This is a genomic window from Azospirillum brasilense, assembly GCF_005222205.1.
Classification (GTDB): domain Bacteria; phylum Pseudomonadota; class Alphaproteobacteria; order Azospirillales; family Azospirillaceae; genus Azospirillum; species Azospirillum brasilense_G.
Genome location: NZ_CP032345.1, coordinates 2,041,713 through 2,151,170 on the forward strand (window position 1 = coordinate 2,041,713; position 109,458 = coordinate 2,151,170).

Genomic DNA, 109,458 nt, shown 5'->3' on the forward strand with positions numbered 1-109,458 from the left:
GACGACGGGCAGCGCTACGCCGTCGTCGGCTGGAAGCAGTGGAGCCAGCTTCTGGGCATCGACGAGTTCGCCAGCACCGAATATGTCGGCGCCGACGAGTTGCCCTGGCGCGGCACCCAGGCCAAGCGCTGGCTGGGCACGCTGTGGATGCCCCATTCCGGCCTGAAGGCCGAGGGCGGGGTGCGGCTGTGCCACTGGTACCACAAGACGGCCATCGGCCATGCCTCGGGCGCCGACGTGAAGACGGACATCTCCTGGCACGGCGACCGCGCTGCGCATTTCGTCAACAACATGATGTCGCAGGGCGCCGGCCTGATCGATGCGGCGGGCGTCGTCACCATGCGCTGCCTGGAAGCCTGACCCTGGACGCCTGACGCCCCCTGCCGACGACCGACCTGGAGTTTTCCCCATGGCCTATCTTCCGAAGGACCTGAGCGTCCTTGCCTACGCCAACGGCTTCACCCTGTGGCACTACACGACGCCGGACGCCGCCACGCTGGTGGACAACAGCGGCTATTTCAACGGCGCGTCCGACCTGCTGCGCAGCGGCGACATGATCCTGGCCAACACCGGCACCGCCGGGACGCCCGCCGCCGGCGTCCTCGTGGTCGCCGCCAACGCGGCGGGGGTGGTGGACGTCACCAACCTGTCGCCCTTCGGCGCGTCCAACACGGACTGACGGGTTCCCTTCGATGTCCCCTCTCCCCCCTGGGGAGAGGGTCAGGGTGAGGGGGATGCGCGTTTGCCAGACGTTTCGCCATGCGCAACCCCCTCACCGGCCCTGCGGGCCACCCTCTCCCCAGGGGGGAGAGGGCTAAGGCGACGTGCCTCCCTCTGATCCGAAGGATCGATCCCATGGCATTGACGGCTATCGGGCTGTGCAGCCGCGCGCTCATCAAGATCGGGGCGACGGCGATCACCGCCTTCGACGAGGGCTCCGCCGAGGCGGAGGTCGCGGCGGCGCTCTTCGAGCCGGCGCGGGACGCGCTGTTGTCGGCCAACGCCTGGAGCTTCGCCACGCGGCAGGCCCGGCTGGCGCGGCTGGCCGACGATCCGGTCGCCGATTACGGCGCGGCCTTCCAGCTTCCCGCCAATTTCCTGCGCGCGCTCGGCGCCGGGGCGGGCGGGCGGGGCCGCGGGCTGGATTACCGCATCGCTGGGCGGACGCTGCAGGCGGCGTCCGACGCGGTGGTGCTGACCTATGTCGGGCGCCCGGCGGAGGAGGATTTCCCCGCCTTCTTCGACCAGGCGCTGATTGCCCGGCTGGCCGCGGAGTTCTGCATTCCGCTGACCGAGAGCACGAGCCGGGCGGAGCTGCTGCAGCGGCTGGCGGAAAGCGAGTTCCGCCGCGCCCGCCAGATCGACGCCCTGCAGGACAGCCAGCCGGGCTTCGAGGATTTCACCCTGATCGACGCGAGGGGCTGATGGCGCGGATTCGTCAGGTGAAGACCAACTTCACGGCGGGGGAGATTTCCCGCCGCCTGCTCGGGCGCGGCGACCTGCGCGCCTACGACAACGGGGCGCTGGCGCTGCGCAACCTGTTCATCCACCCGACCGGCGGGGTGACGCGCCGCTCCGGCCTCGCCTTCGTCGATCCGGCCCGCGGCGACGGGCGGCTGGTCGCCTTCGAGTTCAACACGGAGCAGACCTACCTGCTGGTCTTCTCCGAGGGGCGGATCGACGTCTACGGCGACGACACGCCCATCGCCAGCGTGGAGGCGCCCTGGACCGCCGCCCAGCTTCCCCAGATCACCTGGACGCAGAGCGCCGACACGCTGCTGGTCTGCCATCCCGACGTGCCGCCGCGCAAGCTGACGCGCAGCGGCGCCGACGCCTGGGCGCTGACCGGCTGGAGCTACGTCGCGGAGGGGGAACGGGTGGCGATGCCCTTCTACCGCTTCGCCGATCCCGCAGTGACGCTGACCCCGTCGGGTACGGACGGGCTGGTGACGGTGACGGCTTCCGCCTCCGTCTTCGACCCGAAGCAGGAGGGCACGCGCCTGCGCATCCAGGGCAAGCAGCTCCGTGTGGAAGGTGTGGTGTCGGCGACCCAGGTCACCGCGACGGTGCTGGAGACGCTGGCCGGCACCGCCGCGACGACGGCCTGGGACGAGCAGTCCTTCTCGCCGCTGCGCGGCTGGCCGGTGTCGGCGGCCTTCCACCAGGACCGGCTGGTCATCGGTGGATCGCGCGACCTGCCCAACCGGCTGTGGCTGTCGCGCTCGGCCGACCTGTGGAATTTCGACCTCGGCACCGGACAGGACGACGAGGCCATCGAGTTCGGCATCCTGTCCGATCAGGTGAACGCGGTGCGCGCCGTCTTCTCCGGGCGGCATCTCCAGGTCTTCACCTCCGGCGCGGAATACATGGTGTCGGGCGATCCGCTGACCCCGCAGAACATCCAGGTGCACCGGCAGACGCGCATCGGCTCGCCCGTCGACCGCTCCGTCCCGCCGCGCGACGTGGACGGCGCCACCCTGTTCGTCTCGCGCAATGGGCGGGAGATCCGCGAATTCCTCTACACCGACACCGAGGCCGCCTATCAGGCCAACGATCTGGCGCTGCTCGCCCGCCATCTGGTGGTGAAGCCGCGCGACCAGGATTACGACCAGGGCCGCCGCCTGATGTTCGTGGTGATGGAGGACGGCGCGCTGTGCGCCCTGACCGTCTATCGACTGGAGCAGGTGACCGCCTGGACCCGGCTGGAGACCGACGGGGCGGTGCGCAGCGTCGCGGTGGTCGGGGACGAGGTCTACGCGCTGGTCGACCGCGCCGGGCGGTGGAGCGTCGAGCGCTTCGACGACGGGCTGAACCTCGACGCCGCCCTGGTCGGCGACCACGATGCCCCGACCGCGGTGTGGAGCGGGCTGGACCATCTGGAGGGGCGCGCCGTCGCGGTGGTCGCCGACGGGACGGTCCGCGCCGACGCCACCGTCGCCGCCGGCAAGATCGTGCTCGACCCGCCGGCCCGCCACGTCGAGGCCGGGCTGCCCTACAGCCACCGCATCGAGCCGCTGCCGGTTAGCCTGCTGGGGCAGGCGGGCGGGACGGACGCGGTGCGGCTGGTGTCCGTCGGCTTCCGGCTGGAGGAGACGGCGGCGCTCCACGCCGACCTGGGGCGCGGGCTTCAGGAACTGCCGCTGCACCGGACGGGGCCGCAGCCCGCGGGCGGCGTTCCGGCGCTGGTCTCCGGTGACCGCAAGCTGCGGGCGCTGGGCTGGCGGCGCGACAGCGACCGGCCGCTGTGGAGCATCCGGCAGGACGCGCCGCTGCCCTTCACGCTTTTGTCCGTAACCATGGAATTGAGGGTGAACGACTGATGGGCGGAATCACGACCCTGGCCACCACGGCGCTGCCGCTGGCCAACGCCGTCGCCGACACGGTGGACCGCGTCTCCGGCACCTCGGACAGCGCGCGCCGGCAGCAGGCCGCCGACGAGCGCCGCTACGCCCAGCAGGCGGAGCAGCAGCGCCTGGAATGGCAGCGCGAGGACGAGCTGCGCCGCCAGGACCAGGAGCTTCAGCGCCAGAAGGAGGAGCAGGCCCGCGCCGAGGCGGAGCGGCAGCGCGTCCGCGAGATGGACTGGCTGGCGCAGAGCCAGAACCTGGCCGCCGAGCAGCTCCGCGCCGGGCAGGCCACCGCGCTGGCCGACAAGGAGGGCGACGCCCGCACGCGGCTGGCCCAGATCTCCGCCGCCGCGCAGTCCGACGAGCGGCGGCGCGTGGACGCCCTGCGCCGTACCGTGGCGCGCACCCGCGCGACGCTCGGCTCCAACGGGGTCAGCGCGGCGGACGGCTCCGGCGAGGCGATCCTGCTCGGCGTCGTCAAGGACAGCGCCGCGGAGCGCGGGGAGGCGGAAGGCGCCGACCGGCTGAAGCGCGAGGCCATCCAGCAGGAGGTGGACGGCGTGCGCCGCCGCAACCTGCTGGAACAGGCGCAGCTCGCCGAGCGGCAGCGGCTGGAGTTCATGAGCCGCTTCTACTGACGCTTCCGGTCAACCCACGCAGCAGGAGGGGCGCACCCCATGCCCAGCGCAATCGACGTTCCGCGCGGCAACCCGCGCGTCCAGTATCTTGCCGACGGCGTGCAGACCGACTTCACCTTTCCGTTCCCGGTCTTCGAGGAGGGCGACCTTCAGGTCTTCCTGGGCGCGGCGCGGCAGACCACCGGCTACGCGGTGACCGGCGCCGGGGAGACCGCGGGCGGCACGGTGGCCTTCGCGGAGCCGCCGGAGGCCGGGACGCCCGTGCTGCTGCGCCGCCGCCTGCCCATCGAGCGGATGAGCGATTTCCTGGAGAGCGGGCCGCTTCCGGCCGCCAGCCTGAACCGCGAGTTCGATCAGCTCACCGCCGCGCTCCAGCAGGTGGCCGGCGATCAGGAGCTGATGCTGCGCTACACCGACACCGACCTGCCGGCCTCCAACCGGCTGCCGGAACGGGCGGTGCGGGCGGGGCAGCTCCTCGCCTTCGACTCCACGGGCAACCCGATTGCCCGCAAGCCGGTGGACGAGGAGGCGCTGTCCACCTTCGTCGCCCCCGGCGCCGGCGCGGTGCGCCGCCCGGTGCGCGAGAAGCTGGCCGACGCCCTGTCGGTGAAGGATTTCGGCGCGGTCGGCGACGGCGTCGTCGACGACACGCGGGCGATCCAGGCCGCGCTGACCAGCGCGGACGCCGTCCATGTGCCGCCGGGCACCTACCGGATCACCAACACGCTGACGGTGGGCTACGGCCAGACGCTGCATGGGGCGGGGCAGAGGTCTGTCATTGCCGGCTCCTCCGCGGGGTTCGACCTGATCCATCTGCCGGACGGCTACGCCACGGTGAGCGGCCTGCGGCTGGAGCGGGGCGACGCCGCGGTGCGGCTGTTCGGGCGGGACGGCCCCTGCGTGCACAACACGCTGAGCGACCTGACCATCTGGGACCCGCGGGTCGGGCTGCTGTTCGACGGGTACGCCGACCCCAATTGGCCCTGCTACTGGAACATGGTGTCGCGCGTGCTGGTGGCCCGCCCGTCGCTGCACGGGGTGTGGCTGACCCGGACGGGGGAGGGCGACACGCCCAACGCCAACCGCTTTTCCATGGTGCGCGTCTACTCCCTGTCGGCGCCCATCGCCGGCTGCGGCTTCTTCGTGGAGCAGGGCAAGTACAACAACAGCTTCCAGGACTGCGAGGCCAACCTGTCGACCATGGCGCTGGCCTGCTTCCGGGTCGGTGCCAACACCGACAAGACGCTGATCCTGAACTTCTACGCGGAATCCTTGGGCGGCGTGCCCAACGTGCAGCTCGACGCCGGGTCGGTCGAGACGGCCATCGTCAACCTGCTGTCGATGTCCGCCGGCCCGGCCATTTACGACCTGTCGGGCGGCCGCTACACGGCGGTGAACGCCGGCTATCCGGAGAAGAACCGGCTGGCGCGCAGCCGCGTCTCCCAACTGGTCGTCGAGGCCCTGCGCTACGACACCGAGTATGTGGAGCCGCAGGCCGGCGGCGTGGTCGCGCTGGACCTGACCAGCTCCGTCTATCTGGCCAGCGCCTACAGCGGCGACGTGGAGCTGCGGCTGCCGGCGGCTGGGGCGGCCAACGGCCATGCGGTGACGGTGAAGCGGACCGACGCCTCCGCCCACCGCCTGACCATCACCGAGGAGGGCGGGCCGGGGCCGGACGGCCGCACGGCGGCTCTGGGAAACCGCTACGACTTCGTGACCGTGGTTTCGAACGGGGCCGGCTGGTGGGTGGTGGCCGGCAACAACCGGCCGGGCAACGCCCATTTCCACGACCGGCCGGGCCTGTTCGAGCCGGACCTGAACCAGACGCTGTATCTGGTCAGCGCCTTCAGTGGTGCTGTCACGGTGCGGCTGCCGCCGGCGGGGGCGCTGCACGCGGTCGGGCGCACGGTGACGGTCAAGAAGGCCGACGTGTCGGGCAACCCGGTCACCGTCACCGTGCAGGGCGGCAGTGGGCCGGACAACGCCCCGGTGTCGCTGAATTCCACCGGCAGCGCGGTCACGGCCATGTCCAACGGCGCCGGCTGGCACATTCTGGGACGGGTGGCCTGATGGAGGCGGCGGAAACGCGCAAGAGGGGCTTCTTCGCCTTCGTTCAGGACTGGAACCGGCAGTCGGAGCTGAGCACCCCCCGCCATCATCTGCAGATCGCCGCGTGGCTGGAGCGGCAAGCGGTCGGAGCCGGGTCCTCTGGCGCCGGGTCCTCTGGCATTGGGCCGCGCCTGCTGCTGATGGCCTTCCGCGGGGCGGGCAAGTCGTCCATCGTCGGGCTGTTCGCGGCCTGGATGCTCTACCAGGACCCCAACCGGCGTCTGCTCGTCCTGGCGGCGGACCTGAAGCTGGCCAAGAAGATGGTGCGCAACGTCAAGCGCATCATCGAGCGCCATCCCGACACCCGCGGCCTGAAGCCCCCGGCGAAGGAGCGCGACCAGTGGGCCGCCGACCAGTTCACCGTGGTGCGGGCGCAGGAGCTGCGCGACCCCTCCATGGTGGCGGCGGGCGTGGGCGGCAACATCACGGGCAGCCGCGCCGACGTGGTGATCTGCGACGACGTGGAGGTGCCGCGCACCTCCGGCAGTCCGGGCAAGCGCGCCGACCTGCGCGAGAGGCTGGCGGAGATCGACTATCTGCTGGTGCCGGGCGGGGTGCAGCTCTATGTCGGGACGCCGCACAGCTACTACTCCATCTACGCGGAGGAGCCGCGGACGGAGGCGGGGGAGACGCGGCCCTTCCTGGACGGCTTCGCGCGGCTGGTCCTGCCGGTCTACACCGACGGACCGGACGGCCGGCGCCGCTACGCCTGGCCCCAGCGCTTCGGCGAGGCCCACGTCAACCGCATCCGCAAGACGACCGGCCCCAACAAGTTCACCAGCCAGATGCTGCTGCAGCCGGTCAACGAGGCGGAGGGGTTCCTCGACCCCGACCGGCTGGGCCGCTACGACGGCGAGCTGGAGTATCGGGAGTCGGCGGGGCGGGCGGTGCTGACGCTGAACGGCCAGCGCATGGCCTCGGCCTCCTGCTGGTGGGACCCGGCCTTCGCACGCCCGGCGGCGGAGGGCGGCAAACCCGGCGACTCCAGCGTGGTCGCCGCGGTGTTCGGCGGGGCGGACGGGCGCTTCTACCTGCACCGCGTGCTCTACCTGTCGGTGGACCCCGGCGACCCGGACACCGAGGCGGAGCAGCAGTGCCTCCAGGTCGCCCGCTTCCTGGAGCGGCACCATCTGCCGGCGGTGCATGTGGAGATCAACGGCATCGGGCGCTTCCTGCCCGGCCTGCTGCGCAAGGCGCTGCGCACGGAGAAGGTCGGTGCCGCGGTGGTCGAGGAAGCCAGCCGCCGCGCCAAGGCGCTGCGCATCCGCGAGGCGTTCGACGCCCTGCTGGCCGACCGCCGGCTGCTCGCCCACGCGACCGTGTGGGAGACGCCCTTCATCCGCGAGATGCGCGAATGGTCGCCGGACGGGCGCTACACGGGCCGCGACGACGGGCTGGACGCGGTGGCCGGGGCGCTGTCCTGCGAACCGTTCCGCTTCGACCGCCAGCCGGCGCCGGGGCGGAAGGCGGATTGGCGCGCCGCGGCATTGCCGACCCCGGCGGAGGGCTGGGACGTGTGACCCACTGCTTTTGAGGACCCGTGTTGCGTCGGGCCGCCTTCCTTGAACGGGGGCGGCCTTTTCTTTTGCCTTTTTCCTTGGAGAACGGAGATGCAGGAGTCCATCGACCTGTCCTGGTGGATCACGGCGGTCGAGCTGCCGGTCATGGGCGGGCTGTTCTGGCTGATCGCGCGGCTGCGACGGGACGCCGAAACCGCGCTGGAGACGGTGCGGGCGCGCGCCGAGACCGCCCAGGCGCAGGTCCGCGAGAGTCTGGCCGCCTACAAGCTGGAGGTCGCCAAGACCTACGTCTCGGTGGCGACGCTGAAGGATGTGGAGCGGCGGCTGACCGATCACCTGCTGCGCATCGAGACCAAGCTGGAAAACGGCTGCGCGCCGTTCGCCCCGCCTTACGGAGACGGAGGCCGCCGATGAGGGCGCGTGTCCTGAAGCCGGAGCCCGGACCGGTGGCCGCGCCGCAGGGTCCGTCCGCCGACGCGCCCAGCCAAGCCATCGACACGCTCGCCCGCACCCTGTGGGGGGAGGCGCGCGGCGAATCCGTGCGGGCCATGGAGGCGGTGGCGGCGGTCGTGATGAACCGCGTCGGCCGGGCGCGCGACCAGGGAGGGTGGTGGTGGGGGAATGACGTGGTCGCCGTCTGCCGTCTGCCGGGACAATTCCCCTGCTGGGACCCGGACGCGCCGGGACGGCTGGGGCTGCTGTCGGTGACCGCCGCGGACCCGGTCTTCGCCGCCGCCCAGCGGATCGCCCGCCGCGCGGTGGCCGGTCTGCTCGACGACCCGACGGGCGGAGCGACTCACCTGCACCGGGCGGGGGCGAACCCGCAATGGGCGCAAGGGCGCAGCGTCTGTGCCGAGATCGGCGGGTTCCAGTTCTACGACGACGTCGAATGACCTCCCGTTCTACACCGACGTCTCCCGGCCGCGTTCCGGCGGGCCGGACATATGGGTCCGGGCCGCCGCCGCGGAAGGAGAGGGTGGAACGGACCGGTCAGGCGGCTTCCTTGATCATCGCCAGATAGATTTTCCAGGCCGTCTCGACCGAGACGCCGCCGGCGCGCGACCCGGCGGCCAGCATCGCCGCCGAAGGCTTCAGCGGAACGGGCGTGCTGCTGGGCTCCGCGGTGGCGGCCAGGGGGGCGCTGTCCACGCTGGACACGATCACCCCATGGATGCGCGAGTCGAGCGCGTGTTCCACCGGGTGGCGTTCCTTCACAACATTCATCGCAATCGCGTTCATGGGGCATCTCCTTGCTTGCCCCTCTCTCAGCAATCCCGATGCCAAGTCCGAAAAGTTGCCGCCGGCCGGGCGAATGCCTTTGGGAATCCTTGATTCTGCGGCTTTTCCGTGTGGCCGGCGGGGTGGGACGCGGCGGGTCGGCGAATTTTCCTTCTGCAAAATGCCGCGGGATTCCCAAGGCCGCGTTTGCAAATTGCGAAGCAAACAGCGCAACGTCCCATTCTGAAGTTATCAATGCCCGGCCGGCCGTTCCGCTTTTGCCAAATCTGGCTTTGGCGGGCGGCTTTGCGGTAAGGTCGCCCCGCCATGACTGAACGGATCATCTTCCATATGTGCCGCGCCGCGGAGTGGGAACAGGCGCTCGCCGCCGGGGCCTACCACGGCTCGTCGCAGGACGCGGCGGACGGCTTCATCCACTTCTCCACCGGCGCCCAGGTCGAGGAAAGCGCGGCAAAGCACCGGGCCGGGCAGGACGGGCTGGTCCTGCTGACCGTGGACGGCGCCGCGCTGGGCGACGCGCTCCGCTGGGAGCCGTCGCGCGGCGGCCAGCTTTTCCCCCATCTCTACGGCCCGCTGCCTCCCGCGGCGGTGCTGCGCGCCGATCCGCTGCCGCTGGGGCCGGACGGCCGCCACCTCTTTCCGGCGACCTTCAAGGACACCACACCGTGATCGACCTGTTTCCCATCGTCGGCCCCGTCCTGCGCAGCTTCGATCCGGAGACGGCGCACGGGCTGACCATCAAGGCCCTGTCGAGCGGGCTGATGCCGCCGGTGCGGGAAAAGGACGATCCGATCCTGCGGACCAGGGTGATGGGGTTGGATTTCGCCAACCCGGTCGGCCTCGCCGCCGGCTTCGACAAGAACGCCGAGGTGGTCGACGCCATGCTGCGGCTGGGCTTCGGCTTCGTCGAGGCGGGCAGCGTCACCCCCCGCCCGCAGCCCGGCAACCCCAAGCCGCGTCTGTTCCGCGCGCCGGAGCAGGGGGCCGTCATCAACCGCCTGGGCTTCAACAACGAGGGGCTGGAGCCTTTCGCGCAGCGGCTGGAGCGGCGGCTGGAACGGCAGTCGTCCGGCGGGCGCAAGGCGCCGGGGATCGTCGGGGCCAACCTGGGCAAGAACAAGGACACGGTGGAGGCCGCGGACGATTACGTCCTCGGCGTGACCCGGGTGGCGGCGCTGGTCGACTATCTGGTCGTCAACGTGTCCTCCCCCAACACGCCGGGCCTGCGCGCGCTCCAGGGACGCGACCCGCTGCGCACCCTTCTGGGCCGCGTTCTCGACGCCCGCTCCGCCTGCAAGCTGGCCAAGGCGCCGCCCGTGCTGCTGAAGATCGCCCCCGACCTGACGGACGAGGACAAGTCCGACATCGCCGCGGTCGCGCTGGAGTCGGGCATCGACGGGCTGATCGTGTCCAACACCACCATCGCCCGGCCGGCGGAGATCCCGGAGCCGCTGCGCGCGGAGGCCGGCGGCTTGTCCGGCAAGCCGCTGTTCGCACCCTCGACCGCCGTCCTGCGCGAGATGTACGGGCTGACCGGGGGCAAGGTGCCGCTGGTCGGGGTCGGCGGCATCGCGTCGGGCGCCGACGCCTACGCCAAGATCCGCGCCGGCGCCTCGCTGGTGCAGTTCTACTCCGCGCTGGTCTATGCCGGGCCGGCGCTGGTGCTGGCGATCCGCCGCGACCTTGCCGCCCTGCTGCGCCGCGACGGCTTTGCCTCGCTGAGCGACGCCGTGGGGGCGGATCACCGCTGAGCGGGGCGGGGGGAACCGGCGCATGGCGGCCCTGATCAAGTCGACCTTGATCAAGTCGGTCTTGATCCATGGGTTGGCCGTCGCGGCGGCGGTCTCCGTCGCCATCGGCCTGCCGGACCTGTCGCCGGGCACCGACCCGGCGCTGGGCTGGCTCGGCGGCGCGCTGATCCTTCTGGCGGGCGCCGTCGTCGATCTGCACCGCCGGCTGGCCAGCCGGGAGCGTGACACCCTGCACCGCCTGGACCGGCTTCAGAAGAGCGTCGACGCGCTGGCCGAACGGCTGGACCGGCCCACCGCGCCGGCCGAGGCCGGCGACTCCGCCGCCGCTCACGAGGCCGTTCTTCAGGAGGTCAAGCTCCTGCACACGCTGGTCGCCCGGCTCGGCGAATCCCGGCCGCCCGAATCCCCCGAACCGCCGCGGACGTCCCAGCCGTCCCGGACGGCGTTCCAGGCGCCCCGCCCGCCGGACCTGCGTTCCCCGGCCGTCGTCGCGCCGCCGCCCATGGACGAGGCCGCCGTTCTGGAAGCGGTGCGCGACGCGCTGGCCGCCGACCGGATCGACATCCACCTCCAGCCCATCGTCAGCCTGCCCCAGCGCAAGCACCGCTTCTTCGAGGTGTTCTCGCGCGTGCGGGCCGCCGACGGGTCGCTGATCCTGCCCGACCGCTATCTGGAGATCGCGGAGCGCGCGGGGCTGATGGCCACCATCGACAATCTCCTGCTGGTCCGCTGCATCCAGTTGATCCGCGAGACGGAGCGGCGCCAGCACGCCATCGGCTTCTTCTGCAACATGTCCGCCGCGACGCTCAGCGACGCGGCGTTCATGCGGCAGTTCCTCGATCTGATGGTGCGCAACCAGACGCTGGTGCCCAAGCTGGTCTTCGAGTTGAGCCAGCAGGAGCTGCGGGCGGGCGGGGCGGTGACGATGGGCATTCTGTCGCAGCTCGCCCGCATCGGCTTCCGCTTTTCCATGGACCGGGTGAGCGACCTGGACATCGACGTGGACGCGCTGCTGCGCCACGAGATCCGTTATCTGAAGCTGGATTGCGGCCTGCTGCTCGACCCCGCCCTGGCCTTGAGCGTCGAGGATGTGCGCCGCCGCCTGGACGGCACGGGGATCGACCTCATCGCCGAGAAGATCGAGACGGAGGCGCAACTCGACGCGATCCTGCGCAGCGGCATCGATTTCGGCCAGGGCTTCCGGCTCGGCGAGCCGCGCCCGGCGCGCAAGACGCCCTGAGACGATTTTTCGCCGTGAATTAATTATGCAAGAAAATTCGCCGTTCGGGCGGCGGATTCGGGCCGGAAATGCCCGCGGCGCCCTTGACAGAAAGCCCGCCCGCATTAGAGATTTCGCCTCCCGGCATCCGCCGGGTGCGATGCAAACAGTCAAATGGTGACTTCGGTGACGTCCAACATCGCCATCACGCTGCCCGACGGCAGCGTGCGGGAGTTCGACCGGCCGGTGACGGGGCTTGAGATTGCCCAGTCCATCGGGCCGCGCCTTGCCAAGGATGCGCTTGCCGTCAAGCTCGACGGCGAGGTGAAGGACCTCACCACCACCGTCACCACCAACGCCAAGATCGAGATCGTCACGCGCAGTCATCCCGACGCGCTCGAGGTCATCCGTCACGACGCTGCCCACGTCCTCGCCGACGCCGTGCAGAAGCTCTATCCGGGCACGCAGGTGACCATCGGTCCGGCGATCGCCAACGGCTTCTATTACGACTTCGCGCGCGAGGAGCCCTTCACGCCCGACGATCTGCAGAAGATCGAGGCGAAGATGCGCGAGATCGTCGCCAAGGACGTTCCCATCGTGCGCGAGGTGTGGACCCGCGACGATGCGGTCGCCTACTTCAAGAAGCTCGGCGAGCATTACAAGGCCGAGCTGATCGAGGCGATCCCGGCGGACCAGGACATCAGCATCTACCGCCAGGACGACTGGCTGGACCTCTGCCGCGGCCCGCACGCCCCGACCACGGGCAAGGTCGGCAACGGCTTCAAGCTGATGAAGGTGGCCGGCGCCTACTGGCGCGGCGACAGCCGCAACCCGATGCTCCAGCGCATCTACGGCACCGCCTGGCGCGACGAGAAGGAGCTGAAGGCCTACCTGCACCAGCTCGAGGAGGCGGAGAAGCGAGACCACCGCCGGCTGGGCAAGGAACTGGACCTGTTCCACGTGCAGGAGGAGGCCGTCGGCTCGGTCTTCTGGCACCCGAAGGGCTGGACGCTGTTCCGCACGCTGGAGACCTACATCCGCACCAAGCTGAGCCAGGCGGACTATGTCGAGGTCAAGACGCCGCAGCTGATCGACAGCTCGCTGTTCAAGGCGTCGGGTCACTGGGACATGTATGGCGACAACATGTTCAAGGTCTCGGCGGACGACGGCGAGAAGATGCTCGGCATCAAGCCGATGAACTGCCCGGGCCATGTGCAGATCTTCAAGCACGGGCTGCGTTCCTACCGCGACCTGCCGATCCGCATGGCGGAGTTCGGCTCCTGCCACCGCAACGAGCCGTCGGGCGCGCTGCACGGCATCCTGCGCGTGCGCGCCTTCACCCAGGACGACGCCCACATCTTCTGCACGGAAGACCAGGTGGCGAGCGAGGCGGCGGAGTATTTCAAGCTGCAGCTCGGCGTCTACCGGGATCTGGGCTTCGACAAGATCGCCGTGAAGCTGGCGCTGCGTCCTGACGTGCGCACCGGCTCCGACGACCTGTGGGACCGGGCGGAGGGCGCGCTGCGCCAGGCGCTCGACGCCGCCGGGCTGGAGTATGAGGACCTGCCGGGCGAGGGCGCCTTCTACGGCCCGAAGGTGGAGTTCCACCTGACCGACGCCATCGGGCGCACCTGGCAGTGCGGCACGCTCCAGTACGATCCGAACCTTCCCGAGCGGCTGGACGCCTCCTACATCGGCGAGGACGGCGCCCGCCACCGTCCGGTGATGCTGCACCGGGCCATCCTGGGCTCGCTGGAGCGCTTCATCGGCATGCTGATCGAGCATTACGCCGGCAAGTTCCCGATGTGGCTCGCCCCGGTCCAGGCGGTGGTCTGCACCATCACCAACGAGGCCGACGGCTACGGGCAGGAGGTCGTCAGCCTGCTGAAGCGCCGCGGCATCCGCGCCGAACTCGACACCCGGAACGAGAAGATCAACCTGAAGGTCCGCGAACACAGCCTTCAGAAGGTTCCCGTCCTGGTGGTTGTGGGCAAGCGCGAGGCGGAGGAACGGACGGTCGCCCTCCGTACCCTCGGTGGTAAGGATCAGGAAGTTCTTGCCCTCGACGCCGCGCTCAATAAACTGAATGAGGAGGCGAGGTCCCCCGCGGGCGCCGCCGCTTTCGATTCGCCGTTTTAACCGACCGCACCGATCGGGCGGGCTTCCCTCCGGGAGGTCGCGCCCCGGTGGGTTTCCAGTCATGGAGAAGCGTCCATAGCCAGGATACCGTCCGAAGCCGCTCCGACCCGCGATGGACCGCGGGTAAACCGGGAGATCACGGCTCGCTCGATCCGTCTCGTCGGTGCCGACGGCGAGATGGTGGGCGTCGTTTCGCTGCGCGATGCGCTGCTGGCCGCTGAGGATGCGGGCCTCGACCTCGTCGAGATCGCTCCGCAGGCGGAGCCGCCTGTCTGTAAGATCCTCGACTATGGCAAGTACAAGTACGAGGCGCAGAAGAAGGCGGCCGAGGCGCGCAAGAAGCAGAAGATCATCGAGGTGAAGGAGATCAAGCTCCGACCCAACATCGATGACAACGACTACGACGTGAAGATGCGCTCGGCCCGCCGCTTCCTTGAGGAAGGCGACAAGGTCAAGGTGACCATGCGCTTCCGCGGGCGCGAGATGGCGCACCAGGATCTTGGCATGAACGTGCTGGTCCGCGTGCGCGACGAGTTGGACGAACTGGCGAAGGTCGAGCAGATGCCCAAGCTCGAAGGCCGCCAGATGGTCATGGTCCTGGCGCCGAGATAGGGCGCCGAGGTGACCCTTCGGCGCGACGGCCCGACCGCCGTCCGCAGAGCACACGCGTCCCCAAAAAGGCCCGCCGGTTCCGGCGGGCTTTTTTGTTGGGCGCGGCGCCGTTGCCCCGCTTTGCCATTCCGCAATTACGGGGTACCGGCATTGCGGAAGCGGGGCGGCGCGCCGACGTGAGGCTCGTTCCGCCTCCACCATACGGCCGATGCCCCGACCCTTCCTGTTCCGCCGCGCCGCCCTGGCTCTGACGCTCGCGCTGCCGCTGCTGTCCGGCCTGTCCGCTCCGCCCCCAGCCCAGGCGATGGAGCTGTTCGGGGACGAGTTCCGCACCGTCGACGACGTGCTGGCCTACAACCGCGGCCACGGCGTGCGCTTCCTCGACCGTCAGGGGCGCTTCATCGGCTCCATCGGGGAGACGTACGGCGACACGCTGACGCTGGAGAAGATGCCGAAGCACCTGATCCAGGCGCTGATCGCCAAGGAGGACCGGCGCTATCTGGAGCATGACGGCATCGACTACCAGGGTCTGGCCCGCGCGCTGGCCGTGGCGGTGACCTCCGGCCGCTTCAGCCAGGGCGGCAGCACGCTGACCCAGCAGACGATGAAGCTGATCTTCCTCAACCGCTACAACCGCTGGTCCCGCAAGGCGTACGAGCTGTACAGCGCCAGCGATTTCGAGGAACAGCTCGGCAAGAAGAACGTCCTGTACCTGTACCTCAACCGCGCCTATTTCGGCTTCGGCGCGTACGGGGTGGACGCGGCGGCCCGTGTCTTCTTCGGCAAGCCGGCGGGCAAGCTGTCGCTGAAGGAATCGGCGATGCTCATCGGCGCGCTGCCCGCCCCCTCCCGCCTGAACCCCTTCGCCGACCTGGAGAAGGCGGAGGCCAAGGCCGCCCTGGTGCTCGACGCCATGGCCGACGCGGGCTTCATCACCGAGCGCACGGCGGAGCAGACCAAGCGCCAGCGCCCGATGCTGGCCGCCGCCAACAAGGCGGCGGTGCTGTCCACCGGCCATTTCCGCGAGACGGCCAAGGCCCGCTTCGACCGCTTCGCCGCCGACCGCTACGGCGGCGACCTTCCGGGACCGACCTTCACCGCGCGCACCACGCTCGACCGCGATCTCCAGGCGGCCGCCCTGCGCAGCGTGGAAACCACATTGAAGCGTCACGCCAAGGGCCTGGGCGACGCGGAGGTCGCCCTGGTCGCCCTGGACGGCGACGGGGCGATCCTGGCGATGATCGGCGGGCGCGACGCGGCGGCCCGGCGCGACCATTTCAACCGCGCGCTCCAGGCGCGCCGCCAGCCCGGCTCAGCCTTCAAGCTGTTCGTCTTCCTGGCGGCGCTGGAACGCGGGCTGACCCCGGACTCCCGCGTCGACGGCTCGCGCATGGAGTTCACCGACGGGCGGGCCATCCGCAATTTCGACAACCGCTACCCGTCCTCGCTGACGCTGGCCGACGCCTTCGCCCATTCGACCAACACGGCCTCGGCCCGCCTGACCCGTGGCCATGCGGAGGAGATCGCCGCCGCCGCCCGCCGTCTCGGCGTCGAGTCGCCGTTGGAACCGGACCTCGGCCTCGCGCTGGGCGTCAGCGAGGTGTCGCTGCTGGAGATCACCCAGGCCTACGCGGTGGTCGCCAACGGCGGCAGCAAGGTCAGCGGCCATCTGTTCCAGCGCATCGGCGATCCCGCCGGGCGGACGATCTACAGCTACACGCCGCCGAAGGCGGAGCGGGTGATCGACCCGCAAATCTCGGCCACCCTGAAAGCGATGCTGGGCGAGGTCATGCGGGACGGCACCGGCAAGACGGCCCGCCTGCCGGCGGCGCTCGCCAAGAGCGGGGCGGGCGGCAAGACCGGCACCACCAACGATTACCGGGACGCCTGGTTCATCGGCTTCGCCGACGGCGTGGCCGGGCGTGGGCTGACGGTCGGGGTGTGGGTCGGCAACGACGGCAACACACCGATGAAGGGGGTGACCGGCGGCTCCGTCCCGGCGGAAATCTGGCGCCGCTTCATGGTCGAGGCGGCGCGGGTGAAGGGTTAAAGCGGATTGCAATCCGCTTTGGACCGCGACGGCGGTCCCGGCCGCACATGCGGCCGAAGCCCGCCGGCAAGTGAGGCGATGTGAGTCTAAAGCGAACGGAAGTTCGCTTTAGCGGCCCTTCGCCCCGGCGAGCAGGGACGCGCCGACGAAGCCCAGCGTCCGCCCGTTCCGCCCGACCTCGTACCAGGATCCGAAGGCGGCCATCACGGTGACCGTTTCCCCCCGCTCCAGCACGTCCGCCACCTTGGCGTCGCAGAAGGGGGCGACGCGCAGGTTCGCGGCGGCGCGGACGCGCACCCGTGTCCCGACGGCGATGGCCGGGCGGCGCGTGTCGGCGCTGCGCTCCTCGGCGATGGAACCGGGCAGGGCGCAGCCGCGATCCTCCTTCGAGGCCTTGGCGTAGCCGCCCTTGAAGCGGTTCGCCGGCGGGCTTTCCGCAACCGCCGCCGGTGCGGGGCCGGCCGGTTTGCGGGCCGGCAGCGGGACGGCAAGGGTGTCGGTGGCGGTCGGCACCGGGGGCTCCGCCGCGGGAGCGGCGGTTGTGGCCGGTTCCGCCGCCGCCGTTGATGGCGCGGACGCGGGCGCGGTCAGCACCGGCGCAGGAAGCAACGGCGCCAGACCCTGCGGCGCCGCTTTCCCCGCCATTCCCAGCGGGGTCAGCCGGGGAAGCACGGCGGTCGGCGGCGGGCGCGGCGTGACGGTCGGTTCGGCCTCCTCCGCCCACACCGAAGGGCCGCCGAACAACGCCAGCAGACCGAGAAGGGGAAGGGCGAGCCGGCGCATCCGCCGCCTCAATCCACGGTGACGCGGGCGATGAGCGCGGGCAGGGTCTGGCAGCGGAACAGCCCGTCCATGGTCTGCTGGTCGGTCAGGCGCAACGACAGGGCGCAGCCGTAGGCGTTCACCGTCAGGGTGGTCTGCGCCAGCGCGCCGATGGCGGCGGAGGGCTTGGCGATGCTGTAGCCGGGAGCGCCGAGCCGTCCGGCGAGCGCGCCGTTGACCGGGTTGACGGAATCGATCTCCAGCGTCAGCGGACCCAGGTTGTTCAGCACCGTTTCCGAATGCGGGTCCTCCTTCGTCGCGTAGAGCTGCACCGGCACCGCCTTGCGGCGGGCGATCCAATCCTTCAGCGCCAGATTGCCCAGAACCGGATCGCGGCTCTGCAGCGCCGCCTCCAGGGCGATCTGGCGCAGCGCCGGGTCGTTGCCGCCCAGCGCCGCCTCATAGGCGGCGATCCGCGCCGGGCGGTCGGCGCCCACAATCCGCGCGCGCAGGTCGGCGATCCGCGCGGCGCGGGCCTCCTCCTGCCGCCGTTCGGCGGCGGCGCGCTCCTCCTCGGCCTTGCTGGCGGCGGCCTGCCGGGCGAGCAGGTCCTCCTCGCGGCGGCGGCGGGCGTCCTCCTCGGCGCCGCGGGCCTCGGCGTCGCGGGCGATCTGGTCGCGCAGGCGGTTGGCCTCGGCGGAACCGGCCAGAACCGGGCGGCCGGGAAGCTCGTCCAGCGGCTGGCCGATGCCCTCCAGCACCTCCGGGTTGCGCAGCTCGATGCGCGCGTTCCAGCCGTTGGGGCCGAGCGTGGCGAGCGCCGTGGCGGCCAGCGTCTTCTCCAGCCCGGCCTCGGCGGCGGGGCGGATGAAGGTCACGGCGCCGTCCCGGCTTTCCACCATGTAGGTCGGCTTGGCGAGCCGCAGCTTGGCCCCGATTCGGACGGCGGTGCGCGATTCGGTGGATTTGGCGGCGGCCTTGCCGTCGGGCGCCGGGGCGGGAATCGGGTCCGCGGTCATCTCTTCGACGGTCCAGGGCGGCGGGACGAGGCGCGACACCTCGGCGCGGATGCGGTCGATGGGCAGGTCGGACGCGCGCGCCAGCGGGACGGGCGCCAGCCCGGCCATCAGCGTCGCCGCGATCCCCCACGCCGCCGGTCGCACCATCGCTCGTTCTCCACCGGAAGTGACCACTACAGCTTGTGCCGGTTCGTCCCGGCACTGGTACAGCGAAGCCGCCCGCGAAGGGAAGCGGCTTTTGCCGGAGACGGGGTTCGGCGACGGCCGGATCGGTGAACCCCGGGCCGGGATCGCGACCCCCGGTCGAAATTGGCTTTGTGCCCACACGCCGCTTGCAATATCATCATACAAGTGAATGTATATTCGCCGGAAACGCGAGCGCCTTTCCGCAACGGCAGGGGACCAAGGGCAACGATATGGCGGGCAGACAGGGGAACAAGGAAGGGCCGGTCCTGGTCTGTCGCAATGTCAAGGTTTCCGGTCGACGCACCAGTCTTCGGATGGAGCCCTATATTTGGGACTCCTTGAAGGAAATCTGCGAGCGTGAAGGGCTGACGCTGAACGACATCTGCACCCAGATCGACCAAAGGCGCGGGGAGGCGAATTTGACCGCCTCGATCCGCGTCTTCATTGTCAGCTATTTCCGCAACGCCATCGGAAGCCGCGGCTTCTCCGAAGACGGACCGTCCAGCATTCTGCGCAAGGCGATGGACGACGCCATCCCGCCCTTCGACTGAAGCGAGGGGCGGGACGCCCGCCGCCTCACCAGCGCAGGCTGGGCAGGCCGTAGGTCGGCTGATGGCCGGAGGCGGCAGCGGCGGCGGCCAGCCTGGCCGGATCGACGGACTCGCCCCAGGCGCCGCCCAGCTCTTCGCGATGGATGCCGAAGGTGACCAGCGCCACGTCGATCCCGGCGGCGTTGGCCCCGGCGACGTCGGTGCGCAGGCTGTCGCCCACCGCCAGGATGCGCCGCTTGTCCTTGATCCCCATCAGCGACAGGCAGCGGTCATAGACCGGGGCGTGCGGCTTGCCGTGCCAGAAGACGTCACCGCCCAACTCCTCGTACCGCTGGGCCAGCGTGCCGGCGCAGATGACCATCTGCTCGCCGACCATCACGATCAGGTCGGGGTTGGCGCAGACCATCGGCAGGTTGCGGCGGCGGCAGGCCTCCAGCGCCGGCTCGTAGACCGACAGCGATTCCGCGAAGTCGACGATGCCGGTGTTCACCACGAAATCCGCCTCGTCCGGCGACGCCGCGAGCGTGTAGTCCAGCCCCTCATAGACGTCCATGTCGCGGTCCGGGCCGATGTGGTACAGCCGCCGGCCCAGAGCGGCATGCCACGGGTCGTCGCGGTCGCGCAGCGCGTCGTAGGCGGCCTCGCCCGAGGTCATGACATGGTGATAGCGCTCGCGCCCGATGCCCATGCCGTCCAGCTTGGCGATGACGCCGCCGGTGCGGCGCGGCGCGTTCGACAGCAGGCAGATCACCTTGCCCGCCGCGCGCAGCCGGTCCAGGCATTCCGGCACGCCGGGATAGGGCCGCTCGCCATCGTGCAGGACGCCCCACAGGTCGAGGATGACCCCGTCGTAACGGTCGATGACGGAGGCGATGCCGGAAAGCTGGACGATGTCGGTCATGGGGTCCGGTGGTGTGACGGGCGGGAAAGGGGGGCGGTTCAGCGGCCTTGCGCGGCCCGTTTAGGCTCGGCGAGAAGCTCCGCATAGACGGCCAGCGTGTCGGCGCACATGCGCTGCTTGGTGTAGCGCTCGGCGACGAAGGCGCGGGCGCGGGCGCCGATGGCGTCGCGCTGCTCCGTCGTCAGGGACAGCGCCTCGTCCAGCGCCTTGGCCAGCGCGTCGGGATCGGCGGGCGGCACCACCCAGGCGGTCTCGCCGGGAATCACCGTCTCCTGGTAGGCGCCGATGGCGGACACGATCACTGGGCGGCCCATCGCCTGCGCCTCGACGATCACCCGGCCGAAGGCTTCCGGCTCCTGCGAGGCGGAGACGACGACGGTGGACAGCCGGTAGGCGGCGGCCATGTCGTTGCAATGGTCGGTCATCGTGACGACGCCTTCCAGGCCGGCGCGGCGCACCTGCTCCTCCAGCTCCTGCCGGTAGCCGGTGCGGCCCTGGTCGGATCCGACGAGCAGCGCGCAGACGTCCTTGCGCCCCAGCTTCGCCAGCGCGTCGATCAGCACCGTCTGGCCCTTCCAGCGGGTCAGGCGGCCGGGCAGCAGGATCACCGGCTTGTCATCGGGCAGCCGCCATTTCTGGGCAAGCTGGATCATGCGGGCGGAGCTGACCCGCTCCGGCGCGAAGGACAGCGGGTCGATGCCGCGGTGGATGGTGCGGATGACCGCCGGATCGACGTCGTAATTTTCCAGGATGTGGCGGCGGATGAAGCCGGAGATGGCGATGATCCGCTCGCCCCGCGCCATCACCGAATTGTACCAGCGCTTCAGCCCGTTCTTGTAGTTGTACGGGGCGTGGAAGGTGGTCATGTAGCGGGCGCCGGTCGCCTGGCAGGCCAGCCAGGCGCTCCAGGCCGGGGCGCGGGAGCGGGCGTGCACGATGTCCACGCCGTTCTCCCGGATGATCGCCTCCAGCTTGCGCGCGTTGCGGCGGATGACCAGCGGGTTCTTGGAGGCCAGCGGCAGGGTGATGTGGCGGATGCCGGCGCGGTCCAGCTCCGCCGCCATCGGCCCGCCTTCCGACGCCACCAGCGGCAGCGCTCCGGCCTGGGCCAGCGCCAGCGCCACGTCGATGCAGCCGCGCTCCGCCCCGCCGGTGACCAGCGCCGGCAGCACCTGGAGCACGACGGGCCGGCGGCCGGCGGCCGCGAAGGCGCCCTTCGCGAAGGCGCCGGCCGGGTTGCGCGGGTCCTCGCCGGTGCTAAGCTGGGATTCGACGTCCATAGTCACAGATTCCTAAAGTCCTGGCCCACAGAGGTGTCCGATATGACCGAACCCGCAGCCGGCCCCGTCCCGTCGCAGGGCGGCGCGCACCATAGCCTGAAGCGCGGCGCCGCGACCATAGCCTATCGTCACACCCCCGGCCGCGACCCGGAGGGGCTGGCCCCCGGCGTGATGTTCCTCGGCGGCTTCATGTCCGACATGACCGGCACCAAGGCGTTGGCCCTGGAGGAATGGGCGGCGGGCGAGGGGCTGTCCTTCACCCGCTTCGACTATCAGGGGCACGGCGCTTCCAGCGGGCGGTTCGACGAGGGCACCATCGGGCTGTGGGCCGACGACGCGCTGGCCGTCCTGGACCGCGTCACGGTGGGGCCACAGATCCTCGTCGGCTCCTCCATGGGCGGCTGGATGATGCTGCTGACCGCGCTGCGCCGTCCGGAGCGGGTGGCCGGGCTGGTCGGCATCGCCGCCGCCCCGGACTTCACCGAGGACCTGATGTGGGATCTCTTCGACGAGTCCGTCCGCCGCGAAATCCTGGAGACGGGCCGCTGGCTGCGCCCCTCCGACTACGGGCCGGAGCCGCAGCCGATCACCCGCGCCCTGATCGAGGACGGGCGCAACCACCTGCTGCTGCGCCAGCCGATCGCCTTCGACAAGCCGGTGCGCCTGCTGCACGGCATGGCCGACCCGGATGTGCCCTGGCAGGTCAGCCTGACCCTGGCCGACCGGTTGAGCAGCGCGGACGTGCGGGTGACGCTGGTGAAGGACGGCGACCACCGCCTGTCGCGCGACCAGGACATCGACCTGCTGTGCCGCACGGTGGGCGATCTGGTCCGCGGCTTGGCCTGAAGAAAGAGGGCTTCGATCCGCCCCACGGATCATCCAGAAGGCGGCGCAAGATTTTTCCCAAAAAGTGATTTCAGGGGCTTGCGCACCGCCTTCGGGCTGGATATAAACGCGGCCTCTGCGGAGGGGTGGCCGAGTGGTCGAAGGCGCACGCCTGGAAAGTGTGTATACCCCAAAAGGGTATCGAGGGTTCGAATCCCTCTCCCTCCGCCACGAAATCAGGCTAGAGCGTTGATTTTCTTAGAAAATCCGCTCTAGCCTTTTTCGTTTCCCCACAGTTTACCCCACACTTTGCGGCGGATTGACGCCGCTGTTGGCGGACGCCCGCGGATAAGGTGGGGGGAATTGCTATCCACTTGGGCCTGTGCCAATGGAGGTACGCGAGGAGTGTTCTGAGTTGGGGCGTCTAAATGCGTATTCTCCCGCAGGAGACTGCGCATCAATGTTCCTTAAAGCTGGAGGTGAATATGCCCAAGCACATGTTTTGTTTTCGGTTTGATGGGGCGAGTATGCGCCGTGCCGGCAATGCCACTCCCCATTCCTCGATGGAATTGCATAGAGAGGTCGGGGAGGTGTTGAACGCTGCTGAATTCTCTGGCGCAAGAGTTCATGCTAATTACGATAGTTCACAATATCGCTTTGTTGATATCGTTGCCGATGATGGCGAAATTGCAATGAAGTTTAAGCTGGTGTTGCCTTCGTTTGACGGGCTTTTGCGAGAATTTTCGTTTTGAATTAAGTGGCTGCGGGGAGATAGCAGGTATTATTTGCTGCGTGTCATGCCGGCAACCATCCCGCAGCCTCCTTTCAGATTTCAAACGAGCAAGAAATCTTCCCACTCCTCCGGGTCATCTTCACCGCCGTCCCCAACGACAAGGAAGCCATTCGGTCGGTCAGCGGTCTCGTAGACGCTGGGGCCTTCATCGCCGGCCAGAATGCGGCCCACGGCCATCGCGGCGGCAACCGCTCCGTCGATCCGCCCACGGGCCTTCTCCTTGGTGAACTTTTCGTTCTCGGCCGCGTCCTTCTCGGCCACCACGTTAGCGAAGCACATCCGCAGCACCGGGTTCCCGCCGTGCCGGAACTCTCCGCCCAGGATGGCGCGCTTCAGCTCGCGCACGGGCGCGGCCATGCTGGCGAAGCCCTGCCCGAAGGTGGCGACGGTGATGTCTTCTCGCTGCAACGCCGTGGTGACAGCGGTGGAGTTCCATCGGTCGATGGCGACTTCCTGAAGGTCGAACCGCTCGGCCAGCCCGACCACATGGGCGATCACCGCGTCATAGTCGATGCGGTTTCCCTCCGTGATCGTCAGGAAGCCGGCGTCGCGCCAGCGCAGGTAATCAGCCCGGTCCTTCTCGGCCTTCTTCCCCAACGCGGTTTCGGGCAGGAAGAAGGACGGCAGCACGTCATAGCTGCGGCCGTCGCCCTCGCCATCGGGGAACACGGCGACCACGGCGGTCAGGTCTTCCACGCTGGACAGGTCCACACCCACCCAGCACGCCCGGCCAATCAGGTCTTCCGAGTCGGTGATCGGCTCGGCCTTGTCGTAGGTGGCAAGGTCCATCCACGGGTTGGACGCGCCTTCCTGCCACTGGTTCAGGTGGAAGCGGCGGAAGTCGGCGATCTCGGCCGGGAAGTGCTCGATCCGCCGGGCCTTGATGCGCAGTTCCTCCAGCGAACAGAAGCCGGCGTCGATAGCCGGGTTGGCCGCGTGCCAAGCGCTTTCATCCCGCCAATCGGCTTCCGGGTCCGCCGCGAAGATGATCGGGGCGAAGGTCGGGTCGTCCACCTCGCCGCGCGCCACGGCAAGGCTGTAGTTCCACAGGTCGTGGGCAAGCCCGCCCTGTCCTTCGCCGGCCGTGGAGATGACGACGGTGAGCGGTTCCTCGCGCTTCACCATGGAATCTGTCACCACCTTGAACAGCTTGCGCCCCTCGGCCAGCGGCCAACTGTGGATCTCGTCCGCCAGGAAGAACGAAGCGTTCATGCCGTGCTTGGAATAGGCTTCTGACGAAATGGCCTTCAAGGTAGAGCTGGTCTTGACGTGGTTCAGCACCTTGCGCGACTCGATGGGACGGACCCGGCGGGCCAAGGCGTCGTCTTGCTTCACCATCTCCGACGAGTGCTTGAAGGCGATGCCGGCGTTCTCTCGGTCCGCCGCCGCCTGGATCACCTGTCCGCCGGCTTCGGCCTCCGGTTCCAGGCAGTGCGCCAGCGCCAGGGCAGACGCCAGGGTCGTCTTGGCGTTGCCGCGGGGAATCCAGATGCAGGCGAAGCGCACCAGCCGCCGGCCATCGTCGGTGGACGGGCCATAGATGCGGCGCACCACCGCCTCTTGGAACGGGTGCAGGTGGAACGGCTCGCCCGCGAAGCGGCCTTCCCACAGGCGCAGCATGCGGACGAACCGGGACACCTTGTCGGCGCGGCCGGTCGGATCGGGGTATAGCCCCGGATCAGGCGAGAAAATCGGAATCCCAGCCATTGCCCTTGTCCTCTTCGGTCTTGCCCTTGGTGCCTTGCCGGTGCGGCGTGAGCGCCAGCTCGGCCGCCAGCAACCGGGCTTCGCGCATGGCGGCTTGCTGCATCTTGAAGGCCGGGTGCGGCTTGGGGCCGTTCTCGGTGGAGACCATGCGGCCTTCCGCGCCCATCATCTCCTCGAACTCCCGCACCTGCCCGGCGGCGACGCAGTAGCTTTCCAGCGTCGCCATGGTGTCGGCTGTCAGCAGCTTCCGGCGGTGCAGCTCCGGGGCGGAACGCTTCCATTCCCGCTTGGCGTGGGTGGTCAGCCAGGACGGCGGAGACGGGCACCGGCCGGGTGCGGCGCCGCCCTCGATCACCTGTAGGTTCGGCTTCCGGCCCTTCATGATGAAAATCCCCAATTTCGGCGTGAGTGCGCGCAAGACCCCCCAACGGTCCCGGCCCCTTCGGTGTGAAATTCCGACATGCCTATCCCCTCCAACGCTTCGGCCCGCCTTGGTCGCGGCGCGTCTGCTTCGAGTGGTGGGAGTGGCAGAAGGGGCGAAGGTTCGTCGGGTCCAGCCGGCGGTGCGGCGCCTCCTTGACGCTGACGATGTGGTCCACGTCCTCCGTGGGGCAGCCACAGCCAGGGACGCAGCACACCGGGTGCGTCTTGACGAACTCGGCACGGACGCGCTCCCACGCCGCGTCATAGCCACGCTGGCGAGCGGTCCCTCGGGCGGCGTCATAGGCTTTGGTGCAGCGCGGGCACTTCTGGCCGGCGGGGACCAGGGCGCCACACTTGCAGGCGCGAGGTGGGGCGTAAGGCATGGCGTCACCCCAGCACGCGCATTTCGATGCGCACCAGTTCGCCGCGCACGTAGATCGGGCCGGCGGCCTCCACGTTGCGCAGGGCGCCGCGCACAACCAGCTTGTCGCCCTTCTTCGGGACACGCGGATCGGTCGTAGACGACAGACCAGAGCCACCCGGCCACTTGGCCCGTTCGATCTCCGTGGGCGACAGGATGACGAAGATGTCCGTTTGCGAGATGCCACCGATTAACTCTTCCGGCCGGTATCCGCGCACAAAGCCCCGGCACTCCACGTCCACGAACACGCTGGGGCTCACGCCGTACTGGCGACGCAGCACAACGGTCTCGCCAGCGATGGCAAGCGCGCGGTCAAGGGCAGCCACTTCAGAGTTGCATGTCATTTGGGTGGACTCTCCGTTCTCGATGGTGGAAGCTCCGCACCCTTTCCACTCTGGAGAATAGGGCCGTGGCGACAACGCTCCGCATTACTCAGATGCCAAAACTTGAAGTCCTCAACTCCGATATTGTGCTGGAGGTGGTAACGGACGGGGAAAAGACCGGAGAGCTTCATATTAGCAAGGGCTCGCTTGACTATTACCCGGCCAACTCCAAGAAAAAGCACTATAGGGTGTCGTGGACAAAGCTTGCCGAAATACTCGAAGAGCACGGGAATGAGCGTACCTAACGAATAGTAGCTCTGACAGACAGAATGCTATTGCTGTAGGTCCCCATAGTTACGATGCGCGCTCTCAGCCGATCTCCAAGTACGCCATCAACCGTGGTGTCATCGGCGAGAGCGCCATCTGTTGGCACAACCGGGATGCCCTTCGGCGTCAGGCCCGAGACGTTGACCACCTTCACTCCACCGGCCGGGCCGAAGGCGAGGCACGCCACGTCCACCCAGGTCAAGCCGTTGTCCAAGCTGGTGGCGACGTAGACCTTGGCCGTGGTGCCGCCGGAACCGTAGGCAAGCCGGGCTTGGATGGTGACGGCCGTCATGCCCTCCAGGTCCACGATGGGCGATTGCGCCTCGTTGATGGCGGTGGTGATGGCGCGGTCGGCCAGAGCGTAGGTGCCGGGGTTCAGCATGGCGGTTCACCCGATGGAAGGTTGGCGGTGCGGGGACAGCAGGCCCTCAACGTCGGGCGGGAGCGATGCCCCCTCGCCGAAGCCACCCATCCAGAAGGTGGTGGACAGGACACCCGACACGTCCTCGGAGCGCACCAGAGGATCACGGGATCGGCCGAACCACCCCGCCTTGACGAGCATGATGGTTGCCCGCTCCACGTCCTCCGGGAGCGTGCGGCCGGGCTTGCCGGGCAGGATGTAGCCGGCTTGGTACTCGATCACGATCTTGCCCGCCGGCCAGTCGCGGCGGCTGTCCGATCCGGTGAGCCGGTAGACGAAGGCCGTGTCGTCCTCCGTCTCGAAGTCACCAGCGGCCAGCGGGTTGCCGGCCTCGATGACTGAGGCGACGGACACCACCGGCCAGCGCGACAGAGACAGGGTTTCGATGGGAGCTGCCAGGCGGAAGGTCTCGCGCACCGTTTCCAGTGCGAAGATGCGACCACACCAGCGCCGAATGGTGGCGCTGGTGTGGTCGATCAGGTCCAACAGGAACTCGTCATCGGCTCCACACGATAGGCGCATCTCTCCCTTGACGGCGGCTAAGGTGGTGAGGCGGTGGCTATCGGCGGGAGCCGTGACGGTCAGCATGGCGCGTCTCACACGGGCGGGTTGGCGGTGGGCGCGTTGTGCGGGTGCCCCAAGATGGCGACAGCTCCCAGGTTCGCCGCGCTAGCGTTGCCGGCCGGCGTGATGGTGACGCGCTGATAGCGCTTGCCGCCGGCATACCCGACCTTGCGGGCCTTGTTGTCGTCGGCGTAGGTGAAGCCGGCCAGCGCCTCGGTGCCGATCAGCAGATCATCGGGCACGGCCTCGGCGTCCGACAGGTTGGCCGCGTCCCCGTGCTCCACCAGCACGGAAAACGTGGCGTCGGCGTCCGCCAGGGAGCCGGTCAGCAGGACGAAGGTCACGGACCCATAGCCCAGGCTGTCCACGATGGACGAGACCACGGCCGTGTTGTCGTTCGTGGTCGTGCCCGGCGGGATGATGGTGACGGGCGTGATGTTGTTCATCAGGTCGCGCATGGTCGGTCCTCCTCAGATCGCGGCCACGATCAGCTTGCGCAGGGCTTCCGACTTGCGGACGCCACCGGCCACCCGCTTGCGGGCGTGGAAGCGGCACTTGCCCTTGGTGCGCTGGGTCAGGTCGTCGCGCAGCAGCGAGAAGCCCACGCGGTCGAACACCCGATAGGCTTGGGCGAGGTCGCCGAAGACGACAGGGATGTTGCCGCCTCCCACGTTGGGCATGTCCGGCAACTCCACCACCGGGCGGCCCATGATGGTGGTCACGGGGGCGCCGTTGATGCCCTGCACCAGGGCGAGGTACTGGCCGTTGCCGTCCTTCAGCTTGCGGATGGCGCCCAGCGTCGTGCCGTTCAGGCCCCACACGGCGTTGGTGCGGTACGGGCTCGGCAGCGCGTGATACAGGTCGATGATGCTGTCCGGCGTAATCTTCGAGGCGTCGCCCGTCGCCACGGTCGGAATGCTGGTGTCCGACATGAAGCCCATGGGGCGCTTCACGCCGTTGCCGGTGACGAAGGCCGTGCCCTCGGCCGCGCCGAACTCTTCGGCGAGGTCCATCGCCAGTTCGGCGAAGATATCGACGGCGGCGTCCTCCAGCGTGTTGAAGCCCACGTCCACGTAGGCCGTCAGCTCCTTCACCTCATAGTTGGACTTGCCGTAGCGGGTGCCGGTCTCCGTGTCGTCGCGGTCCTCCAGCTCCTCCACCCAGGTGGCGGTGGGACGGCCGATGCGCTTGGGCAGCTCCACCGAACCGCGCGCCGTGTTGCGCACGGTGGCGTACTGGCGCACCGGGCTCCACATGACGATGTTCTTGTCCACTTCGGCGATGAACTCGGCCGGGGCGAGATAGCCGGCGGACGGGTCTTCGGCGGTGCGCAGGGTCTTCACCTCGCCGAACTCCAGCCCGGCCACGCCGTGGCGGAGATAGGTCTCAAACGCCTTGCGCTCGGGAGCCTCGGCGCCCTTGGTCTCCGTGGTGGGCGCGGCGCCCGGCCGGCGGAGCGCGGTCTCCACCTTGCCCAGACGGTCGGTGATCGGCGCCAGCGCGGCGGTGATCGCGGCCGTCATCTTCGTCTCGATGCCGGCCACCAGCTCGGCGGCCTTGGTCTCCACCGTGCCGTTGTCGGGCGCGGCCGTGGTCTCGTCTTCCATGGTGCTCTCCTCAAGAATGGCCGCGCCAGCGGCCGGGAAACTCTTCACACTGGTGATGCGGGCGGACGGCGCGGCGGGCACGGCGACGAGCGACACCTCCAAGAGGTCCACCTCGTCCAGCCGGCGGACACCGCCGGGAAGCCGCGTCGCCTTCACCGTGCGAAAGCCGATGCTCAAGCCGGTGACGGCCTTGGTCTTGGCGAAGGCATAGGCTTCGTCGCCCGTGGTCGTGCCCAGCGCCAGCCGGCCCGAGACCTTCAGCCCTTCCGGGGCTTCCTCCATCGTCTCCCAGGTGCCGGCCACGGCCGCCGGGTCGTGGCTCAGCAGCATGGCGGGCATGGTGCCGCGCGCCTTGTGCTCGGCCAGCGAGCGGGAGAAAGCACCAGGCGCCACGATGTCGCGCACCCGGTCGGGCGCACCGCCGAACGGGGACGCAAGGCCGTCGATCACCCCGGCGTCGGACGGAGCGAACTTGAATTCGAGGTCAAGCCGCTCCATTGCCGGCCTCCGTGCTGGTGGTGCCGTTGGTCGGGGCGGGCGCGGTGTTGATCGGGCGCATGAAGGTCTCGCCCCCGGCGTAGGGGGCGCGGTTCTCCATGGAGCGGGCCTCGTTCGGATTGAGCACGCCCGCGTTGATGGCCTTGCTGTATGCCTCGAAGCGCGCGGCGATGTCGGCGCGGGCGAGGTCGTCCACCAGGAACTCGAAGTAGTATTCGCCCCGTTCCTCCGGGGTCAGCAGCGTGATCGCCAGCGCGTCGCACCACAGGCGCAGGATCGGCAGCATGCAGAAGGTAAGGAACTGTTGCCCCATGCTTTCCGCGTTGGCGTGGGTGGCGCGGTCCATCTCGCCCACCATGTGCAGCGGCACGCGCCAGAAGCGGCTGACTTCCTCCACCTGAAAGCGACGCATTTCCAACGTCTGCGCATCCACGCTCGACAGTTGGAGTTGCTGGAAATCCATGTCCTCTTCGAGGATCAGCGTCTTGCCGGCGTTGGCGGCCCCACCGAACCATTGGGTGAAGGAGACGCGGAGCTTCTTCATCAGCTCGGGCGTCACCTTACGCTTGTGCTTCAGGATGCCGGACGGCTTGGCGCCACGGCCGAACAGCCCGCCGCAGTGGGTTTCCAGGGTCAGGGAAAGGCCGATGGCTTCGCGGGCCAGCGTGACGGGCGAAGCGCCCTTGTGAACGTCCAGCCCAACGCCCCGGATGTGCAGGATCTCCGAACGGTCGCAGTCGCGCGCCAGCCCGGCCCCCGTGGCGACGGTGTAGACCGGAACCATGGTGCGCGGGTCTTGGCGGACGGAGACGGTGCGCGGGTCCAGCGGGATCAGCTCGGCCACCTGCCCGGCTCCGTCGCGGTTCACGAAGGCATAGGCGTTGCCGTAGGTGGCGAAGTGCGTGCCCAGCACGAGACGGAACTCGCTGGCCGGGGTCCACGGGTTGGCGGCTTGCGTGACCAGGGGATAGACGGGGTGGTCGGTGGCGCGCTCCCGGTCGTCCGGCCCCTTCTTGCGGTACAGGTGCGGGGTCAGTTGTTCGACGGTCTCGGCGATCACCTTGACGCAGGCGAAGGCGACGGAACAGCGCATGGCGGTTTCCGGGGAGACGGAAACGCCCGCTGCGGTCGGCAGAGCACCGCCGGTCAGGACTTCATAGCCGCCAGTGTCTTTGCGCTCGTAAGGCAATCTCTGCTTCAGCCAACCAAACATGAAAAGCCTGCCACGTCAGAAACGGCAAGCTTATTCTACATTAAATAGGAAAATTAGCAACACACAGAGACAGTATTCCGCTAATGTCCGCTTTGGTCCGCCTGTGTTTTTCTTTGTTTGTTAGGGGGGGTGTGCCGACGCACTTCTATGTTCGCACCCCAAACACTTCAGCCCACGCCCGACGCTCAGCGTCGGAACGGGACAGATGCGCGTCGAACTCCAGAATGGCCGCGCGCTCCTCGAAGTCGTCCAGGCGGTCGAGAAAGTCGGGGTAGCTGGTCAGCAGGTGGACCAAGCCGGTCTTCTCCGCACGGACGGCGGCGACGATGGCGGTGGGCAACGGCACCGATGCCCGGAGCCGCAGGTTGCCGCCATCGACATGGACGGTCGCGCCTTGATCGCGGATCGCGCGCAGCACGGACACGGCTGTCATATCGTCGTCTCCCAAAGGCTGGAGCCAGAGAGTGGGGGCAAATCAGCGTCCCCAGCGTCCACACCGTCCCCGGTGCCGCCAAGCTCTTTAGATTGCTTTGTTTTTTCGGGGGCGGTGCTGGACGGCGCAGCGTCCCCACCTCCACCCGGCGGATTCGGATCGCCCGCTTCTTATCGGCACCACGGCCGATATGCTGGTCGAGTTCGATCTCGACACCCAGCGCACGCAGGGCGGGCGCGACGCGGCGAAGACGGTTCGACAGGCGCGTGCCATCCTTCGGCCACCCCTTATCCCGTGACACATCCAACGAGACCTTGGCGTTGATCTCGGCCAGAAGCGCGGTCGCCGTGGCAATGTAGGTGGACCGCTCCGACGCTATGTCCAGCGCGGCGGCGGCCAGCGGATCGGCCTCGACAGCCTCTTCGACACCGCGCGCGCGGTTGGTCTCGTAGGCGGCAACGAACTGGTCGGGCTTCCACCCGAAGGCCGGGAAGCCGGCGGCGGACCATAGGGCGAAATCGGCCATGCGGGGCAGGCGCGGGAGCGTCACCGTGGCGCGGTTGCGCAGGGCCACCGACACGCCGTCGAACAGCGCGCCCAGGATGCGCGGTGCGGCGGCGTCGAACTCCGACCAGAACGCGGCTTCCGGCCGGCGGGCCTCCGCCGTCATCGCCGGCAGGGTCAGGGCAACGGCTCGGTCGGCCAGATCGGGGCAGGATGCCAGCGCGGGAATGCCGTTCAGCAGAACCGGGCGGCACACGTCGATCAACACTTCCTCGTTGTTCGTGTAGAGCGCCCGCGTGGCGAACCCGCCCCCGGTCGCGATGCGGCAGAACCAATCCGACTGGTCGCCGTCGATGAAGGACAGGTTGTCGTAACCCAGCACCCAGCCGTTGCGCGCGGCAATCAGCGCGTCGCGCTCGTCCTTCGGCGGCGAGCGCAGATCGGCCGCGTTCGGATCAACCAGCCGGCGCAGCACGCGGCAGAACGTGGACTTGGCCGCGCCCTGTTCGCCGTTCACCACCATGACGGGGAACGGCCCCTTGCGCTTCAGGCAAGCCACGATCCAGGCCACGGCAAGACGGAAGTCCTCGTCGCTTCCGATGTTGAGGAAGGGGCGCAACTCGTCAATGCGGCCACCCTTCTGCGGCACCGGCAGGGGGCGCAGCCCGGCCGGGCGGATGAAGGGGCACGGCGGGCGGGAGACGACGCTCCAGCCGTCCGGCCCGATGACGACGGCGGACCAATCGGGCGTGCCCAGGTCGATGACGACACGGCCTTCGTGCTCTCCGACGCGGACGGCGGGCACCTTCTCCGCCCCGTTGCAGGCGATGGCTTCGACGCTGTTCAGCGCGTCGGCAAGGGCCTGAGACGACGGTGAGCCGGGGATGGTGATCTTCGTGTCGCCCTCGGCGATCACCTGCTTGTAGCGGGCGCCGTAGGTCTTCAGCAGGTGGCGACGGTAGGCGCTGGACCGGACGGCAAAGCTTTCGAGGTGCCCGTCCACCTCCACGGTGGCGTAGGCGACATGATCGGCGTCGCGCCACAGTTCGCCGCCTGTCGCGCACAGGATCAGCTTGTCGCGCTGGGACAGCCCGTCGTCGTCCTCACCACCGGGCGGCGGCGTGAACTCCGGTGCGGTCTCGATGATCTTGCGAACGTCGTCAGGCATGGGCGGTCTCCGCAGCCGTGGCCGCGCGTAGGATGTCGTTGAAGTCCGTGTCGGGGACGGGAGGCAGGGCGAGGCGGACGCGGCGGCCTTCGGCATGGAACCGGCGGGCGGCGGCCTCGGCCTTGCGCTGTCCCACGCCGTTGGTGTCGTGATCGACCAGGATCACCACTTCGGCCACGGCGGGCGGCAAGATCAGGTCAACCAGATTGCCGGCGGAGAAGGTGGCCCAGCCGGGAAGCCCGGTTTCCTGCATCCCCGACAGGACGGTCTCCAGGCCCTCCCCGACCAGCAGAGTGGAGCCCGCCGGGGCAAGCCGGATCGCGGCGCCCTTCAGCGGCCCCAAGGTCATCTTCGGGCTTGGCGCGGCGGCCTTGTCCGTGCCACCAGGGGCGAGAAAGGTCCGGTGGATCGCGCACACCCGATTGCCGGGATGCAGGGCGAAAGCGGCCACCATGCAGGGGAACCGCTGGCCGGTCGGCGCGTGCTTGGCGTTGGGCAGAAAGCGAATGGTCGGCGGCACCGGGAGCCGGATCGCCCGGTTGCGGAGATAGGTCTCGGCGTCTGTCCCCATGGCGGGGAGGGTCTGGCTCCAGAGGTCCAAGGCGGCCTTCCGTTTCGCGTCGGGATCGGCCGGGGCAGTCGGTTCACGGCGGGCCGGCGGGGTCCACGCCCGGTCAGGCTCGCCCGCCCATAGCCCTTGCGCCCGAAGGGCTTGGATCACGTCGGCTTGGGAGCACCCGCACGCATGGCTCTTGACCAGCACGCGGCCTTTGTCTTCCTCGACAGTGAAGCCGGACGGATAGCCGCAGCTCGGGCAACGGCCGCTGTAGGTCCGGCCAGCGCGGGCAAAGCCCAGCGCCTTGGCGATGCCGGCGGCGTCCATCTCAGGCCCTTCCCGCTTCGGCACGCCAGACGAGCGTGATCTCAGCGGCAAGCTGGTTAAGTGTGCGGGCGGCCGGTGCCGGCGCGGGGAGCCGCATGGCGCGGGTCGGTTCAGCCCACAGGCGGCGGAACTGCCGGTTCTCGGCCGGGTCACTCTGGCGAAAGAAGTCAGACGCGGCGCGCATCGGCTCAGCCCTCCACGTTGCCGGCCAGACGTGCCAGGAAGTCGGCGGGCGAGTCGGTGATGATCCGGCGGCGTCCCACCGTGACGAAGCGGATCAGGCCGTCGCCCATCAGCTCGTATGCCTTGGAGCGGCCGATACCGGCCCCATAGCAGAACTCCGGGACGGAATAGCCGGCCTTGGCGACGCGGCTCGGGTCGATGGCCTTGCCCTTCTGGCGCGGACGGCTATCGGTGGAGTCCAGGCAAGCCGGGGACGTTTGCGGCCGAGGGGTGTTCCCCGGCCGCCCGTTCAGGGTCGTCATGTCAATTCACCTATCTTGAAGGGGGCGGGGGCGCGATGGCCCCCGGCGGGATCAGTCGCGCTCGCCGATGATGGAGCGCTCTTCCTCGGTGTAGTGGGCGATCAACGCGCGCAGCTTGCCGATGTTGAACGTCGTGACCTTGCGGATGTCGGTGCCGCTGAAAAGCACTTGGTCCCATTCGGAGGCGGCAGGAACCTGTTCCGCTGGAAATGCCCTGCCGCCGCGCGGCTCAAAGTAGTCCTCGACGAAGCTGATGGTGCGTGCTTCGGGGTGTCGCCGCGCGGCGTCGGCCACCTCACACGCGATATAGCCGGCCTTGGTCGCCTCGTAGCCGTCGTCCATCAGGTCGCGGAACAGCCACAGCGCGATCATGTCATCGGGATCGAACAGGCGGGCGCGTCCGGGGACCGTGCACGGAGCGCAGCGGAAACGGCCCGCCGCGACATGCTCGTTGAAGCGGTCCCGGTCAATACGCGCAACCCGGCACGCGGCGACCGTGGTAAGCTTGGGGATGGTGGTCATGGTGTATGTCCTCTTGGCTCTTGCGATTTCCAAGAGGTAGGGCGTCCTCTGGCGGAAAGCAAGAGGTTATTTAAAGGGGGCCGGCGGAACCGGCCCCCTCAGGTTCACGCTGCGGCTACCAGGGCCGTACCGGGGCCGTCGTCGTCCACCTCTCGGAAGTCATCCTCCAGGATCTTCAGGGAACCCGCCGCATGTCGTTCTTCGCGGCCAGGGCCTTGAGTGCCCGATGGACGCGCAAGCCCAACAGCATCAGGTCCATGGAGTCTACAAGGGCGCGCTTCTCCTCTTCCGTCGCCTCCGGGAAGTAGCGCAGGAACGTGCTCTCGCTCTCCGAAAATCCATCGGCCCCGCGCGGCTCCGCTAGGCTCCGTTGCCGGTTCTTCTCTTCCTCGTCGTAGGCGTTTGTCTCTTTGAAGATGCGGTCGTAGGTCTTCCATTGCTTCGCCAGCTTCTCGTTTTCGTAGCGGGCGGAACAGTCCTTCGACCACCGTTCCATGATGCCGGCGGTTTCCTCGACGGTCAGGCTAACCGCCGTCGCCAGTTCCGGGGGCAGGTTCGGAATGGACGCCTTCAGCGACTCCATGGTGCGGACGGCCGGGTGCTCCGGGTCGTCGTAGCCGTAGTGGTCGCTCGCCTCGTACGCCAGGAACGCAAGCTTCATCACGGTGCCAGCCGCGCCATGGACGGGCGCGTCGGCCAGGAAGTCGCAAGCCTCCCGCTCAGCCTTGTCGGCCGCCTCGTTGTAGTCGTCGCTCTCCAGGCAGATGGTGCAGGCTCCCCGCCACTGGCGGAACGCGGTCAGCATCGCCGCATCCCGATCTTGCGGGATAGCGGTCAGGGCGGCACCGGCAGCAGCCCCAACAGTAGCAACGGCAGCAGCCCTGCCCAGCAGATGGCGGCGGGAAACTGGCAAAGTCGTGGTATTCTCGGAACCAGCCATGGTCCGCAGCTCCTATACAGCTCGGGTTGTGGTCAGGCCGGGCGCGGGAGCTTCCACCTTCCCGTCCGGCCACTTGCCGGGTTACAGCAAGTTCGGTACACTGTGCGCAAGTTGGTGGGTGACGGTCAAGAGGAACTTGCGCACATGGTGCTGAACTTTGTGGGTGCCGAATGACGCCCGCTCAATGTCGGATGGCTCGCGCGGCTCTGGAGCTTGGCGTGCGTGATGTCGCCAAGCTGGCGGAGGTCGCTCCGAGCACCATTACGCGCCTTGAACGTGGCGAAAGCCTCTATCCTCGAACAGTCGAAGCTATCCGGGCTGCCCTCGAAGCGGCCGGTATCGAGTTCATCCCGGAAAACGGGGGCGGGGCTGGAGTGAGATTGAAGGTGAATAAAGCATAAGTGATGAGGGGCGGTTATGAGCGTAAATCCGTCTACAGCTAAAAAGCTCTATGGGCTATCAGCGGGAAGATGCAATATATGCAAGAAAAGGTTACATAATAGAAACTATCATGCAGGAGAAATGGCGCATATTGTGGCTGAGAAACCCACCGGCCCTAGAGGATGCGCTAACTTTGTTGGTGACATAAATGGTTATGATAACCTCATATTGCTTTGCGTTGATCATCATACTTTGATTGATCAAGATACTAATACATACACAGTCGCTTTTCTGAAAAACTTGAAGCTTCAGCATGAGTACCAAGTTGATCAGCTATTTACAAACGGCAATGACAGAGCTTCTGATGTTTCCGCCCTTAGTGTATTGATGGAGTATATGCCTTTTATATACGTGCCCGGTGATGTGGAGAATTTGCCATATAGTTTCAACATAAGACTTCTGGAGGTTGAGCAAGCGGTGGAAGGATTTATACTTGGAAATCCTCATATGTATCCATTTTACGACACCGTTCTTATGAAGAGGTTTGAAAGGTTCTATACTAATTACCAGGAAGTCATTGGTGCATTGAGGTGGGTGTGGAAGGACGCATTGATATTTGACGTTGCAATCGGCGGTTTTTCTAAAATTAAAAGCGATCTGTTCGGCCGAGATGAGTTTAGTATGGTTTGTTCCGAAATAACAGGAAGGGTTTCCCTGATGATGCAATGCTTCCATGATCTGGTATCTTATTTGAGGCAATTCTATAAAGACGTGGCGATAAATTCATATCCCCCTCGCATTGCTTGGTGATGGAGAATAAAGCTTCTGATCTTCCTTAATCTCTACCGCGATGCTGCTGGTGCCTTCATATAAATAATCCCGCCGCTTCACTCCGCAGCGGGCTTCATACATTTCGGGCGTTGACGGCCCCATTCTCACCGCATACGGGAGTAGGAGTCGAGTCCTAAATCGGACGTTAGCGGACAGGATCGCAGCGCCTCCCGGATCGTGACTAGTCACAGATAGCGGGTGACTTGAACCGTGACTAGTCACACCCTAAGTATGGGAAAACCTGTGACTAGTCACGAGCCATGACCGATCAAACCGCAGCCGCCAGACAGGCCAAGCGCCGCGCCCGCCTCGCCGAAGGCAACGTCGCGCAAATCAACGTCCTCGCCCCTCAGTCCGCCCACTCAGCACTTCGAGAAATCGCCGCGCGCACCAGGGCCGGGGAACCGCTCCATAAGGTTCTCAGGTCGCTTGCCATGCGAGCCACCAACGAAGATGCCCGTTGGGCGCCGCTGGCCGTCCCCGACGATCTCCAGCCCGGCCCCGGTGAGGTCGCCGTTGCCGTCCGCACCGGAAGCCGGTCAAACGGCTACACGCGCAAGCTCATTGACCGGGCAGGGCTCCAGCGCCGTGACGATATCGGCGCGTGGTGCGGGATCGTTGCCAAGGAGATGGCGGACAAGCTGGCCGCGCGGGCGGAAACCACCAGCGCAACCGTGGCCCAGCGGGCGGGCGAGGCGTAAACCCCCGGCCGGGGACGCTGAATGGGGACGCTGGGGACGCTGCGGGGACGCTGATCTTCGCGCCAGCGTCCCCACGGAAAAGCTAACTCGCTCAATGCTTTGAGTGCTGTACGGACATGGTGGGGACGCTGGGGACGCTCCTTTCTCTTTCTTTTCTAAATAGAGAAGGTAGAGGGGGAGAGGGAGGCTATCGCTCTACGCTCGCACCGCCTTGGGCAGGGGGACCACCTTCGCGGCCTCGCCCTCACAGAACCGCGCCCACCGCTTCATGAGGTCGCGGCGCTTCTCCAGCAGGTCGCCCCGTCGATAGGCGGCCTCCACCTTGTCCTTGATGGTGTGGGCGAGCGCCATCTCGGCCACCTCGCGCGGGGCGTTGGTCCGCTCGGCCGCCCAATCCCGGAAGGCGGAGCGGAAGCCGTGTGCGGTCGCCTCCAGCTTCATGCGGCGTAGAAGCATGGTGAGGGTCATGTCCGACATGGGTTTGCCGGGCTTGCTGCCCTCGAACACCAGGGCGTTGGGGTCGTCAGGCTTCCGCGCCAGCTCGCGCGCCTTCTCCAGCACCGTGACGGCACGCGGCGCCAGCGGCACCACATGGACCTTGCCGGCCTTCATCCTCTCGGCTGGGATCGTCCAGAGCTTCGCGTCGAGGTCGATCTCGGTCCAGCGGGCGCCGCGCATCTCCCCGGATCGCACCGCCGTCAGTATCAGGAACTCCAGCGCCAGCTTGACCAGGGGGCCGGTCTGGTCGGTCTCCCGGAGCCTGGATAGGAATGCGGGTACATCGGCAAAGGGAAGGGCGGCGAAGTGCTCCACGGCGTCCTTCTGCTTGGGCAAGCCCTTGGTGACGGATCGCACCGGGTTCTCGCCCTCCCGGAAGCCTTTGGCCGCAGCCCAATCCAGCACCGTACCGATTCGCTGACGCACTCGGCGGGCCGTCTCGGGCTTCTCCAGCCAGATCGGCAGCAGCACGTCCCGTACCTCGGGTGTCCCGATCTCGTCCACCTTCACCGGCCCCAGCGTCGGGAAGACGTGGGCTTCCAGCGTCGCGAGCCATTGCGCCGCGTGCTTCTCGTTCTTCCAGCTCTCCTTGTGCTCGCCGTGGCAGGTGCGCGCGGCGTCCTTGAAGGTCGGCACCACCTGCCGGACCTTGCGCCGCTCGGCCAGCGGGTCGCCTCCGTTGCGCGCCAGCTTCCGCATGTCGAGCGCCATCTCGCGCGCCTCGGCCAGCGTGACCAGGGACGCGGAACCGAGACCAATGTCGCGGCGCTTCCCCTGGATCATCAGGCGCAACAGCCAGCGCCGGGCGCCGGACGGGTCCACCTCCAGATAGAGCCCGTTGCCGTCAGCATGCCGGCCGGGCTTGGCGGAGCGCACCGTTACCGCCGTCAACGCCTTTTCAGGATGACGCCCGTTCCGCTTCGGCAATTCGATTCCCCGTCGCTTCTGCCCCACATTTTCCCCACATTCTGTATCGGGTGGGGGCGAATGGCAATGGACAGTCGTGGACGGGTGCGGACAGAGCCTTTCAACGGTTCAATGGGTTAGCGGATGCTCGTGGACGGTGGCGAACACCCAAAAATGTCAATTATAAAGCCTCTCCCTCCGCCAGTTTTTCCTGCTGACTTCGCCGTGGTGTCAGCAGTGGCGAGATACCACCGTACTTCCGGGCGGTTAGCCTTATACTTTCCCAGGCATAGGCCCTGTTGAGGGGCACAAGCCGCGCTGTTTGCCCGGTCTGTGCCCGATTTTCTCCGCCGGTCCGTGATCGACTTCCCTTTAGGGCGCGAAAGGTTACTCCCCCGCCGTGGCGCTGTCTCCCGGTTCGGGGACGTTCACGCCTGAACCCTCGACTCCGAAATTGGCCGAGGTCCAGTTCAGGGCGAAGTCCAGTTCAGGGCATAGCGCGCGTCGGCACCACGCAGGGCTTGCTTGCCGATGGCCGCGAGGTGACCGTCATCCTTGCCCGGTCAAAGATTTATCGGACGCACCACTCGGCGTTGTTCAGCTGACGCCTTCTGCGCTGTCCTCACCTCGGCTCGGGCCCGCTCGTCACAGCAGGGTCGCAAGCGCTTCCTTGGTGAAATCGCGCAACGCCTCCATGCGCCCTTCGCGAACCTTCCGGACCCATTGTGGGTCGGAGAGCAGGGCCCGGCCGACGGCGACGAGGTCGAAGTCGCCGCGCTCGAAGCGGCGCAGCAACTCGTCCAGAGGGCTGGGCTGCGAACTCTCGCCCTGGAAGGCAGCGATGAATTCGCCCGACAGACCGACGGAACCAACGGTGATCGTGGCCTTGCCGGTCAGCTTCTTGGCCCAGCCGGCAAAGTTCAGGTCCGAGCCCTCGAATTCCGGCTGCCAGAAACGCCGCTGCGAACAATGGAAGATGTCGACGCCCGCGTCGGCCAGCGGAGCCAGCCACGCTTCCATCTCCTCCGGCGTCTTGGCGAGGCGCACCGCGAAGTCCTGCTGCTTCCACTGCGAGAGGCGGAGGAGCACGGCGAAGTTCTCGCCGACCGCCGCACGCACCGCCTTGACCACCTCGACCGCGAAGCGGCTGCGTTCCGGCAGGGTGGGGCCGCCGAAGGCGTCGGTCCGCTTGTTCACTCCGGCCCAGAAGAACTGGTCGATCAGGTAACCGTGGGCGCCGTGGATCTCGACCGCATCGAAGCCCAGCCGCTTCGCATCCGCCGCGGCGCGGCCGAAGGCGGCGATGGTGTCCGCGATGTCCTGCTCGCTCATGCCGTTGCCGCCGGGCTTGCCCGGCACGACGAGGCCCGAGGGGCCTTCGAATGGCTGCGGCGGCATCCAGCCGGACAGGTGCGGGGCCATCACCCCCATGTGCCAGATCTGCGGCGCCATCGCGCCCCCCGCCGCGTGCACGCCGTCGATGACCCTCTTCCAACCGGCCAGCGCATCCTCGCCATGGAAGCGCGGAACGTTGGGATCGTTCGAGGAGCTGGGCCGGTCGATGACGGTGCCCTCGGAAAGGATCAGGCCGACCTCGTTCTCCGCCCGGCGGCGATAGTAGGCGGCCACATCGTCCGTCGGCACGCCGCCCGGCGAAAAGGACCGGGTCATCGGGGCCATGACGATCCGGTTCTTCAGAGTCAGCGACTTCAGGGCGAACGGGCGGAAGAGGATGTCGACGCTCATGGTGACGATCGCCTCTGCAATGGATGGTGAAAGAGGACGTGAGAGCCAGGGCACGGTCTTTCTTTGCGCGCCGATTGTCTTCGCCAACAGAGCGCCGCGACGCTTGTTGCCCAGGCGATGTCATGCAGGATCGGCAATCGGCCATGTCGCGGCGTTGCGCAGCCACGATGCCGCTTGCCATGGACAGCCCTTCCTTGGCTACTGACGGCTCCGTCGGACCGGCCCGTGCGACGTGAACACCCGTCCGCCCGCGGACAGGGCGCCCGGCAGCGGCAAGCGGCGCACGCAACAGCCGCAGCCGGCGGGATGCGCGGCCGAAGCCCGGTGCGGGTCGGTCGCGCTCGGCCCGGTGGCGGCGTGGGCAACGCGGCCACCCGGGTTGCCGCTGGCAATGGCGGGGGCACTGAGACATGTTCGCGGTGCCGCGGCCCCGCATTCCGGGCAGGCGCAAGGGTCCCGGAACTGGGCCATGGGCCGCATCGCCGTGAACGGCCCGCAGGCTTCGCACTCGTAGTCGTAGATCGGCATGACGTCCTCACGCTCGAGCCCGTCCGGCGAGATGGCGGAGAGGCCGAGGGAGCACAAGGCTCCGCCCGGCCCGGCTGGTCACGCGGCGGGCTTGAGCACCACCTTGGTCCAGCCATCGTCGCGCGCGTCGAAGTGCTGGTAGGCGTTCGGCGCCTCGCGCAGCGGCAGCTCATGCGAGATGATGAAGGACGGCTTCGCGCGGCCGGTCGAAATGAGGTCGCGCAGCTGCCGATTGTAAGCCTTCACGTTGCACTGGCCCGTGCCGATCGTCTGACCCTTGAACCACAAGAGGCCATAGTCGAAAACGATCTCGCCCTGCTTGTAGAGCGGGTCCTGGGGGGCCGGGTCCTGGGGCGTGTAGACGCCGACCACGCCGATGCCGCCGGTGAATTTCACCGACTTGACCAGATTGTTCATGGTCATGTTGGGGTGCTCGTGGCCCGCCGGATCGTGCGCCTGGTAGCCGACGCACTCGCAGCCGCGGTCGGCGCCGATGCCGTTCGTCAACTCAAGGACCTGGTCCACCGGGGAGCCCTTGGAATCGTCGATGGGCAGGGCCCCGATCGAGCCGGCAAGGCGCAGGCGGTCGGGATGACGGTCGACGACCATGACCATGCAGGCGCCCTTGATCATCGCCGCGTGGGCGGCCATGAGGCCGACCGGCCCGGCCCCATAGATGACGACCGACTCGCCGGGACGCAGTCCGGCGAGTTCGGTGACATGCCAGCCGGTCGGGAAGATGTCGGCCAGCATCACATAGTCGTTCTGCCGCTCCTCCGCGTCCGGCGGCAGCTTCAGGCAATTGTAGTCGCCGTAGGGAACGCGCAGGAGGTCGGCCTGGCCGCCCCGATACGGTCCCATGTCGGCGAAGCCGTACGCGGCGCCGGCCATGTTCGGCACGACGCTTCGATCCGCCGTGGTCAGGCAGAACGCGCTCAAGCCGCGTTCGCAGTTCTTGCAGAATCCGCAGCCGATGTTGAAGGGGATGGCGACCCAGTCCCCGACCTTCACCCGATCGACGGCGTCGCCCACTTCGGCCACCTGCCCGAGGTTCTCGTGCCCGAAAACGCCGCCCCGCGGGAAGTCGGTCCGGCCCTCATACATGTGCAGGTCGGAGCCGCAGATGTTGGTGCTCGTGATCCGCACCAACACGTCGGTCGGTCTCTCGATCCGGGCGTCGGGGACGTCCTGCACCGCAACATCGCGCGGTCCGTTATAGACAACCGCTCTCATCTCGTTCTCCCGACCTGAAGCCGCATGGTGGACAAGGAGAGTGTTGTGCAGCCTGCCGTCGGACCACCCGGTCGTTACCTGAGGGGATTTCCGTAGCGCGCAGTGATCGTGCGCAAGGCCGTCCGCGGCTACAGGCTCCTCGGCGAGCGCAACGGGGCCCCGTTCGTTCGGGGCGATGGTGGAAGAACGCGGCGGCTTCCGGTGCGATGGAACCCAATCGTCCCGGCGGTCTTGCCGGATCTTCAGGAAGATCCGCCGATCCGGCACGCGGTTTACGACGACGGAATCGTCGATCCCAACGCATTGCCGAAATGAACTATTAATTATTGTATTTTAATCTGAATAAACACCATTGATATTAATTGTCTTCTTCGGGATGGTATAATTCAGCCGTGAATGGTGGGATTCATGCCGCACACATCCGTACGATACGCCTCCATCCATGAAGCGCAGCCAAGAGATGCCGGCCTGATGCCGATCCTGCGCCTCGTTCTCGACAACATGGCGGAAGGGGTGTGCGTCGCCGGTCCGGATGGCCGGATCATCACCGCCAACCCGGCGGCGGAGGCGGTGTTCGGGCCGCTCACCGGTGTGGCCTTCGACACGCTGTTCGGACCGCGCCTGCGGCTGGCCGACGGGACCACCCCGTGCCCGCCGGCCTCCTGGCCGATGGGCCGCGCCATCCGGGGCGGCGCGATGGAGCGGGAAAGCCTCTATCTCGCCCCGCCGCCCGGCGGTTCCGGAGTCTGGCTGCGGGTGAACGCCCGGCCTCTGATGGAGAATGGAGTCTCCGTCGGCGGCGTGCTGGTCTTCCGCGACATCACCCAGGTCAAGGCGGCGGAGGACCGCATGGCCTGGCTGGCCCATTTCGACCCGCTGACCGGCTTTCCCAATCGCGTGCAGTTCCATCAGGCGCTGGAACGCGCCATGGCGGCCGTACGGCGGTCGGGCGGCGGCCTGTCGCTGCTGCTGCTCGACTTCGACGGCTTCAAGGAGGTGAACGACCAGTTCGGCCACGCCGCGGGGGACGAGTTGCTGGCCGGGATCGCCCGCCGCCTGCGCGAGGCGCTGTCCGACGGTGTCCTTGGCCCGATTGTCACCGCCGCCCGCCTGGGAGGCGACGAGTTCGCGATCCTGGTGGAGGAGCGCGACGGCGGCGAGGTGACGGACCTGCTCGACCGGATGACCCGCGTCACCGCCGATCCCTTTCCGCTGGGCGGCGTGCGCCACCGCGTGAGCGTCAGCATCGGCATCGCCCGCCATCCCGACCACGGCAACGGGGTGGAGGAACTGATGCGCATGGCCGATCTGGCGATGTACCGCGCCAAGGAGCAGGGTGGCGGCACGGTCTGCCGCTACGACCCGGCGATGATGGCGGCCACGGTGGAGCGGGCGCGGTTGCGCAGCCTGCTCGCCGGGGCGCTGGAGCGCGGGGAGTTCCATCTGGTCTACCAGCCGCTGACCGAGGCCGCGGGGGGCCGCCCGGTGGGGGTGGAGGCGCTGCTGCGCTGGAATCCCGGCGGCGGCGCGCCGGTCCCCCCGTCCACCTTCATCCCCCTGTGCGAGGACAGCGGGCTGATCCTTCCCATCGGGCGCTGGGTGCTGGAGACCGCCTGCCGCCAGCTGCGCCGATGGCAGGAGGACGGCCACGGCGAACTGGAGTTCGCCGTCAACCTGTCGCCCCGCCAGCTTCGCGATCCGGCGCTGGTCGACAACGTGCGCGGCGCGCTGGCCGCCACCGGGATCGAACCGTCGCGGCTGGTCCTGGAGGTCACCGAAGGGCTGCTGATCGAGGACATGGCCTTCAGCCGCCAGGTCCTGACCCGGCTGAAGGAGCTGGGGGTGCGGCTGGCGCTCGACGATTTCGGCACCGGCTACTCCAGCCTCAGCTATCTGAACAACCTGCCCTTCGACATTCTGAAGATGGACGGTTCCTTCACCCGCAACCTGGGCGACGCGGGGCGGGAGAACGCCAGCGGGCAGGCGGTGGCCCGCGCCATCATCGGTCTTGCCCGCAGCCTGTCGATGACCCTGGTCGCCGAGGGGGTGGAGACGCCGGAGCAACTCGCCTGGCTGGCCGCCAACGGCTGCACCCTGATCCAGGGCTATCTGCTGGGCCGCCCGGAGGCGCCGCAGGCCGCCGCGGACACCCTCGACCGGCTGGCCGCCGAACACGCGCGGCGCCAGAAGGAGCGCGGCGATTTCGTGATCTGAGGAATCGACGCGGGGGGCGCGCCCGGCCGTGCCCCCCGACTTCTCCGGTTCGTCTTTACCGGATCATCTTTACCGGATCATCTTTATCGGATTACGGGGCGGAGCGGGCCAGGGCGGCGCGCCCGGCGCCGGTCAGGATCATGTCGCTCTGGGGGCATGGACACGGGCGCACAGCACGTCGCGGTGATGGCGCTCCAGGGGGTTGTCGCGGGACAGGCCGGGATTGCCGGTGATCTCCAGCGCCTTGGCGACCGCGTCGATCGCGTTGTTGGTCACCGTGTGTTTGACCAGGAGGCTGTCGCTGGCCGGCGGGACGGTCCCGACGTCCGCCGATGCCGACAGGGAGCGCAGAAGCACCGTGTTGGTCAGCAGAAGCGCCTCGATGGCACCCAGCGCCTCCTGAAGGCGGGGAACGGTCGCCAGCGGGGCGCCGCCCAGCGCCGTCGGCTTGCGGGCGTGCAGGAAGCCGGTCAACCAGTCCCGCGCCGAGCGGGCGATGCCGTCGTAGACGCCGCTGAACAGGGTGGACAGCCAGGCGGAGCCGACCGGATCGGGCACCGTCCAGCCGGCGGCGGGGCGCAGCTCGCCCACATGGTCGTCGGGAACGAAGGTGTCGTGGAAGATCACCTCGTGGCTGCCGCTGGCCCGCATGCCGATGTGGTTCCAGCTTTCCCGCACGTCGATGCCCTGTTCGGCGAGGCCGTCGCCGCGCGGCACCACCCAGGTGCCGACCAGCGGCTCGCCGTCGTCCGTGCGCGCCCAGACTCCGAGCCAGGAGAGCACCGGCAGACCGGTGCAGTAGAGCTTGGTCCCGGAGATCCGCCAGCCCCCCGGCACCCGGCGCGCCACGGTGGCCGGCAGGCCGCCACGGTGGGGGGTGCCCAGTTCCGGCTCGACCCGCAGCAGGTTGATGACGGCGCCCTCGGTCACGGCGCTGCGAAGGATGCGGTCGCGCAGAGGCTCCGGCCAGCCGACGCTGCGCCGGATCTGGTTGAGGATGGCGTATTGCAGCACCAGCACCAGGGCGGTGGACGGTTCCCCCCGCGCGAGCCCGCCGACCACGGCCAACGCGTCCCTCAGCCCGCCGCCCCTGCCGCCCAGCGGCGTCGGAACGACCAGCGCCGGCAGTCCCGCCTCCCGCAGCCATTCGAAATTCTCGAAGGGAAAGCTGGCGGCGTCGTCGTGCTCCGCGGCGCGAAGCGCGAAGCGGGCGGCCAGCGCCGCGATCTCGGCCTCGTCCACCACCGGGGCGGGGGCTGCCCCGCCGAGGGGCGCGGGCTCGAAGGGAAAGTCGGCATGGAGCGTGTCGGGGGGCATGTCGGGTCGGTCCGCTGCGAGAAGGGGAAACTGGACGGCGACGGCGGTCAGACGAGATCCACCGTGATGCGTCCGGCGAAGCGCTGGCTGTCGGTCCCGCGCTTGATGACCGAGACGCTCTTCAGCTCGTCGGTGTAGAGGGCGAGCTGCTGGCGCAGCGCGTCGCCAATGGGGGTGACGTTGTGGGCGTGGCTGCGCAGCATCGCCTCCAGATCCTCCACCGGGAATTTCGGGGCGAAGGGGGCATAGGCCGCGGCTGCGGCGCGCGGGTCGGCGTAGGCGGCGTGCTGCGCCTCGATCAGCGCCGCGGTCAGCGCCTTGGCCGCCGGGCGGTTGTCGCGCAGCAGGCTGCCACGCACCCCGACGAGGCAGCAGGTGCGGGTGGAGTACTCGCCGCAGACGTTGTTGGTGATCTCCACCAGCTCAGGGTTCTGGGTGTGGCGCCAGACCAGCGGGTCGCCATCGGCCAGCGCCTGGATCTCGCCCTTCTCCACCGCCAGCCCCAGCAGGTCGGCGGGATACTGGCGCCATTCGACGTCCTTGGCCGGATCGATGCCGAATTTGGACAGGACGATCGAGAAGAAGTTCTTCGACGGGCTGGCCATGTCGCTGACGCCGATGGTCTTGCCCGGCAGGTCCAGCACGGTGTTCACACCCGCCGCCCTGGACCCGATCAGCCGCATGCAGCCGCCATGCAGGCCCGCCGAGATCTTCACGTCGAAGCCCTGTTCCAGCGGTTTCAGCCAGCGCAGCGCCATGCCGACCCCGGCGTCCGCCTTGGCGGTGGCGATGGCCTCCAGAAGCTGGTCGGTGGAGCCGGTGAAGTTGATCAGGTCGACCTCCAGCCCGTGCTTCCTGAACAGGTCTAGCTTGAAGGCCAGCGGCACGGCGGAGAAGCAGACGGCCCCCGCGTTCCAGGACAGGCGGAGCGGCTCCGCCGCCAGCGCGCGGCGGCGCAGGACGAAGGGCGCGGACAGCGCCACGGCGCCAACGGCGCCGGCGGCGATCACGCCGCGGCGGCTGAGAAGGGGAAAGGCGGGCTTTGCGGTCATGGTGCGGGAGCCTTTGCGGAGGAACGGGGGCGGGCGGTTGGCATCCCCTCTCCCGCCCCGGGAGAGGGAGGGGCCCACGCGTCAGCGTGGGAGGGTGAGGGTGCCGCCGAGGATCAGTGCTCGACCTTTGTGCGACCCTCACCCGCCCGCTTCGCGGGCACCCTCTCCCGGGGCGGGAGAGGGACTTGAGGTCAGTCCAGCAGGTCGGGCTCCGCCGCGACGATCCATTCCCACAGCGGGTGGAAGTTGTAGGCGCCGCCCTGCTGGGTGCCGACCTGCGCGCGGGTCAGCAGGGCGGTCTCGTGGTCGATGGGCTGCGGCGTGCCGGCGGCTTCCGCCAGAAGCTGGGTGTGGGCGGCGTCCTCGGCGCTGATGAACCACCAGGCGGCGGCCTCCACGCTCGGGCCGAGGGTGAGCAGGCCGTGGTTCTTCAGGATCGCCAGCTTGCGGTCGCCCAGCGCCTCGACCAGCCGCCGGCCCTCGCCCTCGGTCAGCACGACGCCGGTGTAGGGGTCGAAGATCACCTGATCCTCGTAGAAGGCCGCCGCGTCCTGGCTCAGCGGGGCCAGCGGCCGCCCGAGCGACGACCACGCCTTGCCGTAGGTCGAATGGGTGTGAGCGGCGGCCACCACGTCGGGGCGGGAGCGGTGGATGGCCGAATGGATGGTGAAGCCGGCCTGGTTGATGGCGCGGTCGCCGTGCAGGACGTTGCCGTCGATGTCCACCAGATGCAGGTCGGACACCCGGATGGTGCTGAAGTGCTGGCCCAGCGGGTTGATCCAGAAGCGGTCGTGATGCTCCGGATCGCGGGCGGTGACGTGGCCGGCCAGCCCCTTGTCGTAGCCGTAGCGCCCGAACAGGCGGAAGGTGGCCGCCAGCCGCTGCTTGCGGTGCTGCCGCTCCTCCTCGACGCTCGTGTAAGTGACCGGATCGACGGGTGGCCAGAACTTGCGGGGGCGGGGCTGGATGTGGGTCATCGGAAGGACGCTCCTCAAGGGATGGGGTCAGTAGCCGGCCTGGACGTTCACCACGTCGCGCAGCGGCTCGCCGCGCGCGTAGGCGTCCAGGTTGGCCAGGATTCGCTCGGCCAGCCGCGGCTCCACGTCCGGGGCGGACCAGGACAGATGCGGCGTCAGGCGGATCGCCGGATGGCGGTAGAAAGGGTGGCCGGCGGGCAGTGGTTCGGGCTCGGTCACGTCCAGGGTGGCCCCGGCGATCCGCCCCGCCTCGATGGCGGCGAGCAGCGCCTCCTGATCGACCAGCGCGCCGCGCGCGACGTTGACCAGATGCAGCCCCGGCTTGGCCCGCGCCAGCAGGTCCGCACCGACCACGCCGCGGGTGGCGGCGGTCAGCGGCAGGGCCAGCACCAGATGGTCGCTGACCGCGATGAGGTCTTCGAGCCGGTCGAAGGGCTCCACCTCCGGCCCCGTCTCCGACCCGGCCCAGCCGGACCGGCGCACGGCGCCGACGGACATACCGAAGGCTCGCGCCCGCTCCGCCACCGCCCGCCCGATGGCGCCGAAACCGGCCAGCCCCAGCCGCCGGCCCGACAGGCCGCCCAGCGTCTCCCGCCGCCAGTCCTCCGGTCCGCGCAGGCGCACGGCGTCGAGCCGCTTCTCGAAGGCCAGCACGGCGGCCAGCGCATATTCGGCGATGGGCACTGCGGAGACGCCGCGGGCGCAGGTGACCAGCGGCGCCCCGTCCAGCAGCCAGGGCGGGTAGACGTCCATGCCGGTGGAGGCCGACTGTATCCAGCGCAGCCCCCGCGCCCAGCCGGCGGGGCGTGCGGCGGGCGCCGCGTCCCAGCCGATCAGCGGGCGCGTCAGCAGCACCTCCACCCCGTCCGGGATGTCCCAGGGCGGCCGGCCGTCCTCGTGCCGCAGCACCGTCGGACGCGACGGGTGAGCGGCGATCCGCTCTCCCACCAGGGCGCCGATCTGATTGAGGACGACCGGCGATCGGCCCGCCACCACGCCCTCACTCCGCCGCGGCGGCTTGGGCCTGCCTGCGCTCGGCCACCAGCTGGCGGACGCGGGGCAGCAGCTCCCGGCCATAGGAGATGGCGTCGGGCAGCGGGTCGAAGCCGCGGATCAGGAAGGTGGTGATGCCGAGGTCGTAATAGTCCAGCAGCGCGTCGGCCACCTGATCCGGCGTGCCGACCAGCGAGGTGGAGTTGCCCTTGGCCCCGGTCAGGCCGGCGATGGCGGTCCACAGCCGCTTGTCGTGGCGGTGGCCCTTGTCGGCGGCGGCATCGGCGATGGCGATCAGGCGGCGGGCGCCCTCGTTGTTGGGCAGATCGCCGCGGCGGAAACCGGTCTTGTCCAGCAGCGCCTTGGCCTTCTGGTGGATGGCGTCGGCCTTGGCCCAGGCGGCCTCCTCGGTGTCGGCCAGGATCGGGCGCAGCGACAGGCTGAAGGCCGGCTGCGGACGGCCCGCCTTGGCGACGGCGGCGCGCACGCGGCCCAGCAGTTCGCGCACCTGCTCGTGGGTCTCGCCCCACAGGGCGAAGGTGTCGGCGTGGCGCCCCGCGACGTCGATGGCGGCCTGCGAAGCGCCGGCGATCCACACCGGGATGCCCGAGGCGTTGTAGGGCTTCACCTGCGAGAAGGCCTGCTCGACGCGGTAGTACTTGCCCGCGTAGTCGAAGGGCGTCCCGCTGGTCCATTCGGCGCGCACGATGTCGAGGAACTCCGACGTGCGGGCGTAGCGGTCGTCCTTGTCGTCCACGCTGTTGCCGTCGCGCGCCAGCTCGCTGCGCTCGGCCCCGGTGATGACGTTGATGGCGACCCGGCCCCGGCTCAGCTGGTCGAGCGTGGCGAACTGGCGGGCCAGGATGGTCGGCGCCTGGAAGCCGGGGCGGTGGGCGATCAGCACGCCCAGCCGGTCGGTCACGCTGGTGATGTGCTGGCTGACCTGGAGGCTGTCCGGCGCGTCGGAATGGAAGGCCTGGAGCACCGCGTCGAAGCCGCCCAGCTCATGGGCCTTGGCGACCGTCTCGATGTAGTCGCGGTCGACCACCGGCCCCTGGCGCGGAATGATCTCCGACGCATTGTGGTTGCCGACGAAGCCGACGAAGCGCAGCGGGTGGGCGGAAGCGGTAACGGATGCGGTGGGTGAAACGGTCATGGGGGCGATCCCTTCAAGTGCGTGGCGATGGGGCGGGATTGGGGCGGCGTCCGGTCAGCTGAGCGGACGCGACAGGATGTCGTTGAAGCGGCGGTCGAAGGCCGGGGCGATGTCGATCCGCCTGGGCAGCACACCCAGCTGGTGGAAGGTGTCGGCGACGTTCTGGGCCGAGGCGACGTCGGCATCGGTGATCGGCGCGAGGTCGCGCTGGCGCGAATTCTTCCGGAGGATTTCCAGGTCGATCTCGGCGGAGACGCCGATGGCCGCGGAATGGACCTGCGCCCAGCGCTCCAGATTGGCGGCGCGCCAGGCGAAGGCGCGGCGCAGCCGCAGGAAATATTCGCCGATGGCCGCCGCCTTGCCCGGCTCGGCCAGCGCGTCGGGCGAGGCGAGATACAGGTAATTGCCCGACAGATAGCCGTTGGAGGTGACGAGGACCCGCGCCCCCTTCTTGATGGCGAAGGGCACGGAATAGCCGTAGATCGCCCAGGCATCGAGCGCGCCCTGCTCGAAGGCCGCCTGTCCTTCCGCCGGGGTCAGGGCGACCGGCTGGATGTCCGTGAAGCGCAGCCCGACCTCGCCCAGCATCTTGGCGAGGTAATATTGCGTGGTGGTGGCGCGGACATAGCCGACGCGCTTGCCCTTAAGATCGGCGACCGAGCGGATCGGGCTGTCCGGCGGAACCAGCACCACCTGCCAGTTCACGTCGTCCTTGACGACGGCGACGATGGACAGGCGCGCCCCGGCGGCGATGCCGAAGGCGGGCGGGATCTCGCTGCTCGACCCCACGTCGATGGAGCCGGCGTTGATCGCCTCCACGATCAGGTTGCCGGAGCCGAACTCGGCGAACTGCGACCGGAAGGGTGTCGGCAACTGGCCGGACGCTTCCAGCGCCAGCCCGTCCAGCGCCTTGTAGTCGGCGATGCGGAGCACGGTTTCCGGCGTCGGGCCGGAGGCGGCGCGCGAGGGGGCGGGCAGGCCGCCCAGCGCCAGGGCGCCGCAGGCTCCGGCGGCACCGCGCAGCAGGCTGCGCCGCCCGATGCCGGACGGGGAACGGGAAACGGAAGCGGTGGTCGGGTCGAACGGCATGGGCTGGGCGTCCCGCGGTTTGGAAGTCAGTGGGAAGGGGCGGCGACGGCTCCCGCGGGCAGGGCGTAGCCGCCCACGGCCACGCCGGGCGGCGCCGGTCTGGAATCGGTCGCGCTGCGCTGCGGCTCCTGCCCGGCGAGACGCTCCTCGTCGATGCCGAGTTCGGCGAGCAGGCGGCTGCGCAGCGCGATGAATCCGGGGTCGCCGTGGCGGCGCGGGCGGGCGAGCGGGACCGGGATGTCGGCGGCGATCCGGCCGTCGGCCATCACCAGGGCGCGGTCGGCCAGCAGCAGCGCCTCGTCCACGTCGTGGGTCACCAGCAGGATCGCCGGGGCGTGGGCGCGCCACAGCGTTTCGACCAGCCCCTGCATGCGCAGGCGGGTCAGCGCGTCGAGCGCCGCGAAGGGCTCGTCGAGCAGCAGCAGGCGCGGCTCCCGCACCAGCGCGCGGGCCAGCGCCGCCCGCTGCGCCTCTCCGCCCGACAGCGTCAGCGGCCAGGCGCGGGTGCGGTGGGACAGCCCGACCTCCGCCAGGGCGGCGCGGCCGCGGGCTTCCGCGTCGGTATGGCGCAGCCCCAGCGTGACGTTGCGCAGAACCGGCATCCAGGGGACCAGCCGCGGCTCCTGGAACACCACGGCGCGCTCGTCGGGCAGCGTGACCGTGCCGGGCGGCGCCGGGTCCAGCTTCGCCAGCGTGCGCAGCAGCGTGGACTTGCCGCAGCCGGACCGGCCCAGCAGGGCGGTGAAGGACCCCGGCTGAAGATCCAGCGACAGGCCGTCCAGCACGTTGCCGTTGCCGAAGCCGCGGACCAGGCCGCGCACCGTCACGACGGCTTCGGTCCCGGGAGCGGCGGTTTGCGGAAGGCTGTGGCTCATGGAGGGTCACTCCTTGATGAAGGCGGGGCGCCAAGCCAGGGCCGACCGCTCGATCGCCCGGACGATCAGGTCGGCGAGCAGCCCCAGGATGGCGTAGACGATCAGGGCGACGATGATCACGTCGGTGCGCAGGAAGTCGCGGGCGGTCATCGCCAGATAGCCGATGCCGCTGGAGGCGTTGATCTGCTCCCCCACCACCAGGCTGAGCCACGCGACGCCGAGGGCGTAGCGCAGGCCGGTCAGGAAGGAGGGCAGCGCCCCCGGCAGGATGACGAGGGCGATCAGCTCCCGCCGGGTGAGGCCGAGGGTGGACACCGCCTCCACCACCTTGGCGTCGACCGTGCGGATGCCGGCGAAGAGGTTCAGATAGATCGGAAAGGCGGAGCCGAGCGCGACCAGGGCGATCTTCGGAGCCTCGCCGATGCCGAACCACAGGATGAACAGCGGCACCAGCGCCAGATGGGGCAAGGTGCGCAGCATCTGGAGCAGCGCGTCCAGCGCGTCCTCTCCCCGCTTCGACAGACCGGCGACCAGGGCGCAAACCGTGCCGACCGACACGCCGATGGCCAGCCCGCCGCTGACCCGGCCCAGCGACACCAGCAGATGAACCGCCAGCTCGCCGCTGGCCGTCAGTTCCCAGAAAGCCAGCAGGATCTGGGTTGGCGACGGGATGGACCGGGTGGAGATCCAGCCGAGCCCGACGCTGGTCTGCCACAGCGCCAGCAGGGCGAGAGGCACCGCGCAGCGGCGCAGGCCCGCCGCGAACGCGGCGGCGCGGGACGAACGTCCCGGCTTTTTCACGGTGGCTGCCGTCATGATGCCTCCCGAAGCCGGCCAGGGTTGGCGCTCCGGGGAAAAGCCTATTCCTATTGCGGAAATAGGAAAAACAAAAAACACAAACAGGATTGTTCAGAAATACTCAAGTAACGCATATTTTGTGTTGTTTGTGCGATCGGTCGTCGGCCAGCATCGCGCCCAGGGATTCGGTCAAAATCCCGCACAGCCGGTCCACCGCGGGGCTGGCCGCGGACGGCGCGCGGTGCAGTTCCAGCGGCACCGTGCCGAGCGCCGGCAGAGCCCCGTCCGGCTCAAGGATCGACAGCGTCTCCGGCAGGCCCAGCGGCGTGCGCACGGTCACCCCCAGCCCGGCTTCCACCGCCGCCCACAAACCGGACAGGCTGGGGCTGGTGAAGGTGATGCGCCAGGGCCGCCCGCCGCCGTCCAGCCGTTCGATCCCGTGCTGGCGGAACATGCAGGGCGCGTCGAGCAGGGCGAGCGGCAGGGAGGCTGCCGGATCGCCCCGGAATCCCTCCGGCGCCACCCAGACCACCGGCAGATGGGCGAGCGCCGCCGAACCGGGAATGCCGGGCGTGCCGCCGATCTCACCGAAGGCCAAAGCCAGATCGAGCGCTCCTTGCGCGACCCTCTCGCGCAGTTCGCGCCCGCGGCCGACCTGCGCCTCCACATGGATGCGCGGATGGGCGCGGTGGAAGGAGCCGAGCACGGCGGGAAGCCAGCGTTCCGCCAGATCCTGCGGGAAGCCGACCCGCACCGTGCCGTCCATCGCCCGCCCGCGCACGGTGGACAGCGCCTCGTCGTTCAGGGCGACGATGCGGCGGGCGTAGCCCAGCAGCAGATCCCCGGCGTCGGTCAGCGCCACCGTGCGGCCCGCCTTGCGGAACAGCGGCTGGCCGACCTGCTCCTCCAGCTTCTTCATCTGGAGGCTGATCGCCGACTGGGTGCGGCCCAGCCGCTCGGCGGCGCGGGCGAAGCCGCCATGCTCCATCGCGATGACCAGCGCCCGCAGCACGTCCATGTCGAGGTTGGTGGGAAGCATCACTACCCCCGCCGCGCGTCAGCGAACCGTGCGGCGGGCGGCCAGCAGCGCGTCGGCCAGTTCCACGAAGCCGTCGCCGCCGGGGCCGCGGGTGATCCATGCGGGCGGCGCGGGAAGCTCGGGCAGGATGTCGGCCACCGTGCTGACGCCGACCGACAGCGGGAAATGGGCGAACATCGGCGCGTCGTTGAGCGAATCGCCGGCGTAGGCGACCGCATCGGCGTCGTCGTCGATGTCCAGGCCGTGGGTCTCGCGCAGCACGCGGCGGGCCATGGTCAGCTTGTCGTAGCCGCCGATCCAGCCCAGCACCCACAGCGAATTGACCGTCACGTCCGCCCCGGCCTCCCGGAAGAGCGCGGCCAGGGCCGCCCGCAAACCGGTATCCTCCGGCGCGCGGAAGGCGAGGCTGGTCAGGCGGAAGGGCTGGTCGCTCGCCGGCTCCACCCCCGGCAACGCCTCGCGAATGGCGTGCGACAGCCGGTCGAGCCGTTCCGCGACCGCCGCCCGCTCCGCCTCCCCGTGCCAGAAGCGGCGCTCGGCGTCGCCGTCCGGGGTGCGGCGCAGGAACAGGCCGCCGTTCTCGGCGATCACCCCGTCCACCGGCCACATGCGGGCCATCTGGTCGGCCCAGCCGGCGGGGGCCGCGGTCACCGGCAGCACCGGAAGCCCGGCGTCCCGCAACCGCTCGATGGCGTCGTAGGTGCGGGCGGACAGGCGGCCCCGGTGGGTCAGCGTGTCGTCCATGTCGGTCAGCACGAAGCGCACGCGGGCGAGGTCCGCCGCGGGCGCCTGCGCCAGCGGACGCAACACGGTGAGGGTGCTCACGCATTCTCCGGGCGCCGCACCCCGGTGGGGTCGGTCATGGCGCGCGCCCTCGTCCCGCGGTTGGCTCACAGGACGGTCACGGCCTGGGACAGGTCCAGGCGCGGTGCGCGGGGACGGGCCGGCGGCCCCTCGGCATGGCCGAGCGCCACGAGGATGTTGGCGTGCAGGCGCCCGTCGGGGAAGAACTCCCGGTCCACCGCGTCGGCGTCGAACCCCGACATCGGCCCGGCGTCCAGCCCCAGCAGCCGGGCGGCCAGGATCAGGTAGCCGGCCTGGAGCGTGCCGCTGCGGAAGGCGGTTGCCTCCGTCAGGGCGGGATCGTTGGCGAACAGCGGCGTCGGGTCGAAATGCGGGCTCAGCACCGGCAGATGTTCGGTGAAGCGGCGGTCGTAGGCGGTGATGGCAATGGCTCCGGCGGCCAGCTTGGACAGGTTCCCGCGGCTCAGCGCCGGGCGCAGCCGTTCCTTGGCCTCCGGCGTCGTCAGGAAGACGAAGCGCGCCGGACTGCCGTTGAAGGCGGTCGGCGCCAGCCGGACCAGCTCGTAAAGCCGGTGCAGCGTCTCCACCGGGACCGGGCGGTCCGACCAGGACTGCGGCGTGCGGGCGTTCAGGAACAGGCGCTCGGCAGCCGGCACGAGGTCGTCCGGAAGGCCGGCAATGGGAGAGTCGGCGGAAACGAGGGTGTCCGGCATGAAGGGAGGCTCCGTCTGGGAGAAAGGGTGCGGTCGGGTCAGGCCAGGGCGTAGCGGCGGATCAGGCCAGCGCGGCCAGCGGCACCGGGAGGACTGCCACGGCGATACCGACCCCCAGGGCCAGCCGATGGCTGGCCGGCGGATCGTCCATGCGCCGTCCGTCCGATGCGCCCGCCGGGGTTTCCGACGGCAGCGGCAAGGGCAAGACGCAAGACGGGCTGAGCGACGCGATCAGCATCCGTTGGAAATCGTCCGAGGCCTGCATGTCGGGTCTCCTGTTTGGAAGGGAGGGAGACGGAACATCCTCCGGACGGCTGCGGCGGCCATAACAACAATCCGCAGCCGTATTAATTATATATATTTCATATAGGAAAATAGGAAATACGCTCGGCGTCAAGCACGCGCTTCGCCCCGGGCGAGGTTTTTCGATGATCCTGCGACGCGGACGGGGCGCAGCCATCGGCAATACGCCCGGTCCTTCTCCGCCTCTTTGTGTCCAACGACGTCCCGAACGGCACCCATGACGACATGAGGAGTTGCGTTCAGCGCTTGCGCTTGCGCCAGGACCAGACCGCGGTGAGCACGGGGACCGACAGTGCTGCCCAGGACACGGCGTCCACGACGCCATCATCCAGCAGGGCGGCGATCAGCCCGACGGTGGTGACGAGCGCGATCGCCATGGGAATGCCGAAGACCGCCAACGGTCGGAAGGGAGCGCGCGACGTCATTCCGCAGCCTGCCCGGCGTTGGCGCGCAGGCCGGGGCCTGCGGCGGCATGATCCTGGGTACGGCGAGCCTGGATAAGGCGGCGGCGGGCGATCCACAAATAAAGGCCGCTGCCGAGGATGACGATGGTCAGCAGGTCCAGCACCGCCCACAGGATCTTCATCGGCAGCCCGCCATAGTCGCCGAAATGCAGCGGCTGCGACAGCCGCAGCGCCAGCATGTACCAGGGCATGGAGCGCATGTCGGTGAAGGCCCCCGTCTCGGCGTCGATCAGGGCGGGGGTCAGGATCCGGTTGGTGGCCGGCGTGGCTCCCTTCAGCCACACCGCGTAATGGTGGTTGCTGGAAAAGCGCACGCCGGGGAAGGCGACGAATTGCGGACGCATGCCGGGGGCGGCCTCCATGGCGGTGCGGACGGCCGCATCGACCGAGGTGAAGCGCTCCGGAACCGGCTTGCCCTCGTAGGGGGCGATCATCGCCGCAAGCTCGTTGGCGCGCCAATAGGCGACCAGCGGCACGGACAGGGTGTTGATGACGCCGGTCAATCCGACCACCACCACCCACATCAGCGTGACGATGCCCAGCATGTTGTGCAGGTCGAGCCATTTCAGCCGTTGGCCGCGCCCGGCCCGCACCGTGCCGAAGGACAGTTTCCGCATGAAGGGGGCGTAGATCACGACCCCCGACAGGGTGGCCAGGAACAGCAGGAAGCCCATGAAGCCCAGGAACAGCTCGCCGGGCAGCCCGGCGAACAGGTCCACATGCAGGCGCAGCATCACATGCATGAACCCGTCGTCGTCGTTCAGGTCGGCCAGGATCCGCGTCGTGCGCAGGTCGATGGCCGAGATGTGCATTTGCGACACCGGAGGGCGGGCCCCCGGGCCGGTGGTGACGTTCACCACCGGCCGGTCCACGTCGAAGCTGAGGAACAGCGGGCGCTCGCCGGGGTAGGTCGCCAGCGCCGAAGCCACCGCCTCGTCCAGCGATTTCAAGGGCGTGTCCTCCGGCATGGGCGGAAGGGTGTCCTCGGCCGTCAGCGCCTCGATCTCGTCATGGAAGATCAGCGGCAGGCCGGTCAGGCACAGCAGCAGCATGAAGATCGTGCAGATCAGGCTGGTCCATTTGTGGATCAGCGTCCAGATCCGGATGGTTCGGTTGGTCATCGGGGCCCCCTCATGCCGCCGTCATGGCTTCGCCGGTCGGACATCCAGCCTCGGAAATCCGCTCTCAGAAATCGACCGACACCGACAGCTTGGCCGTCAGCGGGCTGCCCTGGCTCAGGTAGCCGCCGGAGGCCGACGCCCAATAGGCCTTGTCGGTCACGTTCTCGACCGCCGCCCGGATGGTGACCGGACGGTTCTGGACGTCGGCGATCATCCGCGCGCCGACGTCGAAGCGGGTCCAGGCGGGAATCTTCAGCGTGTTGGCGGTGTTGAGATACTGCGATCCGGTGTGGATCACGCGCCCGGTCAGCGTCACGGTGGGGAAGGACGCGGGGAGGAAGGGCAGGTCCCATTCGACGTTGGCGTTGAACTGGTGGCGCGGCACGCCGACGGCGTCCTTGCCCTCGGTCGCGGCGCTGCCGGTGTCGCTCAGCTCCGGATCGATGAAGGTGGCGCCGCCCAGCAGCCGGACGCCCTGCACCGGTTCGCCGTACAGCATCAGTTCGATGCCGCGGTTGCGCTGTTCCCCCGACACGCTGTAGACGCGGGTGAACGGGTCGGTGACGCCGCTGGGCTGCGTCGTCTGGAACAGCGACAGCGATCCGCCGAAGCTGCCGAAGTCCAGCTTGCCGCCGACCTCGTACTGGACCGACCGGTAGGGCTCGAAGATCTCTCCGGAATTGACCGCGGTGGATGGTGCGGTCGGCCCCTGCGCCAGCCCCTCGATCCGGTTGGCGTAGAGCGACAGTTGCTCGACCGGCTTCACCACCAGCCCGACCACCGGCGTCAGCGCCGACTGGTCGTAATCGGAGGTGCGGGCGCCGTTGGCCCGGTTGTAGCCGCGGACCTGGATGTTCTGCTGGCGCAGGCCGGCGGTGACCATCACCCGGTCGTTCAGGATCGACACGGTGTCCGACGCGTAGACGCTGCGCAGCACCGACTCGCTGACCTTCGGCAGGTCGCCGACCATGCCGCTGGACGATGTCGTCGCCGGGCGCGGGAAGCCGACCATGTTGTAAAGGTTGATGGTGGAGGTCGTGCCGAATTCGAAGCCGTTGTTGTTGGTCGTCCGCAGCGCGGAGGCGCCGGCGTTCAGCTGGTGCCGGAGCGGGCCGGTCTGCAGGTCGGCCCGGACGCCGCCCTGGCCGGTGACGGTGTCGTCCTCGCGCGGGACGGTCAGGCGCCGGACCGTGCCGGTGCCGTCGGGCCGCGTGATGGTGGGGGAGGCGTAGTCGCCGTCCTCGCGCATGCTGCGCAGGCCGAAGGCGCCGTAGGCGGTCAGGTTGGGCAGAAGGTCGTATTCGGCGCGGATCTGGCCGAAGGTGTCGCGCATCCGCGAATAGCTCCAGGGCTGCGCGTAATTCTGCGAGGCCGACGGCACCGCCGGGACGAAGCTGCCGACATAGACCACGGGGCGGCCCTGCTCCACCCGTTGGGTCTGGGTGCCGACGTCGAGCGTCACGCGGGCGCGCTCGCCGCGGTAATCCAACGCCAGGGAGCCGAGCTTCATCGTCCGCTCCTCGTCGTCGATGGCGGTGTCGCCGCCGCGGACCGCGGCGTTGGCGCGCACGCCGAACTGCTTGGCGTCGCCGAACCGGCGCCCGACATCCGCGGACAGGCCGAGCCGGCTGTCCATGGCGTAGCTGGCGGTCAGCCGGGTCAGCGGATCATCCTCCGCCCGCTTGGGCACGAGGTTCACGCCGCCGCCGATGCCGGACCCGCTGGGGGCCGCGCCATTGAGGAAGGCGTTGGCGCCCTTCAGCACCTCCACCCGTTCGAACATGTTGGTGGCGACGATCTGGCGCGGAGCGGTGCCGTAGAGGCCGTCGACCGACAGATCCTCCCCGGCCAGCTGGAAGCCGCGGATGACGAAGCTCTCGGCGAAATTGCCGTAGCCGAGGCTGCTGCGCACCGCCGGGTCGTTGGCCAGCACGTCGGCGATGGTGTCCGCCTGCTGGTTGCGGATGGTTTCGGCGGTGTAGCTGGTGACGGAGAAGGGAACGTCCATCGCGTCCTGGTTGCCCAGCGCGCCGATGCGCCCGCCGCGCGCCACCTGACCGCCGGCGTAGGCCGGGGGCAGGGCGCCGGGGCCGGTGGCGCCCCGGCTGCCTTCGACCTGCACCGGATCGAGCAGGACGGCGTCGCCGGCGGCGGCCACGCGCTCGACCGTCACGGTCTCGGCGTTGAGGAAGCGGGCGGCCAGCCCGGTGCCGGAGAGCAGGCGGTTCAGCCCCTCGCGCGCGGTCATCGATCCGCTGACGCCGGGGGAATTGACGCCCTGGGTCACGGCACCGGGGCTCAGCACCTGGATGCGCGTGGCGCTGGAGAAGGCGGCAAGCGCCCCGTCCACCGACTGTGGCGCGATGGCGAAGGTCACCGGGCCGGCCGGGATCGTCTCCTGGGTCGGCTGCGCCACCGCCGCGGGGACGCCGGACAGCGGAAGGCCCGGCACCATCAGCATCGTCGTCGCCAGGAGCCGCCCCAGGAGCGTCCTCGGGAGCACGCGCCCCAACCGGCGGCCCTCTACGCCGTCCCGGCGCCCGTTCGTCACACCCGTCGCTTCACACTTCACCGCTTCACACTTCACCGATGCCATCGCTCGCCTCTGTCGTCCGGTGAGAGAGCGCGCCGCTTTCTGCGATTGCGTCTCATTCTCTCCTTTCCCGGACATGACGACGGGCGCGCGGAGAACCCTGGGAAGTTTTTTAGGTCCCGCCGATTTTTTTCAGCGGAGCAGGGTCAGGTAAGGGGTGATGCGGGTGGCGCGCACGCCGAGGCCGCGCTCCAGCGCGTCGATCACGGCATCCGGCCGGTCGAGCGCGAAGACGCCGGACACGACGCGCTCCGCCGCCTCGTCGTTCAGCAGGATCACCCGGCCCGGCCATTGCCGGTTCAGAGCCGCGATGACGGAGGCGAGCGGCTGCTGGCGGAAGACGATCTGGCCCTGGCGCCACGCGAAGGCGACGGCGGGGTCCACCGTCCGTGGCCCGGTCAGGCCGTCGGCGTCGGCCTCCGCGCTCTCGCCCGGGTGCAGGCGGACGCTGTCGGGCCAGGGGGCGTTGCCGTCGGCGTTCCGATGGGCGACGACCTCCACCAGCCCTTCGCCCACGGTCACCGTCGTGCGGTCGGTCTCACGCCGGACGCTGAATTGGGTTCCCAGCACACGGGCGGCCCCCGCCCCGCCATCGACGACGAAGGGATGGTCGGGATCGCGCGTGACGTGGAACCACGCCTCGCCGCGCAGGATGCGGACACGCCGCTCGCCGTGTCGATAATCGAACGCCAGCGCGGTGTCGCCGTTCATGTCGACCGTGGAGCCATCCGGCAGGGTCAGGGTCCGGCGCTGCCCGGTCGAGGTCACCTGGTCCGCAACGGCGTTCTGGTAGAGCGTCGGTCCGCGCCAGACGCCGAGACCGCCGACCACCAGCAGGATCGTCAACGCCACGGCAAGGCGCCGCACACCGGCAATCACGGGGGCCGCCGCGGGGGCAATCGCGGTGGCCTTCGCGGGGCGGCGGGGCGGCGCGATGCGGGATTCGGCGTAAGCGGCGCGGGCGGGTTCCTTCAGGTCGTGAAGCAGGGTCTGGAGGCCGGCCCAGGCGTGGGAGTGAGCCGGACTGCGGGCCAGCCATTCGGCAAAGGCGGCACGCTCCGCCGGCCTGACGTCGTCGGATTGCAGGCGGAAGTGCCACGCGTTGGCTTCCGAGAACAGCCGGTCTTCGTCCGGTCCGCCGTCCGCCGGCTCGCTGCGCTGTCCATCCTGGTGATCCATCGCGTCTCGCTGCGCGCTCCTTTTGTGTCTGGTGTTTGGATAGACGGTCGAGGACGGCCGATCCCTCAAAGAAAATGACCTGCCGGGGCATTGGCCCGGCCCATCATCGCAGCGGACGCCGCTTCATGTGCGTGCGGCACTGCTCCAGCGCCGTGCGCAGATGGTACTCCACCGTGCGGGGGGAGATGCCGAGCCGTTCACCAATGGCGCGATAGGACAGGCCTTCGACATGGTAGAGAAGGAACACCTCACGGGTCTTGGGCGACAGGGAGTCGATGGCGCCGCGCAGCCGGGCCATGGTCTGGTTCCGCTCCACCACCATGTCGGCACCGGGGCCGGAGGAGGGCAACTCCTCGTCGGGCGGGCCGGCCTCACGCAGGCGCTGGCGCTTGGCCGCCCGGCAATGGTCCAGCGCCACGCGGTCGGCCACAACATACAGCAGCCCGGCCGGATTCTGGATCGCCTCGCCATCGGGCAGACGGGCCAGCCGCAGGAAGGCATCCTGTGCGAGATCGCCCGCCGTTTGCGGATCCCCGGTCCGCCGCGTGATGGCACGTTCCACGCGCAGGCGATGCGCATCGAACAACTCCGCGATCCTGCGCGCCCACGTGCCTACGGGGCCCGTCATCGGGCGCTCCAGGAACGGGTCCAGGAATGGGGGGCGTCGGGCGGCGGAGGGCGGAGGGTGTCGGTCACAGATGCGCGGGATGACGGATGCAATGAAACCGGCGCCCGTGGGGCCATCGCCTGGGATGCCGATCGCACCGGTATAGCCGTATTGACCCCCTAATGCGAACTATTCTTATTATCAGAAACTGCGCCTCGGTCACTTCGCGGCAAGGTCTCCCGGATGCCCGCCTTCGCAGGGTTGATGGCTGCAAAGGTGTGAAGGGGGAGGGAAGCGTTTTTCCTAAACGGGGGGCGGTTCCGACGGCGCGAGAGCGCGCCTCCCGTCAATGCGCGTCGGGTGACGTCCAACCGCCGATATGCGCGTAAACGGAATCCCGCAGTTGCGCGATCTCGCGGTTGAGCTTCGCCAAGGCGGCGGGCGACTGTCCGGAGGCGTGGAGCAGCGTATCGCCCAGGCAGCCGGCCCTGGAGCGCAGATCCATTCCCTTAGCCGTCAGCGACACGATCACCTGCCTCTCGTTGGTCGGGTTGCGCGTGCGCTGGATCAGCTCCGCAGCCTCGAGGCGTTTGAGCAGGGGCGTCAGCGTGCTGGATTCAAGGGCGAGCTGCTGGGCGATGCTCCCCACCGTCTGTCCGTCCTCCCGCCACAGGATGTTGAGGACGAGATACTGCGGATAGGTGAGGCCAAGGGCGTCCAGCAGCGGCTTGTAGGCCCGCTGGATGGCGATGCCGGCCGAGTAGATCGCGAAGCAGAGCTGATCCTCCAGCGGCACCGGCGGGTTGTTCTCGTTCGACACAGGCTGGCTCCCTTCGCAGCGCATCTTCCACCGACATATATCGCGATAAAATTTCCTGGACAAGGAGAGGCGCCGGCGGCACACATAGTTATCGCGATAACAATTATCGCAGTCAAGCGGAGGCAAGCATGAAGAACACGCTTCGGACCCTGATCCTGGCCGCGTCGGCCGTCACGCTTCCGGTGTCGATCGCGCAGGCTCAGCCGACCAGCCATTCCGTCGATCGGGCGGTTGTCAGGAACATCGTCCTTGTCCATGGCGCCTTCGCCGACGGATCGGGATGGCGGAAGGTCTATGAGGACCTGACCAACCGGGGATACCGGGTCACGATCGTCCAGAACCCGCTCACCTCCTTCGAAGACGATGTGGCGGCCACGCGGCGGGCACTCGACAGGCAGGACGGTCCCGCCGTTCTGGTCGGCCACAGCTGGGGCGGCACGGTCATCACCGAAGCCGGTGTCCATCCCAAGGTGCGTGGTCTGGTCTATGTGTCCGCCCTGTCGCCCGACGCCGGCGAAACCACGGCGCAGCAATATGACGGCTATACGACACCGCCCGAGTTCGTCATCGAGACGAGCGGGGACGGCTTCGGCTTCATCAAGCCGGAGAATTTCGCCGCCGGCTTCGCGGCGGATGCGACGAAGGCCGACGTCGATTTCCTGGCGGCGTCGCAGGTTCCGATCAATATGGCGAGCTTCGGCGTGACGCTCCGGCATGCCGCCTGGCGGACCAAGCCCAGCTGGGCGGTGATCGCGACGGAGGACAAGGCTTTCGATCAGCGGATGCTCCAGGACATGGCCAAACGCATCGGTGCGAAGGTCACGAACGTCCCGGCCAGCCATGCCGTCTACGTCACGCGGGCGGAGGTGGTCGCGACGGTGATCGACGATGCGGCCCAGCAGTCGGGCGCGGTTTCGCCCTAGGCCCCGGTCCCGTCGGACCATTCTCTCCGCTCATCACAAGGTCCATGCCATGAACCATTCCATTTCCGGCGGTTCCGAGGAGTTCAACCGGCGCGTCCGTGACAACCAGACGCAACGACTCGCCAACCTCAAGCCGGCCTATGACTTCATCGTCTGCGGTGCCGGCGCATCGGGATCCGTGATCGCACGCCGCCTGGCTGAGAATGCCGACTGCTCCGTGCTCCTCATCGAAGCGGGGGGCGGCGACGAGGATGAGGCGGTGCTGAATCCGTCGTTGTGGCCCACCAACCTCGGCGGTCGGCGCGACTGGGGGTTCCAGGCGGAGCCGAACCCGCATCTGGGTGGCCGCACGCTTCCCATGTCCATGGGCAAGGGGCTCGGCGGCGGGTCGAGCATCAATGTCATGGTGTGGGCAAGGGGCCATCGCGCCGACTGGGATCACTTCGCGGACCAGTCCGGCGATGCCGGCTGGAGCTATGAGGCGGTTCTCGGCATCTACCGACGCATCGAGAACTGGCGGGGTGCGCCGGACCCGCATTACCGCGGCAACTCCGGACCGGTGTGGGTGCAGCCTGCCCAGAACCCGAGTCCGATCGCCGACGCTCTGCTCAGCGCGGCCGGGTCCCTCGGCATCCCGCGCCACGACAGCCCCAATGGCCGGATGATGGAAACCGCGGGAGGCGTGGCCTACACCGACATGCTCGTGCGGGATGGACGGCGCAACTCGCTCTACCGCGCCTATGTCCATCCTGTGGCCGATCGACCGAACCTCACGATCCTGACGGACACGCTCGTGCGCCGCGTGCTCCTCGACGGGACGACGGCGACCGGCGTCGAGGTCGAACGGGACGGCCGGATTCGGTCGATCACGGCAGGCTCGGAGGTCATCCTGTCCACCGGCGCCATCAACACGCCCAAGCTGCTCATGCTGTCCGGGATCGGCGACCGGAGCCAGCTTGACCGGCACGGCATTCCGGTCGTGCGTCATCTGCCCGGCGTCGGCCGCGGCCTGCAGGATCATGTGTCGTTCGGCTGCACCTGGGAGTACCGGGAGCCGATCGCTCCGCGCGCCAGCGGGAGCGAGGCGACGCTCTACTGGACAAGCCGCCCCGGCTTGGAGGCGCCGGACCTTCTGTTCTGCCAGGTCGAATTCCCCGTTCCCAGCGAGCGCACGGCGGCGCGCGGCGTCCCCGACCACGGGTGGACGATGTTCGCAGGCTTGGCGCAGCCCCACAGCCGTGGCGAGGTGCGGCTGCGGTCGGCGGACCCGGCCGTGGCGCCTGTGGTCGATCCCAACATGCTGTCCGATCCGCGGGACCTGGAAACGGCACGCGCCTGCGTGCGGCTGTGCCGCGAGATCGGGAACGATGCGGCGTTCGCGCCCCATGTCCGGCGCGAGGCCATCCCCGGGATGGGGGCGGCGATCGACGATCAATTCCTCCGCGATGCGGCGGTGACCTATTGGCACCAATGCGGGACGGCTCGGATGGGCATGGATGACCGGTCGGTCGTCGACGCGTCGCTGGCGGTCCACGGCATCGACCGGCTGCGCGTCGCGGACGGCTCGATCCTCCCGAGGGTGACGACGGGCAACACGCAAGCACCGTGCGCGATCGTGGGCGAGCGTGCCGCTGACATCCTGCAGCGGCGGCACGGGGTGTAGACGCTTTTCACCAAAACCCGGGCCGCACGCTGCATGTTGAGCGTCCGGCGACGGGGAGGGCCCCGGTCCGAGGGGCCACGCCTGGGCTCGGCACCGGCGAGTCGCCGTCCGCGTTCGTGATGGGCGGCGCGGTCAGGGGAGGGGACGCGGCGAACGGGAATCGTCGCGTGGGCTATTCCCGTTTCTTCTATTCCCGCTTCTTCGTGCGTTGCCGGGCGGCAAGGATCGTCTCGACGGTGACCGGGCGGAAATCCCACACGTCCACACCGACGTCGACCTGCCGGGGCATGCCCTTCAACTGGCCGTGGCTGTGACCGTGCAGGTTCAAAGCGCCCTTGTACATGCCGTTCCAGGTGCGGAAGGCGTAATGGCACAGCACCAGCCGCCGCTCGTCCAGCAGAAGCTCCGCATAGGGCTGCACGCTCGCCCAGCCGGGCAGGACCAGGGTGGCGGGGCCGTCGTTGTTGCCGGTGATCAGGTGCTTGGTGCCGTGCAGACGCTCCAGGAGCGCTGCCATCGCGTCCGGCTTGCGGTGCAGGGCGAAGTCGCCGAGGTGCCACACCACGTCGTCCGGAGAGACCGTGGCGTTCCAGTTGGCCACCATGGCCTCGTCCATGTCCGCGACCGACGCGAAGGGGCGGCGGAAGCGGCTGAGCGCGCCGGCGTGGCCGAAATGCGTGTCGCTGGTGAAGAAGACCGCCATCGGGGGTCCTCAACGCAGCGGCGGCGCGGAGGGTTCCCCGCGCCGCCGGTTGCGGCCGTCCGTCAATCGTGCTTGTGCCCGTCCGCCGACGGATCGAGCAGCCGGTGCAGGTGCACGATGAAGTAGCGGGTGTGGGCGTCGTCGATGGTCATCCCGGTGGCGCCGCGCCACGCCTTGTACGCCTCGTCGTAGTTGGGGAAGATGCCCACGATGTGGACCTTCGTCGGGTCGACGAACTGGTCGGAATCGGGACGGACGAGTTCGCCGCCGAAGACGAGGTGGAGAAGCTGCTTGTCGGGCATGACGCGGGCATCCTTTTTGGGATGGGGTGGGGACGGGAGGTGGGCCGGATTTTTGAGTACGTCATATCCGTCGTCCGCCCGCTTCTTCAAGTGCAATGACAGTGCTTCGCCGCCTCCTTCCCGCAGGATTGTCGCTTTTTTTCCGAAAGCTGGGCAAAAGGCACCGCCCTGGGGCATAGTCTAAGGAAGAACAGAAGAAGCGAGGGGTGATTCATGGTTGTTGGTAATACCACAAATCGGACGAAGGCCCGGCGCGAGGTCGCGGTCTGGGACTTGCCGACGCGCCTGTTTCATTGGAGCCTGGTCCTTCTGGTGACGGTCGCGGTGGTCTCCGCCAAGACCGACCGCATGACCATCCACATGCTGGCGGGGGAGGCGATCCTGGCGCTCCTGCTGTTCCGGCTCGTCTGGGGGCTGATCGGCAGCCAGACCGCCCGCTTCAGCCATTTCGTGAAGGGACCGCGCGCCGTCCTCGCCTACGCCTGCGGGATGCTCCGCGCCGGGCGCGGCGGCACGGAGCCGGAGCCGGTCGTCGGGCACAACCCGATGGGCGGGCTGATGGTGCTGGCGCTGCTGGGGGCGCTGACGCTCCAGGCGGTGGCCGGCCTCTTCACCTCCGACGACATCCTGGTGGACGGGCCGCTGGTGGCGCTGGCATCGGGGAGTGTCGTGGCGGGGTTCAGCACGCTGCACCGCATCCTGGCCGACGGGATCCTGATCCTGATCGGCGTGCATGTGCTGGCCGTGCTGGCCTATCTTCTGGTCAAGCGGGACAATCTGATCCGCCCGATGATCACGGGGCGGAAGGCGATCCCGGCGGATGCGCCGGTCGAGTCGCCGAAGCGCCGCCCGGCGGCGCTGGCCCTGGCCGTTCTGGCCACGGTCGCGGGATTGGTGGCGGCGGTGGTCCAGGCCGGCTGAGAGGCCCCGCACGGTCCTTCCCCGCAACCGGCGGGGAAGGACGTGTTTGCGGACCGGCCGGATCAGTCGGCGCGGTAGCGCTCGTGGCAGGCCTTGCAGGCGCCGCCCACGGCGGCGAACTGCTTGGCGGTGGCGGCCTTGTCGCCGGACGCGGCGGCGGCTTCCAGCCCCTTGGCGGCCGCCTCGTAGGCCTGGGCCTTGGCGGTGAAGTCGGCGTTGTTCGCCCAGATGTCGGCCTTGGCCTTGGTGTCGCCCTTGTCGCTGCCCGCCGGGAACAAGGTGGGGATCTGGGCGGCGAAGGCGCTCATGCGCTGGGCGGCCGGGCCGACCTGGGCGACCTTGTCGCTCCCCAGCAGGTCCTTGATCTCGGCCATCGCGTTCTTGCTGGTCTGGAAACCGTCCTTGCGCGCCTTGATCGAATCCTGGGCCATCGCCGTGCCGCCGACGAGGAGCAGGGCGGCCGTGGCGGCCAGCGTGACGCGGGTGAGCATGCAGATCCTCCGGATGATGGGTTTGCTTAGAAAGAGGTACGATACCCCGTCCGCGGCGCGGGCTGTCAAGCCGGGCCTGTGCGGTGCAGCATCCGCCCTTCTGGCCGGACGGCGCGTCCGTCTGCCGGGAAACCGCCCCGCTCGGGGAGTGATCGGCTTGCAAGAGCAATAAGGCGGAAGTAAGGTCCCGCGTCGCGTTCGCGCGGTCATACCAAGTTCTCACCCGAACCTTCCGCCACCTTCGTCATAGGGGCCAGTACGCCATGTCGATCATCGCGTCCCGTCTGTCGCGCATCAAGCCCTCGCCGACCATCGCCGTCACCCAGAAAGCCCGCGAGCTTGCGGCGGCCGGTCGCGACGTCATCGGCCTCGGCGCCGGCGAGCCGGACTTCGACACCCCCGACAACATCAAGGACGCCGCCATCAAGGCCATCCAGGCCGGCGACACCAAGTACACCGCCGTGGACGGCACGCCCGCGCTGAAGAAGGCCATCTGCGCCAAGTTCGAGCGCGAGAACGGCCTGAACTACGCGCCCGACCAGATCACGGTCGGCGTCGGCGGCAAGCAGGTGCTGTACAACGCCCTGATGGCGACGCTGAACCCCGGCGACGAGGTCATCATCCCGGCCCCCTACTGGGTGTCCTACCCGGACATGGTGGAGTTGGCCGAAGGCACGCCGGTCTTCGTCTCCTGCCCGGCCGAGCAGGGCTTCAAGCTGCAGCCCGCCGACCTGGAGAAGGCGATCACGCCGAAGACCAAGTGGCTGATCCTGAACTCCCCGTCCAACCCGTCGGGTGCGGCCTACACGCGTGATGAGATGAAGGCCCTGACCGACGTGCTGGTGAAGCACCCGCAGGTCTGGGTGATGACCGACGACATGTATGAGCACCTGCTCTACGACGGCATCGAGTTCGTGACCCCGGCCCAGGTCGAGCCGGCGCTGTATGACCGCACGCTGACCGTCAACGGCGTGTCGAAGTCCTACGCCATGACCGGCTGGCGCATCGGCTACGCCGGCGGCCCGAAGGCGCTGATCAAGGCGATGGGCGTGATCCAGAGCCAGTCGACCTCCAACCCGACCTCGATCGCCCAGGCCGCCGCCGTCGAGGCGCTGAACGGTCCGCAGGACTTCATCGCGGAGCGCGCCGCGGTGTTCGCCCAGCGCCGCGATCTGGTGGTGTCGATGCTGAACCAGGCCAAGGGCATCTCCTGCCCGAAGCCGGAAGGCGCCTTCTACGTCTACCCGTCCTGCGCCGGCACCATCGGCAAGACGACGCCGGATGGCAAGGTGATCGAGACCGACGAGGATTTCGTCACCTACCTGCTGGAGTCGGAAGGCGTGGCGGTGGTCCAGGGTTCGGCCTTCGGCCTCGCCCCGCACTTCCGCATCTCCTACGCGACCAGCACCGAGGCCCTGGAAGAGGCCTGCAAGCGCATCCAGCGCGCCTGCGGCAATCTGAGGGACTGATCTCCGGCGCTTGCGACCGGTGAAAAAAGAAGAGGGGGCCGGAAGGCCCCCTCTTTTCGTTTGTGCGCTTTTGTTTTATGCGCGGCGGTCGGCCCCCGCAGCGTGCAGGGCCGGCGCGGCGTCCTTGGCCGACACCAGCCGCAGGACCAGGGCGCCCGCCGTCGCCGACAGGATCGACCCGGCGAAGACGCCCACCTTCACCGCGTCGCCCAGCTCCGGCGAGGTCGGGAAGGCCAGCGCGCCGATGAACAGGCTCATGGTGAAGCCGATGCCGCACAGCAGGGCGACGCCGTAGAGCTGCGCTGTGCTGGCGCCGGCCGGCATGCCGGCGAAGCCCAGCCGGATGGTCAGCCAGGCGGTCCCGAACACCCCGACCATCTTGCCGAGGAACAGGCCGAGCGCGATGCCCAGCGGCAGCGGGCCGGTGAGGATCGAGGCGTCCATCCCGGCGAAGGACACGCCCGCGTTGGCGAAGCCGAATACCGGGACGATCAGGAAGGCGACCCAGGGGTGGATGCCGTGCTCCAGCCGCAGCAGCGGCGCATGCGGGTCCGCCGCCTCGCCGGAAGCGGGACGCAGCGGGATGGTCAGAGCCAGGGTCACGCCGGCCAGCGTCGCGTGCACGCCCGACAGCAGGACCGCGCCCCACAGGCCTGCGCCGAGGACCAGATAGGGCAGGAGGCTGCGCACGCCGAACCGGTTCAGCCCGATCAGCGCCGCCAGGAGCAGCGCCGCCACGCCGAGCGCGGGCAGGGACAGGTCGGCGGTGTAGAACAGGGCGATGATGATGACGGCGCCCAGGTCGTCGATGATCGCCAGGGCGGTCAGGAAGATCTTCAGCGAGACCGGGACGCGCGGCCCGAGCAGCGACAGCACGCCGAGCGCGAAGGCAATGTCGGTCGCCGCCGGGATCGCCCAGCCGTTGACCGTGGCCGGGTTGTCGGCGTTAAAGGCCAGATAGACCAGCGCCGGCACCAGCATGCCGCCCGCCGCCGCGACGCCCGGCAGGATGCGGCACGACCAGGTGGAGAGCTGGCCGTCCAGCATCTCCCGCTTGATCTCCAGCCCGACCAGCAGGAAGAAGATCGCCATCAGCCCGTCGTTGATCCAATGGCCGACGCTGAGCCCGAGGATGTAGGTGTGGAGCGTGTCGAAATAGGCGGTGGACAGGGGAGAGTTCGCCACCACCAGAGCCAACGCTGCGGCCACCATCAGCAGGATGCCGCCCGAGGCCTCGTTGCTCATGAAGTCCCGGATGAAAGCAGCCGGGCGCCGGCCGGCGGGTTGCCTGTGAGCATCCATGGCGCTTGTTTCCTTTTCTGGTTTGGTCGGAGGGGCGGGATTGCCGGGAAGTTCGTGAAACAGCAATTTGTGAAAAGAATGTGGCGTCATGGCGGCTTCGCCATGACGCCCACGCAAGTTTCTTATTCGCCGCACATCATTTTCAGCCGCGCGTCGTCACATGAGGAACTTCGTGATGAGGACGTAGAGCGTCAAGCCGACCAAGCTGATCGTTCCGCCCCAGGCCCAGGCGAACTGGAACTTGCTCGGCAGCAGATCGCGCTCGAAGTCGCTGGTAAAGTTGTCCTTGACCGCCTTGATGGTCAGCCAGAACAGGACCGGCGAGAAGACCAGCGCCATAACCGAGGCGAGCTGGACCACGAAAATCGGCTCGGGCAGGCCGTAGACCACCGCGATGCCGGCGACCAGCCACACCACCTGCATGCCGCGGTAGAGCAGCTTGCGGATCGCCGCGGTGTCCCAGTCACGCTTAAGGCGGACCACGCATTCCTCGAACAGGCGGGCCTGACCGTCGAAGTAGGTGAAGACGGTGGAGAACAGCGCGGCCACGCCGCCGGCGATGATGACCGGGAAGATCCAGGCGCCGAAGGTATCGGTGTAGATGCTGGCAATGGTCGTGCCCATCTCCGAACCCTTGGGCACCAGCCCCTGCGGGTGCAGCACCACGGCGCCGACGATCAGGAAGATCATGCCCGACAGCATCGAGATGATGTAGCTGATGTTCATGTCGCGCTTGAACAGGATCAGGCTGTTCTTCATGTAGTTGGGGTCCATGTGCACGGTGTGCCCCTGGGCCCGCATCTCGTTGACCTTCACCATGCCGGCCTTCTTGTCGACGGCCCAGTTCGACTGCATGGGCGCGACTTCCAGCGTGGTCGGGAAATAGCCGAACATGGCGCCGAACAGCATCATCGAACCGATCGGCGGCAGGGTCGGCAGCAGGCGCGACAGATACTCGCCCGGCGGCGGGGCCTGGAGCGCGAAGGCCACGAAGCAGGACACGGCGAAGACGATGATGAGGATCTTGCAGATGCCCTCGACCGCCTTGTAGCTGCCCATCCACAGGATGCCGACGGTCAGCAGCAGGATGGCCACCGCCCAGAGCTGGAGCGACATGAAGGGGAAGGCCGCCCACATCAGCGCCGCGCAGCCGAGCGCGCGGCCGGCGATGCCCACGGTGTTGGCGAAGCCCTGGAAGATCATGAACCACAGCGGCCAAGTGCCGACGCGGTGGTAGGCGTTGATGATGGATTCGCCCTTCACCATCGTGTAGCGGTGGGCGAACTCGAAGGCGCAGTATTTGATGATGTAGGCGGCCAGGATCACCCACAGCAGATCGTAGCCGTACAGCGCGCCGGCGGTCGGCGCGTGCATGATGTGGCTGGCGCCGATACCGGTCATCGCCGCGGCGATGCCGGGGCCCATGGCCTTCCAGGTGTCCATGAAGCCGGTGCCGGGGGCTTCCAAGCGGATGACCTTCTTGGCGCTTCCATCCGCTGCGGTGCCGCCGTAGAGGCCATCGGCGTCGATGGCCGCACTGTTCGTCGAGCTGACGCTCATTCCCGTTCCTCCCTAGGATTGGCCTGTCGATTGGCGTCGGGCCGTTCGAGAAATTTTCGGCCCGGTTCCGTCCGGCTCCTTTTCCGATCCGTGCTTTGCTGCAGGGGCTGGTTTCCCGCACGCCATAGTTTGGTATGCCAAATATCAGCGAGGCGTAGGAAAAAAAATCTGGGAGAGTGGGGCGTTTTTCAGACTCAGAAAAAAAATCAAATCTCGGGACTAAAACCACCTCTACCCACTTCGGCTATGAATAACCCATGAATCATGAAAAGGAATTCATGATCAAATCGCTTGGTTGCGCAGGTTAATGGATGCATTCATATGCCAGTGGACTCAGCGAGCTTGGGCCGCCCGCTGCGTCACCTCCCCAAAGGCTGTCCCTGTTGAGTCAGGGACAGCCTTTTCTCGTATCAGTATTATGAAGACAAAATTTTTTTGACATCTTCTGGGATGAAATCTGATGGTCGCGCCCGCCAGATCCTGCGGCGGCAATGACGTGGGAGACGCATCGGCTAGGTTTTTAATCCAATAGCTGAGTGAATTTTAAAGCCGGACGGCTCGGCGCGAAGGAACCGCGCCGGTTCCTGTGGTTTGCCGCCCTGTGAAAAAAGCGCGGGTCCCGCGGAACTGAAAACATCTATGCTGAAGGGTAAGGCGAGTGGGAAGCCGTGCAACGCGCGCCGGCCAATCTGTTGTCGGGGTGTTGCCTCAGAGGATTGCGCTGCCTGAAGCCGGCGCGCCGACCAGTTTCTGCGGGAGCGTCCATGGTTCTGGATCCGATCACACTCGCCGTGGCGCTGTGCCTTGCCACCTTCGCCGCGACCGGCATCGCGACCCTGCTGACCGCGGTGTGGGGAAGCCACCGGGACCCGGGCGCCCTTATCGCTCCCGTGCGGCCCTGGGGGCGTCCGGCCAACATGAACCGGCCGCCGCGTGGGACCCGCCCTCATCTGTGGATCGCGACGGAGACGTCGGATTGACGCCGTATCGGTGTGACGGCGTCGAACAACAAAAAAACGCGCGGGTTTTAATGGCGCTGGAATCAGAAAGGGCCGCGACTGGATCGCGGCCCTTTCGTCGTCCGGTATCGTCCGGCTGCCGGCGAGGCATGCTCACAGGACGCCGTACAGACGGGACTTTTCGCACCAGGCGTTCATGAAGGACTTGAAGGCCTGCAGGAACGTCGAACCTTTCGTGCCGTTCTGGTTGGCATGCAGGTGGGTCACAGTCGCGAAGGTCATGATCATCTCCGTCGTTCGATGACGACACTGTATCTTGGTATACCAAATACCAGAAGCGCAATCGATGCATCGCACTCTTGCCCTCATCACATGGCGGGCTATGAAAGACTTACTTATTGTTTGGCGCACTGATTTATTGTTGAGCTGATTTTCTTTCTCCGGTCTTGCGCCCGCAAGACCGCTGCGCGCCGTCTGGCCATGGAAAGGGGGCCGGAGGACGCGCCCCCGGCCCCGCGCACCCCCACGCCGCCGGTTACTGCGCGGCCAGCGTTTCCTTGCGGATCTCCACCGCCTTGTCGGCGGCCTTGCCGGTCAGCTCCTGCAGCCGTTCGAAGCTCCAGGTGAAGGTGCCGACGCCGAGCGAGAGGGAGCGCAGCTCGACGATCAGGTCGTGCATCTCGGCCTGCGGCAGATAGGCCTTCACCTCGTCCCAGCCCTGCCAGCCGGGGCGCGCGTCGTAGCCGAGGATCTGACCGCGCCGCCCGCTGACCAGCCGCTGCACCTTCGAGGTGAAGTCGCTGGGCACGGCGATGGAGACGGTCAGGATCGGCTCCAGCAGCACCGGCTCGCAGGCCGGAAGCGCCTCGGTCATCGCCTGCCGCGCCACCGTCTTGAAGGCCATTTCGGAGCTGTCCACGGCGTGGAACTGCCCGCCGGTCAGCTTCACCGCGAAATCCACCACGGGGAAGCCCAGCGGCCCGCGCACCGCGTAGTCGCGCACGCCGGTCTCCACCGCCGGGATGAACTGGCGCGGCACGACGCCGCCGACGACGCCGTCCTCGAACTGGAAGCCGGTGCCGCGGGGCAGCGGCTTGACCTCCACATGGATGTCGGCGAACTGGCCGTGGCCGCCGGTCTGCCGCTTGTAGCGGGCGTGGTGGGCCGTGCCCTTGCGGATTGACTCGCGGTAGGGCACCTGCGGCGGCACACCCTTGACGGTGACGTTGAATTTGTTGCGCAGCCGGTCCATGGCGATCTGGAGATGGATGTCGCCCTGGCCCCACAGCACCAGCTCGCCGGTGTCGGTGGATTGCTCCAGCTTCAGCGACGGGTCCTCCTCGACCAGCTTCTGGATGGCCGCGGTCAGCTTCACCTCGTCGTTGCGGTTCTGGGCGTGCAGGGCGAGGCCGAAGACGGGCGGCGGCAGCTCCGGCCACGGCGCCGACCGTCCGGCGTTGCCCTTGTCGGTCAGCAGGTCGCCGGTCGCCGCCTTGTCGAGCCGGCCGAGCGCCACCACCTCGCCGGTCGCCGCCTGGGAGAGCTTCTCCTGATTGTGGCCCATCATGCGGAAGACGCCGGACACCCGCTCCCCGCCCAGCGTCATGCCGTCGTTGACGGTGCCGCGCCAGACCCGCGCCAAGCTGATCTTGCCGGCGTGCGAGCCGTTCAGCGTCTTGAAGACCTGGGCGGCCACCGTGGCGTCCGCCGGGATGCCGGCGCGCTCCGCCGTGGTGGCGACGTCCGGCCCCTCGTGGCGCAGCGCCTTCAGCAGGCGGCGGATGCCGTTGTCGTTCTCCGCCGAACCGAAGAAGACCGGGACGATCAGGTCGTCGGCCAGCTCGCTGGCCAGCCGGTCATAGACCTCCTGGGTGTCGGGAGCGACGTCCTCCAGCAGCTTTTCCAGAAGCGCGTCGTCATAGTCGGCCACCGCCTCCAGCATCTCCTGCCGGGCCTCGTGCTCGCGGTCCTTCAGGCTGTCGGGGATCTGGACGAGGTTGGACGGCTTGTGCGGGTTGAAGTGCCAGGCGCGCTCGCTGACCAGATCGACGAAGCCGGTGATCTTGCCACCCTCGCGGATCGGCACCTCGCGCAGCACCAGCTTGCGCGCCGACACCGCCTGATAGGCCTGCACCACGTCGCGCACCCTGAGGTCGCCCAGGCTGTCCACCTTGTTGATGAACAGCAGGTGCGGGATGCGGTTGTCGTCGAGGAACTTGAACAGGGGGGCGAGCAGCACGGCCTTTTCCGGCGCGGCCTCGGCCACGATCACGGCGACGTCCGCCACCATCAGGGCGTTCTGCGTCTCGCAGGCCAGTTCCACCGAGCCGGGGCAGTCGAGCACGCTCCAGCGCTCGCCCAGGAACTCGAAGGAGGCGACGTTGACCTCGACGCTCATCTGCCGGGCCTTGGCCTCGGGGGAGCTGTCGCCGACCGCGTTGCCGTCGCGGACGCTGCCCTTGCGCGTGGTCGCCCCGGCGGCGGAGAGCAGGCTTTCCAGAAGCGATGTCTTGCCGCTGAGATAGGGGCCGACCAGCGCAGCGCAGCGGGCCGTCTGGATCTGTGAATGGGGCATGCACACCTCCCGTATGGCGTCTTCCCGTGTGGGCATCGGCCGGAACGCCGGGTGGCCTGGGTGGGCCGGGTGGGTCGCTGCGGCCGGAAGCACCGGCGGCGCGCGTGGCCCTGACAGGGTGCCGGACTGGTCCGGTGCTTTGAAAACAGTGCCTTTTCAAGGTTATGGTCCACCCGTGGCGGGGGACCTGTCGATGGAAAAAAGGGGCGGCATGACGTCACGCCGCCCCCGCTGGGGTGTCATTCCTTAGGGCGGTCCGTCGGCGTAGGGCGCCAGGGCCGCCGCGATCACCCGGTGGACGGGCGTCGGCACCCCCAGCTCCGACCCGAGCTGCACCACCGCCCCGGACAGCCAGGGCAACTCCAGCCGTCCGCCCCGCGTCAGGTCGTTGAGCATGGACGAGGTCATGGCCGGCGGCAGGCCGTCGAGCAGCGCCTCGACGCGGGCGACGATGCCGGTGCCCAAATCGACGTCGCGGGCGCGGGCCAGCCGGGCGACCTCGGCCACCGCGTCGAGGAACAGGGCGCGGCTTTCCGGGACGCGGCGGATCACCCCGGCGGGCTGGCGGGTCAGGGCGGTGACCCCGCTGAAGGGCGCCAGGAAGGCGAACTTCTCCCACTGCGCGCGCAGGATCGCCGCGGACAGCACCGCCTCGAACCCGGCCGCCTCGGCCAGCGCGTGGAAGGCGGTCAGCCGGGGCGAGGGGCGCCCGTCCAGTTCCCCGTAGGTCAGGCGGGCCAGCGTCCCGGTGTGGCGGATCACGCCGGGGGCGGCGATGGTGGCGCCGATGTGGGCGACGCCGCCCGCCACATGCTCCCGCCCGAGGAGCTGGCACAGCGTGTCCATCCCGGTGACGCCGTTCTGCACGGTGACCACCACCGTGCCCGGCTTCACCAGGGGCCGGCAGGCCTCCGCGGCACGGTCGGTGTCCCACAGCTTGACGGCGAACAGCACGAGGTCCACCGGCCCGACCTCCGCCGGGTCGTCGGTCGCGCGGACGTCGGTCAGGTGCAGGGGGGCGGCCTCGCTTTCGATGCGCAGGCCGTCGCGGCGGATGGCCTCCAGATGCCGGCCGCGCGCGATGAAATGCACCTCGGTTCCGTGGGTCGCCGCGAGGCGCGCCCCGAAATAGCCGCCGACCGCGCCCGCCCCCATGATTGCGATGCGCATGCGATGCTCCTCCCAAATGCGGTCCGGGCCGGCGCGCTCCGTTGGATGGGGCCGATCGATCGGCGGAGGCCGGGCGGGCCTTTGGTGCCGGACGCTGGGGACAGTGTGGCGCGCGCGGAACTTTGCGGCAATAGGCCGCAGGATTGCGGATTGCCGGAGGCCGACTTTCTTTCGACAGTGGGCGGACCGATCGGCGCCCCTTTCCGCGTCTCGCTTCCGCATTGGCCGGTCCGGGGGATTTGCCATGAGCGTCTTCGTCCGAACGCCGCCGCTCCGCGTCTTATGGATCGTGCTGGCGGCCCTTCTGGCCGCGACGGTCCATCCCGCGGGCATCCGCGCCCAGCCCGGCGATCCGGAGCGCGAGCAGGTCCGCGCCATCGCGCTGAAGGCGGCGGAGCTGATCGCCACGCGGGGTCTGGACGAAGCGGCGGCGTCGTTCAACCGTGACGGCGAGTTCCGGCACGGGGCGCTCTACGTCACGGTCATCGACTTCGCCGGGGTGTGGAAGGTCTATCCGCCCCGGCCCGCCGGGGTCGGGATGAGCGTGATCAACGTCAAGGACCCGGATGGGCGCGACATCGTCCGCGATATCCTGTCGGTGGCGCGCGACGCCGGCGAGGGTTGGGTGGACTACCGCTGGCTGAATCCGGCGAGCAACCGGATCGAGCCGAAGACCACCTTCGTGAAGCGCGTGCCGGGCCAGGATCTGGTCGCCTATGTCGGGCTGTACCATTGACGGCGCGCGGCCGCGTGTCCGGGGCGCTTGATACGGACGCTGTTGCGGCGCACATCTTGACCCGCACCGGGCGCGCCCAAGCTTGTCGGGGTGGCCTTCACGGCACGCCGGGGCATGCGGGTTGCGCAGGGCTGCTTTTTAGAAAGTTTCTAAAGTAGGGTCTTTACCCGGGGCGCAGCGGGGCGTAGCCTCGATTGCAGCCAAGAATGGAAGACAACCCCTCGGAGGATTGGGAAATCATGCAGATCGACATCGGGATCGCGGAAGCCGACCGCAAGGCCATCGCCGACGGCCTGAACAACGTGCTCGCCGACACCTTCGCCCTGTACCTGAAGACGCATTCCTTCCACTGGAACGTCACGGGGCCGATGTTCAACACGCTCCACACCATGTTCATGACCCAGTACACGGAGCTGTGGACCGCCCTGGACGAGGTGGCGGAGCGCATCCGCGCCCTCGGCTATCCGGCGCCGGGCAGCTTCTCGCAGTTCACCAAGCTCGCCTCGATCAAGGAGGAGCAGGGCGTCCCGAACGCGCAGGAGATGCTGCGCCAGCTCGTCGAGGGGCATGAGGCCGTCGCCCGCACCGCCCGGAAGGTCTTCCCGACCGCCGAGGAGGCCAACGACCAGCCGACCGCCGATCTGCTGACCCAGCGCCTGCAGATCCACGAGAAGACCGCCTGGATGCTGCGCTCCATGCTGGAGTAGTCGCCGCCGAACGGCGGTTTGTGATTCGACTTTGTGATTCGGCGGGGCGCCGTCCTTCGGGGCGGCGCCCCGTCCTTTTGGGGCCAAACAAAACAACCGGCAGGAAACAACCGGCAGGAAACAACCGGGTGGGGCCGCGCGTTCTCCTTGGATGTCCGATGGACGCGGGAGAGGGCGCCATGGCCTCCTACAATTACGACCGGGTGCGGGGAGCGGACCGGGCGGCGACGGGCGGGCAGGATGTCCTGCTGCTGGCCGCGAGGCTGCTGATCGGGGCGATCTTCGTGCAGAGCGGCTTCGGCAAGCTGATGGACCTCGGCGCGTTCGCCGGGAGCCTGGAAGGGCAGGGACTGCCCATGCCGATGCTGCTGGCCGCGCTGGGCGGTGCGGTGGAGTGCTTCGGCGGGCTGGCCGTGGTGCTGGGGGCCTGGACGCGGCTGGCCGCGGCGGCGGTGGTCCTCTTCACCATCATGGCGACGCTGATCGCCCACCGCTACTGGACCTACCCGCCGGAGGCCCAGGGGATGCAGCGCATCCAGTTCATGAAGAACCTCGCCATCATCGGCGGCTTCCTCGCGCTGATCGCCGCCGGGGCCGGGCGGTTCAGCGTGGACGGCTTGATGAACCGGCGGTAGGAGGGGGCCGGTCGCCCGGCCCCCTCCATAAAAGGCTTACCAGTTGCCCGCCGGGCTCGGCTCGCCCTCGTGGTGGGCCAGCCAGCGCTCGGCCTCCAGGGCGGCCATGCAGCCCATGCCGGCGGCGGTGACGGCCTGCCGGTAGATCTTGTCCTTCACGTCGCCCGCGGCGAAGACGCCCGGCACGTTGGTGGCCGTCGAGTCGGGGGCGGTGACGATGTAGCCCTCGGAGTCGGTCTCCACCTTGCCCTGGAAGACGGCGGTGGCCGGCACATGGCCGATGGCGACGAAGACGCCGGCCACCGGGATCACCCGCTCCTCGCCCGACTTCACGTTCTTGACGCGCACGCCGGTGACGCCGCGCGGGTTGCCCAGCGAGCCGTCGCCCTCGCCGACGATCTCCTCGACGACGCTGTCCCACACCACCTCGATCTTGGGGTTGCGGAACAGCCGGTCCTGCATGATCCGCTCGGCGCGGAAGCTGTCGCGGCGGTGGATGACCGTCACCTTGGAGGCGTGGTTGGTGAGGTACAGCGCCTCTTCCACCGCGGAGTTGCCGCCGCCGATCACCGCGATCTCCTTGCCGCGGAAGAAGAAGCCGTCGCAGGTGGCGCAGGCCGACACGCCGAAGCCGCGGTAGATCTCCTCGCTGGAGATGCCCAGCCAGCGCGCCTGGGCGCCGGTCGCGATGATGACGCTGTCGGCGGTGTAGGTGTCGCCCGAGTCGCCCTTACAGACGAAGGGGCGCTGGCTGAAGTCGACGTCGGTGATCAGGTCGAAGACCATCTTGGTCCCGACATGCTCGGCCTGCTTCTGCATCTGCTCCATCAGCCACGGCCCCTGGATGGGGTCGGCGAAGCCGGGATAATTCTCGACGTCGGTGGTGATCATGAGCTGGCCGCCCGGCTGCATGCCCTGCACCATCAGCGGCTGCAGGTTGGCGCGCGCCGCGTAGATGGCCGCGGTGTAGCCGGCGGGACCGGCGCCGATGATGAGAACCTTGGTGTGGTGGGTGCTGGGCATCGCTCTGTCCGTCACGATCTGGGCTGGCGCGGACCATAGGGCCGCGCCGAACATATGGTCCAGATCCGGCCCGCTGTCATCGGAAAGCCTGCCATGCCGGCCCATCATGGAGACGATGTTTCACCCCGGCCGTCCGGGGAACGCCCCTCAGCGGCGCGCCGGCGCGGCCGCCGTCCGGTTCTTCAGCCAGGCGCCGACGCGGTGACGCCACTGCTCGTGCCAGATGTAGACGCTGTTGCGGACCCAGTTCATCTGCACCGCGCGGCGCCGGCCCTCGAAGGAATGGTGCCCGTGCCAGGAGGTGTCGGAGCGGCGGAAGCACAGCAGCGTGCCCTCGTCCGGCGGCACCTCGGCGGCGTAATCCTCCAGGTTCGGGCTGCGCAGCACGCGCAGGCGCCCGCCCGACGCCTCCCAGGGCGGGTTCATGTAGATCAGGACGGTGACGATCTTGCTGGCCGAATCGGGGTGGATCCTGCCGTCGGTCGCCCGGCACATGCCGCGGGCGGTGAACATGGTCGGGTAGCGCGACAGGTCCAGACCGAACTTCTCCGAGAAGGCCTGGCAGACCGCCGCGCCGCGCAGCTCCTCGATCAGCGCGTCGAAGGCCGGCCCCTGCGGAAAGACGCCGAGCGGGATCGAGCCGGGCTTGTCCACCTTGGGGTAGTCGCGGTGCAGGGCCTCCAGATGCTCCCGCTTCACGAAGCCGGGGACGCAGAGGAAGTCGAACGGCTCGTGCTGCAGCGGGGTGGCGCGGAAGCGGTCCAGATCCAGCATGGAGGCGGGCGTGGACATGGGGCGGTCTCCAGACGGCAGCTCAGGCCACGGGCGTGTCGGGGAAGGCGAGCTCGTGGCGGGCGCGCCATTCCGGGCCGACATAGTTCACGATGATCGACTTGCGCACGCCGCGGATCGGGCGCGGGGCGAAGCCATGCCACGTGTTCGTTCCGGGAACGAAGACCAATCCCCCGTTGAAGGCGTAGGGCGCGCGGGTGACGACGGTGCGGGTGGCGTCCAGCACGTCGGTGCCCCAGCCGGCGCAGTCCGGCCCCTTGGAGAGATAGATCAGCATCGTGAACTTCTTGACGCCGATGTCGGTGTGCGGCTCCAGCCAGAAGCCGTCGGTGTCCTGGCAGTATTCGATGCGCAGCGAGGTGCCGGCCAGATCGACGCCGCAGGTCCGCTCGATCGCCTCCGTCACCGCCCGCCGCTGGAAGGCCGTGGCGACCGCGTCGCAGACGGGGTGCTCGGCCCGGCTGCGGGCGCAGAAATAGCTGCGGGTGGCGTTGTTGGTGTCGCGCTTGCCCATGGTGTCGCCGACCGGTGGCGGCGCCCAGGGCAGGCCGGCGATGCCGTCCGCGGCCTCATCGGGAAGAGCGCGCGACAGCAGCCAGTGGCGATAGGGCTCATCCCGGGTCGGGGCGTTGTCCAGGCAGCGGATGAAGGCATCCTGGACCGCGTCAGGCGAAACCATGCGAAAAGATCCAATGCGTCCCAGCGGCAGAAGCGAATTACCATGGGGCGGCACACGCGCTAAATGAATTAGAGTTCATGAACCGTTTGACAGGATTCCCCCTGAACAGCGCAAGCATACGGCGATGCGTTGCGGCATCGCGAAGCGCCCTGTATCCTGGATTTCAGGCGCTGTGCTTGGCGCGGTGGGCCATGAGGCGATGGCGCAACTCCTCGGCGACTTGCCGGGTGTCATCCAACGTTGGGTAGGTCCAGTGTTCCAGGGCGCCGGTGAAGGGCCGGGTGATGCCCTCCTTGTAGAGTTCCTCGTGGAAGCTGCGGAACTTGGGCGAGCCGCCCTCAAGCTCGATCACATAGACCGGCTTTCCGGTGGAGCAGGCCTCCGAAGTCATCGACACGCTGTCGCAGGTCACCACCACCGCGTCGGCCAGCCCGAGATAGGCGAAATAGGGGTTCTCGCCGGTGCCGTCCCACACCTCCGCCGGCAGGCCGTTCAGGCGCGCGCGCAGGATCGCCTCGTTGTCGGCGCCGGTGCGGCGCGACGGCGTGACCATCAGCCCGGCCCCCTTGCTGCGGGCCAGCTCCGACAGCTTCTCCGCGACGTCGCCCATGATGGTCGGGGTCAGGGCGTAGACGCCGTTGGTGCCGCCGATCAGCACGGCGACCCGCGGGTGCGGCAGGTCGGCGAGCCGGGGGGCGTGGCGCTGCGCGGCCTCGGCCAGCAGTTTGGGGGTCACGCGGTGCAGGGCGCCGCGGGTGGCCATGACGTTGGGGCCGCGCAGCCGGTCGTGGCGGGGCACCACGACGAGGCCGAAATGGCGCGGGTTGATCTGCGGGTCCTGGATGTAGACGGTGAAGGTCCGCCCGCGCGACTGCTTGCTGGCGGCCAGCAGCGGCGCGATGGCCTGGCGACCCGAGCCGATCATCAGGTCGGGCCAGGGCGCGCGGATGGGATCGCCCTCCGGCCCGGCGGCGAAGCGGTTGCCCAGCCGCAGGAAGGGGCTGAGCTGACGCCACGGGCTGCGCAGCCGCACGCGCTTCACGACGGGGGTGAGGCCCAGCGCCTCGGCAAGGCCGATGCACTGGTTTTCCATGCCGGGCTTGCCGTCCGACACGACCCAGCAGGTAAGGGAACCGGAAATGGTGGAATGCATCGTCACACGAATGGTTTGGGGGTGCGGCTGGTTGTCGCGCCTGGATGGGCATCGGGGCTGGATACATCGATAGAAAGTTTTTCCACCGGCGCCGATATGGGTTTCTTGCTTGGCGTGGATGGCTGCGCCGTGTAATATCCTTTCTTCAAATCACCCCCGGAGCGACCGAGCAAACCATGCGGCGGGTCAAACTCGACCGAATTGACCGGCGGATTTTGCGCGACCTGCAAAATGACGGCCGGATGACCAATGTAGAACTCGCGAGGCGTGCCGGCATCTCTGCCCCTCCGTGTTTGCGGCGTGTCCGCGCCTTGGAAGAGGCGGGCTTCATCCGCGGCTATCACGCCGACATCAACCCCGACGCGCTCGGGTTCGGTGTCACCGTGTTCGCCCAGGTCGGCCTGTCCAGCCAAGCTGAAGTGGACCTAAAGAAATTCGAGGAACTCGTCAACTCCTGGCCCATGGTGCGTGAGTGCAACATGCTGGCCGGTGAATACGATTTCCTGCTGAAGATCGTGGCGGAGGACTGGGACGACTACCAGCGCTTCCTGACCACGAAGCTGACGGCGGCGCCCAACGTGTCGCATGTGAAGTCAGCCCTGTCGATCCGCACGTCGAAGCACACGCCCGGTGTGCCGATCGACGTCGACTCGCCGGACATCCCCGATTCGCTGGAGGATGACGACGAGGAGGACGAGGACGAGTCCTCGACCCGTGTGGCGCGCCGCTGACGCGGCTCCGCACCGACGCATAGCCATTCACGGACAGCCGGCATCGCACCCACCCTGTGGAGCGCGTTGCCGGCTGTTCGCGTTTCGGGAACAGGCATCCTCGCGCAATTTTATGACGGCGAGCGTTTCCGAAAATGGATTCCAGCCCGTCTTCGCACGTGCGGTGCTTTGACACGGCGAAGGTGCTAAACTTGTGTGACACCGACTTTGCCGCTTTATGCCCGTGACCGGGAGACGATGATGGCCTCACCCCGCCGCCGTGCCCTTCCGCCGCGCCTTTTCCTGCCGACGCTGGCGCTCGCCGCCGCCCTGACTCTTCCGCCCCTGCTCGGCTCTTCGCCGGCCGTGGCGGCCACGCCGGGCGTCCATGCGGAGGAGATCGTCCGCTTCCCCTCGCTCGACGCCGACCTGACCAGCGGCGCCCCGACGCCCCTGACCGGGCGCTTCCTGCGCCCCAAGGCCGACGGCCCCTATCCCACCGTCGTCCTTCTGCACGGCTGCAGCGGCCTCTACGCCAAGACCGGGCGGGTGGCGTCCCGGCACATCGACTGGGCGCTGACGCTGCGCGAGCAGGGCTACGCGGTGCTGATGGTCGACAGCTTCGGCCCGCGCGGCGTGGCGGAGGTCTGCACGGTCAAGGACCGTCCCGTCCGGGCGACGGAGGAGCGCAAGCGCGACGCCTGGGCGGCGCTGGCCTATCTGCGCGCGCGCAGCGACGTGGACAGCGACCGGATCGCCCTGATGGGCTGGTCGCAGGGGGCGGGCACGGTGCTGGCCGCCTACGGGCCGGGCGGGCAGGGGAACGGCTTCCGCGCCGCCATCGCCTTCTATCCCGGCTGCCGGACGCCGCTGAGCGACGCCGACTGGCAACCGGAGGGCCCGCTGCTGATGCTGCTGGGCGGCAAGGACGAATGGACGCCGGCCGAGCGCTGCCTGGAACTGGCGAACCGCGAGCCGGTGAAGGAGCGCACCGAGGTGGTGGTCTATCCCGACGCCCATCACGGCTTCGACTCCCCCCATTCGCCGCTGCGCAAGCGGCGCAATCTGGCGACCGCCCCGGCGGGCGAGGCGACGGTCGGCACCGACGAGTCCGCCCGCAAGGACGCCATCGAACGGGTCAGCGCCTTCCTGGCGGAGCGGCTGCGGGGCTAGCAGGCTGTTCCAGGGATGAAAACGAAACGCCCCGCACCGGCTGTCGGTGCGGGGCGTTTCGTTTCGGCTCGCGGTCGGTGGCGGGGCGGTGTCTTGCGAACCGGCCCCTGAAGCTTGAACCCGCGCTTATTTGAAGGCGACGGTGACGATCTCGTAGACCTTGGAGCCGCCCGGCGTGGAGACTTCCACGCTGTCGCCGACCGACTTGTTGATCAGCGCGCGGGCCAGCGGCGCCTGGATGGACAGCATGCCGTTCTTGATGTCGCTCTCGTCCTGGCCGACGATCTGGTAGGTGATCTCCTCGTCGGTGTCCTCGTCCGCGAGCGTGACGGTGGCGCCGAACTTCACCGCACTGCCGGACAGCTTCGTCGGGTCGATGACCTCGGCGCGGCTGATCTTGTCCTCCAGCTCCGCGACGCGGCCCTCGATGAAGCTCTGGCGTTCACGCGCGGCGGTGTATTCGGCGTTCTCCGACAGGTCCCCGTGCTCACGCGCCTCGGCGATCGCCTTGATGACGTTGGGCCGTTCGACAGTCTTGAGGTGCTTCAACTCCTCTTGCAGGCGGTTGTATCCCGCCGCAGTCATTGGAACTTTTTCCATCGTTCAATCCATCACCATGCCGACGCAGCGCCCTGGGAAAGCTACGGCGCGGCGGAGGAGGTCCGCCGCGCCGTAAACCGTCCTAATAGGAACCGCTAAGGTACGACTGCAACGGCGCGACTTCAAGGCTGCCGTTCCGGAGTGCGGCAATCGCTTCCACCGCTGCGCGTGCACCGGCCATGGTGGTGTAGTAAGGCAGGTTGTAGGTCAGCGCCGTGCGCCGCAGGCTGAAGCTGTCGGACAGGGCCTGCGCGCCGTCCGTGGTGTTGATGACCAGATGCACCTCGCCGTTGATCATCGCGTCGACGATGTGCGGCTGGCCTTCCACCACCTTGTTGATCGACTCCGCCGGGACGCCGGCCTGGCGCAGCGCCGCCGCGGTGCCGGTGGTCGCCAGGACGCGGAAGCCCATGCCGTGCAGCTTCTGCCCGATCTGCACGGCCGACGGCTTGTCGCGCTCCTTCACCGAGATGAAGACGGTGCCCTGGACCGGCAGGGTGACGCCGGCGCCGAGCTGCGACTTGGCGAAGGCCAGCGCGAAGTTGTGGTCGAGGCCCATAACCTCGCCCGTCGACTTCATCTCCGGGCCGAGCACGATGTCCACGCCGGGGAAGCGGGCGAAGGGGAACACGGCCTCCTTCACGGCGGTGTGGGGCGGGGTCGGGCCGTTCAGCGTGAAGTCGGCCAGCTTCTCGCCGGCCATGACGCGGGCGGCGATCTTGGCGATGGCGGTGCCGGTGGCCTTGGCGACGAAGGGCACCGTGCGGCTGGCGCGCGGGTTGACCTCCAGGATGTAGACCGTGCCGTCCTTGACCGCGAACTGGACGTTCATCAGGCCGACGACGTGCAGGGCGCGGGCCAGCGCCTCGCCCTGGCGGCCGATCTCGGCGATGGTCTCGGCGGGCAGCGAGTAGGGCGGCAGGGCGCAGGCCGAGTCGCCCGAATGGATGCCGGCCTCCTCGATGTGCTCCATGATGCCGGCGATGTAGACCTGGCCGGTGGCGTCGGCCACCACATCCACGTCCACCTCGATGGCGTCCTGCAGATAGCTGTCGATCAGCACCGGGTTCTTGCCCGAGACCTTCACGGCGGTGCCCATGTAGCGCTTGAGCCCGGCCATGTCATGGACGATCTCCATGGCGCGGCCGCCCAGCACGTAGGACGGGCGGATGACCACGGGGAAGCCGATCCGTGCCGCGACCGTCTCCGCCTCCTCCAGCGACCGGGCGAGGCCGTTGGCCGGCTGGAGCAGGTTGAGCTGGTGCAGCAGCTTCTGGAAGCGCTCACGGTCCTCGGCGAGGTCGATGGCGTCCGGCGAGGTGCCGAGGATCGGGATGCCGGCCTTCTCCAGCGCGTCGGCCAGCTTCAGCGGGGTCTGGCCGCCGAACTGCACGATGCAGCCGAGCACCGTGCCCTTGCGCTGCTCGACGCGGACCAGCTCGATCACGTCCTCGGCGGTCAGCGGCTCGAAATACAGGCGGTCGGCGGTGTCGTAGTCGGTGGAGACCGTCTCCGGGTTGCAGTTGACCATGATGGTCTCGATGCCGGCCTCGCGCAAAGCGTAGACGGCGTGGACGCAGCAATAGTCGAACTCGATGCCCTGGCCGATGCGGTTCGGCCCGCCGCCCAGGATGACCACCTTCTTCTTCTCGGTCGGGTCCGATTCGCACTCGGCGGCACCCGTGCCGTCGGTCTCGTAGGTGGAGTACATGTAGGGCGTGCGCGAGGCGAACTCGGCGGCACAGGTGTCGATGCGCTTGAAGACCGGCGTGACCCCGGCGGCGCGGCGGGCCTCGGCGACCTCACCCTCGGACTTGCCGGCCAGCTCGGCCAGACGGGCGTCGGAGAAGCCCATCTGCTTCAGCGCCTGCCAGCCGGCCTTGTCGGTGGGCAGGCCGCCGCTGCGGATGGCCTGCTCGCGGTCGACGATGGCCTTGATCTGCTCCAGGAACCACGGGTCGTACTTGGAGACCTGCTGGACCTCGGCGACGGTGAAGCCGTGGCGGAAGGCCTGGGCGATGACCAGCAGGCGGTCCGGCGTCGGGCGGGCCAGCGCGCCGCGGATGGCGGCGGCGTCCGGCGTGTCGCTGTCGCCGATGCGCACCTCGTTGAAGCCGGTCAGGCCGGTCTCCATGGAGCGCAGCGCCTTCTGCACCGACTCCTGGAAGGTGCGGCCGATGGACATGGCCTCGCCCACCGACTTCATCGAGGTGGTCAGCAGCGGCTCGGTGCCGGCGAACTTCTCGAAGGTGAAGCGCGGCATCTTGGTGACGACGTAGTCGATCGTCGGCTCGAAGCTGGCCGGGGTGGTGCCGGTGATGTCGTTGGTCAGCTCGTCCAGCGTGTAGCCGATGGCCAGCTTCGCGGCGATCTTGGCGATCGGGAAGCCGGTGGCCTTGGAGGCCAGCGCGGAGGAGCGCGACACGCGCGGGTTCATCTCGATGACGATCAGGCGGCCGTTCGCCGGGTTCACCGCGAACTGCACGTTGGAACCGCCGGTCTCCACCCCGATCTCGCGCAGCACCGCGATCGAGGCGTTGCGCATGATCTGGTATTCCTTGTCCGTCAGCGTCAGCGACGGGGCGACGGTGATCGAATCGCCGGTGTGGACGCCCATCGGGTCGATGTTCTCGATGGCGCAGACGATGATGCAGTTGTCCGCCTTGTCGCGGACGACCTCCATCTCGTACTCCTTCCAGCCCAGCACCGATTCCTCGATCAGCACCTCGCCGACCGGGCTGGCGCGCAGGCCGCCGCGCACGATGTCCTCGAACTCGGCGCGGTTGTAGGCGATGCCGCCGCCGGTGCCGGCCAGCGTGAAGCTGGGGCGGATGATCGCCGGCAGCCCGACGAATTCCAGCGCCTCGGTCGCCTCCTGCATGTTGCGCACGAGGCGCGAGCGCGGCGATTCCAGGCCCAGCTTGTCCATGGCGTCGCGGAACAGGATGCGGTCCTCGGCCTTGGCGATGACGTCGCGCTTGGCGCCGATCATCTCCACGCCCAGCCGCTCCAGCGTGCCGTCGTCGGACAGGGCCATGGCGGTGTTCAGCGCGGTCTGGCCGCCCATGGTCGGCAGCAGGGCGTCGGGGCGCTCCTTCTCCAGGATCTTCGCCACCACGGCCGGGGTGATCGGCTCGATGTAGGTGGCGTCGGCCAGACCCGGATCGGTCATGATGGTGGCCGGGTTGGAGTTCACCAGGATGACGCGGAAGCCTTCCTCGCGCAGCGCCTTGCACGCCTGGACGCCGGAGTAATCGAACTCGCAAGCCTGGCCGATGACGATCGGCCCCGCGCCGATGATGCAGATGGATTTGATATCAGTGCGCTTGGGCATGGGTCCGCTTCTCGACGTTCGTGCAGCAAAAGCCCCCTCGCGCCATTGGCCCCTTGGCAGGGGCGCGGGTGTGAGGGGGCACGGATCAATATGTCGTTGCGAGGCCCCTTTATAGGGAACAAGGCGGCGCGGGGGAAGGGGTGGGATGATGCGCGGGCCACATGTCTGAAACATCGCCAGCGGGCGGCGAGGCAAGGCTTGAACCCGCGCCGAAAGGGCGTCATCAATCGGGGTGCGCCGGAAACCCGGCGTTTCCCGATCTTCACCAGCGGGAGAAGCCCGCACACCCGTCCTGACCGCCTCCGGAGTTCGCGCCCGACGATGACCCACGCTTTCGCCAAGGACAGCCGCGCCTGCGCCGCCTGCGTTTCGTGGGGGGGCGACCGCGCCCTGTCGGACGACAACACGCTCGTCCACGTCGACCGCTACAGCGCGGAGGGGGAGTGCCGGACGGCGACCAGCCAGGATTACCGGAAGGTCACGCGCTCCTACCACACCTGCGCGACCTGGGCGCCGCTGCCGATGCTGAAGAAGCATGGCGGGCGGCCGGAGCGCCAGCCGGTCTTCGCCAGCCGCCCCGCCCCCGCTCCCGCGCCGAAGCCGGTCCCGGAGGCCGTGGCGGCCGCGCCGGTGCGCGTGGTCACGGCCGCCGCCCCCGCCGTTCCGCCGCCGCCCCCCGCGCCGCCGGTCTGCCGGTCGGAGCCGCTGGACCTCGAGCAGATCCCGCAGATCGCCAGCCTGCTCTACGTCCACTGGCGGCGCGTCCTCCGCGGGCGCGCGATGCCGGAGGCGCGCGACATCGACACCGCGCAGATCCGCGAATGCGTGCCGCGCCTGTGCCTGATGGAGCCGTTGCGCGGCGGCGAGGATTTCCTCTACCGCGCCTGCGGGCGGGCGGTGCAGCGGCGGATCGGGCAGCGCGCGGTGCCGCGCCCGGTCAGCGACTGCCACCCCGCCGAAGCGGCGGCACGCTTCAACGCCGACCTGCGCGCCTGCCTGGAGACAGGCGAGCCGCGCGGCCTTCTGGTGCGCGACGACCCGATGCTGCCGGGCGCGCGCTTCGTCGAACTGCTGCTGCCGCTGGCCGACGAGCACGGCCGCCCGGCTTGCGTGCTGGCTTTCCGGCACGTGCCGGGGGGCTGACGGAGGCGGCGGTGCCCTGGAACGTACAGCCCCCGCCGGAGCCGCCACCGGAGCCTCCGATCCCCGCCCCCGGCGGTGCCAGGCCCGGCGCCGATATGGTGGGGGTCTGGCCGTCCACCGTCTGGATCGTCGTCGGCACGCTCTTCTATCTGGAACACCCACAGAGCTTCGCCGGCTGGAAGGGCGCGCTCTATTATGTGGTCGGCACCGCCGTCGTGGCTCTGGTGATCGGCCTCGTCAGCCTGAACCTGCGCCGCGCCGTCGCCGGGATGCTGGCCGAGGTGTTTCCCCGCCGCGACCGTTTCACCGACCTCGTCAGCCTGATGCTGCGGCTGATGCTGGCCACCGCGGAGGGCATGCTGGTGGCCCTGTTCGCCCGCTGGACGCTGGGCGCTCTGGGGTAGGGGATCCTTCGCCGACCAATCGGCGCTACACTGGGCGTCCGGGGACCGGTCGTCCCGGGGGATATCATGTGACATCCCCTCTCCCGTCCCGGGAGAGGGAAGGGGCCCACGCAAAGCGTGGGAAGGGTGAGGGTGATGCCAAGAAGCAGCGCCTTGATCCTCGTGCGACCCTCACCCGCCCGCTTTCGCGGGCACCCTCTCCCGGGACGGGAGAGGGGATTGAACGCCAAATGCGATAGCCGTGGGAGGGGCCATGCTGAACCTGTCCGCCTACTGGTCGCCGGCCGAACTGGCCGTCAACGGCGTCATCCTGCTGCATCTGGTCGGGGCGCTGGGGCTCGGCATCCTCATGGGGTACGAGCGCTCCTTCCACGGGCGGGCGGCGGGGATGCGGACCTACGCGCTGGTCTGCCTCGCCTCAACGGCGCTGACCGTCGTCAACGCCTATCCCGGCCTGTGGTACGGCGGCATCGGGAGCGGAACCGGCGGGGGCGGCGACCCGACGCGGGTCATCCAGGGCATCGTGACCGGCATCGGCTTCCTCGGCGCCGGGGTCATCATGCGGGAGGGCTTCTCCATCCGCGGCCTGTCCACCGCGGCGTCGATCTGGACGGCGGCGGCGATCGGGGTGACCGTCGGGCTGGGCTTCTACGCCGCGGCCATCGGCTTGGCCTTTCTGGTCATTCTGGTGATGAGCGCCTTCCGCCGGCTGGAGGCGGTGCTGCCCCACCACACGGTGGTCCAGGTGATGCTGGTGTTCGAGCGCGACCAGGCGCCCCCGGCGGAGGTGCTTCGCGTCAAGGCGCTGGAGCACGGCTACGAAATCGTGTCCTGGGCCTTCCACCTGCGCAACGGCAGCGGCCACCTGGAGTACCAGCTCACACTCCAGGCCAACGGCACGCCGGACCCGATGGAACTGATCGACAAGCTGGCCCGCACCAGTCGGGTGGTGGAGTTCCGCCTGTCGCCGTCGCGCATGTGAGGGGCGGATGTGAAGGTCCGGAGCGCCTACTTGTCCAACAGGAAATAGGCGAAGTCGATGCTGGGCGCGGCCAGCCCGAACTGCGTCAGCAGCGTGTGCGCTTGCCCGCGGTGGTGGGTCTGGTGGTTGAACACATGGGCCAGCACCGCGGAGAAGGGCATGGTGAAGGCCTGCCCGCCCAGCGAGTGGTAGTGGAGGTCCGCGGCGAAGCGCGCCTCCTCCTGCTCCGCCACGACGCGGATGAGGCGCTCATCCTCCGCCTCGCGGGCGGCGCGCAGCTCGTCGAAGCCGTCATACAGGATCTCGTCCAGGGCGAAGGGCGTCGGCCCGTCCCCCTCGATGCGGCGCAGCCACACCCGGTCGGCCACCAGGATGTGGTTCAGCGTTCCCCGCACCGAGCGGAAGAAGGCGCCGCGGTCCTCGCGGTACTGGGCGTCCGACAGCTCGGCCGCCACCGCGTAGAGGCGGCGGTTGGCCCAGCGGTTGTAGCGCGCGAACCGTTCGAAATGCGCCTTCATCGCCTCTCCTGTTTTCAGACCCCGGCGCGCTTGGCCGACAGGCCGGCGGGGGACAGCAGCACCTCGCGCTTGCCCTGGTGGTTGGCCTGGCCGACCACGCGCTCCGTCTCCATCCGCTCGACCAGACGGGCGGCGCGGTTGTAGCCGATCTGGAGCTGGCGCTGGATGAAGCTGACCGACACCTTGCCCTCGCGCACCACGAGGTTGACGGCCTGCATGTAGAGGTCGTCGCCGGAATTGCCGCCGCCGCTCTCGTCGTCCTCGTCGGCGACCGCCTCATCCTCTTCCTCGGTGATGGCGGTGACGTAGTTGGGGGCGCCCTGCGACTTGATGAACTGGACGATCTCCTCGACCTCCGAATCGGAGACGAAGGGGCCGTGGACGCGGGTGATGCGGCCGCCGCCGGCCATGTAGAGCATGTCGCCCTGGCCGAGGAGCTGCTCCGCCCCGGCCTCGCCGAGGATGGTGCGGCTGTCGATCTTGCTGGTGACCTGGAAGCTGATGCGCGTCGGGAAGTTGGCCTTGATGGTGCCGGTGATGACGTCCACCGAGGGGCGCTGCGTCGCCATGATCAGGTGGATGCCGGCGGCGCGGGCCATCTGGGCGAGGCGCTGGATCGCCGCCTCGATCTCCTTGCCGGCCACCAGCATCAGGTCGGCCATCTCGTCCACGATGACCACGATGTAGGGCAGCGGCGTCGGCTCCTGCGGGGTCAGGTCGAAGACGGTCTCGGCCTCGCCGGGGACATGGCGGCGGGGCATCGGCTCGCCGTTGGCGATCATTTCGGCGATGCGGGCGTTGTAGCCCTCGATGTTGCGCACGCCGAGCTTGGACATCGCCTCGTAGCGGCTCTCCATCTCGCGCACGGCCCAGCGCAGAGCGATCACCGCCTTCTTCGGGTCGGTCACCACCGGGGTCAGCAGATGCGGGATGCCGTCATAGACGGACAGCTCCAGCATCTTCGGGTCCACCATGATGAAGCGGCAGCGCTCCGGCGGCAGCCGGTAGAGCAGCGACAGGATCATCGTGTTGATGGCGACCGACTTGCCCGACCCGGTGGTGCCGGCGACCAGCAGGTGCGGCATGCGGGCGAGATCGGCGACCACCGGCTCCCCGCTGATGTCCTTGCCGAGCGCGATGGCGAGATGGGCCTGCGATTCGGCGAAGGCCGCGTGGTCGAACATCTCGCGCAGATAGACCATCTCGCGCACCGGGTTCGGCAGTTCCACGCCGATCACGCTGCGGCCCGGCACGATGGCGATGCGGGCGGTGACCACGCTCATCGAGCGGGCGATGTCGTCGGTCAGGTTGATGACCGTCGCCGACTTGGTGCCCGGCGCCGGCTCGAACTCGTAGAGCGTGACGACGGGGCCGGGGCGCACGTCCATGATCTCGCCGCGGACGCGGAAGTTCCGCAGCACCGTCTCCAGCATCCGCGCGTTGCGGGCCAGGACCGTCTCGTCATGCTGCTGCGGCGGGCGCGGCGGCGGGTTCTGGAGGAGCGTGGTGCCGGGCAGGGCGTAGGGATCGTCCTCTCCGGCCGGTTCGCCGTAGGATGCGCCATCCTCGTCCGCGTCCTCATCGGCGTCGTCCAGCGCGACGGCGTCGTCGGCGTACTCGTCCTCCTCGTCCTCATAGGCGAGAACGTCCTCCGCCGCCTCGTCAGGCTCCGCCTCCTCGGGCAGGTCCTCCGCGTCGGGAATGAGGACGTCCTCGACCTCATCGGGCGCGTCCACGGCCGCGTCCGACGCCGGGGGCGGGACGATGGTTTCCGTCGGGCGTGCCTCATAGGCCCACTCGACGCCGGACAGGAAGGCGAAGCCGGCGACCACCGCCAGCGCCTCGTCGCCGAGGTTGGTCGAATAGACCGTGCCGGCGCGCGGGGTTCCGGGCAGCACCTCCACGTCCCACAGCAGCCGCCCGTCCGGGCGCGCGTTGGGGATGAGGTTGAAGGGGCGGCCGTTCAGCGCGCACCACAGATTGAATTCGTCGGCGGTGACGACTCCCGACTGGGTCGCGGGCGCGGTCAGGTGGGGCGTGCGCGGCGTCATGCCGGGGCTCCCGGTTTCTGTTCGGTGGAGAAGGACTCGCCGTCTTCGGCGTCGTCGGGGGTGTCGGAGGTATCGTCGGGAGTGTCGTCGGTTTCGGGCTCGGTCTCGGTGTCCACGGTCCCGTCCGTGTCGTCGTCGATGTCGGCGCCCTCGTCCGCAAGGGACTCGGATTCGCTGTCCACCGTGTCGTCCGCCTCCGGCCCGTCATCATCCGGATTCTCGATCTCAGCCTCCGCCTCATCCTCCGCCGCGTCAGGGGTGAGCGCGGCGCAGGGCGGCTCGTCCGGCGGCAGTTCGTAGGCGGCGACCAGGATCTTGTCGATGGTTTCGCCGTCGCTGGACATCGGCAGCGCCAGCCGCTCCCAGGTCCGCATGACGCCGCTGAAATCGGCGGTGTAGACACGGGCGACCGGCAGCCGTTCGCGCAGCAGCGCGGCGTATTCGGGGCGCAGGATCGCCCGCTGCTCCTCCGGCAGATCGTCCAGCGTGGCGCCCAGGCGCGAATGCCCGAAGGCCGCGGCGAGGGACTGGCCGTAATAGGAATAAACGAAGTCGTCGTCGCCGATGACCTCGAAAATCACAATATTATCCTTCCACGGCCGCAGGTCGGCCGGGGCGATGCTGCTGGACACCGGCGGCTTCCCGCCGATGCATTTGGTGAGCCAGAAGTCAAGCAGGCCGCTCAGGTGCGGCGTCGCCAGCTCGGTTCTTTCCTTGATCATGGATTGGGCGCGGAATGTCTCGGGCGGCGCCCCGCGGGGCTACCCCCTGGAGCTTTCATGGACCGCCGGAACCATACCCGCAAGCGACGGGCAGGCGCAACCGCAAGGGACCGCCCCGTTCAAGCCGGCTTAACCCTGTCGCCCGGATGCCGCAGTGGCGGTGCGGGAACCTGTCTGAGGTTCAGCCCCCGCACCGCAGGAGCGCGTCACGCCGCGCAGGTCACCCCGGTGCCGCCCAGCCCGCAATAGCCCGCGGGATTCTTGGACAGATACTGCTGGTGATAGTCTTCGGCGTAGTAGAAGGGCGGGGCCTCGCGCAGCTCCGTCGTCACCGGGCCGAAGCCGGCCTGCTCCAGGCGGGCCTGATAGGATTCGCGGCTGGCCTCGGCGGCGGCGCGCTGGGCGTCGGTGTGCGTGTAGATGGCGGAGCGGTACTGGGTGCCGACGTCGTTGCCCTGGCGCATGCCCTGGGTCGGGTCGTGCGCCTCCCAGAAGACGCGCAGCAGCTCCTCGAATCCGACCTTGGCCGGGTCGTAGACGACGCGCACCACCTCGGCGTGGCCGGTGCGGCCGGAGCAGACCTCCTCATAGGTCGGGTTGGGGGTGTGGCCGCCCTGATAGCCGACCATGGTCGTCCAGACGCCCGGCACCTTCCAGAACTTGCGCTCCGCCCCCCAGAAGCAGCCGAGCCCGAAGTCGGCGACCTCCAGCCCCTCCGGATAGGGCGGGGTCAGCGGGTTGCCGTTGACGTGGTGGCGCGGCGGCACGGGAACCGGCGTGTCGCGTCCGGGCAGGGCCTCCTCCGCGCTGGGCAGCGCCAGGGGCTTGCGCATGAACATTCCGAGCATCTCGGCCTCTCCGATGGCGTAGGAGTTGGGGATGGGGATTTGGGGATTATGTCGGGTCGCCCCGCTCCGGAGGCAAGTCGCCGCCTTTGCACGGGAGCCTTCCGCGGTCCGGCGTGTTTACCCTTCGGAATGTTCAGTCCAAGGTGGAACCGCGGGGAGAGAACGATGACGATCGACGACGCCACCCTCCAGCGCCTGATCGACAAGGGTCGCCAGCACGGCAACCGGCTCAGCGTCGAGCAGCTCGGCCAGGACGTGCCGGTGGAGACCATGACCCCGGAGGAGGTCGCCGTGGTGGTGGAGCGGCTGGAAGCCGCGGGCATCGACGTGGAGCTGACCGACGAACGGCTGAAGCGCCCGCGCGGCGGTGGCGGCGGCGACTACCAGCGCGGGGCTGGGGTGGTCGACATCGCCAGCCCGGCGGCCCCCGCCGTCTCAGCCCCCGGCGCCCGCCCGTCCGAACATGGCTGGGCCGACGAGGGCCTGGGCCACGCCCATGGCGCGCATCACGGCTCCCGCCGGGCGCCGACCTGGGACCGCGGCGGGGTGGACATGCTGCCCGTGGTCTCGGTCATCGTGGTGGCCCTGGTGCTGATCATCGCCCTGGGCGGCTGAGCGGTCAGGCCGTCAGCCCGGCTTCGCCAGCGCGTGGATGAGGATGGCCGCGGTCGCCGCGACGTTCAGCGACTGGATGCGGCCGGTGCCGGGCAGGGTCAGGATGTCCTCGCAGGCGGCGAGGGTGGCGGGGGGAAGCCCGTCCTCCTCGTTGCCCAGCACGACGGCGGCAGGCCGCCCGCCCGCGGCGAGGACCGCCGGGTCGGTGACCACCGCCCGGCCGCGGCCCAGCGCCGTTCCGGCCACCCTGTAGGACTCGCGCAGCCGCTTCAGGACCGTCGGCAGGTTGGCCGCCCGGTACAGCTCCACCCATTCGAACCCGCCCTCGGCCACCCGGTAGGCGGACTCCGACGGCAGGGCTTGTCCGGGATGGTCCGACACCACGACGCGCCGCAGGCCGAAGAAGGCGGCGGTGCGCAAGATGGCGCCCAGATTGTGCGGGTTGCCGACCCCGTCCAGGATCAGCAGCGGCTGCCCGTCCACCGCCCAGCGCTTTGCCGCCTCGGTGTCGAAGGCGGGCACCGGGCGCGGCGCGATCAGTGCGACCACCCCGCCGTGCAGCACCGTTCCGGCGACCTTCGCCAGCTCGTCGGCCTCCACCATGCGGTAGGGCTTGCGCGCCGCGGCCATCGCCTTGCAGAAGTCGCCGGTCTTCGCCTTCAGCCGCTCCTCGAAGAACAGCCGCTCGACCCGCGCCGCGTCATGGGCGAACAGGGCGGAGACGGCGGACAGGCCGGCGACGCGGAACAGCTTGCCCGGTTCCTCCCGCACCTCCTCCCGGCGCATTTCATTGCCGGCGCGGGCCGGACCCGGACGGGCTGGGCGGGCCGGGGACGGGCGGGCAGGGGAAGGGACGGGCGGACGGCCGCGCGGGGTCGTCGGCTTCGGCATGATGGTCTCGGGGGCTTGCGGGAACGGGCCGGCATTCTGGACCAACCCGTTCCCGAACTCAAAGCCCTCAGTGGTTTCCGTTCTTACTCCGCGCGTAGCCGGCGTAGGCCGCGGCCGCAGCCGCCGCGACTCCGGCGACGAGCAGTGGCGACACCCAGGCGGGCGGCGGTGTGCGGAAGCCGCCGGTGACGCCGCGGCCGCGCTCCACCGGGCGGAACAGGTTGCCGTCGCTCGCCGCGGCGGGCGGGGTCCGGCTGAAATGGCGGTGGGCGCCGTGGCCGGCGATCTTCTCCATCAGGCGCGGCGCCACCGCGTGCCCCAGCCGGGTCAGCGGGGTCATCGCCCCGACCATCGCCTGGGCGCGCGGGCGCAGCGCCACGGCGAGCACGGTGTCCGCCACGTCCTGCGGATCGTCGTAGAAGGGGCTCTCGGCGTCGAGCTGGTGCCCGGTGTAATTGGCGCCGTGCGACATGCCCGGCGTGTCGGTGAAGAAGGGGTAGACGCCGCAGACATGGACGCCCGGCGCGTCGACCAGCTCCGCCCGCAGGCTTTCCAGAAGCCCCTCCAGCCCGAACTTGCTGGCCGCGTAGGCGGCGGCGTAGGGGGCGGGCGCCCAGGCCCCGACCGACACGGTGTTGATGAGCACCCCGTGGCCCTGCCGGCGGAACAGCGGCAACACGGCGTGGGCGGCGTAGAGCGGGCCGAACAGGTTGGTCTCGACGACGCGGCGGTGCGCCTCCAGCGGGGTGTCCTCGAACCGCCCGACGGCGCCGACCCCGGCGTTGCTCACCCAGACGTCGATGCCGCCGAACAATTGCACCGCCCGGTTGGCCAGCCGGAGGACCGCCTGGGCGTCGGTGACATCGGTGGGCACCACCTCGGCCTCGCCGCCCAGTTCCCGGCATTCCTCGGCGACCTCGCCGAGCAGGGCCTCCCGCCGGGCGGCGAGCACCAGCCGGGCGCCCTCCCGCGCGAAGGTCAGGGCGGTGGCCCGCCCGATCCCGCTCGACGCGCCGGTGATGACCACCACGGCCCCGCGCACGCTGTCCATCCATCCTCTCCCGTCAATGCCTCGATGCGGCATCAACAGGACAGGGCGGTCCGGCGTCGCGGTGCTGTGGTCGGGTTGCCGTGGATCAGATCAGCTTGATCGCCAGGAAGCCGCCGATCAGCGCGACGGCGAAGGCGGTGGTGACCAGGGTCAGCCGCTTCTCAATGAAGGCGCGCACCGGCTCCCCGAACCAGTAGAGCAGGGCGGCGACCAGATAGAAGCGGATGGCCCGCGACAGGATCGAGGCGCCGATGAACACCCAGATGTTCAGCTTCGCCACACCCGCGGTGATGGTCAGCAGCTTGTAGGGGATGGGCGTCATGCCCTTGATGATGAGGATCTCCGCGCCGTATTCGACGAAGGTATGGCGCAGCGTCTCGAACTGGGCTTCCAGGTGGTAGAAGTCGATGACCGCCTTGCCGATGGCCTCGTACAGGAAGTAGCCGATCATGTAGCCGGCGACGCCGCCCACCACCGAGGCCAGCGTGCAGATCGTCGCGATCCGCCACGCGGCCTGCCGGTTGGCGAGCACCATCGGCACCATCAGGATGTCCGGCGGAATCGGGAAGAAGGAGCTTTCCGCGAAGGAAACCCCCGCCAGCCAGGTGGTGGCGTTCTTCGAGGCCGCCTTGGCCATCGTCCAGTCGTAAAGGCGCTTCAGCATGCCGGTCGCAGCCCGTGTTGTGCCGGTGAGGGAGCCCCTGTTTTAGCGGGGGACCGGGCCAGCGGCTACGACCAATTCGGGGCGGCCCCGGAAAGGCTACGCCATCGGCCTAGCGCGACGCGGGCTTGCCCCCGGATTCGGCGGTCTCCGGTTCCGCCTTCTCAGGATCGGCGCGCGCCACCGGATCGCAGTCGCCGTCGCGGGAACCGCCGGGATGACCGCCCGGCATGCCGCGGTAGCGCGTGTCCGGGTTGGACCCGCCGCCGCCGCTCTGCTCGTCGCAGAGAGGCTCGATGTCGGTCTTGTGAATGTCCTTGGGCTCGGCGCCTTTTTGTCCTGCGGTGTCGTCGGCCATGGCCGTTCTCCGGCTGCGGGGTGGGAAACCGGGCAACAGGCTGATCGCCATCCCGGTTCCCGTCCCGCTGACGCTCACTTGGTCGCGGTTTCCAGATAGGCGATCAGGTCGGCCCGGTCCTCCGGCTTCGCCACCCCGGCGAAGGCCATGCGGCTGTCGGGGATCACCGCCTTCGGGTTGGCGAGGTACGGATCGAGCGTCGTGGCGTCCCACGCGATGCCGGACGCCTTCAGCCCCTCGGAGTAGTTGGCGAAGCTGTCGACCGTGCCGGCCTTGCGCCCGAACAGCCCGTGCAGCGTCGGGCCGACGCGGTTCTTCCCCGCCTCCACCGTGTGGCAGGCCTTGCACTGGCGGAACAGCTTCTCGCCGTTCGCCGGATCGCCGTCGGCCAGGGCCGGGAGCGGCGCCGCGGCGAGAAGGACCAAGGCAGCAAATGCGTTGCAGGCGGCGGTGCGCATGGGTCGGGGGCCTCCTTCGTTTCGCCGCGGCGGAACGTCGCGGCGTCGATGGAGACTTTACGGATCGCCGGAGTCCGGGCCATTGGACTTTGGATCAGCGGAGTCCGCACCCTTTTCGAGCGCCGCCTCCGGCTTCAGCGCCTCGTCCAGCCAGGCGAGATGGGGGGCGGCGGCGCGGCGGGCCTCCTCCTCCATGCGGCGGTAGCGGGCGATCACCTCCTGCCCGAAGGCGGTCAGGCCGGTCCCGCCGCCCTCCCGCCCGCCGACGTTGGTGCGCACCACCGGCTCGCGGAAGGCGGAATTCATGGTTTCCACCAGGAACCACGCGCGGCGGAAGGACATGCCGAGCGCCCGCGCCGCCGCGGAGATCGAGCCGGTGCGGTCGATCTCCTCCAGCAGGGACACCTTGCCGGGTCCGATGGCGCCGGAGGGGTGGAGGAAGCGCAGCCGGATGTCGGTCGTCATGTCCTGAAGTCTCGCCGGGAAACGGAGGGGTCTCCGCCCAAGGTAGCATCTGGCGGGCGGCGGTCGGTCCCGAATCTGGGGCGTGCCGCGTCTGCAACCAAAGTCGAATTTACCGGCCTTCCCCGAAACCGCGATAACGGCGGGGCGCTGTGACGGATACCGATCATCGGTCGAACGGACACAGGGCGCACAACCCCGCCAAACGTCATTCCACGACTTTCAGTTCGGGCAATCCGCTTCGGGAGGAAACCGCCGTGATCCATCAGGCCCTGGAAACGCTCAGCAAGCAGGTCGCCATCCGGCCGCGCTACGACAACTTCATCGGCGGCCAGTGGGTGGCGCCGACGAAGGGCCAGTATTTCACCAACCTGACCCCGATCACCGGCAAGCCGCTGTGCGAGGTCGCCCGCTCCACCGCGGAAGACATCGAGAAGGCGCTGGACGCCGCCCACAAGGCCAAGGACGCCTGGGGCCGCACCTCCCCGGCGGAGCGCGCGCGCATCCTGAACAAGATCGCCGACCGCATGGAAGAGCGTCTGGACGTCCTGGCGCTGGCCGAGACGCTGGACAATGGCAAGCCGATCCGCGAGACGACCCACGCCGACCTGCCGCTCGCCATCGACCATTTCCGCTACTTCGCCGGCTGCGTCCGTGCCCAGGAAGGCACCATCGCGGAAATCGACCACACCACCTACGCCTATCACTTCCATGAGCCGCTGGGCGTCGTCGGCCAGATCATCCCGTGGAACTTCCCGCTGCTGATGGCCGTGTGGAAGCTGGCCCCGGCGCTGGCCGCCGGCAACTGCGTCGTGCTGAAGCCCGCCGAGCAGACCCCGATGGCCATCATGGTGCTGATGGAGATCATCGGCGACCTGCTGCCCGACGGCGTCCTCAACGTCGTCAACGGCTTCGGCATCGAGGCCGGCAAGCCGCTGGCCCAGAGCCCCCGCATCGCCAAGATCGCCTTCACCGGCGAGACGACGACCGGCCGCCTGATCATGCAGTACGCGGCGGAGAACATCATCCCGGTCACGCTGGAGCTGGGCGGCAAGTCGCCGAACATCTTCTTCAACGACGTGATGGCCGAGGACGACGAGTTCCTGGACAAGGCGCTGGAAGGCTTCGCCATGTTCGCGCTGAACCAGGGCGAGGTCTGCACCTGCCCGTCGCGCGTCCTGGTGCAGGAGAAGATCTACGACAAGTTCATGGAGCGCGCGGTCGCCCGCGTCGGCGCCGTCAAGCAGGGCAGCCCGCTCGACCCCGCGACGATGATCGGCGCCCAGGCGTCCATCGACCAGCTCGAGAAGATCCTCTCCTACATCGACATCGGCAAGGCCGAGGGCGCCAAGGTGCTGATCGGCGGCGAGCGCGCCCATCTGGGCGGCGAGCTGGAGAGCGGCTACTACGTCCAGCCGACGGTCTTCGAAGGCCACAACAAGATGCGCATCTTCCAGGAGGAGATCTTCGGGCCGGTCGTGTCCGTGACCACCTTCAAGACCGAGGAAGAGGCGCTCGCCATCGCCAACGACACGCTCTACGGCCTCGGCGCCGGCGTGTGGAGCCGCGACGGCAACCGCGCCTTCCGCATGGGCCGGGCCATCCAGGCCGGCCGCGTGTGGACCAACTGCTACCACCTCTACCCGGCCCACGCGGCCTTCGGCGGCTACAAGCAGTCGGGCATCGGTCGCGAGACCCACAAGATGATGCTCGACCACTACCAGCAGACCAAGAACCTGCTGGTCAGCTACAGCCCGAAGGCTCTGGGCTTCTTCTAAGCCTTTTGTCTCCTCCCTGACGACCTTTGGGCCGGCGGCCATTCGGCCTCCGGCCCTTTTTCTCATCCGACGGGCCATTCATTTGGGAGCGTCCGCCCATGGTCGAACGAGTCGTCGCCACACCGGCGGCCCTGGCGCTGATCGAAAAGCTGCGCGGGCTTTACGGGCCGCTGTTCTTCCACCAGTCCGGCGGCTGCTGCGACGGCAGCGCGCCGATGTGCTTCATGGACGGGGAGTTCCGCCCCGGCGGGCAGGACGTCCGGCTGGGAGAGATCGGGGGCTGTCCCTTCTACATGGGGGCGGCGCAGTTCGAGTACTGGTCGCACACCCAGCTCATCATCGACGTGGTGCCGGGCCGCGGCGCCAGCTTCTCGCTGGAGGCGCCGGAGGGCGTGCGCTTCCTGACCCGATCCCGCCTGTTCTCCGATGGCGAGGTGGAGGCGCTGCGCTCCGATCCCGGCGATATGACGAAAAAAGCATAGCGCTGTTTCGTGGAATGCGGTATTCAGGATTCGACTTTGGGATTTTCCCAGTCGGCACGGCCTCCGGGCGGTCTGATCCGTGTTCAGACCGGCTCCCCCGCGTGGTGGTGCATATGGAACCGAACTCAAGCGCCTTCCGCGACGGCGGAGGGCGTCTTTTTCGTTGCGTGGGAGAGGCGGTCCCTTGGACCTTTGGATGAGCGGAGGCCGCGGCTCCGTGCGCGGCCTCCCATTCATTCGATGAACCGTTCATCCAAAGAACGCCGGCGTGGCGTTCAGGCGCGCTTCCAGGTCGTGCCCTGCGGGCCGTCCTCCAGGACGATGCCGAGGTCGGCCAATTCCTTGCGGATGCGGTCGGCCTCCGCGTAGTTCTTGGCCTTGCGGGCGGCCAGACGGTCCTCGATGCGCTGCTGGATATCGGCGTCGGACAGGGCGGCGGCCCCCTTCGGCGCCCAGCGGAACCACGCCTCCGGGTCCTGCTGGAGCAGGCCCAGCGCCTCGCCGGCGGCGCGCAGCGCGCCCTTGGCGGCGGCCTTTCCGGCGTCCCCCGTCGCCTTGTTCACCGCCGAGGCCAACTCGTGCAGGTGGGAGATGGCGAGCGGGCTGTTGAGGTCGTCCTCCAGAGCGGCCAAGACATCGAACGGCAGCTCGGCATCCGCCGGGGCGGGCTCGCCGCGCAGCGCCTGGTACCAGCGGTCGAGCGTCGCCTTGGACTGCTTCAGCCCCTCGCGGGTGAAGTCCAGCGGCTGGCGGTAGTGGGCGCTCATCAGCGTCAGCCGGATGGCCTCGCCGGGGAACTCGTCCAGCAGCTCGTGCACGGTGAAGAAGTTGCCCAGCGACTTGGACATCTTCTCGCCCTCGACGGTCACGAAGCCGTTGTGGACCCAGTAGCGGGCCAGCGGTTCGCCGTCGTGGGCGCAGCGGCTCTGGGCGATCTCGTTCTCATGGTGCGGGAAGATCAGGTCCAGCCCGCCGCCGTGGATGTCGAAGGTGACGCCCAGATGCTCCTTGGCCATGGCCGAGCATTCGATGTGCCAGCCCGGCCGGCCGCGGCCCCACGGGCTGTCCCAGCCGGGCTGGTCATCGGCGCTCGGCTTCCACAGCACGAAGTCGGAGGAGTCGCGCTTGTAGGGGGCGACCTCGACGCGGGCGCCGGCGATCAGTTCATCCAGCGAGCGGCGGGAGAGCTGCCCGTACTCCGCCATCGACGGCACGGAGAACAGCACGTGCCCTTCCGCGGCGTAGGCGTGGCCGCGCTCGATCAGCAGCCCGATCAGCGCGACCATGTGCGAGATGTGGTGCGTGGCGCGCGGCTCGATGGTCGGGCGCAGCGCGTTCAGCGCGTCCATGTCGGCGTGGTAGAGGTCCGCGGTGCGCTTGGTCAGCGCCTCGATCGGCTCCCCGCTGTCGCGCGAGCGGTCGATGATCTTGTCGTCCACGTCGGTGATGTTGCGGACGTAGGTCACTGCCGGGTACAGCCGCTGCAGCAGCCGGAACAGCAGGTCGAACACCACCACCGGGCGGGCGTTGCCGATGTGCGCGGTGTCGTAGACCGTGGGTCCACACACATACATGCCCACCCGGTCCGGACTCATCGGCTCGAAGCGTTCCTTGCGGCGGGTCAGCGTGTTGTAGAGGTCCAGCGGCACGGCGCCATGTCTCCTGTGAGAGGGTCTTCCAAATCCCCCTCTCCCCTCCGGGGAGAGGGTCGGGGTGAGGGGGAAACGCCGGCCCCTTGCAGGGCTTGTCCGGCGCGGAGTTTCTCCGGCCTTCCGGCCGCCCCCTCATCCTAACCTTCTCCCCAGGGGGAGAAGGGACTCTTACGCGGTCTCTCCCGCGAGGCGCTTCTGCGCGCGGGTTCGGCCGATCAGGGGTAGCAGGTTCTTCAATTCCGGTCCATGGTCCCGCCCGGTGAGGGCGCGGCGCAGGGGGAGGAACAAATCCTTGCCCTTCCGACCCGTCCTCGCCTTCACCGCACCCGTCCAGGTGCCCCAGGTGGAGAGGTCCCACGGCTCCTCCGGCAGCAGGGCCGCCGCCTCGGCCAGGAAGGCGGGATCGTCTGCCGCCGGGGCGACCGGGGCGTGGGTCACCGCCCACCAATCGCGGGCCTCGGCGACGCGCGACAGATTGGGGCGCACCGCCTCCCAGAAGGCGGCGTCGGCATCATCCAGACCGAGCGCGGCCAGTTCCCCGGCGACCCGCTCGAAGGGCAGCAGATGGAGGATGCGGGCGTTCAGCCGCAGCAGCTCCTCCGGGTCGAACTTCGGGGTGGCGCGGGACACCTTGGCGATGTCGAACTCGGCCACCAACTCGTCCAGCGTCAGCCGCGGCTCGATGGCGTCGGAGGTGCCGAGCTTGGCGAGCAGGCTGGCCAGCGCCATCGGCTCGATCCCCTCCTCCTCGCGCAAGCTGGCCACGGACAGGCTGCCCAGCCGCTTGGACAGGCCCTGTCCCGTCGCGTCGGTCAGCAGCGGCAGATGGGCGAAGACCGGCACCACTCCACCAACCGCCTCGAAGATCTGGATCTGCACCGCCGTGTTGGCGACATGGTCCTCGCCGCGGATGACGTGGGTGATGGCAAGGTCGGCGTCGTCCACCACGCTGGTCAGCGTGTAGAGCGGGCGCCCGTCCTCGCGGATCAGCACGGGGTCGCTGAGCGCCGCCCCCTCGAAATGCACCGGCCCGCGCACGAGGTCGGTCCATTCCACCGGTTTGTGCTCCAGCTTGAAGCGCCAGTGCGGCGTGCGCCCCTCCGACTCCAGGCGGGCGCGGTCGGCGTCGGTCAGGCGCAGCGCCGCCCGGTCGTAGATCGGCGGGCGGCCCTGCGAGACGAGGCTGGCGCGCTTGAGGTTCAGCTCCTCCGGCGTCTCGTAGCAGGGATAGAGCCGCCCGCTGGCCTTCAGCGCCGCCGCCACCTCGTCATAGCGGCCGTAGCGGTCGCTCTCCCGCGCGAAGCGGTCCCAGGTCAAGCCGAGCCAGGTTAGGTCGCGCTCGATCCCCTCCGCGTATTCCGGCTTGGAGCGCTCCTCGTCCGTGTCGTCGAGGCGCAGCAGGACATTGCCGCCCGCCTTGCGCGCGAACAGCCAGTTGACCAGCGCGAGGCGCACGTTGCCGACATGGAGGAGACCGGTCGGGCTGGGGGCGAAGCGGACGGCGACGGACATGCGGGCATCATTCGAAAGTCGGGACAGGGCGGCAGTCGTAGCACGCCGCGCGCCCGTCCGAAAGACGCCCATCAGGCGTCAAGGGGCCTATCGCGTTCGGAGAAAAACCCCTCTCCCGCCCCGGGAGAGGGAATATCAAGCGCGGCCTCCACCCCTCCACAATTTCCGGCGCATATGGATTGTTTCGAATGAAACAATTCTTGCGCGAAGCGGTGGCGGAGGCGATGCTGTCCCCCTGTGCGGGTTTTCGGCCCGCGAAACCAATTGGAACGGGAGAGCGGCCATGAAGCTGGCCGAAGCCCTGCTGCGCGCGCTGAAGGATCGCGGCGCACAGGCCATGTTCGGGATTCCGGGCGATTTCGCCTTGCCCTTCTTCAAGGTGGCGGAGGAGACGCAAATTCTGCCGCTCCACACGCTGAGCCACGAACCGGCGGTGGGCTTCGCGGCGGACGCGGCGGCGCGCTACAGCTCGACGCTGGGGGTGGCGGCGGTCACCTACGGGGCTGGCGCCTTCAACATGGTGAACGCGGTGGCCGGCGCCTACGCCGAGAAGTCGCCGGTCGTCGTCATCTCCGGCGCTCCGGGCACGACGGAGGGCAACGCCGGCCTGCTGCTGCACCACCAGGGGCGCACGCTGGACACGCAGTTCCAGGTGTTCAAGGAGATCACCGTGGCCCAGGCCCGGCTGGACGACCCGGCCAAGGCCCCGGCGGAAATTGCCCGCGTGCTGGGGGCTGCCCGCGCCCTGTCGCGCCCGGTCTATCTGGAAATCCCCCGCAACATGGTCAACGCCGAGGTCGAGCCGGTGGGCGACGACCCGGCTTGGCCGGTGGACCGCGACGCGCTGGCGGCCTGCGCCGACGAGGTGCTGGCGGCGATGCGCTCGGCCACATCGCCGGTGCTGATGGTCTGCGTCGAGGTCCGCCGCTACGGGCTGGAGGCCAAGGTGGCGGAGCTGGCGCAGCGGCTGGGCGTGCCGGTGGTGACCACCTTCATGGGGCGCGGCCTGCTGGCCGACGCGCCGACCCCGCCGCTCGGCACCTACATCGGCGTCGCCGGCGACGCGGAGATCACCCGGCTGGTCGAGGAGTCGGACGGGCTGTTCCTGCTCGGCGCCATCCTCAGCGACACCAACTTCGCGGTGTCCCAGCGCAAGATCGACCTGCGCAAGACCATCCACGCCTTCGACCGGGCGGTGACGCTGGGCTATCACACCTACGCCGACATCCCGCTGGACGGGCTGGTGGACGCCCTGCTGGAGCGGCTGCCGCCGTCCGACCGGACGACCCGCGGCAAGGAGCCCCACGCCTACCCCACCGGCCTCCAGGAGGACGGCGAGCCGATCGCCCCGATGGACATCGCCCGTGCCGTCAACGACCGTGTGCGCGCCGGGCAGGAACCGCTGCTGATCGCGGCGGACATGGGCGACTGCCTGTTCACCGCCATGGACATGATCGACGCCGGGCTGATGGCGCCGGGCTATTACGCTGGCATGGGCTTCGGCGTGCCGGCGGGCATCGGGGCGCAGTGCGTATCGGGCGGCAAGCGCATCCTGACGGTGGTCGGCGACGGCGCCTTCCAGATGACCGGGTGGGAGCTTGGCAACTGCCGACGGCTGGGCATCGACCCCATCGTGATCCTGTTCAACAACGCCAGCTGGGAGATGCTGCGCACCTTCCAGCCCGAATCCGCCTTCAACGACCTGGACGACTGGCGCTTCGCCGAGATGGCGGCGGGCATGGGCGGCGACGGCGTGCGCGTGCGCACGCGGGCGGAGCTGAAGGCGGCGCTGGACAAGGCCTTCGCCACGCGCGGGCGCTTCCAGCTGATCGAGGCGATGATCCCGCGCGGCGTGCTGTCCGACACGCTGGCCCGCTTCGTCCAGGGGCAGAAGCGCCTGCACGCCGCGCCCCGGGAGTAGGGGCGGGAGTAGGCGTGGGCTTGGCCGTGGGGTAGGGTGGGCGGCAACCCTCCCCACCGGGCGGGCACCAGAAACGGACAAGGAGGAACCACCCATGGCGGAGAAGCCGTTGCGGATCGCGGTCGTGCTCTCGGGCTGCGGCGTCTATGACGGGGCGGAGATTCACGAGGCGGTGTGCACCCTGCTGGCGATCAGCCGCGCCGGGGCGGAGGCCGTGTGCTTCGCCCCCGACGTCCCGCAGGCCCACGTCGTCGACCACCTGACCGGCGAGGAGGCGGCGGAAACCCGCAACGTGCTGGTGGAGTCCGCCCGCATCGCCCGCGGCAAGGTCGCCGACCTCGCGACCTTCGACGCGGCGGCGGTGGATGCGCTGATCTTCCCCGGAGGCTTCGGCGCGGCCAAGAACCTGTGCGATTTCGCTTTCAAGGGCGCGGACTGCACGGTCAACCCGGATGTCGAGAAGGCCGTGCGCGCCATGCGCGACGCCGGCAAGCCGATCGGCGCCCTGTGCATCGCCCCGGCCATCCTGGCCACGCTGTTCGGCGCCGAGGGGGTGGAACTCACCATCGGCTCCGACGCCGGGACCGCCGCCGCGCTGGAGAGCCTGGGGGCGAAGCACAGCGTCACCGGCCATGGCGGGATCGTGACCGACCGGCGGCTGAAGGTCGTCACCTCCCCCTGCTACATGCTGGACGCCAGCCTCGCGCAGATCGCCGAGGGCGCCGAGAACACCGTCCGCGCGCTGATCGGGCTGGCCCGCTAAGCTGTTGTCGCGCTTGCGCTAAGGGGTGGGTGCCGAAGCGGGATACCTCCTTCGGCATCGCCGCCGCGCAACAATTCGTTAACCATAAAAGCCCACCCTGTCCCTGCTTTCGGGCGAATTTATTCAGGGACGAGGACGGCGATGACCTGCATTGTTGGCTTGGTGGACGGCGATCGTGTGTGGATGGGCGGTGACAGCGCGGGCGTGAACGGCCTGGACATCACCGTGCGCGCGGACACCAAGGTGTTTCGCAACGCCGACATGCTGATCGGCTTCACCAGCAGCTTCCGCATGGGCCAGCTTCTGCATTACCGGCTGGAGCCGCCGCACCGCGACCCCGAAGCCGACGTCTTCCGCTACATGGTCGTCGATTTCGTGGACGCCGTGCGCGGCTGCCTGAAGGACGGCGGCTACGCCCACCGCTCCAACGACGTGGAGACCGGCGGCACCTTCATGGTGGGCTATGAGGGGCGCCTCTTCTCCATCCAGTCCGATTATCAGGTGGGCGAGGCGGTGCGTGGCTATCACGCCATCGGCTGCGGGTCCGACTACGCGCTGGGCTCGCTCGCCTCCACGGCCGGCCTGCCGGCGGAGGAGCGGGTGCTGAAGGCGCTGGAATGCGCCGAACTGTTCAGCGGCGGCGTGCGCGCCCCCTTCACCATCCAGTCGATGGTCCGCCGCCCGCATCTGGCGCTGACCGAAGCGGCGTAAAGCCACAATAAAAATCAGGACTTCCCGCGCCGTTTTCGCCATCCGGCAAGACGGCGCGAAGTCATGTCTGCACCGCGGCAAACTGTGTTATAGGAACGCCGCTCCGTCCGCCAGAGATGGAGAAGAAAAAGACCATAAATACAGTGGGTGCTAGAGAATGGTGGACCAAACTGTTGGTGATGCGGATCGTTTGATTGGCGAAGAGTCTCGCGATGTCTCGGGCCGAGTCTCGGATCGGGTCTCGGGCCGGGTGCATGGCCTGCCGGCTTACTGCAATTCGCCTTACTTCGTGTTCCCGGCGCTGATCCTTCTGCTGATCATGCCGCTGTCGATCATTTTCCACCCGTCCTGGATCGTTCCGCTGGCCGAGTTGTACGCGGTCGGCATGATGGTGACGATCATCCGCCTGACGCGCTGACGCGCTGACGCGCCGGTCTTCCCCCACCCCGGCCCTTCTCTCCCGCTTCCCAGGGAGCGGTCGGGGTGGAGGCCCATCGCGTCCCCTTACGCCAGCAGCCCCGTCATCACCGCGCGGAGCTGGGCCGGCCGCACCGGCTTGTTGAGCACGTGGCAGCCCCTGGCCTGCGCCTCCTCCACCACCTCGGCGGTGCGGTTGGCGGTGATGAGGACCGACGGCAGGTCCGCCCCGCAGCGCTCGCGCACCCGTGCGATCTCGGTGAAGCCGATCACCCCGTCGTCCAGGTGATAGTCGGCGAACAGCACGTCCGGCGCCACCGCCCCCAGCCCGGCCAGCGCCTCGTCGCCCGACGCCGCCGTGGCGACGCTGCACCCCCAGCCCTCCAGAAGCGCGCGCATCCCGGCGAGCACCGCCGGCTCGTTGTCGATCACCAGCACCCGCGTGCCGGCCAGCCGGTTCGAGGCCGTCTGCACCGGCGCCTCCAGCGCGCGCACCGGGCGGGCGTAGCGCCCGAAGGGCACCGTCACCGCGAAGACCGACCCGCGTCCCGGCTGGGAGCGCACGGTGATCGGGTGGTCGAGCATCCGGGCCACCCGCTCCACGATGGCGAGGCCGAGGCCCATGCCGCGCACCCGCTCGTTGGCGCAGGGCGTGTCGAGGCGGCGGAATTCCTGGAAGATCTCGTCCAGCTTGTCGGCGGGCACGCCGGGACCGGTGTCCCACACCTCGATCCGCAAGCCCTCGCGCGTCCGCCGGCAGCCGACCAGCACGCGCCCGGCGCCTCCTTTCGCCCCCCTCTTTGCCTGGGTGTAGCGCAGGGCGTTGGACAGGAAGTTCTGCAAGATCCGGCGCAGCAGACGGATGTCGCTGCGCACCACGGCGTGGCTGGGAACGACGCAGAGCTCCAGCCCGCGCTCCTTCGCCACCGCCGCGTATTCGGTGGCCAGCGCGCCGAACAGGCTCTTGATCGGGAAATCGGCGATCTCCGGCCGGACCGCCCCGGCGTCCAGCTTGGAGATGTCCAGCAGCGCCGACAGCAGGTCCTCAACCGACGCCAGGGCGACGTCGATGTTGTCGACCAGCCCGCGGTTGGGCTCCGGCTGCTCCAGGTCGCCCAGCGCCGAGACGAACAGCCGCGCCGCGTTCAGCGGTTGCAGCA

General features: G+C 68.8%; 111 protein-coding genes and 1 tRNA gene (2 of these 112 running past the window's edge). 44 read left to right on the forward strand and 68 right to left on the reverse strand.

Annotation, left to right across the window (positions count from 1 at the left end):
- The 9 genes from D3869_RS09855 to D3869_RS09895 form a co-directional block, all read left to right on the forward strand.
- Positions 1-360, forward strand: partial view of a phage capsid protein gene (locus D3869_RS09855; protein ID WP_137139899.1) — the final stretch only. The gene continues 459 nt to the left of window position 1, outside the view; only the last 360 of its 819 coding nucleotides appear in the window; its start codon lies beyond the left edge, outside the window; it ends in the stop codon at positions 358-360.
- A gap of 49 nt (positions 361-409) precedes the next feature.
- Complete coding sequence (locus D3869_RS09860) at positions 410-679, forward strand: hypothetical protein (protein ID WP_137139900.1); 270 nt, start codon at positions 410-412, stop codon at positions 677-679.
- Positions 680-855: 176 nt separating this feature from the next.
- A complete protein-coding gene (locus D3869_RS09865) occupies positions 856-1,425 on the forward strand; it encodes a hypothetical protein (RefSeq protein ID WP_137139901.1) in 570 nt (189 codons plus the stop codon).
- On the forward strand, positions 1,425-3,320 hold the full coding sequence (locus tag D3869_RS09870; protein ID WP_137139902.1) for a hypothetical protein: 1,896 nt from the start codon (positions 1,425-1,427) through the stop codon (positions 3,318-3,320). Before D3869_RS09865 ends, D3869_RS09870 begins: the two co-directional genes overlap by 1 nt.
- Complete coding sequence (locus tag D3869_RS09875; RefSeq protein WP_137139903.1) at positions 3,320-3,985, forward strand: hypothetical protein; 666 nt, start codon at positions 3,320-3,322, stop codon at positions 3,983-3,985. Before D3869_RS09870 ends, D3869_RS09875 begins: the two co-directional genes overlap by 1 nt.
- Positions 3,986-4,024: 39 nt before the next feature.
- Positions 4,025-6,055: a glycosyl hydrolase family 28-related protein gene (locus D3869_RS09880; protein ID WP_137139904.1), complete on the forward strand. Its 2,031-nt coding sequence runs from the start codon at positions 4,025-4,027 to the stop codon at positions 6,053-6,055.
- Complete coding sequence (gene terL / locus D3869_RS09885; RefSeq protein ID WP_137139905.1) at positions 6,055-7,614, forward strand: phage terminase large subunit; 1,560 nt, start codon at positions 6,055-6,057, stop codon at positions 7,612-7,614. Before D3869_RS09880 ends, terL begins: the two co-directional genes overlap by 1 nt.
- A gap of 90 nt (positions 7,615-7,704) precedes the next feature.
- The gene (locus tag D3869_RS09890) at positions 7,705-8,028 is read left to right on the forward strand and encodes a hypothetical protein (protein WP_137139906.1); all 324 of its coding nucleotides are present in this window, start codon (positions 7,705-7,707) and stop codon (positions 8,026-8,028) included.
- The gene (locus tag D3869_RS09895; protein WP_137139907.1) at positions 8,025-8,507 is read left to right on the forward strand and encodes a cell wall hydrolase; all 483 of its coding nucleotides are present in this window, start codon (positions 8,025-8,027) and stop codon (positions 8,505-8,507) included. Before D3869_RS09890 ends, D3869_RS09895 begins: the two co-directional genes overlap by 4 nt.
- A gap of 97 nt (positions 8,508-8,604) precedes the next feature.
- Here the strand turns inward: D3869_RS09895 and D3869_RS09900 are convergent, their stop codons facing one another.
- Positions 8,605-8,853 (reverse strand): hypothetical protein, encoded by a 249-nt coding sequence (locus tag D3869_RS09900; protein ID WP_137139908.1) that lies wholly within the window; start codon positions 8,851-8,853, stop codon positions 8,605-8,607.
- 306 nt (positions 8,854-9,159) lie between these two features.
- Here D3869_RS09900 and D3869_RS09905 point away from each other — a divergent pair, with 306 nt between their 5' ends.
- From D3869_RS09905 to D3869_RS09930, 6 genes are all read left to right on the forward strand, one after another.
- A complete protein-coding gene (locus tag D3869_RS09905; RefSeq protein ID WP_137139909.1) occupies positions 9,160-9,522 on the forward strand; it encodes a DUF952 domain-containing protein in 363 nt (120 codons plus the stop codon).
- Positions 9,519-10,604, forward strand: a complete 1,086-nt coding sequence (locus tag D3869_RS09910; protein ID WP_137139910.1) for a quinone-dependent dihydroorotate dehydrogenase — start codon at positions 9,519-9,521, stop codon at positions 10,602-10,604. The genes D3869_RS09905 and D3869_RS09910 overlap by 4 nt, the downstream gene beginning before the upstream one ends.
- Before the next feature lie 22 nt (positions 10,605-10,626).
- On the forward strand, positions 10,627-11,844 hold the full coding sequence (locus D3869_RS09915) for an EAL domain-containing protein (RefSeq protein ID WP_137139911.1): 1,218 nt from the start codon (positions 10,627-10,629) through the stop codon (positions 11,842-11,844).
- A gap of 153 nt (positions 11,845-11,997) precedes the next feature.
- Entirely contained in the window at positions 11,998-13,962 is a 1,965-nt protein-coding gene (gene thrS / locus D3869_RS09920) for a threonine--tRNA ligase (RefSeq protein WP_137139912.1), read from the forward strand.
- Positions 13,963-14,046: 84 nt separating this feature from the next.
- Positions 14,047-14,574 carry a translation initiation factor IF-3 gene (gene infC, locus D3869_RS09925; RefSeq protein WP_035675720.1) on the forward strand — a complete coding sequence of 176 codons (528 nt, stop codon included), beginning with the start codon at positions 14,047-14,049 and terminating at the stop codon, positions 14,572-14,574.
- 208 nt (positions 14,575-14,782) lie between these two features.
- Positions 14,783-16,624 carry a transglycosylase domain-containing protein gene (locus tag D3869_RS09930; RefSeq protein WP_137139913.1) on the forward strand — a complete coding sequence of 614 codons (1,842 nt, stop codon included), beginning with the start codon at positions 14,783-14,785 and terminating at the stop codon, positions 16,622-16,624.
- 108 nt (positions 16,625-16,732) lie between these two features.
- Here D3869_RS09930 and D3869_RS09935 read toward each other — a convergent pair whose 3' ends face one another.
- Both D3869_RS09935 and D3869_RS09940 read right to left on the reverse strand, forming a co-directional pair.
- Positions 16,733-17,407: an SH3 domain-containing protein gene (locus D3869_RS09935; protein ID WP_137139914.1), complete on the reverse strand. Its 675-nt coding sequence runs from the start codon at positions 17,405-17,407 to the stop codon at positions 16,733-16,735.
- A gap of 8 nt (positions 17,408-17,415) precedes the next feature.
- Positions 17,416-18,552: a hypothetical protein gene (locus tag D3869_RS09940; RefSeq protein WP_137139915.1), complete on the reverse strand. Its 1,137-nt coding sequence runs from the start codon at positions 18,550-18,552 to the stop codon at positions 17,416-17,418.
- Between the two features lie 269 nt (positions 18,553-18,821).
- On the opposite strand from D3869_RS09940, the gene D3869_RS09945 reads away from it, so the two are divergent.
- Positions 18,822-19,142, forward strand: coding sequence for a ribbon-helix-helix domain-containing protein (locus D3869_RS09945; RefSeq protein WP_082188189.1), 321 nt, complete (start codon positions 18,822-18,824; stop codon positions 19,140-19,142).
- 25 nt (positions 19,143-19,167) lie between these two features.
- On the opposite strand, the gene D3869_RS09950 is transcribed toward D3869_RS09945, so the two are convergent.
- Both D3869_RS09950 and D3869_RS09955 read right to left on the reverse strand, forming a co-directional pair.
- Positions 19,168-20,043, reverse strand: a complete 876-nt coding sequence (locus tag D3869_RS09950) for a TIGR01459 family HAD-type hydrolase (protein ID WP_137139916.1) — start codon at positions 20,041-20,043, stop codon at positions 19,168-19,170.
- 38 nt (positions 20,044-20,081) lie between these two features.
- Positions 20,082-21,323 (reverse strand): glycosyltransferase family 4 protein, encoded by a 1,242-nt coding sequence (locus D3869_RS09955; RefSeq protein ID WP_137139917.1) that lies wholly within the window; start codon positions 21,321-21,323, stop codon positions 20,082-20,084.
- Positions 21,324-21,365: 42 nt separating this feature from the next.
- Here D3869_RS09955 and D3869_RS09960 point away from each other — a divergent pair, with 42 nt between their 5' ends.
- From D3869_RS09960 to D3869_RS09970, 3 genes are all read left to right on the forward strand, one after another.
- Positions 21,366-22,169: an alpha/beta hydrolase gene (locus tag D3869_RS09960; RefSeq protein WP_137139918.1), complete on the forward strand. Its 804-nt coding sequence runs from the start codon at positions 21,366-21,368 to the stop codon at positions 22,167-22,169.
- 119 nt (positions 22,170-22,288) lie between these two features.
- Positions 22,289-22,379 (forward strand) — tRNA-Ser (locus D3869_RS09965).
- Positions 22,380-22,633: 254 nt separating this feature from the next.
- Positions 22,634-22,900 carry a hypothetical protein gene (locus D3869_RS09970; protein ID WP_137139919.1) on the forward strand — a complete coding sequence of 89 codons (267 nt, stop codon included), beginning with the start codon at positions 22,634-22,636 and terminating at the stop codon, positions 22,898-22,900.
- A gap of 80 nt (positions 22,901-22,980) precedes the next feature.
- Here the strand turns inward: D3869_RS09970 and D3869_RS09975 are convergent, their stop codons facing one another.
- From D3869_RS09975 to D3869_RS09990, 3 genes are all read right to left on the reverse strand, one after another.
- Positions 22,981-24,648 carry a terminase large subunit gene (locus tag D3869_RS09975; protein WP_137139920.1) on the reverse strand — a complete coding sequence of 556 codons (1,668 nt, stop codon included), beginning with the start codon at positions 24,646-24,648 and terminating at the stop codon, positions 22,981-22,983.
- Positions 24,620-25,030 carry a phage terminase small subunit P27 family gene (locus D3869_RS09980; protein WP_137139921.1) on the reverse strand — a complete coding sequence of 137 codons (411 nt, stop codon included), beginning with the start codon at positions 25,028-25,030 and terminating at the stop codon, positions 24,620-24,622. Before D3869_RS09980 ends, D3869_RS09975 begins: the two co-directional genes overlap by 29 nt.
- A gap of 428 nt (positions 25,031-25,458) precedes the next feature.
- Positions 25,459-25,818 carry a hypothetical protein gene (locus D3869_RS09990; RefSeq protein ID WP_137139922.1) on the reverse strand — a complete coding sequence of 120 codons (360 nt, stop codon included), beginning with the start codon at positions 25,816-25,818 and terminating at the stop codon, positions 25,459-25,461.
- 83 nt (positions 25,819-25,901) lie between these two features.
- Between D3869_RS09990 and D3869_RS09995 the strand changes: the two genes are divergently transcribed.
- On the forward strand, positions 25,902-26,120 hold the full coding sequence (locus D3869_RS09995) for a hypothetical protein (protein WP_137139923.1): 219 nt from the start codon (positions 25,902-25,904) through the stop codon (positions 26,118-26,120).
- Here D3869_RS09995 and D3869_RS10000 read toward each other — a convergent pair.
- The 11 genes from D3869_RS10000 to D3869_RS10050 form a co-directional block, all read right to left on the reverse strand.
- On the reverse strand, positions 26,117-26,524 hold the full coding sequence (locus tag D3869_RS10000) for a hypothetical protein (protein ID WP_137139924.1): 408 nt from the start codon (positions 26,522-26,524) through the stop codon (positions 26,117-26,119). The genes D3869_RS09995 and D3869_RS10000 overlap by 4 nt on opposite strands.
- A gap of 6 nt (positions 26,525-26,530) precedes the next feature.
- On the reverse strand, positions 26,531-27,151 hold the full coding sequence (locus D3869_RS10005; protein WP_137139925.1) for a hypothetical protein: 621 nt from the start codon (positions 27,149-27,151) through the stop codon (positions 26,531-26,533).
- 8 nt (positions 27,152-27,159) lie between these two features.
- Positions 27,160-27,585: a hypothetical protein gene (locus D3869_RS10010; protein WP_137139926.1), complete on the reverse strand. Its 426-nt coding sequence runs from the start codon at positions 27,583-27,585 to the stop codon at positions 27,160-27,162.
- A 12-nt stretch (positions 27,586-27,597) separates the two neighbouring features.
- A complete protein-coding gene (locus D3869_RS10015) occupies positions 27,598-29,232 on the reverse strand; it encodes a phage major capsid protein (protein ID WP_137139927.1) in 1,635 nt (544 codons plus the stop codon).
- A complete protein-coding gene (locus tag D3869_RS10020) occupies positions 29,219-30,445 on the reverse strand; it encodes a phage portal protein (RefSeq protein WP_137139928.1) in 1,227 nt (408 codons plus the stop codon). Before D3869_RS10020 ends, D3869_RS10015 begins: the two co-directional genes overlap by 14 nt.
- Positions 30,446-30,630: 185 nt before the next feature.
- A complete protein-coding gene (locus D3869_RS10025; protein ID WP_137139929.1) occupies positions 30,631-32,550 on the reverse strand; it encodes a hypothetical protein in 1,920 nt (639 codons plus the stop codon).
- The gene (locus D3869_RS10030) at positions 32,543-33,433 is read right to left on the reverse strand and encodes a DUF7146 domain-containing protein (RefSeq protein WP_137139930.1); all 891 of its coding nucleotides are present in this window, start codon (positions 33,431-33,433) and stop codon (positions 32,543-32,545) included. The genes D3869_RS10025 and D3869_RS10030 overlap by 8 nt, the downstream gene beginning before the upstream one ends.
- Position 33,434: 1 nt before the next feature.
- Complete coding sequence (locus tag D3869_RS10035) at positions 33,435-33,617, reverse strand: hypothetical protein (RefSeq protein ID WP_137139931.1); 183 nt, start codon at positions 33,615-33,617, stop codon at positions 33,435-33,437.
- A 4-nt stretch (positions 33,618-33,621) separates the two neighbouring features.
- Complete coding sequence (locus D3869_RS10040; RefSeq protein WP_137139932.1) at positions 33,622-33,918, reverse strand: helix-turn-helix domain-containing protein; 297 nt, start codon at positions 33,916-33,918, stop codon at positions 33,622-33,624.
- Between the two features lie 51 nt (positions 33,919-33,969).
- Positions 33,970-34,440, reverse strand: coding sequence for a hypothetical protein (locus tag D3869_RS10045; protein WP_137139933.1), 471 nt, complete (start codon positions 34,438-34,440; stop codon positions 33,970-33,972).
- Positions 34,441-34,615: 175 nt separating this feature from the next.
- Positions 34,616-35,380: a hypothetical protein gene (locus D3869_RS10050; protein ID WP_137139934.1), complete on the reverse strand. Its 765-nt coding sequence runs from the start codon at positions 35,378-35,380 to the stop codon at positions 34,616-34,618.
- 191 nt (positions 35,381-35,571) lie between these two features.
- Here D3869_RS10050 and D3869_RS10055 point away from each other — a divergent pair, with 191 nt between their 5' ends.
- The 3 genes from D3869_RS10055 (at position 35,572) to D3869_RS10065 (ending at position 37,293) form a co-directional block, all read left to right on the forward strand.
- Entirely contained in the window at positions 35,572-35,781 is a 210-nt protein-coding gene (locus D3869_RS10055) for a helix-turn-helix domain-containing protein (protein WP_137140618.1), read from the forward strand.
- Between the two features lie 16 nt (positions 35,782-35,797).
- Positions 35,798-36,571: an HNH endonuclease gene (locus D3869_RS10060; protein ID WP_137139935.1), complete on the forward strand. Its 774-nt coding sequence runs from the start codon at positions 35,798-35,800 to the stop codon at positions 36,569-36,571.
- Between the two features lie 281 nt (positions 36,572-36,852).
- Positions 36,853-37,293 (forward strand): hypothetical protein, encoded by a 441-nt coding sequence (locus tag D3869_RS10065; RefSeq protein WP_137139936.1) that lies wholly within the window; start codon positions 36,853-36,855, stop codon positions 37,291-37,293.
- Between the two features lie 195 nt (positions 37,294-37,488).
- Here the strand turns inward: D3869_RS10065 and D3869_RS10070 are convergent, their stop codons facing one another.
- The 4 genes from D3869_RS10070 to D3869_RS10085 form a co-directional block, all read right to left on the reverse strand.
- Positions 37,489-38,682, reverse strand: coding sequence for a tyrosine-type recombinase/integrase (locus D3869_RS10070; protein ID WP_247895611.1), 1,194 nt, complete (start codon positions 38,680-38,682; stop codon positions 37,489-37,491).
- A gap of 660 nt (positions 38,683-39,342) precedes the next feature.
- Positions 39,343-40,443: an NADH:flavin oxidoreductase gene (locus D3869_RS10075; RefSeq protein WP_137139938.1), complete on the reverse strand. Its 1,101-nt coding sequence runs from the start codon at positions 40,441-40,443 to the stop codon at positions 39,343-39,345.
- A 198-nt stretch (positions 40,444-40,641) separates the two neighbouring features.
- Entirely contained in the window at positions 40,642-40,971 is a 330-nt protein-coding gene (locus D3869_RS34735; protein ID WP_137139939.1) for an FmdB family zinc ribbon protein, read from the reverse strand.
- 78 nt (positions 40,972-41,049) lie between these two features.
- The gene (locus tag D3869_RS10085; protein ID WP_038529456.1) at positions 41,050-42,204 is read right to left on the reverse strand and encodes a glutathione-independent formaldehyde dehydrogenase; all 1,155 of its coding nucleotides are present in this window, start codon (positions 42,202-42,204) and stop codon (positions 41,050-41,052) included.
- Positions 42,205-42,675: 471 nt separating this feature from the next.
- Here D3869_RS10085 and D3869_RS10090 point away from each other — a divergent pair, with 471 nt between their 5' ends.
- Positions 42,676-44,418 carry a putative bifunctional diguanylate cyclase/phosphodiesterase gene (locus D3869_RS10090; RefSeq protein ID WP_137139940.1) on the forward strand — a complete coding sequence of 581 codons (1,743 nt, stop codon included), beginning with the start codon at positions 42,676-42,678 and terminating at the stop codon, positions 44,416-44,418.
- Positions 44,419-44,556: 138 nt separating this feature from the next.
- Here D3869_RS10090 and D3869_RS10095 read toward each other — a convergent pair whose 3' ends face one another.
- The 18 genes from D3869_RS10095 to D3869_RS10180 all read right to left on the reverse strand — a co-directional run bounded on the left by D3869_RS10095 (position 44,557) and on the right by D3869_RS10180 (position 62,318).
- The gene (locus D3869_RS10095) at positions 44,557-45,735 is read right to left on the reverse strand and encodes an acyl-CoA dehydrogenase family protein (protein ID WP_247895612.1); all 1,179 of its coding nucleotides are present in this window, start codon (positions 45,733-45,735) and stop codon (positions 44,557-44,559) included.
- A 47-nt stretch (positions 45,736-45,782) separates the two neighbouring features.
- Entirely contained in the window at positions 45,783-46,787 is a 1,005-nt protein-coding gene (locus D3869_RS10100; protein ID WP_137139941.1) for an ABC transporter substrate-binding protein, read from the reverse strand.
- A 191-nt stretch (positions 46,788-46,978) separates the two neighbouring features.
- Positions 46,979-47,764, reverse strand: a complete 786-nt coding sequence (locus D3869_RS10105; protein ID WP_137139942.1) for a class II aldolase/adducin family protein — start codon at positions 47,762-47,764, stop codon at positions 46,979-46,981.
- Positions 47,765-47,791: 27 nt separating this feature from the next.
- Positions 47,792-48,757, reverse strand: a complete 966-nt coding sequence (locus tag D3869_RS10110) for a D-isomer specific 2-hydroxyacid dehydrogenase family protein (RefSeq protein WP_211114935.1) — start codon at positions 48,755-48,757, stop codon at positions 47,792-47,794.
- Between the two features lie 7 nt (positions 48,758-48,764).
- Complete coding sequence (locus D3869_RS10115) at positions 48,765-49,913, reverse strand: LLM class flavin-dependent oxidoreductase (RefSeq protein ID WP_137139944.1); 1,149 nt, start codon at positions 49,911-49,913, stop codon at positions 48,765-48,767.
- A gap of 54 nt (positions 49,914-49,967) precedes the next feature.
- Entirely contained in the window at positions 49,968-51,002 is a 1,035-nt protein-coding gene (locus D3869_RS10120; protein WP_137139945.1) for an ABC transporter substrate-binding protein, read from the reverse strand.
- Between the two features lie 26 nt (positions 51,003-51,028).
- Positions 51,029-51,877: an ABC transporter ATP-binding protein gene (locus D3869_RS10125; protein ID WP_137139946.1), complete on the reverse strand. Its 849-nt coding sequence runs from the start codon at positions 51,875-51,877 to the stop codon at positions 51,029-51,031.
- Positions 51,878-51,883: 6 nt separating this feature from the next.
- A complete protein-coding gene (locus D3869_RS10130) occupies positions 51,884-52,693 on the reverse strand; it encodes an ABC transporter permease subunit (protein ID WP_137139947.1) in 810 nt (269 codons plus the stop codon).
- A gap of 103 nt (positions 52,694-52,796) precedes the next feature.
- Complete coding sequence (locus D3869_RS10135; RefSeq protein ID WP_247895613.1) at positions 52,797-53,714, reverse strand: LysR substrate-binding domain-containing protein; 918 nt, start codon at positions 53,712-53,714, stop codon at positions 52,797-52,799.
- 18 nt (positions 53,715-53,732) lie between these two features.
- A complete protein-coding gene (locus tag D3869_RS10140) occupies positions 53,733-54,539 on the reverse strand; it encodes an HAD hydrolase family protein (RefSeq protein WP_211114936.1) in 807 nt (268 codons plus the stop codon).
- A gap of 65 nt (positions 54,540-54,604) precedes the next feature.
- Positions 54,605-55,231 (reverse strand): malonic semialdehyde reductase, encoded by a 627-nt coding sequence (locus D3869_RS10145; RefSeq protein WP_137139949.1) that lies wholly within the window; start codon positions 55,229-55,231, stop codon positions 54,605-54,607.
- A 61-nt stretch (positions 55,232-55,292) separates the two neighbouring features.
- Positions 55,293-55,496 (reverse strand): hypothetical protein, encoded by a 204-nt coding sequence (locus D3869_RS10150; RefSeq protein WP_137139950.1) that lies wholly within the window; start codon positions 55,494-55,496, stop codon positions 55,293-55,295.
- A 277-nt stretch (positions 55,497-55,773) separates the two neighbouring features.
- The gene (locus tag D3869_RS10155; RefSeq protein ID WP_137139951.1) at positions 55,774-55,959 is read right to left on the reverse strand and encodes a hypothetical protein; all 186 of its coding nucleotides are present in this window, start codon (positions 55,957-55,959) and stop codon (positions 55,774-55,776) included.
- Positions 55,956-57,119 (reverse strand): PepSY-associated TM helix domain-containing protein, encoded by a 1,164-nt coding sequence (locus D3869_RS10160; RefSeq protein ID WP_137139952.1) that lies wholly within the window; start codon positions 57,117-57,119, stop codon positions 55,956-55,958. Before D3869_RS10160 ends, D3869_RS10155 begins: the two co-directional genes overlap by 4 nt.
- A gap of 64 nt (positions 57,120-57,183) precedes the next feature.
- On the reverse strand, positions 57,184-59,622 hold the full coding sequence (locus D3869_RS10165) for a TonB-dependent receptor (RefSeq protein ID WP_247895614.1): 2,439 nt from the start codon (positions 59,620-59,622) through the stop codon (positions 57,184-57,186).
- Between the two features lie 222 nt (positions 59,623-59,844).
- Entirely contained in the window at positions 59,845-60,891 is a 1,047-nt protein-coding gene (locus tag D3869_RS10170) for a FecR family protein (protein ID WP_137139953.1), read from the reverse strand.
- Between the two features lie 103 nt (positions 60,892-60,994).
- Entirely contained in the window at positions 60,995-61,519 is a 525-nt protein-coding gene (locus D3869_RS10175; RefSeq protein WP_137139954.1) for an RNA polymerase sigma factor, read from the reverse strand.
- 325 nt (positions 61,520-61,844) lie between these two features.
- Entirely contained in the window at positions 61,845-62,318 is a 474-nt protein-coding gene (locus tag D3869_RS10180) for a MarR family winged helix-turn-helix transcriptional regulator (RefSeq protein WP_137139955.1), read from the reverse strand.
- Between the two features lie 128 nt (positions 62,319-62,446).
- Between D3869_RS10180 and D3869_RS10185 the strand changes: the two genes are divergently transcribed.
- Positions 62,447-63,241 carry an alpha/beta fold hydrolase gene (locus tag D3869_RS10185; protein WP_137139956.1) on the forward strand — a complete coding sequence of 265 codons (795 nt, stop codon included), beginning with the start codon at positions 62,447-62,449 and terminating at the stop codon, positions 63,239-63,241.
- Positions 63,242-63,290: 49 nt separating this feature from the next.
- Entirely contained in the window at positions 63,291-64,904 is a 1,614-nt protein-coding gene (locus tag D3869_RS10190; protein WP_137139957.1) for a GMC family oxidoreductase, read from the forward strand.
- 187 nt (positions 64,905-65,091) lie between these two features.
- Here D3869_RS10190 and D3869_RS10195 read toward each other — a convergent pair whose 3' ends face one another.
- Together D3869_RS10195 and D3869_RS10200 are read right to left on the reverse strand one after the other, a co-directional pair.
- Positions 65,092-65,607, reverse strand: a complete 516-nt coding sequence (locus D3869_RS10195) for a metallophosphoesterase family protein (RefSeq protein WP_137139958.1) — start codon at positions 65,605-65,607, stop codon at positions 65,092-65,094.
- A gap of 62 nt (positions 65,608-65,669) precedes the next feature.
- Positions 65,670-65,909, reverse strand: a complete 240-nt coding sequence (locus D3869_RS10200; RefSeq protein WP_035675610.1) for a DUF4170 domain-containing protein — start codon at positions 65,907-65,909, stop codon at positions 65,670-65,672.
- Positions 65,910-66,122: 213 nt separating this feature from the next.
- On the opposite strand from D3869_RS10200, the gene D3869_RS10205 reads away from it, so the two are divergent.
- Positions 66,123-66,830, forward strand: a complete 708-nt coding sequence (locus D3869_RS10205; protein WP_137139959.1) for a cytochrome b/b6 domain-containing protein — start codon at positions 66,123-66,125, stop codon at positions 66,828-66,830.
- A gap of 62 nt (positions 66,831-66,892) precedes the next feature.
- Here D3869_RS10205 and D3869_RS10210 read toward each other — a convergent pair whose 3' ends face one another.
- Positions 66,893-67,321: a c-type cytochrome gene (locus tag D3869_RS10210; protein WP_038529411.1), complete on the reverse strand. Its 429-nt coding sequence runs from the start codon at positions 67,319-67,321 to the stop codon at positions 66,893-66,895.
- A 263-nt stretch (positions 67,322-67,584) separates the two neighbouring features.
- Between D3869_RS10210 and D3869_RS10215 the strand changes: the two genes are divergently transcribed.
- Positions 67,585-68,790, forward strand: a complete 1,206-nt coding sequence (locus D3869_RS10215; RefSeq protein ID WP_137139960.1) for a pyridoxal phosphate-dependent aminotransferase — start codon at positions 67,585-67,587, stop codon at positions 68,788-68,790.
- Between the two features lie 75 nt (positions 68,791-68,865).
- On the opposite strand, the gene nhaA is transcribed toward D3869_RS10215, so the two are convergent.
- Positions 68,866-70,092 (reverse strand): Na+/H+ antiporter NhaA, encoded by a 1,227-nt coding sequence (gene nhaA / locus D3869_RS10220; protein ID WP_137139961.1) that lies wholly within the window; start codon positions 70,090-70,092, stop codon positions 68,866-68,868.
- A 156-nt stretch (positions 70,093-70,248) separates the two neighbouring features.
- Entirely contained in the window at positions 70,249-71,652 is a 1,404-nt protein-coding gene (locus D3869_RS10225) for an Nramp family divalent metal transporter (protein ID WP_137139962.1), read from the reverse strand.
- Between the two features lie 764 nt (positions 71,653-72,416).
- Here D3869_RS10225 and D3869_RS10230 point away from each other — a divergent pair.
- On the forward strand, positions 72,417-72,632 hold the full coding sequence (locus D3869_RS10230; protein ID WP_137139963.1) for a hypothetical protein: 216 nt from the start codon (positions 72,417-72,419) through the stop codon (positions 72,630-72,632).
- Positions 72,633-72,764: 132 nt separating this feature from the next.
- Here D3869_RS10230 and D3869_RS34435 read toward each other — a convergent pair whose 3' ends face one another.
- The 3 genes from D3869_RS34435 to D3869_RS10240 all read right to left on the reverse strand — a co-directional run bounded on the left by D3869_RS34435 (position 72,765) and on the right by D3869_RS10240 (position 76,356).
- The gene (locus D3869_RS34435; RefSeq protein WP_282190166.1) at positions 72,765-72,893 is read right to left on the reverse strand and encodes a hypothetical protein; all 129 of its coding nucleotides are present in this window, start codon (positions 72,891-72,893) and stop codon (positions 72,765-72,767) included.
- A gap of 253 nt (positions 72,894-73,146) precedes the next feature.
- Positions 73,147-75,186 (reverse strand): elongation factor G, encoded by a 2,040-nt coding sequence (locus D3869_RS10235; RefSeq protein WP_137139964.1) that lies wholly within the window; start codon positions 75,184-75,186, stop codon positions 73,147-73,149.
- A 246-nt stretch (positions 75,187-75,432) separates the two neighbouring features.
- Positions 75,433-76,356: a ketopantoate reductase family protein gene (locus D3869_RS10240; RefSeq protein ID WP_137139965.1), complete on the reverse strand. Its 924-nt coding sequence runs from the start codon at positions 76,354-76,356 to the stop codon at positions 75,433-75,435.
- A gap of 244 nt (positions 76,357-76,600) precedes the next feature.
- Here D3869_RS10240 and D3869_RS10245 point away from each other — a divergent pair, with 244 nt between their 5' ends.
- The 3 genes from D3869_RS10245 (at position 76,601) to D3869_RS10255 (ending at position 78,434) form a co-directional block, all read left to right on the forward strand.
- Complete coding sequence (locus tag D3869_RS10245; RefSeq protein ID WP_137139966.1) at positions 76,601-77,092, forward strand: cache domain-containing protein; 492 nt, start codon at positions 76,601-76,603, stop codon at positions 77,090-77,092.
- 239 nt (positions 77,093-77,331) lie between these two features.
- Positions 77,332-77,799: a Dps family protein gene (locus tag D3869_RS10250; RefSeq protein WP_114859296.1), complete on the forward strand. Its 468-nt coding sequence runs from the start codon at positions 77,332-77,334 to the stop codon at positions 77,797-77,799.
- Positions 77,800-77,957: 158 nt separating this feature from the next.
- Positions 77,958-78,434: a DoxX family protein gene (locus tag D3869_RS10255; protein WP_247895616.1), complete on the forward strand. Its 477-nt coding sequence runs from the start codon at positions 77,958-77,960 to the stop codon at positions 78,432-78,434.
- Between the two features lie 36 nt (positions 78,435-78,470).
- Here the strand turns inward: D3869_RS10255 and trxB are convergent, their stop codons facing one another.
- The 4 genes from trxB to D3869_RS10275 form a co-directional block, all read right to left on the reverse strand.
- Positions 78,471-79,457, reverse strand: a complete 987-nt coding sequence (gene trxB, locus D3869_RS10260; protein WP_035675595.1) for a thioredoxin-disulfide reductase — start codon at positions 79,455-79,457, stop codon at positions 78,471-78,473.
- 147 nt (positions 79,458-79,604) lie between these two features.
- A complete protein-coding gene (locus D3869_RS10265) occupies positions 79,605-80,249 on the reverse strand; it encodes a 2OG-Fe(II) oxygenase (protein ID WP_137139967.1) in 645 nt (214 codons plus the stop codon).
- Between the two features lie 22 nt (positions 80,250-80,271).
- Positions 80,272-80,928: a 2OG-Fe(II) oxygenase gene (locus tag D3869_RS10270; RefSeq protein ID WP_137139968.1), complete on the reverse strand. Its 657-nt coding sequence runs from the start codon at positions 80,926-80,928 to the stop codon at positions 80,272-80,274.
- A gap of 163 nt (positions 80,929-81,091) precedes the next feature.
- Positions 81,092-82,021, reverse strand: coding sequence for a mitochondrial fission ELM1 family protein (locus D3869_RS10275; RefSeq protein ID WP_247895617.1), 930 nt, complete (start codon positions 82,019-82,021; stop codon positions 81,092-81,094).
- A 236-nt stretch (positions 82,022-82,257) separates the two neighbouring features.
- Between D3869_RS10275 and D3869_RS10280 the strand changes: the two genes are divergently transcribed.
- Complete coding sequence (locus tag D3869_RS10280) at positions 82,258-82,812, forward strand: Lrp/AsnC family transcriptional regulator (protein ID WP_137139969.1); 555 nt, start codon at positions 82,258-82,260, stop codon at positions 82,810-82,812.
- A gap of 237 nt (positions 82,813-83,049) precedes the next feature.
- Positions 83,050-83,964 (forward strand): dienelactone hydrolase family protein, encoded by a 915-nt coding sequence (locus D3869_RS10285; protein WP_247895618.1) that lies wholly within the window; start codon positions 83,050-83,052, stop codon positions 83,962-83,964.
- 126 nt (positions 83,965-84,090) lie between these two features.
- Here the strand turns inward: D3869_RS10285 and greA are convergent, their stop codons facing one another.
- Positions 84,091-84,564: a transcription elongation factor GreA gene (gene greA, locus D3869_RS10290; protein WP_081862970.1), complete on the reverse strand. Its 474-nt coding sequence runs from the start codon at positions 84,562-84,564 to the stop codon at positions 84,091-84,093.
- 82 nt (positions 84,565-84,646) lie between these two features.
- Positions 84,647-87,898, reverse strand: a complete 3,252-nt coding sequence (carB, locus tag D3869_RS10295) for a carbamoyl-phosphate synthase large subunit (protein WP_137139970.1) — start codon at positions 87,896-87,898, stop codon at positions 84,647-84,649.
- A gap of 321 nt (positions 87,899-88,219) precedes the next feature.
- Here carB and D3869_RS10300 point away from each other — a divergent pair, with 321 nt between their 5' ends.
- The 3 genes from D3869_RS10300 to D3869_RS10310 all read left to right on the forward strand — a co-directional run bounded on the left by D3869_RS10300 (position 88,220) and on the right by D3869_RS10310 (position 90,427).
- Entirely contained in the window at positions 88,220-89,041 is an 822-nt protein-coding gene (locus D3869_RS10300; RefSeq protein ID WP_137139971.1) for a hypothetical protein, read from the forward strand.
- A gap of 11 nt (positions 89,042-89,052) precedes the next feature.
- Positions 89,053-89,445, forward strand: coding sequence for a hypothetical protein (locus D3869_RS10305; RefSeq protein ID WP_137139972.1), 393 nt, complete (start codon positions 89,053-89,055; stop codon positions 89,443-89,445).
- A gap of 253 nt (positions 89,446-89,698) precedes the next feature.
- Positions 89,699-90,427, forward strand: coding sequence for an MgtC/SapB family protein (locus D3869_RS10310; protein ID WP_137139973.1), 729 nt, complete (start codon positions 89,699-89,701; stop codon positions 90,425-90,427).
- Positions 90,428-90,453: 26 nt separating this feature from the next.
- Here D3869_RS10310 and D3869_RS10315 read toward each other — a convergent pair whose 3' ends face one another.
- From D3869_RS10315 to msrA, 4 genes are all read right to left on the reverse strand, one after another.
- The gene (locus tag D3869_RS10315) at positions 90,454-90,945 is read right to left on the reverse strand and encodes a DinB family protein (protein WP_137139974.1); all 492 of its coding nucleotides are present in this window, start codon (positions 90,943-90,945) and stop codon (positions 90,454-90,456) included.
- Positions 90,946-90,959: 14 nt separating this feature from the next.
- Complete coding sequence (locus tag D3869_RS10320; RefSeq protein ID WP_137139975.1) at positions 90,960-92,996, reverse strand: DNA translocase FtsK; 2,037 nt, start codon at positions 92,994-92,996, stop codon at positions 90,960-90,962.
- On the reverse strand, positions 92,993-93,718 hold the full coding sequence (locus D3869_RS33415; protein WP_211114937.1) for a PAS domain-containing protein: 726 nt from the start codon (positions 93,716-93,718) through the stop codon (positions 92,993-92,995). Before D3869_RS33415 ends, D3869_RS10320 begins: the two co-directional genes overlap by 4 nt.
- A 206-nt stretch (positions 93,719-93,924) precedes the next feature.
- A complete protein-coding gene (gene msrA / locus D3869_RS10330; protein WP_211114938.1) occupies positions 93,925-94,566 on the reverse strand; it encodes a peptide-methionine (S)-S-oxide reductase MsrA in 642 nt (213 codons plus the stop codon).
- Positions 94,567-94,731: 165 nt separating this feature from the next.
- Here msrA and D3869_RS10335 point away from each other — a divergent pair, with 165 nt between their 5' ends.
- On the forward strand, positions 94,732-95,181 hold the full coding sequence (locus D3869_RS10335; protein WP_137139976.1) for an RNA polymerase sigma factor region1.1 domain-containing protein: 450 nt from the start codon (positions 94,732-94,734) through the stop codon (positions 95,179-95,181).
- Between the two features lie 12 nt (positions 95,182-95,193).
- On the opposite strand, the gene D3869_RS10340 is transcribed toward D3869_RS10335, so the two are convergent.
- The 6 genes from D3869_RS10340 to D3869_RS10365 all read right to left on the reverse strand — a co-directional run bounded on the left by D3869_RS10340 (position 95,194) and on the right by D3869_RS10365 (position 99,065).
- Complete coding sequence (locus D3869_RS10340) at positions 95,194-96,072, reverse strand: TrmH family RNA methyltransferase (protein ID WP_247895619.1); 879 nt, start codon at positions 96,070-96,072, stop codon at positions 95,194-95,196.
- 67 nt (positions 96,073-96,139) lie between these two features.
- Positions 96,140-97,123, reverse strand: a complete 984-nt coding sequence (locus tag D3869_RS10345; protein WP_137139978.1) for an SDR family oxidoreductase — start codon at positions 97,121-97,123, stop codon at positions 96,140-96,142.
- Between the two features lie 85 nt (positions 97,124-97,208).
- Positions 97,209-97,787, reverse strand: coding sequence for a YqaA family protein (locus tag D3869_RS10350; protein ID WP_014241343.1), 579 nt, complete (start codon positions 97,785-97,787; stop codon positions 97,209-97,211).
- Between the two features lie 109 nt (positions 97,788-97,896).
- Positions 97,897-98,142 (reverse strand): hypothetical protein, encoded by a 246-nt coding sequence (locus D3869_RS10355; protein WP_137139979.1) that lies wholly within the window; start codon positions 98,140-98,142, stop codon positions 97,897-97,899.
- 74 nt (positions 98,143-98,216) lie between these two features.
- A complete protein-coding gene (locus tag D3869_RS10360; RefSeq protein ID WP_137139980.1) occupies positions 98,217-98,600 on the reverse strand; it encodes a c-type cytochrome in 384 nt (127 codons plus the stop codon).
- Positions 98,601-98,657: 57 nt separating this feature from the next.
- Positions 98,658-99,065 (reverse strand): winged helix-turn-helix domain-containing protein, encoded by a 408-nt coding sequence (locus tag D3869_RS10365; protein WP_014241340.1) that lies wholly within the window; start codon positions 99,063-99,065, stop codon positions 98,658-98,660.
- A 254-nt stretch (positions 99,066-99,319) separates the two neighbouring features.
- Between D3869_RS10365 and adh the strand changes: the two genes are divergently transcribed.
- Together adh and D3869_RS10375 are read left to right on the forward strand one after the other, a co-directional pair.
- Positions 99,320-100,840, forward strand: a complete 1,521-nt coding sequence (adh, locus tag D3869_RS10370; protein WP_137139981.1) for an aldehyde dehydrogenase — start codon at positions 99,320-99,322, stop codon at positions 100,838-100,840.
- A gap of 98 nt (positions 100,841-100,938) precedes the next feature.
- Positions 100,939-101,322, forward strand: a complete 384-nt coding sequence (locus D3869_RS10375; RefSeq protein ID WP_038529350.1) for a DUF779 domain-containing protein — start codon at positions 100,939-100,941, stop codon at positions 101,320-101,322.
- Between the two features lie 275 nt (positions 101,323-101,597).
- On the opposite strand, the gene cysS is transcribed toward D3869_RS10375, so the two are convergent.
- Together cysS and gltX are read right to left on the reverse strand one after the other, a co-directional pair.
- Entirely contained in the window at positions 101,598-102,971 is a 1,374-nt protein-coding gene (gene cysS / locus D3869_RS10380) for a cysteine--tRNA ligase (protein ID WP_137139982.1), read from the reverse strand.
- Positions 102,972-103,142: 171 nt separating this feature from the next.
- Positions 103,143-104,486, reverse strand: coding sequence for a glutamate--tRNA ligase (gene gltX, locus D3869_RS10385; RefSeq protein ID WP_137139983.1), 1,344 nt, complete (start codon positions 104,484-104,486; stop codon positions 103,143-103,145).
- Positions 104,487-104,769: 283 nt separating this feature from the next.
- On the opposite strand from gltX, the gene ipdC reads away from it, so the two are divergent.
- The 4 genes from ipdC (at position 104,770) to D3869_RS10405 (ending at position 108,299) form a co-directional block, all read left to right on the forward strand.
- A complete protein-coding gene (ipdC, locus tag D3869_RS10390; protein ID WP_137139984.1) occupies positions 104,770-106,407 on the forward strand; it encodes an indolepyruvate/phenylpyruvate decarboxylase in 1,638 nt (545 codons plus the stop codon).
- 94 nt (positions 106,408-106,501) lie between these two features.
- A complete protein-coding gene (gene elbB / locus D3869_RS10395; RefSeq protein WP_137139985.1) occupies positions 106,502-107,170 on the forward strand; it encodes an isoprenoid biosynthesis glyoxalase ElbB in 669 nt (222 codons plus the stop codon).
- A gap of 141 nt (positions 107,171-107,311) precedes the next feature.
- The gene (locus tag D3869_RS10400) at positions 107,312-107,881 is read left to right on the forward strand and encodes a hypothetical protein (RefSeq protein WP_109070023.1); all 570 of its coding nucleotides are present in this window, start codon (positions 107,312-107,314) and stop codon (positions 107,879-107,881) included.
- A 157-nt stretch (positions 107,882-108,038) separates the two neighbouring features.
- Positions 108,039-108,299 carry a hypothetical protein gene (locus D3869_RS10405; protein WP_137139986.1) on the forward strand — a complete coding sequence of 87 codons (261 nt, stop codon included), beginning with the start codon at positions 108,039-108,041 and terminating at the stop codon, positions 108,297-108,299.
- 86 nt (positions 108,300-108,385) lie between these two features.
- Here the strand turns inward: D3869_RS10405 and D3869_RS33700 are convergent, their stop codons facing one another.
- Positions 108,386-109,458 carry the final stretch of a NahK/ErcS family hybrid sensor histidine kinase/response regulator gene (locus D3869_RS33700; RefSeq protein WP_137139987.1) on the reverse strand. The gene runs 1,642 nt beyond the window's last position, so only the last 1,073 of its 2,715 coding nucleotides appear in the window; its start codon lies off the right edge, out of view — the gene reads right to left on this strand; it ends in the stop codon at positions 108,386-108,388.

What these genes read in the sequence shown, in the direction of transcription:
- D3869_RS09860 (WP_137139900.1), top strand. Translation starts at nt 410, where the DNA reads ATGGCCTATCTTCCGAAGGACCTGAGCGTCCTTGCCTACGCCAACGGC.
- D3869_RS09865 (WP_137139901.1), top strand. Translation starts at nt 856, where the DNA reads ATGGCATTGACGGCTATCGGGCTGTGCAGCCGCGCGCTCATCAAGATC.
- D3869_RS09870 (WP_137139902.1), top strand. Translation starts at nt 1,425, where the DNA reads ATGGCGCGGATTCGTCAGGTGAAGACCAACTTCACGGCGGGGGAGATT.
- D3869_RS09875 (WP_137139903.1), top strand. Translation starts at nt 3,320, where the DNA reads ATGGGCGGAATCACGACCCTGGCCACCACGGCGCTGCCGCTGGCCAAC.
- D3869_RS09880 (WP_137139904.1), top strand. Translation starts at nt 4,025, where the DNA reads ATGCCCAGCGCAATCGACGTTCCGCGCGGCAACCCGCGCGTCCAGTAT.
- terL (WP_137139905.1), top strand. Translation starts at nt 6,055, where the DNA reads ATGGAGGCGGCGGAAACGCGCAAGAGGGGCTTCTTCGCCTTCGTTCAG.
- D3869_RS09890 (WP_137139906.1), top strand. Translation starts at nt 7,705, where the DNA reads ATGCAGGAGTCCATCGACCTGTCCTGGTGGATCACGGCGGTCGAGCTG.
- D3869_RS09895 (WP_137139907.1), top strand. Translation starts at nt 8,025, where the DNA reads ATGAGGGCGCGTGTCCTGAAGCCGGAGCCCGGACCGGTGGCCGCGCCG.
- D3869_RS09900 (WP_137139908.1), bottom strand. Translation starts at nt 8,853, where the DNA reads ATGAACGCGATTGCGATGAATGTTGTGAAGGAACGCCACCCGGTGGAA.
- D3869_RS09905 (WP_137139909.1), top strand. Translation starts at nt 9,160, where the DNA reads ATGACTGAACGGATCATCTTCCATATGTGCCGCGCCGCGGAGTGGGAA.
- D3869_RS09915 (WP_137139911.1), top strand. Translation starts at nt 10,627, where the DNA reads ATGGCGGCCCTGATCAAGTCGACCTTGATCAAGTCGGTCTTGATCCAT.
- thrS (WP_137139912.1), top strand. Translation starts at nt 11,998, where the DNA reads ATGGTGACTTCGGTGACGTCCAACATCGCCATCACGCTGCCCGACGGC.
- D3869_RS09930 (WP_137139913.1), top strand. Translation starts at nt 14,783, where the DNA reads ATGCCCCGACCCTTCCTGTTCCGCCGCGCCGCCCTGGCTCTGACGCTC.
- D3869_RS09935 (WP_137139914.1), bottom strand. Translation starts at nt 17,407, where the DNA reads ATGCGCCGGCTCGCCCTTCCCCTTCTCGGTCTGCTGGCGTTGTTCGGC.
- D3869_RS09940 (WP_137139915.1), bottom strand. Translation starts at nt 18,552, where the DNA reads ATGGTGCGACCGGCGGCGTGGGGGATCGCGGCGACGCTGATGGCCGGG.
- D3869_RS09945 (WP_082188189.1), top strand. Translation starts at nt 18,822, where the DNA reads ATGGCGGGCAGACAGGGGAACAAGGAAGGGCCGGTCCTGGTCTGTCGC.
- D3869_RS09950 (WP_137139916.1), bottom strand. Translation starts at nt 20,043, where the DNA reads ATGACCGACATCGTCCAGCTTTCCGGCATCGCCTCCGTCATCGACCGT.
- D3869_RS09955 (WP_137139917.1), bottom strand. Translation starts at nt 21,323, where the DNA reads ATGGACGTCGAATCCCAGCTTAGCACCGGCGAGGACCCGCGCAACCCG.
- D3869_RS09960 (WP_137139918.1), top strand. Translation starts at nt 21,366, where the DNA reads ATGACCGAACCCGCAGCCGGCCCCGTCCCGTCGCAGGGCGGCGCGCAC.
- D3869_RS09970 (WP_137139919.1), top strand. Translation starts at nt 22,634, where the DNA reads ATGCCCAAGCACATGTTTTGTTTTCGGTTTGATGGGGCGAGTATGCGC.
- D3869_RS09975 (WP_137139920.1), bottom strand. Translation starts at nt 24,648, where the DNA reads ATGGCTGGGATTCCGATTTTCTCGCCTGATCCGGGGCTATACCCCGAT.
- D3869_RS09980 (WP_137139921.1), bottom strand. Translation starts at nt 25,030, where the DNA reads ATGAAGGGCCGGAAGCCGAACCTACAGGTGATCGAGGGCGGCGCCGCA.
- D3869_RS10000 (WP_137139924.1), bottom strand. Translation starts at nt 26,524, where the DNA reads ATGCTGAACCCCGGCACCTACGCTCTGGCCGACCGCGCCATCACCACC.
- D3869_RS10005 (WP_137139925.1), bottom strand. Translation starts at nt 27,151, where the DNA reads ATGCTGACCGTCACGGCTCCCGCCGATAGCCACCGCCTCACCACCTTA.
- D3869_RS10010 (WP_137139926.1), bottom strand. Translation starts at nt 27,585, where the DNA reads ATGCGCGACCTGATGAACAACATCACGCCCGTCACCATCATCCCGCCG.
- D3869_RS10015 (WP_137139927.1), bottom strand. Translation starts at nt 29,232, where the DNA reads ATGGAGCGGCTTGACCTCGAATTCAAGTTCGCTCCGTCCGACGCCGGG.
- D3869_RS10020 (WP_137139928.1), bottom strand. Translation starts at nt 30,445, where the DNA reads ATGTTTGGTTGGCTGAAGCAGAGATTGCCTTACGAGCGCAAAGACACT.
- D3869_RS10025 (WP_137139929.1), bottom strand. Translation starts at nt 32,550, where the DNA reads ATGCCTGACGACGTTCGCAAGATCATCGAGACCGCACCGGAGTTCACG.
- D3869_RS10030 (WP_137139930.1), bottom strand. Translation starts at nt 33,433, where the DNA reads ATGGACGCCGCCGGCATCGCCAAGGCGCTGGGCTTTGCCCGCGCTGGC.
- D3869_RS10035 (WP_137139931.1), bottom strand. Translation starts at nt 33,617, where the DNA reads ATGCGCGCCGCGTCTGACTTCTTTCGCCAGAGTGACCCGGCCGAGAAC.
- D3869_RS10040 (WP_137139932.1), bottom strand. Translation starts at nt 33,918, where the DNA reads ATGACGACCCTGAACGGGCGGCCGGGGAACACCCCTCGGCCGCAAACG.
- D3869_RS10045 (WP_137139933.1), bottom strand. Translation starts at nt 34,440, where the DNA reads ATGACCACCATCCCCAAGCTTACCACGGTCGCCGCGTGCCGGGTTGCG.
- D3869_RS10050 (WP_137139934.1), bottom strand. Translation starts at nt 35,380, where the DNA reads ATGGCTGGTTCCGAGAATACCACGACTTTGCCAGTTTCCCGCCGCCAT.
- D3869_RS10055 (WP_137140618.1), top strand. Translation starts at nt 35,572, where the DNA reads ATGGCTCGCGCGGCTCTGGAGCTTGGCGTGCGTGATGTCGCCAAGCTG.
- D3869_RS10060 (WP_137139935.1), top strand. Translation starts at nt 35,798, where the DNA reads ATGAGCGTAAATCCGTCTACAGCTAAAAAGCTCTATGGGCTATCAGCG.
- D3869_RS10065 (WP_137139936.1), top strand. Translation starts at nt 36,853, where the DNA reads ATGACCGATCAAACCGCAGCCGCCAGACAGGCCAAGCGCCGCGCCCGC.
- D3869_RS10075 (WP_137139938.1), bottom strand. Translation starts at nt 40,443, where the DNA reads ATGAGCGTCGACATCCTCTTCCGCCCGTTCGCCCTGAAGTCGCTGACT.
- D3869_RS34735 (WP_137139939.1), bottom strand. Translation starts at nt 40,971, where the DNA reads ATGCCGATCTACGACTACGAGTGCGAAGCCTGCGGGCCGTTCACGGCG.
- D3869_RS10085 (WP_038529456.1), bottom strand. Translation starts at nt 42,204, where the DNA reads ATGAGAGCGGTTGTCTATAACGGACCGCGCGATGTTGCGGTGCAGGAC.
- D3869_RS10090 (WP_137139940.1), top strand. Translation starts at nt 42,676, where the DNA reads ATGCCGATCCTGCGCCTCGTTCTCGACAACATGGCGGAAGGGGTGTGC.
- D3869_RS10095 (WP_247895612.1), bottom strand. Translation starts at nt 45,735, where the DNA reads ATGCCCCCCGACACGCTCCATGCCGACTTTCCCTTCGAGCCCGCGCCC.
- D3869_RS10100 (WP_137139941.1), bottom strand. Translation starts at nt 46,787, where the DNA reads ATGACCGCAAAGCCCGCCTTTCCCCTTCTCAGCCGCCGCGGCGTGATC.
- D3869_RS10105 (WP_137139942.1), bottom strand. Translation starts at nt 47,764, where the DNA reads ATGACCCACATCCAGCCCCGCCCCCGCAAGTTCTGGCCACCCGTCGAT.
- D3869_RS10115 (WP_137139944.1), bottom strand. Translation starts at nt 49,913, where the DNA reads ATGACCGTTTCACCCACCGCATCCGTTACCGCTTCCGCCCACCCGCTG.
- D3869_RS10120 (WP_137139945.1), bottom strand. Translation starts at nt 51,002, where the DNA reads ATGCCGTTCGACCCGACCACCGCTTCCGTTTCCCGTTCCCCGTCCGGC.
- D3869_RS10125 (WP_137139946.1), bottom strand. Translation starts at nt 51,877, where the DNA reads ATGAGCCACAGCCTTCCGCAAACCGCCGCTCCCGGGACCGAAGCCGTC.
- D3869_RS10130 (WP_137139947.1), bottom strand. Translation starts at nt 52,693, where the DNA reads ATGACGGCAGCCACCGTGAAAAAGCCGGGACGTTCGTCCCGCGCCGCC.
- D3869_RS10135 (WP_247895613.1), bottom strand. Translation starts at nt 53,714, where the DNA reads ATGCTTCCCACCAACCTCGACATGGACGTGCTGCGGGCGCTGGTCATC.
- D3869_RS10145 (WP_137139949.1), bottom strand. Translation starts at nt 55,231, where the DNA reads ATGCCGGACACCCTCGTTTCCGCCGACTCTCCCATTGCCGGCCTTCCG.
- D3869_RS10150 (WP_137139950.1), bottom strand. Translation starts at nt 55,496, where the DNA reads ATGCAGGCCTCGGACGATTTCCAACGGATGCTGATCGCGTCGCTCAGC.
- D3869_RS10155 (WP_137139951.1), bottom strand. Translation starts at nt 55,959, where the DNA reads ATGACGTCGCGCGCTCCCTTCCGACCGTTGGCGGTCTTCGGCATTCCC.
- D3869_RS10160 (WP_137139952.1), bottom strand. Translation starts at nt 57,119, where the DNA reads ATGACCAACCGAACCATCCGGATCTGGACGCTGATCCACAAATGGACC.
- D3869_RS10170 (WP_137139953.1), bottom strand. Translation starts at nt 60,891, where the DNA reads ATGGATCACCAGGATGGACAGCGCAGCGAGCCGGCGGACGGCGGACCG.
- D3869_RS10175 (WP_137139954.1), bottom strand. Translation starts at nt 61,519, where the DNA reads ATGACGGGCCCCGTAGGCACGTGGGCGCGCAGGATCGCGGAGTTGTTC.
- D3869_RS10185 (WP_137139956.1), top strand. Translation starts at nt 62,447, where the DNA reads ATGAAGAACACGCTTCGGACCCTGATCCTGGCCGCGTCGGCCGTCACG.
- D3869_RS10190 (WP_137139957.1), top strand. Translation starts at nt 63,291, where the DNA reads ATGAACCATTCCATTTCCGGCGGTTCCGAGGAGTTCAACCGGCGCGTC.
- D3869_RS10195 (WP_137139958.1), bottom strand. Translation starts at nt 65,607, where the DNA reads ATGGCGGTCTTCTTCACCAGCGACACGCATTTCGGCCACGCCGGCGCG.
- D3869_RS10200 (WP_035675610.1), bottom strand. Translation starts at nt 65,909, where the DNA reads ATGCCCGACAAGCAGCTTCTCCACCTCGTCTTCGGCGGCGAACTCGTC.
- D3869_RS10205 (WP_137139959.1), top strand. Translation starts at nt 66,123, where the DNA reads ATGGTTGTTGGTAATACCACAAATCGGACGAAGGCCCGGCGCGAGGTC.
- D3869_RS10210 (WP_038529411.1), bottom strand. Translation starts at nt 67,321, where the DNA reads ATGCTCACCCGCGTCACGCTGGCCGCCACGGCCGCCCTGCTCCTCGTC.
- D3869_RS10215 (WP_137139960.1), top strand. Translation starts at nt 67,585, where the DNA reads ATGTCGATCATCGCGTCCCGTCTGTCGCGCATCAAGCCCTCGCCGACC.
- nhaA (WP_137139961.1), bottom strand. Translation starts at nt 70,092, where the DNA reads ATGGATGCTCACAGGCAACCCGCCGGCCGGCGCCCGGCTGCTTTCATC.
- D3869_RS10225 (WP_137139962.1), bottom strand. Translation starts at nt 71,652, where the DNA reads ATGAGCGTCAGCTCGACGAACAGTGCGGCCATCGACGCCGATGGCCTC.
- D3869_RS10230 (WP_137139963.1), top strand. Translation starts at nt 72,417, where the DNA reads ATGGTTCTGGATCCGATCACACTCGCCGTGGCGCTGTGCCTTGCCACC.
- D3869_RS34435 (WP_282190166.1), bottom strand. Translation starts at nt 72,893, where the DNA reads ATGACCTTCGCGACTGTGACCCACCTGCATGCCAACCAGAACGGCACG.
- D3869_RS10235 (WP_137139964.1), bottom strand. Translation starts at nt 75,186, where the DNA reads ATGCCCCATTCACAGATCCAGACGGCCCGCTGCGCTGCGCTGGTCGGC.
- D3869_RS10240 (WP_137139965.1), bottom strand. Translation starts at nt 76,356, where the DNA reads ATGCGCATCGCAATCATGGGGGCGGGCGCGGTCGGCGGCTATTTCGGG.
- D3869_RS10245 (WP_137139966.1), top strand. Translation starts at nt 76,601, where the DNA reads ATGAGCGTCTTCGTCCGAACGCCGCCGCTCCGCGTCTTATGGATCGTG.
- D3869_RS10250 (WP_114859296.1), top strand. Translation starts at nt 77,332, where the DNA reads ATGCAGATCGACATCGGGATCGCGGAAGCCGACCGCAAGGCCATCGCC.
- D3869_RS10255 (WP_247895616.1), top strand. Translation starts at nt 77,958, where the DNA reads ATGGACGCGGGAGAGGGCGCCATGGCCTCCTACAATTACGACCGGGTG.
- trxB (WP_035675595.1), bottom strand. Translation starts at nt 79,457, where the DNA reads ATGCCCAGCACCCACCACACCAAGGTTCTCATCATCGGCGCCGGTCCC.
- D3869_RS10265 (WP_137139967.1), bottom strand. Translation starts at nt 80,249, where the DNA reads ATGTCCACGCCCGCCTCCATGCTGGATCTGGACCGCTTCCGCGCCACC.
- D3869_RS10270 (WP_137139968.1), bottom strand. Translation starts at nt 80,928, where the DNA reads ATGGTTTCGCCTGACGCGGTCCAGGATGCCTTCATCCGCTGCCTGGAC.
- D3869_RS10275 (WP_247895617.1), bottom strand. Translation starts at nt 82,021, where the DNA reads ATGGAAAACCAGTGCATCGGCCTTGCCGAGGCGCTGGGCCTCACCCCC.
- D3869_RS10280 (WP_137139969.1), top strand. Translation starts at nt 82,258, where the DNA reads ATGCGGCGGGTCAAACTCGACCGAATTGACCGGCGGATTTTGCGCGAC.
- D3869_RS10285 (WP_247895618.1), top strand. Translation starts at nt 83,050, where the DNA reads ATGATGGCCTCACCCCGCCGCCGTGCCCTTCCGCCGCGCCTTTTCCTG.
- greA (WP_081862970.1), bottom strand. Translation starts at nt 84,564, where the DNA reads ATGGAAAAAGTTCCAATGACTGCGGCGGGATACAACCGCCTGCAAGAG.
- carB (WP_137139970.1), bottom strand. Translation starts at nt 87,898, where the DNA reads ATGCCCAAGCGCACTGATATCAAATCCATCTGCATCATCGGCGCGGGG.
- D3869_RS10300 (WP_137139971.1), top strand. Translation starts at nt 88,220, where the DNA reads ATGACCCACGCTTTCGCCAAGGACAGCCGCGCCTGCGCCGCCTGCGTT.
- D3869_RS10310 (WP_137139973.1), top strand. Translation starts at nt 89,699, where the DNA reads ATGCTGAACCTGTCCGCCTACTGGTCGCCGGCCGAACTGGCCGTCAAC.
- D3869_RS10315 (WP_137139974.1), bottom strand. Translation starts at nt 90,945, where the DNA reads ATGAAGGCGCATTTCGAACGGTTCGCGCGCTACAACCGCTGGGCCAAC.
- D3869_RS10320 (WP_137139975.1), bottom strand. Translation starts at nt 92,996, where the DNA reads ATGACGCCGCGCACGCCCCACCTGACCGCGCCCGCGACCCAGTCGGGA.
- D3869_RS33415 (WP_211114937.1), bottom strand. Translation starts at nt 93,718, where the DNA reads ATGATCAAGGAAAGAACCGAGCTGGCGACGCCGCACCTGAGCGGCCTG.
- msrA (WP_211114938.1), bottom strand. Translation starts at nt 94,566, where the DNA reads ATGCTCGGAATGTTCATGCGCAAGCCCCTGGCGCTGCCCAGCGCGGAG.
- D3869_RS10335 (WP_137139976.1), top strand. Translation starts at nt 94,732, where the DNA reads ATGACGATCGACGACGCCACCCTCCAGCGCCTGATCGACAAGGGTCGC.
- D3869_RS10340 (WP_247895619.1), bottom strand. Translation starts at nt 96,072, where the DNA reads ATGCCGAAGCCGACGACCCCGCGCGGCCGTCCGCCCGTCCCTTCCCCT.
- D3869_RS10345 (WP_137139978.1), bottom strand. Translation starts at nt 97,123, where the DNA reads ATGGACAGCGTGCGCGGGGCCGTGGTGGTCATCACCGGCGCGTCGAGC.
- D3869_RS10350 (WP_014241343.1), bottom strand. Translation starts at nt 97,787, where the DNA reads ATGCTGAAGCGCCTTTACGACTGGACGATGGCCAAGGCGGCCTCGAAG.
- D3869_RS10355 (WP_137139979.1), bottom strand. Translation starts at nt 98,142, where the DNA reads ATGGCCGACGACACCGCAGGACAAAAAGGCGCCGAGCCCAAGGACATT.
- D3869_RS10360 (WP_137139980.1), bottom strand. Translation starts at nt 98,600, where the DNA reads ATGCGCACCGCCGCCTGCAACGCATTTGCTGCCTTGGTCCTTCTCGCC.
- D3869_RS10365 (WP_014241340.1), bottom strand. Translation starts at nt 99,065, where the DNA reads ATGACGACCGACATCCGGCTGCGCTTCCTCCACCCCTCCGGCGCCATC.
- D3869_RS10375 (WP_038529350.1), top strand. Translation starts at nt 100,939, where the DNA reads ATGGTCGAACGAGTCGTCGCCACACCGGCGGCCCTGGCGCTGATCGAA.
- gltX (WP_137139983.1), bottom strand. Translation starts at nt 104,486, where the DNA reads ATGTCCGTCGCCGTCCGCTTCGCCCCCAGCCCGACCGGTCTCCTCCAT.
- ipdC (WP_137139984.1), top strand. Translation starts at nt 104,770, where the DNA reads ATGAAGCTGGCCGAAGCCCTGCTGCGCGCGCTGAAGGATCGCGGCGCA.
- elbB (WP_137139985.1), top strand. Translation starts at nt 106,502, where the DNA reads ATGGCGGAGAAGCCGTTGCGGATCGCGGTCGTGCTCTCGGGCTGCGGC.
- D3869_RS10400 (WP_109070023.1), top strand. Translation starts at nt 107,312, where the DNA reads ATGACCTGCATTGTTGGCTTGGTGGACGGCGATCGTGTGTGGATGGGC.
- D3869_RS10405 (WP_137139986.1), top strand. Translation starts at nt 108,039, where the DNA reads ATGGTGGACCAAACTGTTGGTGATGCGGATCGTTTGATTGGCGAAGAG.